The following is a 115,343-nucleotide window of genomic DNA, read 5'->3' on the forward strand; positions in this document are numbered from 1 at the left end:
ATCCGGTGCAGATGTCGCAATCCACACCGAACCCGGAGGCCCTCCCTCATTCCAAGATCATCTGACTACGTGTCTCCCCGTTCACAACCTCCCGGGGCAGTACACCTAGGCGCAAGGATGGGGGCCTTCATGTACCTGGCAACGTGTGAAGGTCGAGTTTCCTCGGCTGAGCCGGGGGAAGGGGGCCTTCACGCGCAACCCAGCTCACGTACAGGTCAGACGTAGATCAACAAATACCGGTCCTCCTTCACAGACCGGCGAGAGGTGATCGACTAGCGACGTCGGCGGCGCTCGGACGGCCGCGGATCGAGCAGTTCCTCGGCGAGCAGGATGGCCCGGTCCGAAAGCGTGACGGACAGCCGCTCCACCGACTCGCCGATCCGGCCCGCTTCCCGCCGTACGCCCTCGCCCACGGGCTTGCTGTGCCGATCGGCGAGGCCCGCGAGCCTGCTCCCCGAGACCAGCACCAGATCGGCGAGCCGCTCGCCCAGTTCGGTCAGCCGGTTCGCCGTCCTGCCCGCGCGGCGCGCCACGAGATCTTCGGTCTCCCGGCGCAGCTCACGGGCCGCGGACCTCGACTCGGTCGTCGTGCCGGTGAGTGCCGACCTCAAGGTTTTCGTCACGTCCATCAGGGTTCGACCTCCACGCGGCGCGCCTGCGTTGAGTGTACAACTGTGCACCGTTTCTGCGGAATATGTGACTGAGCCTTTCCCGTGTTCCCTGGTGTTAGGAGAACAAGTGTGTCGCTCAAGAGGTCAATGTTGACGGCGAGCGCATGTCGCAAAATTTCGAAAACAAGTCAACTTCTTGCATTCTGTCTCCGAGTTGTTGCATGCTCGTACGGCTCTGGCTCCCTCCCCGCCGTCTCAAAGAAGAGAAGACGCCATGACACGTATGCGCCTGTCCCGGATAGTCGCCGGTTTCCTGGTCGCCGGGCTTTCCGTCGCCGGACTCTCCTTCGCCTCCGCCGCGAGCGGGCCGCCATCGGATCCCGCCGCCCCACCCGGTCCGGCTGCGCTCGCCGAAGTGCCGTTGACCCGCACAGTGTCGGCGAGCAGCGCGTTGCCCGGTTATCCCGTCGCGAACGCCGTGGACGGAAACCAGGACAGCTACTGGGAATCAGCCAACAACGCGTTCCCGCAATGGATCCAGGCCGACCTCGGAACGGCCAAAACCCTGTCGCGGATCGTGCTGAAACTGCCGTCCGGCTGGGAATCCCGCACCCAGACGCTGGCCGTGCGCGGAAGTACCGACGGCGCGGCGTTCACCGACCTCGCCGCGCCGACCGGTTACGCGTTCACGCCCGGGACCAACACCGTCACGATCCCGATGACCGCGTCGGCCCGCCATGTCCGGCTGCAGGTCACCGCGAACACGCGCTGGCCCGCGGCGCAGCTTGCGGAATTCGAGCTGTACGGACCGGACACCGGCGACACCCAGGCGCCGAGCGCGCCCGCGAATCTCACGCTGACCGAGCCCGCCGCCGGTCAGATCCGGCTGACCTGGGCGGCCTCGGCGGACAACGTCGGGGTCGCCGGGTACACCGTCTACCGCGACGGCACGCCGGTCACGACGATCACCGGCACCACGTTCACCGAATCCCGGCCCGCCGGGACCCGGGTCGAGTACTTCGTGCGCGCCAAGGACGCGGCGGGCAACGAATCCGGCGACAGCAACCACGTCGTGCGCTCCGGGACGAGCGCGGGCGCGAACCTGGCGGCGGGCAAACCGATCGAGGCCACCTCGACGGTCCACTCGTTCGTCCCCGCCAACGCCAACGACAACAACACCGCCACGTACTGGGAGTCCGCCGCGGGCTATCCGAACTCGCTGACGGTGAAGCTCGGCGTCGACGCGGAGGTCGACTCGGTCGTGGTGAAGCTCAGCCCGGACGCGATCTGGGGCGCGCGGACGCAGCACTTCGAGATCCTCGGCCGCGCGCAGGGCGCCACCGCCTTCACTTCTCTCTCAGCACGGGCCGATCACCGCTTCGACCCGGCCACCAACCAGAACTCGGTGGTCGTACCGGTCAGCGGACGCGCTTCGGACGTGCGCCTGCAGTTCTTCGCCAACTCCGGCGCTCCCGGCGGCCAGGTCGCGGAATTCCAGGTGATCGGCACGCCCGCGCCGAATCCGGACCTCGTCGTCACCGGCACGACGTGGACGCCCGCGAATCCGACGGAGACCAGCCAACTCGCCGTCTCGGCGACCGTGAAGAACACCGGCACCGCGAACGCGGCCGCCACGACCGTGAACGTCAGCCTCGGTGGCACCGTCGTCGGCGAAGCGGCGGTCGGGGCGCTCGCCGCCGGCGGGTCCACGACGGTGGCCGTCGACGCGGGAACGCGTCCACAGGGGACGTACGCCGTGGCCGCGACCGCGGACCCGGCGGGCACGGTGGCCGAGCAGAACGAAACCAACAACACCTACACGTCGCCGACCGCGCTGGTCGTCGCGCAGGCGCCGGGGCCGGATCTCGAGGTCACCGACATCACGTCGAACCCGCCCAACCCGGCGGCGGGTTCGGCCGTGTCCTTCACTGTCGCGGTGCACAACCGCGGCACGAGCCGCGCGGACGCGTCGGTGACGCGGTTGGCCGTCGGCGGCACCATGCTGACCGGCACCACCGGTGCGATCGAGGCGGGGGCCACCGCGAACGTCGCGATCGCGGGCACCTGGACCGCCGCCGACGGTGGCGCGACCCTGACCGCGACGGCCGACGCGACCGGCACGGTCACGGAGACCAACGAGTCCAACAACAGCCTCTCGCGGGCGATCGTCGTGGGCCGCGGCGCGGCCGTCCCGTACGTCGAGTACGAGGCGGAAGCCGCGCAGTACCAAGGACAGCTGCTGGAAACCGACCCGTTGCGCACCTTCGGCCACACGAACTTCGCGACCGAGTCCTCCGGCCGCAAGTCCGTACGGCTGGCGAATCAGGGGCAGTACGTCGAGTTCACGTCGGCGAACGAGGCGAACTCGATCGTCGTGCGCAACTCCATCCCGGACGCCCCCGGAGGTGGCGGGCAGGACGCGTCCCTCAGCCTCTACGTCAACGGGACGTTCGCGCAGAAGCTGACACTGTCGTCGAAGCACAGCTGGCTTTACGGCAGCACCGACGACCCCGAAGGCCTGACCAACACCCCGCAAGCCAACGCGCGGCGCCTGTTCGACGAGTCGCACGCGCTGCTGTCCCGCTCGTATCCGCCGGGCACGAAGTTCAAGCTGCAGCGGGACAGCGGTGACAACGCGGCGTTCTACATCGTCGATCTCATCGACTTGGAGCAGGTCGCCCCGGCGTCGGAGAAGCCCGCGAACTGCACGTCGATCACGGAATACGGCGCCGTGCCGAACGACGGGAACGACGATTCGGCGGCGATCCAGCGCGCGGTGACCGACGACCAGAACGGCGTGATCGCCTGTGTCTGGATCCCGGCGGGGCAGTGGCGGCAGGAGAAGAAGATCCTGACCGACGACCCGGACGTGCCCAACGGCGGCGGCCAGTACAACCAGGTCGGCATCTCCAACGTGACGATCCGGGGCGCCGGGATGTGGCATTCGCAGCTGTACTCGCTGATCGAGCCGCAGAACGCGGGCGGCATCAACCATCCGCACGAGGGCAACTTCGGATTCGACATCGACAAGAACACGCAGATCTCCGACATCGCCATCTTCGGCTCCGGCCGGATCCGGGGTGGGGACGGTGGCGCGGAAGGCGGCGTCGGTCTCAACGGCCGGTTCGGCACCGGCACGAAGATCACGAACGTCTGGATCGAGCACGCCAACGTCGGCGCGTGGGTCGGCCGGGACTACGGCAACGTCCCGGCGCTCTGGGGGCCGGGCGACGGCCTCGAGTTCAGCGGTATGCGGATCCGGAACACCTACGCCGACGGCATCAACTTCACTAACGGCACGCGGAACTCGAAGGTGTTCAACTCGTCGTTCCGCACCACCGGTGACGACTCGCTCGCGGTGTGGGCGAACCAGTACGTGAAGGACCCTTCGCAGGACATCGCGCACGACAACGTGTTCGCCAACAACACGATCCAGCTTCCGTGGCGTGCCAACGGGATAGCGGTCTACGGCGGCTACGGCAACAGGATCGAGAACAACATCGTCCACGACACGATGAACTACCCGGGCATCATGCTGGCGACGGACCACGATCCGCTGCCGTTCTCCGGGGAGACGCTCATCGCGAACAACGCCCTGTACCGCTGTGGCGGCGTGTTCTGGGGCGAGCAGCAGGAGTTCGGCGCGATCACGTTCTTCGCGCAGGGCAAGGACATTCCCAGGGTCGTGCTGCGGGACACGGAGATCCACGACTCGACCTACGACGGTGTCCAGTTCAAGACGGGCGGCGGCGTCGTGACCGCGGCCCTCACCAACGTCAAGATCGACAAGTCCAACAACGGCGCGGGCATCCTCGCGATGAGCGGCGCCCGTGGCAGTGCGACCTTGACGAACGTGACGATCAGCAACTCCGCGAACGGCGACGTCGTTCGTGAGCCGGGGTCGCAGTTCGTGATCAACGGTGCCCCGGTGCCGGCGGTGGTCTCGTCGGGCCGCCGCGGCACCCGGTAAGCGGAATCCGTGCCGGGGGCCGGAATGGGCGACCACTCCGGCCCCTTGTCACGTCCGGGGGCTCAGCCCCGCCACGGCCAGCCGGAACAGCCGGTCCGCCCGGGCAGCCGGATCCGGGTGGTGCTCGGTGGCCAGGACGATGCCGACGATCAGCGTGATCAGATCCGCGACGGTGACGTCCGGCGGCACCGCGCCGTCCCGCGCGGCCCGCCGCAGGAGCGGTTCCCCGGCGTCCTCGATGGCGGCGGAACAGGAGTTCTCCTGTGCGGGCCCGTCGTACGAGAGCGCGGCTGCCAGCCCACGAGCGGAGACGCAGTAGACGACGACCTCGTCGAGCCAGGTCAGGAGTGCTTTCCGGCTGTCTTCTTCGCCGGTCAAGGCGGCGGCGCGGGCGCACAACGCGGCGATCCGGCTCGCGGAGACCGCCTCCAGCAGCGCCCGGCGGGTGGGGAAGTGGCGGCGCACGGTCGCCGAGCCGACGTTGGCGGTGCGGGCGATCTGCTCCAGCGAGGCGCCGGAGCCGTGGGCCGCGACCTCTTCCTCGGCCACCGCGAGGATGCGCGCGTAGTTCCGCCGCGCGTCGGCGCGCTGACCGTCGGACATGCCTTCACCTCGGTGTTTGCGTAAGTGGCGGGGCCCGCCATATTGTAGCGGACGATAAGTGGCGGGCCCCGCCACTTAGTCGAGCGAAGGAGCCACCATGTCCGCAGCACCCGTTCTGGTCACCGGCGCCACCGGCAGGCAGGGCGGCGCGACCGCCCGCGCCCTGCTCGCGGCCGGCGTTCCCGTCCGCGCCCTCGTCCGCGATCCGGCCAGGGCGAAAGCCGTCGAAGCGCTCGGCGCCGATCTCGTCGTCGGCGATCTCCATGACGTCGAGTCCGTGATCCGCGCGGCCAAGGGGGCCCGCGCCGTTTTCTCGGTGCAGATGCCCGGAATGAACGAGGACGGATTCGACTTCGCGGGCGAGGTGACTCAAGGCGTCAATCTCATCGAGGGTGCGAAGGCGGCGGGCGTGCCGCAGTTCGTGCACACCTCCGTCTCGGGAGCCGGTCAGCACGTCGAGGCGGACGGATGGGCCGAAGGTCGCTGGGCATCGATGGAGCCGACGCTGGGCGCCAAGGCGGCGATCCAGGATCGCCTCCGCGAGGCGGGCTTTCCGCGGTGGACACTGCTCAAACCGGGCTTCTTCATGGAGAACTTCCTGCCCGACATGAAATTCCTGTTCCCGCGCGGGGTGGACGGCGGCCTGGTGAGCGTCATCAAGCCCTCGACGTCCCTTTCGCTGGCCGCCGTCGACGACATCGGCACCGCCGCCGCGGCGGCCATCGCCGAACCGGAGCGGTTCGCCGGGGTCGAACTCGAACTCGCGAGCGACTTCCTGACCATGATGGAGATCGCCGAAGTCCTGTCCGGTGTGCTGGGGACGAGGCTGACGGCACCGAATATGACCGTCGAGCAAGCGGTCGCCGCCGGGATGCCGCCGATGGGCGCTTCGCACGAGTGGCTGAACGTGATCGGTCAGCCGGGGCGTCCGGAATTCGCGCGGGACCTCGGCATCCCGCTCACCGGCTTCGGCGGCTGGGCGCGGAAGTACCTTGCGTGAGGTGTGATCGTCGAGGCATGCGCATCGAACCCCTGCTGGACCATCTGCTGCTGGTCGCCCGCAGGTCGCTCGATGAAGAGGAACGCCCCGCGCTGGTGTCACTGCTGTTGTTGCGGCTTTCGGGCTGGCGTGGCCACGTCGACCGCTTTCCCGACGCGGTGGACCGGCGTCCGGTCGAACTGACCGGGATCGTGGCCGGGGGCGAACCGGCTCGCCGGGAATTCCAGTACGGGGAATGGCTTCGGGAAGAGTTCGTCGAGGGCCGTCTTCCCGGTCCTGCCGAGGATCCCGATGTCGTGATCCTTGCGGCCACGGCCCATGCGGCGCATCGGGTTCTGTGCGGCGCCGCGCTCGCGGAGGTCGTCGATCCGGTGCCGCCGGACCAGCTCCGCGAGGCGGCACTCGGCGTCATCCCCGGCCTGTTGTCCGAGATCGAAGGCGATGAACGCAACGTCCTGCTCACGCTCGCGCGCATCGTCGTGACCGTCGAAACGGGACGGATCGTCTCGAAGGACACCGCGGCGGAGATGGTCGACGGCGGTGTGCTGCTGGAACGCGCGGGCGGGGTACCTCGGCACGGCTTCCGATGACTGGACCGGACTTTCGGCGGAGGTGGCCTCGCTCGCGAGCGCTCTCACGGACCGGGCGAGGGGCGTTTGACAAAGCGGAACACTGCTCCGTATGTTTGTGGAACAGTGTTCCGCTTAACTCGCGAAGGAAGTTCACATGAGCACGCCAGTGATCTCGATCGCCCCGGTGCAGCTGTCCACGCCGGACCGGGCCGTGGACCTGCGCCTGCGGATCTCCGTGCCGGCGACCGGGAACGAGCTGCCGATCATCCTGCTGTCGCACGGCCAGGGACCTTCGAACCATCTCTCGTCGTTGCACGGCTACGCCCCGCTCGTGAATCGCTGGGCGGCGCACGGATTCGCCGTCGTGCAGCCGACCCATCTGAGCTCGCGGTCGCTGAACCTGCCGCCCGGCGACCCGGAAGCGCCGCTGTACCAACGGTCCAGGGCCGAGGACATGATCCGGATCCTCGACCGGCTCGACGAGCTCGAAGACGCCGTCCCGCTGCTGCGCGGCAGACTGGACCGGGGGAGGGTCGCGGTGGCCGGGCATTCGATGGGCGGGCACACCGCGAGCCTTCTGCTGGGCGCGCGATACACCGATCCCCGCAGCGGTGGGGAAGTACGCCTCGCCGAGCCGCGGATCTCGGCGGGTGTCCTGCTCGCCGCGCCCGGCCGCGGCGGCGACGCGGTCACCGGATTCGTGGCCGAGAACTATCCGTTCTTTCTCAGCACGGACTTCTCCGCGATGACGACGCCCGCGCTCGTCGTCGCCGGGGACAAGGACGACTCCGGTCATCTGACGGTCCGGGGCTCGGAATGGCACACCGACCCGTACTTCCTTTCGCCAGGCCGGAAAACGCTGCTGACCCTGTTCGGCGCCGAGCACGGGCTCGGCGGGGTGTCCGGCTACGACGTCGCCGAGACGACGGACGAGAACCCGGATCGGGTGGCGGCGGTGGGGCGTCTCACCTGGGCTTATCTTCGCTCCGAGCTCTACCCGGGCGACACCGCTTGGCGGGCGGCTTGCGAGGACCTGGCGGCGGCGCCGGATCCGCTGGGCCGGGTCGAGTCGAAGTAGTTCAGCTCACCGGGATCTCCGCCCACACTGTCTTGAATCCCGCGCCGGTGTCCACGCCCCATTCGGTGCTGATCGCCTCGACCAGCGCGAGCCCTCGTCCATGCGGACTCGTCGGGTCGTTCTTGATCACCCGGTGCGGCCGCAGTCGCGGATGGCGGTCGTCGACTTCGACGCGGACGACGTCCCGGCCCGAGGGGACGGAGACCCTGAGCCCGGCGACGCCGTCCGCGTGTTCGTGCGCATTGGTGACCAGTTCCGTGGTCAGCAGCTCGGTGTCCGCGATGGTGGTGCGTCCGACCTCGCTCAGCCGCTCGCGCAGCCAGGCCCGGACCTCTCCCAAGGGCGGGGCGATGCCGGTGGGGAATTCGTACGTCTGCCGTGTTCTCGTGATACCCACGCGTTCTCCTTAGCGGGTTTCCCAGCTGGGCCAAGAGCATGGGCGCAGCCATGGAGTACCCAAGGAGTGCCGGGTTCACACGCGGGCGTTCCCGGCGATCGCGGTGACCCTGATCTCGACCCGCATCTTCGGCGCGCCGAGGGCCGCGACGCCGATCTCGGTCCAGATCGGCGCCCGGTCGCCCATGTGCTCGCGGAACTGCGCCACCATCACGCGGTTGTGGGTTTCGCCGATGGAGCCGGGGACCTCCGGGACGTGGTAGGAGTCGACCGAGATGACGTCGCGCCAAGTGGCGCCCGCGGTGGCGAGGGTGCGGGCGACGTTCTCGAAGGCCTTGACGATCTCCTCCTCCAGTGACTCCGGGAAGGTCAAGTCGTCGTCCCAGCCTCCCTGTCCCGAGATCTCGATGCGATCGCCGACGCGCACCGCCTGGCTGTACCGCATTTCTGCCAGTTGCCGGTCGCCGTAGCCGGGCGTGGCGAAGAACTCCGGCTGGGTCATGGTGGATCCTCTCGTTGACTTCACGCTTGAAGTCAAGCTAGCACGATTTCACTTCACGTGTGAAGTCGCGCCGTCCTGGGTAAGGTTCCGCCATGGCCACCCAGGACCCGGACGAAGCGCTGTGGCTGACCCCTGCCGAAAAGGAGGCCTGGACCGGGCTGGTCTCCCTGGTCCTCCTGCTGCCGGGGCGGCTCGAGTCGCCGTTGCAGCACGACGCCGGGTTGACACTGTTCGAGTACTTGACCCTCAGTCATATTTCGGAGGCCCCGGAGCGGCGGCTGCGGATGAGCGAACTGGCGTACCTCGCCAACGGCTCGCTCTCCCGTCTGTCCAATGTGGTCAAACGCTTCGAGCAACGCGGCTGGGTGGAGCGGACGCCGGACCCCGGCGACGGCCGGTACACGCTCGCCGTGCTGACCGACGACGGCTACGACGTGGTCGTCGCGGCCGCGCCCACGCACGTCCGTTCGGTGCGGGAGCTCGTCCTCGACCCGTTGACTTCGGAGGATCAGCAGGCGCTGGCCCGGATCGCGGCCAAGCTGCGGACGCGACCCGTCGATCTCGCCTAGTGAACCGAAGGTCGAATGTGTCTTGCCGGGCGGAGTGTCCAGGACCAGGGCGGCACCTGCGACCGAACCGCCGCTCCCCGTAGCCGACCGGGGGGCGAAGGCTCCTTTCGTCGCGTCAGACTCGGTGAAGGGAGCCTTCAGCCCACGCCACGTTTGCCCTGCCTCTCGCCCAGTACTTCGAGGCGGTCGAATGTGCGCGCGAAGGTACCTTGTGCGCGCGTCGCGGAACCTGGTCCCCTGGCGGAGTTCATTCCGCACGAAGAGGGGGAACTCTCGTGTTCAAGAGGATATTGGCCGTCTTGTCGGTGTTTTCGATGGCGCTCCTGGGCCTCGCGGGAACGGCGCAGGCCGGGATCGTGCAATGGTCCGACGGTTACGAATCGAATCCCCACGGTGTATGGGAACGGGGAATCCAAGGCGGTGACGGGCATTCCTGGTTCGATATCGGTATGGGAGTGGCTCGGACCGGCAACAACAACGGCTGGCTCTTCGCGGACAACGGCTGGTCGGCGATGCGGACCGCGAAGTCGCTCAGCGGTTTCCCGTCGAATCGGTCGAATTGCGCCGCCGCGATCCACGCCGACCCGGTCGGTGGCGGAGCGAACATCGGACTTGAGATCTGGGACCCCAACGGCTGGCGGAAAATCTCCCACACGGTGAAATGGATCGACGACTGGGCGGGCTATCAGCTCATCACGCTGCCCAATCTGAATCTGAACGGCGTGGGTACCGTCTATCTGCAGCCGATCTACGGCAACAACGGCGGCCCGGCGAAGTACATCCGCTTGGACGACGCGATCATCCAGTGCGTCTACTGAGCGGACCCGATGTCTCGCCGCGGTCTCGATCGGCGCGTCACGTTGCGACATTCGGTGACTGTTCGCCGCGTGAATGCGGATTCCGCCCGGCCGAGGTGATCACGGAAAAATGAGAAAACTCCGACACTTCTCACGCTGAAGGGTGAGAAGTGTCGAAGGTCCTTCAGCTGGACGGTGCAATGCGGACCTGGTCCGAGTAGCGCGGATTCGCGGTAACAGCCCGTTGGGCGGCTTGACACAGGGCGCTCCGGGTGAAGCCCGGCTCTCGCGCTAACGAAAATCGAAATATTCCGTCTTTTCGAGGAAGCCCACAGCAATTCCGGCTCCGGCCGGGTCTGAGGAGGGAAGTCCATGTCACGAAGACCACCGCTCGTCGTCCTGGCCGCCGTCACGGCGATGTTCGCGTCCACCGCGGTCGCCGCCGCTGCCCCGCCGGGAGTCGACCCGGCCACGGTCGACCTCACCCTCAACGCGGGGCAGAGCACGACCGTGACCAAGAACGTGACGACCTCGGCCGTGCCGCCTAATCCCGACCTCGTCCTGCTCGCCGACACCACGGGCAGCATGGGCGGGCCGATCGGCAACGTGCGGTCGAACGCCAGCGCCATCACCGGTGACGTGCTCGCCGCGCAGCCGACCGCACAGTTCGGCGTCGCCGAGTACAAGGACTTCACCGACTCGGTGCCGTTCAAGGTCAACCAAGGCATCACCGGGGACACGACCGCCGTCCAGGCGGGGATCAACCAGTGGGTGGCCACGGGCGGCGGAGACACGCCGGAGGCCAACCTGAACGCGCTTTACCAGCTGGCCACCGGCGCGGTCGCGTTCCGGCCGGACGGCACCCGCATCATCGCGTGGTTCGGCGACGCGCCGTCGCACGACCCGAGCGGCGGGCACACCCTGGCCCAGACCATCGCGGCGTTGCAGGCGGCGAAGATCCGCGTCGTCGCGGTCAACGTCGGCGGCCTCGACGCCACAGGACAGGCCTCCGCCATCACATCCGCGACGGGTGGCGTTCTGCTGAACAACGTCCCGGCCGGCCAGGTCTCGCAGGCCATTTTGGACGGGATCAAGTCCATCGAGGTCACCGTGACGCCGAAGGTGACGAGCTGCGACCCGCAGCTCACCGTCACCAACGATCCCGGCAGCGTCAAGGTGACCAGCGGCGAGGTCGCCACGTTCACCGAGACGATCAAGGCGGCGGCCGGCGCTGCTCCCGGCACCTACCAGTGCGTTGTCGACTACCAGGTCGACGGGGTTTCCCGCGGGTACATCGAGACCACCACGGTGCGCGTGCTCGGCTTGAGCATCAACGACGTGACGGTCGACGAGGGATCCGGGGGCGCGCAGGTCCCGGCGACGTTCACGGTGTCGCTGCTCGGCGGCCCCAGCCCGAACCCGGTGACGGTCCAGTACGCGACCGCCAACGGCACCGCGACCGCGCCCGCCGACTACGCGGCGGCGAGCGGGACGGTCACGTTCGCTCCCGGGCAGACGGCCAAACCGGTGACCGTCCTGGTCAACCCGGACACGGTCGACGAGCCGAACGAGACCTTCACGGTGAACCTCTCGGCCCCGTCGGGTGCCGGTCTCCTCGACGCGACCGGAGTCGGCACGATCGTCGACGACGACCGTGACGGCGTCTTCTCCTGCACGGGTACCGCGGCGAACGTCCTCGGCGTGACCGCGGCGCGGGCCAACCCGGCGAACCTGCCGTGTGCCGACGACAGCAGCACCGTCGCCGCCGCGACGCTCAACGCCGGTCTGATCAAGGTGGACACCAAGGTGCTGACCGCGTCGACCGATCTGACGCCGGACGACCAGTCGGCGGCTCCGGCCGCGGGCGATCGCGCGCTGGCGTCGGCCAAGATCGACAAGACGGTGATCAGCACGCTCGGGCTGACCATCGAGCTCGGCGTGATCCAGTCGCAGGCGACCGCGACCTGCCAGCCGTCGGCGGGCGGGCTCGCGCCGGTGCTGGCGGGCAGTTCGAACGTCTCCTCGCTGAAGATCAACGGTGAGTCGATCACGGTGGGCTCGGCGCCGCTGACCATTCCGCTGGTCATCGGCTCGCTGAAGCTCAACGGCCAGACCGTGGCGAACGGCGTCGTGAAGCAGCAGGCCGTCGCGCTGGACACCGCGCTCGCGAAGATCGTGCTCGCGGAGTCCCAGGCCGACGTGCACGGAACCTCGGCGCATCCGGCGGGCAACCCCTGCCGTCGCTGAGCCGCTGAACCCGCCGGGACGGACGGATCCTCGTCCGTCCCGGCGGGACCGGTCAGGGGAGGGCCTTGATCGCGGCCGCGGTGGCGTCGGCGAGAAGCTTGTTGTCGATCTTGGCGTCTTTCTCCACCCGGTCGGTGAGCACCGAGACGACGATCGGCGCGCGGTTCGGCGGCCACACGACCCCGATGTCGTTGCGCGTGCCGTAAGCCGCCGTGCCGGTCTTGTCGGCGACCGCCCAGCCGGGCACGCCGGCGCGGATGTTCTGGTCGCCGGTGGTGTTGGCGCGCATCATGTCGACGAGGATCTTGCGCTTGTCCTCGGGGAGGGCGTCGCCGAGCGCGAAGGCGCGCAGGCTCACGGCGAGGGCGCGGGGCGTGCTGGTGTCCCGACTGTCGCCGGGCGCCGTGTCGTTGAGCGCGGGTTCGATCCGGTCGGCGTGGCTCGTGGTGTCGCCGATCCCGCGGAACACCGCGTTGAGTCCTTCGGGGCCGCCGAGTTCGCGGAAGAGCAGGTTGCCGCCGGTGTTGTCGCTGTACCGGAGGGTCGCGTCCATGACGGCGCGCAGCGGCAGGCCCGTCGTCACGTGTTTCTCCGTGACCGGCGAATTGGTGACCAGGTCCTGCTGCCCGTAGGTCACCGTGCGGTCCAGTTCGGCGACCGGCGTCCGCTGCAGGACACCGCCGGCGCTGAACACCTTGTGCGTCGAGGCGTAGGCGAAGCGTTCGTCTGCGCGGAAGGCGACCTCGCGGCCGGTCGCGGTGTCCACCGCGTACACCCCGAGCCGGGCGCCGAAGGCTCGTTCGAGTTGTTCGAAGTCGGCGCTCGCGGACGGCGCGACCGGGGTGGTGGCGGCGGGCGGCTGTGCCGGGGCGGGCGTGGAACACGCGGCGAGTGACGCGACCGAGAGCGCCAGCAAGGCGGCCCACCGGCGAGAAGTGACGGACACGAGGATTCCTTTCAAGATCGTTCGATGTCCGCAGTCTGTCCAGCGCCGGTCATGCTGTCCAAGACACGAATGACGTCTTTCATGCGAAACACGCATAGTATGTGGTCGTGGACCTGATCGGGAGTTGCCGGGCGTTCGTGAGTGTGAGCGAGGCCGGGACTTTCACCGCCGGAGCCGCCCTCGCGCGTATCCCGCAGCCGGTGGCGAGCCGCCGGATCGCCGCGCTGGAACGGCATTTCGGCGAGCGGCTGTTCGACCGCTCCACCCGGCGCGCCCTGCTCACCCCGTTCGGGCGGGACATGTTGCCGTCGGCGAAACGGCTGGTGGCCTTGGCCGACACCCTGGAACACGACGCGCGGCGCGCCAAGCTGCGGCCGATGCGGCTGGCGATGCCGGAAACCTGCACCGTCCGCGAACTCGCCGAACTCGACGCGGCGGCGCGGGAGCTGGACGTCTTCCTGGAGTTCCGGCAGGCGCCGCCACGGGAACGGGCGGAACTCGTGCGCACGCAGGAGGTCCGCGCCGCGCTCACCGCCGTCCCCGGCGAGGAGGGCAGCTGGAAGGTGCCGCTCGGGCTGGCGGGCGGAGGCAGGCCGCGGACGGACGTCCTCCATCTGGAAACGCTGCGGGTCGGCCGGTCGGGCGGTTCGCCTCGGCGGGTCTGGATCCAGCCGGAGGACGACGTCCCGCATCTGCGCGACCGTCTCTTCCGGATCCGCGACGCGGTGGGGCTGCGGCCCGCGCAGGTGTCCGTCGCCGATTCGCTCACCGCGGCCGCGGCGGCCGTGTTCGGTTCGGAGGATCTGCTGCTGTGCTCGGCGGCGCAGGCCACCGAGCTCGGCCTGAGCTGGCGGACCATCGGCGAGATCCGGCTCGTGCGCGGGTTCGAGATCACGGCGGGGCCCGGCGAGGACGCGCAGCGGCTCCGGGCACGATTGGGGCCGGACATCGCCCGATGTCTCGGCGCGGAGGAGACGACGTGAACACGGAGACGCTGCTCATGCGGCTGCGCGCCGACTTGGCCGACGGAGGCCTGCGCGGTTCGTTCCTCGTGCGTGATCTGCGGACCGGCTTCGAGGCGGGCATCGACCCCGACCTCGAATTCCCGAGCGCTTCGCTGGTGAAGATCCCGCTCGCCGCGGCGACCCTGGAGCGGATCCGGCGGGGCGAGCTGGACGGCTCGGCGGCGCTCGACGTCGAGCCGGGGCGGGCCACCGCGCCGGGGCCGACCGGGCTGACGCGGTTCCGGCATCCGGCCAGGGTGGCGATCGACGACCTGCTCTACCTGACCATGGCCATCAGCGACGAGACCGCCGCGGACGCGCTGTTCGCGCTGACGCCGCCCGCCGAGGTCACCAGGATGACGCGAGACTGGGGCATCACCGGGATCACCGCGCGGCATCCGGCCGCGGATCTGAGCGACACGCCGGCCGAACGCTTCGACCCCGCCGATGTTCACCTCGCGCACGCGCTCGCGATCAACGCGGGCACCGCGGGGCAAGGGCATCCCGTTCCGCAGCTGGACGTCACACGCGCGAGCTCCGGTTCGGCCCGTGCGTTCGTGAACCTGCTCGAAGCGCTGTGGAAGCCGTCCAAAGTGGACGAACAGGTGGCGGCGCGGGTGCGTGAGCTCATGGGGCTCAACCTGTTGCGTCAACGGCTGAGCCCGGATTTCGTGTCCGACGCCACGAAATGGTCGTCGAAGACGGGCACCGTGCTGAACCTGCGGCACGAGGTCGGGGTGGTCGAGCACGCCGACGGCGGGATGTTCGCGATCGCCGCGCTGACCGAATCCCAGGTGCCCGCGGCGATCCAGCCGGAGGCCGAGGTGCTGATGGCCCGCGTGGCGCGGGAGCTGCGGGATCACCTGCGCGAGGGGTGACGTCACGTTCTCCGCCGCTGTCCGGTTCTTGAGGGAAAGGACCGGCGAAGTGGAGGATCGGCATGAAGGTCGTCATCGTGTGCGTTTCGGTGTCGCACGGCAACACGGAGAGGCTCGCCGAGGTCATGGCGGGAGTGCTCGGCGCTCGCGTCGTCAGCCCCGAGGAAATCGAGCCCGCCGACCTCGATTCGTGTGACCTGGTGGGATTCGGCTCGGGGATCTTCGGGATGGACTTCCATCCGCGCCTGCTTCGGTTCGTCGAGGAGTTGCCGGGGGAGCAGCGGCGGAAGGCGTTCGTGTTCACCACGAGCGGGCTGCCCGAACCGCCGTTCCGGCGCTACCTCCGCCGCCTCGCGCGGCTGCTCGGCCACAAGGGATTCGATGTGGTGGGCACGTTCTCGTGCCGCGGTTTCGACACGTGGCTCCCGTTCCGGCTCGTCGGTGGCATCGGCAAGAACCGGCCCGGTACGGCGGATCTCGACGCGGCGCGGCGGTTCGCCGAACGTCTCGCGGCCTGATCCGAGCCGTGACTCGCGTGATCGGAGACGGAACTCGCGTGACTGGAGGACGATCTCGCGTGATCAGGGGCGGAACTCCCCGGGCTGACCGTTCGTGTCGAGATCCCGCCATGTCGGGTATCCGCCAGCTCGCGGCCGTGTGGGAGACCTGATCACCCGTCTTTACTTCACGTACGGACGTCGGGGGGCTCCTGTCGAAAGGGTTCATGGTGATCAGTAGGACGAGAAAGACGCGGAGAGGCACGGTGGCCGTGGTCGCCGGCGCGTTCCTGGCCTCGGGCCTGGTGCCGGCCCCCGCCGCGGGTGCGGCTCCCGCGGCCAAGGCCGAGCCGGACACCGCCGCGCTCGCCGGTGCGCTGACCAAGCAGGCCGTGGCCTGGGGCGAGTGCTCGTTCCCGTCCGTCGCGCCGGCGACGGAAGCGGAACTGAAGAAGGTCAAGGGCCTGGCCTGCGCCACGGTCCAGGTGCCGCGGGACTGGCACAACCCGCAGGACGGCAACACGATCGGCGTCCGCGTCTCCAAGACCGGGACCGCCTACCCCGGCACCGGCAGGCAGGGCATCGCGCTGGTCAACCCCGGCGGACCCGGCGGCGAAGGCCTCCCGTGGGGCGCCGCGATGGCGATGCGCAGCCCCGTTCTGGCCTCGCAGTACGACTTCGTCGGCTTCGACCCGCGCGGCGTCGGCCAGAGCACCCCGCTGACCTGTAGCTACACCGTCCCGGACAGCACGGACCAGAACGTGATCAGCCGGGCGAAGGTCGAGGGCTGCCTGAAGAACCCGCTGACGAAGTTCATCACCACCGAGCAGACCGCGTACGACATGGACTTCATCCGGGTGCTGCTCGGGGAGAAGAAGACCAGCTACATCGGCTACTCGTACGGCACGTGGCTCGGCACCTGGTACGCCACCACGTTCCCGAGCAAGGCGCACCGCTTCCTGCTCGACTCTTCGACCGACGCGAGCCGTCCGACCCTGGAGAAGACCTGGGACCTGCAGCCGCGCAGCCGTGACCGCCAGTTCCAGGAGGCGCTGCTGCCGTACGTCGCGCGCAACGACGCCAAGTACAAGGCGGGCACCGACCCGCTGGAGATCCGCCGCAACTGGGAGAAGGCGGGCGGCACGCGGGAATTCGCGGGCATGCTCTACGCCGCGTGGTTCATCATCCCGGCGATGTACGACACCACCCAGTACCCGTCGGCGGCCTCGATGGTGGCCGCGCTGGCGAAGGGACCGGCGCCCACCGGGACCGACGCGGAGAAGCTGGAGCAGGTCGTCGCGAAGGCCCTCGTCACCCCGGGCTTGACCGACGCGAACAAGGCGTTCCTGAACAAGGCCAAGGGCAACGCGCTCGAGGCCATCGCGAAGAAGGACTCGGTCGAGCGCAAGGCCTCCTACCAGGGCGGCGCCGAGGTCGAGACCTGGGACGCGGCGTTCGAGGCGATCCGTTGCCAGGACGGTCAGTGGAACCAGAACCTGCACTACTGGACGTACTGGCAGGCCGATCTGACCGTGAACGCGCCGTTCATCGCGCCGATCATGGCCCTGTCGGGCGCGCCGCTGTGCGCGTTCTGGCCGACCACCAACGCCAAGCCGGCGCCGGACGCCAAGACGTTCCCGAAGCTGCTGATCGCGCAGACCGAACTCGACGCGGCCACGCCGTACGAGGGCGCGCTCGCCACCGCGAACGGCCTGCCGGGCGCCAAGATGATCAGCGTCGACAACGAAGGCAGCCACGGGATCTTCCCGTACAACACCGACTGCGTCGACGACCCGATCGTCGCCTACTTCCAGACCGGTCTCACGCCGAAGAAGTTCACCGGCTGCCAGGGCCTGCCCTTGCCCGGTGAGGACAAGACGGTCGAGGTCGGCGGCAACCTCGGGCACGACGGGAAGATCAAGATCAAGATGATCACGCCCCAGGTGCGCAAGGCGAACGAGATCGTCCGTGAGCTGCTCGAAGGCACCGCCACGCCGGAAGCGGACGAGAAGGGCCTGCCCGCCAACGCCTGATCCCCGGCAGCGTCGCACAACGGCTCCCGCGAACCCGATCCGGTTCGCGGGAGCCTCTTCGGCGTGATCCGTGACGGTTTCGTTATCGATCCAGGCGCACGATCCGGCCGGTTTCCGCCTCAAGAAAGGGTGAGGTGTGACATCGATGTCACACCGATCGATCCTGGGGTGGGGGAGGAGAAGCGTCATGCTCGCCGAGTCGCGAGGCCTGTCGGTGGAGGCCGAGCAGCTGTATCGGGCCCTGCTGGAAGGGCGTCCTGGCCCGCCCGGTGCCGAACTGGCGGAGCTGGAGCGGTTCGGCCTGATCCGCGCCGGCGCGTCCGGTGTCGAGGTGTGCCCGCCGCGTGCGGCGCTGTCGGCGTTCGCGGCGCAGCACGAGGCCGCGGCCGTCCGCGCGCGGGAAGCGGCCGAGGTGCTCGGCGCCGCCTACTCCCTGCGGACGGGCCGCGACGCGGACTTCGTCGAGGTGCTGCGGAGCCGGGACGAGGTGATCGCCACCTTCGAAGCCATGCAGACGCAGGCGGGGGTGGACATCGTCGCGCTGGACCCCGGGTCGTACATGAGCCCGAAGGCCGAAGTGAGCACGGTGCAGCCGGGATCGATGGCGCGCGGCATCGCGTACCGCGTCGTCTACGACTCGTCCGTGCTGCGGACCGACGACGGATTCGCCCAGGTGCAGTCGAGTATCGCGCTCGGTGAGCAGGCCAGGGTGTTCCCCAGGCTGCCGCTGAAGCTGGTGATCGCCGACAGCAACCGGGCACTGATCGCCGTCCCGAACTCCGACGCCGGTGACGTGCTGGCCCTGCTGATCCATCCGTCGATGCTGCTGAGCGCGCTGATCGAGTTGTTCGAATCGTTCTGGCGGATGGGGGTGCCGGTGCGGGCGGGTGGTCCGGACGACGCGGAAGCGACGCAGGAGCCGACCGTCGCCACGCGCCGTCTGCTCGCGTTGCTGAGCGGAGGCCTGACCGACGAGGCGATCGCCCGCGAGCTCGGGATCAGCGAACGCACGGTCCTGCGGCGGATCAGCCGTCTGCAGCAATTGCTGGGCGCGCAGACCCGGTTCCAGCTGGGTGCGCAGGCTTCGCGGCAGGGGTGGTTATAGCGCGAGCGTGAACCGGAGTCAGCGGAATTGTCACGGGAGAGTGGGGTCCAGTCTCGTGAGTGGTAAGGACGGTTAGAACCGTCTTTGCCACTCACGAGGATGGACAATGAGAGCGACGCTGCTCATGATCGGGCTCGGGGCCTTCGTCACCACCCTCGACAACACGATCGTCGCGGCGGGCGCGCCTTCGCTCGCCCGCGAACTCGGGCTCGATCTGCCCACGCTGCAATGGGTGAGCATCGGCTACATGCTCCCGTTCGCCGGGTTGCTGCCGGTGGCGGGGACGCTGGTGGACCGCTGGGGCCAGGCGGCGACCCTGCGGGCGGGGCTGCTCGCGTTCGGCGCCGGTGCGGCCGTCGGAGGATTCGCCACGACGGCGTGGCTCGTCGTCTCCGCGCGGATTCTGCAAGGCACGGCGGCGGCGTTCCTGGTCCCGGCCCTGCTCAGCCTGCTCCGCACCAACCTCGACGCCCGAAGACGCGCTGTGGGAGCGACGGTCTGGACCGCTTGCCTCGCGGCCGCCCTCGCTCTCGGCCCGACGCTCGGCGGGATGCTGAGCGAATATCTGGGCTGGGGCTGGATCTTCTTCGTCAACCTCCCGTTCGTGGCGGCGATGCTGGTACTGGTGCGCAGGGTCGCCCTGGCCGACCGTGATCCGGCGGCGGGACGGCCCGCCGTGCTGTCCATGCTGGTCGTGACCACCGCGATGGTCCTGACCACCGCCGCCGTGGTGGAACTGAGCGTCGTGCTCGGTGCGGCGGGGACGGCCTTCGCGATCTGGTTCGTGCTGAGGGAAAGACGCGCGCGCGTGCGGCTGGTGCCGAAGGCGCTGACCGGAACGCGGGTCTTCGCCGGCGCGCTTACCGTGCAGTTGCTGTGGGGGCTGGGGGTTTCGGGGGTCTTCTTCTTCACGCCGTTGCTGCATCAGGAATCCCTCGGTCTCGGGCCGATGCTCGCCGGATTGCCGCTGGTCGTGGTGGCGGTCGCGGTCGTCGCCACCACCCCGCTGGTGCCTTGGGCGGTACCGCGCTGGGGTCCACATCGGACGGTCGCGGCCGGGCTGACCACGGTGGCCGCCGGACTGCTGGCGCTCGCCGCGGTCAACCACCTGCCGGAAATACCGCCCAGGATTCCCGGGCTGGTGCTGATCGGCGCCGGATCGGCCCTGACCACCCCGCTGACCTCGTACGCGCTGGAAATCGTCGCCGAACGGCACGCGGGCACCGCCTCCGGACTGCTCACCGCGTCCCGTGAACTGTCGAGCGCGCTGGGCGTCGCGCTGATCGGGGTCGTGCTGTCGGTGGTCCGCACGGCCCGGCTCGACGAAGGCGCCGCGGCCGCACTGGCCGACGGCTACACGGCGGGCCTGCTGACCGCCGCGGCACTGCAGCTCGCCGGAGCGCTCCTCGCGCTCCGGCTCCTGAACCCCCGAAGTTCGTCCCGAAGTGACAAGCGGGGTGCCCCCTTTCTCACTTCCCGGTGAGCACGTCCGCACGCGTACCGGCATTCCATCATCCTTTCATTGACACCCTTCCCGGGACGTCCATACAGTTCCGGGCAGATAAAGAACGGTCTCCGGAATGGAATCCGCTTTCGGCAACGGCGCCGTTCCGAATTCACCCGCTCCTGCTCACGTCGTCAAACGAGGGGCCATGGAAACCATTTCGGAAACGGTCGTCGCCGCCCGCGGCACGGACGACGCACCCGGTGGGGAATCGTTCGCGACACTGCTGAGGTACTGGGCGTGGCGGCTCGGCGACGAGGTCGCGGTGACCTACCTCGACCATCGCGCCGGAGCGGACGGCCGGGCGATCACCCTGTCCTGGCGGGAACTCGACGAGCGTGTCGACGTGCTCGCCACCCGGCTGACCTCGTTCACCGGCGCCGGTGACCGGGCCGCGATCCTGGCGCGGCAGTCCGTCGACTACGTCGTCGCATTCCTCGGCGCGATCCGCGCCGGGCTGGTCGCGGTCCCGCTGTTCGCCCCGGACCTCCCCGGGCACGCGGGCAGGCTGGCCGCCGTGCTCGCCGACTGCGCGCCGAGGGTCGTGCTCACGACCACCGACGGACTCGACGCCGCCGCCGGTTTCCTCGCCTCGACGGCGATCGAGCGCCCCGCCGTGCTCGCCGTCGACACCACTGCTCCGGTCGCGGCCGGTGACCGCTCCTGGCCGCGACCGGAACCGGACGGACTGGCGTACCTGCAGTACACGTCCGGTTCCACGAGGACGCCGGCTGGCGTGATGCTGACCCATCGCAACGCGCTCACCAACGCCCGCCAGGCGTGCGACGCCTACGCGATCGAAACCGGGACGACGTCCACGGTCAGCTGGCTGCCGCTCTTCCACGACATGGGCCTGATCCTCGGGATCGGCGCGCCCATGGCGGCGGGCGCGTCGTCGGTCCTGATGGATCCGCTCGCCTTCCTCGAACGTCCGTCGCGCTGGCTGCGCGCGCTCTCGGCGAGCCCCGGCGCGATCAGCGCGGCACCCAATTTCGCCTACGCCTACAGCGCTTCCCGCGTGACCGAGGCCGAGAAGAGCTACCTCGAACTGAGCCGGGTCGTCTCGCTGATCAACGGCAGCGAGCCGGTCCTCCCGTCGACGATCGCGAAGTTCCACGAGGCTTTCGAGGAATGCGGGCTGCGCCCGGAGGTGCATCGGTCGTCCTACGGGCTGGCCGAGGCCACCGTGCTCGTGTCCGTCACCGAGGCGGGCAAGGCGCCGCGAGAGATCGCCTTCGACCGCGATCAGCTCGCCACCGGCCTGGCGACGCCCGCGCTTCCCGGCGCGACGTCCACCACGCTCGTCTCGTGCGGATTCCCGGTGGGGCAACGGGTCCGCATCGCCGATCCGGTCACCGGCGCGCTGGTCGAACCCGGCAGGGTGGGGGAGATCCAGGTCAACGGCCCGAACGTCGGAGTGGGGTATTGGGGACGGCCGGCCGCGGACGGTGTCTTCGGCCTGCCGCCGATCGACCCGGAGTCCGGCGCGGGCTGGCTCGCGACCGGGGACCTCGGCGTGCGCTACGACGGCGAACTGTTCATGACCGGCAGGCTCAAGGATCTCGTCATCGTCGACGGCCGCAACCACTATCCGCAGGACATCGAGCAGACCGTGGAGACCCATCCCGCGGTCCGGCCGCATTCCGCCGCGGCGTTCGCGATCCAGCGCGAAGACGGCGAAGCGGCGATCGTGCTGGCGGAGCGTGCCAAGGGGAGCGAGACCGACCTCGTCGTGGCGACCGGCGAGATCCGGCGGGCGGTCTCGGCCGCGCACGGTCTGCGGCCGTACGACGTCGTCTTCCTCGCCCCGGGCGAGATCCCGCGCACCTCCAGCGGCAAGATCAGCCGGGTGCGGTGCCGGAAGTCCTATCTGGACGGATCGCTGACCGCGCGGCGGCTCGGGTGACCGCGGATATCCGCGCCTGGCTCATCGCGCGCGTGGCCGAACGGACCGGCTCGCCCGCCGACCAGGTCGACCCCGATCGGCCACTGCACGAGAGCGGGCTTTCCTCCCGCGAGTCGATGGAACTGGCGGCGGAGCTGGGCAGGCACCTCGGCCGCCCGTTGCCGCCGACACTGGTGTGGCAGTACCCGACGATCACCGCGCTCGCCGCCCGTCTGTCCGCAGTGGAGGAATCGACGGCCGTCGCCGGTGAAAGCCGTGAAGAGGAACCGATCGCGATCGTCGGCCTCGGCTGCCGTCTGCCGGGTGGCGCGGACTCCCCGGAGCGGTACTGGCGGCTCCTGGACACCGGACGCGATGGCATCCGCGAGGTCCCGGAAGACCGCTGGGAGACCCCTGCTCGCGGCGGGTTCCTCGACGACATCGCCGGTTTCGATGCCGAATTCTTCGGTATCACGCCGGGCGAGGCCGAGACGATGGATCCCCAGCAGCGGATGCTGCTCGAAGTCGCGTGGGCGGCGCTGGAACACGCCGGGATCCCGCCGTCCACGTTGCGCGGGAGCCGGACCGGGGTGTTCGTCGGGCTGTCGGCGGGCGAGTACGGCCACCTGACGATGGCCGATCCCGCCGCTGTCGACGTCTGGTCCGCCACCGGTGCCGCGACGAGCATCGCCGCGAACCGGCTGTCGTATCTGTTCGACCTGCGCGGACCCAGCCTCACCCTCGACACCGCGTGCTCGTCGTCGCTGGTCGCGGTGCACCAGGCGGTGCAGAGCCTCCGCCGCGGCGAATGCGGGACGGCGCTCGTCGCCGGGGTGAACCTGCTGCTCTCACCCGCGGTCACCGCGTCCTTCGAACGGGCCGGGGTGCTGGCGCCGGACGGGCACTGCAAGCCGTTCGCCGCCGCCGCCGACGGTATCGCCCGCGGCGAGGGCTGCGGAGTGATCGTGCTGAGACCGCTGAAGGCCGCTCGCCGTGCGGGCGACCGGGTGCTCGCGGTGATCCGCGGCAGCGCGGTCAATTCCGACGGCCGGTCGAACGGTCTCGTGGCGCCCAGCCCCGGCGCGCAGGCGGACCTGTTGCGCGACGCGTACGCGGCGGCGGGCGTGGAACCGTCCTCTGTGGACTACGTGGAGGCGCACGGGACCGGGACCGAGGTGGGTGACCCGATCGAGGCCGGCGCGCTCGGCGAGGTGCTCGGCGCCGGCCGCGAACCCGGCCGTCCGCTCCTGATCGGCTCGGTGAAAGGGAACCTGGGGCATCTGGAAGGCGCGGCGGGGATGGCCGGGCTGATCAAGGTCGTCCTCGCGATGGTCCACCGGCGGCTGCCGCCGACTCCGCATCATCGCGAACCCAGCCCGTATATCGATTTCGCCGGTCTCCGCCTTCGGATGGTGGACACCGGGACGGACTGGCCGCGCTACTCCGACGTCGTGCGCGCCGGGGTCTCGGCGTTCGGTTTCGGCGGCACCAACGCCCACGTCGTCCTCGAAGAATGGCCTGCCGCGTCGTTCGCCGCCCGGGGAAAGGAAACCGAGGGCTCGCAGGTGTTCGCGCTCTCCGCGCGCTCGGCCGAGGTACTCCGGGGGCGGGCAGCCGATCTGGCCGACTGGCTCGAAGACCCCGCCCACCGGTCCGTCTCGCTGGACACGGTCGCCGCGACGCTGGCCAGGAGCCGGGACCACCTGCCCGTCCGTGGCGCGGTCATCGCCGAGGGACGCGACCGGGTGGCCGCCGCCTTGCGGGCGATGGCCGCCGGACGCGAGAGCGCCGACGTCGTCCTCGGCGAGGCCGCACCCGTGTCCGACGTCGTGTTCGTCTTCTCCGGCTACGGCTCCCAGTGGCCCGGGATGGGCCGTGTCCTGCTGCGCACCGAGCCCGCGTTCCGGGCCGAGGTGGAGGCCCTCGATCCGGTGTTCCGGGCCGAAGCCGGATTCTCCCTGCGCGCGGTGTTCTCCGGCGACTACGACCCGCCGGACCTCGGCGCGACGCAACTCGCGTTGTTCGGCATGCAACTCGCCCTCGCCGGGCTCTGGCGTGCGCACGGTGTCGTCCCGGCCGCGGTACTCGGGCATTCGATGGGCGAGGTCGCGGCCGCCGTCGTCGCAGGCGCGCTGGACGTCGCCGACGGTCTGCGCGTGATGGCCACCCGCGCCCGGCTGCTGGCCGAGGTCGACGCCTCCGGCGACGGCGCGATGGCGGTGGTCGAGCTGTCCCCGGCCGAACTCGCCGACCTGGAGGCGGACTTCCCCGGGATCACGGTCGCGGTCTACGCCTCGCCGGTCCAGTGCACCGTCAGCGGTGGAGCCGAGCAGGTCGAGGCGCTGGTGTCGCACGTCGAGAGCCTCGGCAGGCTGGCGAAGCGGCTTCCGGTCGGCGGCGCGGGCCATTCGGAAGCCGTCGACGCCGTTCTCGGCCGGTTCCGAGCCGAGCTCGCCGGGCTTTCCCCGAGACCGGTCGAAATCCCCTGCTACAGCAGCGTCCTCGACGATCCACAGTGGATGCCGGTGTTCGACGTCGACTACTGGGCGGCGAATCTGCGGCGTCCGGTGCGGTTCAGCCAGGCGCTGGCGGCGGCGACCGCAGACGGATACGGTGTGTTCGTCGAGATCTCGCCGCATCCGGTGGCACTCGCCGCGATCGAGCAGAGCACCGGCGCGCTCGCGGTGCCGTCCGCGAGCCGCAAGGTCGACGAGCGGCAGACGTTCCTGACCACGCTCGCCCGGCTCCACACCCTCGGGCTGCCCGTCGTGCTCGACGACGGCCGCCCCCGCCCGCTTCCGGTCGAACTGCCCGGTCCGCGCTGGCGGCACCGGCGGTTCTGGCCGCGGCGCCCGGCGAACCGATCCGCGGGCACGCATCCGTTGCTGGGTGTCCACATCGAACAGCCGACCGGCGGCGGGCACCTGTGGCGCGCGGACGTCGGGACCGAGACGCTGCCGTGGCTGGCCGACCACGCGGCGATGGGCGTCCCGCTGTTCCCCGCCGCCGGATTCCTGGAACTCGCGCTCGCGGCGGCGAAGTCGGTCCTGCGGCCTGGCGGGCAGCTTCGCGTCGGCGGCCTCGAACTGCACCGGGTCCTCCCGCTGGCCGCGCACACCGAGGTGACGACCAGCCTGAGCGCCGGACCGTCCGAAGTGGACGTCTACGCGCGGTCCGCGGACGGCGGCTGGGTGCGGCACGCCACGGCCCGCGTCCGCGACGGGAACACCGCGGTGGTGCCGTTCGGCGCGGCCGGCGGCGACCCCCGGCCGATCGACCTGTATCAGGTGCTGGCCGGGATGGGACAGAGTTACGGTCCCGCTTTCCGCGGGTTGCGTGATGTCCTGGCGGCGCCCGGCCGGGCCTCGGCGTCGATCACCCTGCCCGCCGACGATCCGGCGTACGTCCTGCATCCGGTGATCGCCGACGCCTGCCTGCACGCGCTGGCCGCGGCCGCCGGGGACGTGCTGCGCGAAGCCGACGGCGTGTTCCTGCCGCTGACCTTGGGCGAGGTCGTCCTCACCGGTGACCCACGCCGCGGTGTCCGGGTCGACGCCGTACTCGACTCGCTCGATCCGGCCGGGGACGGCCTGGTCGGCGGGGTCCAGCTGGTCGACGCCGACGGTGCCGTCCTGGTCGAGTTCCGCGAGGTCTACTGCCGCCGTTTCCAGCGTTCGGCGCTGCCGGTGCCGATGGCGGATCTGCTGTTCGAGACGGTCTGGCGGCAGGCCGACCTGCCCTTGGCCGCGCCGGGCCCGCGCCGCTGGGTCGTCCTGCACGAGGACGCGCCGTGGCTGGCGGAGTTGCGTGACCGGCTCGCCGGGGACGAACTGGTGACCGTTCCGCTCGGGGATCGGGCGGCGCTGGCGGAAGCCCTGCGAGCCCGTGAGGTCACGGGAGTTCTGGCTTGCGTCGCGTCCGGTGACTTCGATCCGATGCGGGACGCGCGGATGGTCGCGACGCTCTCGGGTGTCCTCGCCGATCTGGTCGAATGGGCGCCGCGGTTATGGCTTGTCAGCGCGGGCGCGTCGGCCATCGAACCCGGCGAGCGCGGAGACCCCGGCCAAGCCTGGCTGCGCGGACTGGTCCGCGTTCTCGCCTTCGAGCATCCCGAACTTCGGGCGAGCCAGGTCGACTTCGACGTCGAGCCGGATCCGGCCCTGCTCTGGGTCGGCAAGCTGGCGGCGGAGCTCCGCGCGGACGCGCCGGACGACGAGATCGCCTGGCGCGAGGGCGTCCGCTACACCCGGGTGCTGGCCCGGCCGGAACTCGGCGAACCCGGCCGTGAAACCGTTGTGCGCGAAGGCGCTTACGTGATCACGGGTGGTCTCGGCGGCCTTGGCCTGGTCGCGGCGGACTGGCTGGCCGGACACGGCGCGACCAGGCTCGTCCTCTCCGGCAGGCGTGGTGCGAGCCCCGCCGTCGAACCGTTACTGGCGGATTTGCGTGACCAGGGCGTCGACGTCCGCGTGGTGGCGGGTGACATCGCCGCGCCAGGGACGGCCGAAGCGCTGGTCGCGGCGGCGACCGAGGGCGGCCTGCCGTTGCGTGGTGTCCTGCACGCGGCCGGTGTGCTGTCCGACGGTGCCGCCGTCAGCCTCGACGACGACGCCGTCGAGGCCGTCTGGCGGGCGAAAGCGTTGGGGGCGTGGCGTTTGCACGAAGCGACCGCGGGGCATGAACTCGACTGGTGGCTGACGTACTCGTCGGCGGCCGCGTTGTTCGGTTCGCCGGGGCAGACCGCCTACGCCACCGCGAACGCGTGGGTGGACGCGCTCGTCGCGTGGCGCCGGGCCGCCGGATTGCCGGCGGCGACCATCGGCTGGGGTGCCTGGGGCGAGGCCGGAGCGGCCGTCGGCAACCGCAACCCCGTCCTCGAACCGCTCGGTACGGAGGAGGCGCTGGCGGCGCTGGACGCCGTGCTGCGCCGCGACCGTGCCTCGACCGGGATCGCCCGCGTCGACGCGGGGACCGTCCTGGCCCTGTTCCCGCGGCTGGCCGGACGGCCTTTCTTCGAGTTACTGGTACCGCGCGACGAACCGGTCACCGGACAGTCCACTTGGGACGGTCTGGACGCGCTGCGGGCCGTCCTGCCCGAAGCGGCCCGCGAGATGCTGGCCGACTACCTGGCCGGGCTCGTCGCCGGGATGCTCGGCCTCGCCGCGGACGAGATCGACCGGAACGCGCCGCTCACCCGGCTCGGCCTGGACTCCCTCACCGCCATGCGCGCCAGGGGAGTCGTGGAACGCGACTTCGGCCTGCCGCTGCCGATCCCGCTGCTGCTGCGTGGCGCGAGCCTCGGCGAACTCGCCGACCATCTCGCCGAACAAGCCGGGTTCGGCGAAGCGGGGTCGCGACCCGCCGTCCCGAGTGCTGCCGTCGGGCCCCGCGACCCGGCCGAACGCTGGATCGCCCGGCACTGGCAGGCGGAACTCGGCGGCGCGGAACCCGGCGTCCACGACGACTTCTTCGCCGTCGGTGGCGACGCCGAAGCGGCCGAGCGGTTGCGCGCCGTTTTCGCCGGGCAACTCGGAGCCGTCCCGGAACGGCTGTTCGCCACGCCGACGATCGCCGCGATGGCCGATCTGCTGCGCGACGCGATCGAGGGACGCGGAGGCTGTCCTGTCCGGCCGCTGCGCGGGGGTGGCGCGGATCCGGTGTTCCTGTTCCATCCGGCGGGCGGTCCGACGAGCGTCTACGAAGGGCTCGTCCGCCTGCTGCCGGAGGGCAGGCCCGTCTACGGGCTCGAACGGATCGACGAAGAGGAGACGGTCGAGGACAAGGCCGAGTGCTATCTCGAGCTGATCCGGGAGATCCAGCCGCAGGGCCCGTACCGGCTGGGTGGCTGGTCGTTCGGCGGCTGCCTCGCCTACGAGACCGCCCGGCGGCTGACGGCGGCGGGGGAGCGGGTCGATCTGGTGTTCATGATCGACAGCATCCTGCCGCTGCCCGCGCCGGGGAAACCGGCGCACGAGATCCTGCTGGACCGGTTCGACCGCTTCGCCGAACACGTCGAGCGGACCTACGGCGTCCCGCTGGACATCCCGCGTGAGGACCTCGTCCGGCTCGGCGACGACGAACAGATCCGGCTGGTGATCAGCAGGCTGGCCGCGCAGGTGCCCGGGATGGGGCACGGCGTGCTGCGGCACCAGTACGAGTCCTATGTGGACGCACGCGTGGCCGAACGGTACGAGCCGGAACCGTATGCCGGGCCGGTGCTGCTGATGCGCGCGCAGGAGCCGCATCCGCTGACCACCACCCTCGATCCGCGGTACCTGCGCACCGACGAAGCCCTCGGCTGGGACGCCTTTTGCGCGGATCTGGAGGTCGTGCGGGTGCCGGGCGATCACCTGTCGATGATCGACCCGCCGCACGTCGAGGTGGTCGCCGCCGCGCTCGCGGCCCGGCTCGGGGCACCCAAGGCGGCGCGACCATGACCGACACGACGGCGTTCCGGATCGCCGACCTCGCCGCCCGCCGGGAAGATCTCCGGATCGCCGAGAAACGAGCCGTCGACCGGCAGCACGCCAAGGGCAAGCTGACCGCGCGCGAACGCGTCGAACTGTTGCTGGATCAGGATTCCTTCGTCGAGCTCGACCAGTTCGCCCGGCACCGGTGCATCGAGTTCGGGATGGACGCCAACCGGCCGTACGGCGACGGCGTGGTGACCGGGCACGGCACCGTCGACGGCAGGCGGATCTGCGTGTTCTCCCAGGATTTCACCGTGTTCGGCGGCAGCATGGGCGAGGTCTTCGGCGAGAAGGTCCTCAAGGTGATGGACCTGGCGATGACGCTGGGCTGCCCCGTGGTCGGCATCAACGATTCCGGCGGCGCCCGGATCCAGGAAGGCGTCGTCTCGCTGGCGTACTACGCCGAACTCGGCAGGCGCAACGCGCTCGCGTCCGGTGTCATCCCGCAGATCTCGCTGATCATGGGGCCGTGCGCGGGCGGGGCGGTGTACTCGCCGGCGATCACCGACTTCACCGTGATGGTGGACGAGACCGCGCACATGTTCGTCACCGGCCCGGACGTCGTGCACGCCGTCAGCGGCGAGCGGGTGTCCGCCCAGCGGCTCGGCGGCGCCGCGGTGAACAGCGAGATCTCCGGGAACGCCCATCACCGGGCCGCCGACGAGCACGACGCCATCGACTGGGTGCAGACCTTGCTCGGCTACCTGCCGTCCAACAACCTCGACGCCGCACCGGAATACGCCGACGAGACCGATCCGGAACTCACCGCCGCCGATCTCGAACTCGACCGGCTGGTGCCCGACTCGCTGAACCAGGCCTACGACATGACCGAGGTGGTCTCGCGGCTCGTCGACGACGGCGAGTTCACCGAGATCCACAGCGCCTTCGCGCCGAACATGATCTGCGCGTTCGGCCGGATGCGGGGCCGCACGGTCGGGGTCGTGGCGAACCAGCCGCGGCATCAGGCCGGCGTGATCGACATCGACGCCTCGGAGAAGGCGGCGCGCTTCGTCCGGTTCTGCGACGCCTTCGGCATCCCGATCCTCACCCTCGCCGACGTCCCCGGCTACCTGCCCGGCGAGGCGCAGGAACGGCACGGGATCATCCGGCGCGGCGCCAAACTGATCTACGCCTACGCCGAAGCGACCGTGCCGAAGGTGACCGTGGTGATCCGCAAGGCCTACGGCGGCGGGTACGCGGTGATGGGGTCGAAACACCTCGGCGCGGACGTCAACCTGGCGTGGCCCACCGCCGAGATCGCGGTGATGGGCGCCGAGGGCGCGGTGCGGGTGCTGCACCGGCACGAACTCGCCGCGCTGCCACCGGAACAGCGGACCGCGGAACGACGGCGGCTCACCGAGGCATACCGGGAACGGCATTCGAACCCGTACCTGGCGGCGGAACGGGGCTACGTCGATCAGGTCATCGCGCCGTCGCAGACCCGCCTTCAAGTGGCGAGGGCCCTGGACGCGCTGCGGACCAAACGGCAGACCCTCCCGGCCAAGAAACACGGAAACATCCCGTTGTGAGCAAGGAGAAGTGATGAAGCGAACCCGGCGGTGGGGTCTGCTGGCGCTGGCCATGGTGGCCCTGCTCGGAAGCTCGATCCCGGCGAGCGCGGCGCCCGCCCCGGTGTCCGCCGACAACGGGGCGAAGGTCGTCGAGGAGAGCTGGCTGGACGCGCGCACGGTCGACCTCAAGATCAGTTCGCCCGCGCTCGGCACCACCGGCATGGTCCGCCTGCTGGTCCCGGCCGGCTGGGCCGCGCAGCCCACGCGGACCTGGCCGACGCTGTACCTGCTGCACGGCTGCTGCGAACCGGTCGACTACCGCTCGTGGGACCAGTTCACCGACGTCAAGGCGTTCACCGCGGACAAGGACGCCCTCGTCGTCATGCCGACGGGCGGCCCGGCCGGTATGTACACGAAGTGGTGGAACTTCGGGCTCAGGAGCACTCCCGACTGGGACACCTTCCACACGCTGGAAGTGCGGCAGATCGTCGAACGCGGTTACCGGGCGGGCACCCGCCGGGCGGTCGCCGGACTGTCGATCGGCGGGTACGGCGCGCTCGCGTATTCGTACAAGCACAAGGGGATGTTCACCGCGGCGGCGTCCTACAGCGGGGTGCCGAACACCCTCAACCAGGGCGCGCCGCTGTTCATCCAGGGGATCCTGGCCCGCGCGGGGATCTTCAACTACCTGGAACTCTGGGGCGACAGCTGGGGGATGCGGCCGATCTGGACGGCGAACAACCCGTACGACAACATCGACGGCCTGCGCGGCACGGCGCTCTACATCTCGTGCGGGAACGGCAAGACCGGCCCGCTCGACCCGCCGGGCCAGTCCGACATCTTCGAACCCCAGGCGCTGGCTTCGTCGGTGACCTTCACGGATCGGTTGAAGGCCAAGGGGATTCCGGCGACCGTCGACTACTACGGCGACGGTACGCACAGCTGGCCCTACTGGCAGCGGGCGCTGCGGAACTCCTGGCCGGTGCTGGCGGGAGGGCTCGGCCTGTGAGCGCAAGTCCGTGAAGGCCTCCTTGCGGGACTCTCAGGGTAGGGCCCCGGCAAAGTCGCATAAGCGCTGGTCGGTAGATGTCCGTTTGATGTATATATGTGCGGTTTTCGATGAGGGTCGTGAGTGATAAAGAGCGTTCTAACGCTCTTTATCACTCACGACCCCCTCTATCGCCCGCTTGACCAGCAGTTATACGACTTTGCCGGGACCCTGCCCCTCTGGGGCCCTCAAGGAGGCCTTCACGGACAGCCGCATTCAGAGGACGAAATGCGGAGAGGTCAGCCGGCGATCAGTTCGGCGAAGCGTTCCGGGCTGACGTTCCCGCCGCTGATGATCACCCCGACCCGGCCCGACGCGGGAATCCGACCGCTGAGCAGCGCGGCGAGACCGGTCGCCCCGCTCGGCTCGATGACCAGCTTCAGCCGCTCGAACGCGAACCGCATCGCGTCCCGGACCTGCTCGTCGGTGACCAGCGCGATGTCGTCCACGAGCCGCCGGTTGATCGAGAACGTCAGTTCGCCGGGGATCTCGGCGGCCTGGCCGTCGGCGATGGTCCGCGGCACCGGGATCGACACGCGTTCCCCCGCGTCCAGCGAGCGTTTGGTGTCGTCGCCCGCGGCGGGTTCGACGCCGATCACCCGGATGCCGGGCCGCACGGCCTTCGCGGCGGTCGAGCTGCCCGCGATCAGGCCGCCACCGCCGACCGGGACGACGAGCGTGTCCAGGGATTCGGTCTCCTCCAGCAGTTCCAGCGCCGCGGTGCCCTGTCCCGCGATCACGTGCGGGTGCTCGTAGGGCGGGATGAGCGCGAGACCACGGTCGGCCGCCAGCGCCTCGCCGATGGCGACGCGGTCGCCGGTGTACCGGTCGTAGGTGACGATCTCGGCGCCGTAACCCGCGGTGGCGTCCTTTTTGGACTGCGGAGTGTCCTCCGGGATCAGGATGACCGCGCTGCTCCCGAGTTCGCGCGCGGCGAGCGCGACGGCCTGCGCGTGGTTGCCCGAGGAGTACGCGGCGATGCCCTTGGCCAGCTGTTCCGGCGAGAGCCGGGAGGCGGCGTTGTACGCGCCACGGAACTTGAAGGCCCCGACGCGCTGGAGGTTCTCGCATTTGATGAAGACCTCTGCGCCGACGAGCTCGTCGAGGGTGCGGGAACGCACGACCGGGGTCCGGTGCGCGACCCCGGCCAGGCGGGCGGCCGCGTCGCGGATGTCGTCGATGGTCACGGGGGCGGTCATGATGCTCCTTGCTCACGGATTTCGGCGAGATAGTTGTAGGCGGAGGCGCGGGAGATCCCGATCCGCGCCGCGACCTGGGGAACGGCCCGCCGCACGGCGAAGACTCCACGCGCGTGCAGGCTGCGGAACAGGTCGAGACGTTCTTCGCGGCTGAGCGCGGTCCACGGTTTGTTCAGCCGGAGTTGGTGCTCGTCGACGATCGCGTCGACCACCGCGTCGACGTCGTCGCCGAAGGTGGTGGTCGGCGTTTCGGCGGCGGTGCCGACATCGGCGAGTTCGCCGACGAGGGTCCGCAGTTGGCCCAGCGCGGTGACGTCGAGGTTCACGCACAGCGCGCCGAACACCGAGCCGCCGCTGTCGCGCAGCAGCATGGTCGAAGACTTCACGAGTTTCCCGGACGCCGTCCTGGTGACGTAGTTCAGCTGGTCTTCGGCGTCGTCGCCGCGGGCGAGCAGGCCCATGCCGATCTCGCTCATCGATCCGCCGACGGTGCGGTCGGTGACCGAGCCGGCGATCGCGACCACCGACTGCTCCGGACGGCGGAAGTCGTGCACCACGACCTCGCAGAACGAGCCGAGCGTCGCCGCGATGCCGTCGGCGACCGGGGCGAGCGCGTCGAGGATCGCGTCCTGCTCAGACATCGCGTACCCGGGCGAGGGCCTCGACTTCGACGACGCCGCCGTAGGGCAGAGATGCGACCCCGACACAGGTACGGGCGGGCCTGGGCTCGGAGAAGAACTCCTCGTAGACCCGGTTGAGGCCGTCGCGGTCGGCGATGTCGGTCAGGTAGACGACGACCTTCACCACGTCCGCGCGGGCCGCGCCCACCGAACGCAGCGCGGCGTCGAGGTTGGCGAAGGCCTGTGGGCATTCGGCGTCGAACCCGCCGGGCATCAGCGCCCCGGTCTCGGTCACACCGAGCCGTCCGGACACGGAAACCAGGTCGCCGCTGCGGAAGGCGGGCGGATACGGATGCTCGTTGGTCACGAGACCGACTGTATAAGCGCTGGACGGATTGTCCAATCGAATAAGAAGTGACCTACCGCTCACGCGCGACGACGGCGATTGATATACCGTATACAGACAGGAGGGGTCCGTATGACCATGAGTTCCGTGCAGGACGAGGACGGCCGGATCGTCGCGCCGCCGAGTATGGCCGACCTGGCCACCCAGGCGCTGCGCGCGATGATACTTTCCGGCGAACTCCCGCCCGGCACGCGTTTGGTCGAGGCCAAACTCACCGAGCGGCTCGGGGTGTCCCGCCCGCCGCTGCGGGAAGCGTTGCAGGTCTTGGCGTTCGAGGGACTCGTCGTGCCCCATCCGCGGCGTGGCGTCATCGTCCGCCCGCTGACCCGCCACGACGTCTACGAAATCGTCACCCTGCGCGAAGAACTCGAAGCCTTCGCCGTCCGGATCGGGATCCCGGTCCGCTCGCCGGAGCGGTTGCAAGCGTGCCGCGACGCCCTCGCGGCGTTCGAGCAGGCGGGCCGCGATGGCGATGAAGGTGTGTTCACGCAACGGAAGTACGACTTCCATCAGTCGATCGTCGCGCTGGCCGGGCACGAGCGGGTGACCGAGGCCTATCGCGCGCTTTCCCTGCAGATGCAGCTGTGCATGGCCCTCAACCGCAGCGCCCGCCGCGACGGCGAATCGTTGATGCAGAACGTCGAACGGCACCGCGAGCTGCTCACGATCATCGAGGGCGGCGACCCGGACGCGGTGTTGCAGGCGCTGGCCGATCACGGTCACGGCAGCTTCCTCGACGCGGTGGTGGATCAGCTCGACGGCGGCACTCCCGATTCGGAACGCTGGCTGGCCGAGCGCCGGAGTCGGTAGCCGGAGGAAGCTTTCCCAAGTACGTGAAGGCCTCCTTCACTGCGCTAGACGCAATGAAGGGGGCCTTCACGTACTTGGGGCAAGCCGGCTCAGCCCCAGCCGGGCAGGATGAACAGCAGCCAGGTCGCGATCGGCGCGATCGCGCACATGCTGAATCCCCAGATCATCAAGCCCCGGAACACTTTGTCGTTCTGCCCGGCGGGCGCGTTCGCCACGACCAGTGCGCCGCTGGTGGAGAACGGCGACGAGTCGACGACCGAGGACGAGATCGCCAGCGCGATGATCATGCCGACCGCGCCGACCTCGCCCGCCAGCAGGAACGGCACCGCGAGCGGGATGAGCGCGCCGAGGATCCCGGTCGTCGACGCGAACGCCGAGACCACCGCGCCGATCGCGCAGATCAGGATCGCGGCCAGCAGCGGCGAACCGATCCGCGTCACCAGGTTGCCGAGCCAGTCGATCGTGCCGACTCGCTCCATCAGTGAGACGAAGGTGACGATCCCGCAGATCAGCAGCACTGTCGGCCACGCTACTTCGCCGACGGCCGCCTTGGCCGATCCCGGCGAGACCAGTGACAGCACGGTCGCCACGGTCAGCGCGGTGAAACCGACGTCGAGTTTGAACACCAGCGCGCCCACCGCCAGGGCCGCCAGCCCGATCAGCGTGAACACGTGGTCGCGCGTGAGTGGAAGACGCTCTTCGGGCTCCTCGGTGCCACCGCTGGAAAGTGCGCCGGTCAACGTCGTCACCGCCGAGGAACCGCTGTGCGCGAGCGCGGCGATCTTGGGCTTGGCCGACGACCGGCGGATCAGTTCGCGGCCGCCGAAGACGAAGAACACCACGACACTCAGCGCCAGGTTGAAGACGAACGACGACACGAACAGCAGCCCCGGATCGCTCGGCAGGTTGTCGCGGGCGACGACGCCGTTGACGATGCTGCCGAAGATGCTGATGGGGGAGAAGCCGCCCGCGCTGGCGCCGTTGATGATCAGCAGGCCCATCAGCATCGGGTTGATCGAGTAGCGGCGGGCGAACCCCATGCCGATCGGCGCGATGATCGCCACCGCCGCCGGCACCACCGCGCCGACCGCGGTCAGGGCCGCGGTGACCACGAACATCACCCACGGGATCAGGGCGATCCGCCCCCCGACGGCGCGCACCACCAGGCGCACGAGCCGGTCGACGGTGCCGTTGCCTTTGGCGATCGCGAACAGCAGGGTCACCCCGACCAGGATGACGAAGAGATCGCCGGGAAAGCCCGAGACGATGTCGTCGGTGCTCTCCCCGGCGAAGACCGTGCCGATCACGAAGGCGGCGACGAACGCCAGCGCTCCCATGTGGACGGGGAGCACGGTCGCGATCAGGAAGACCAGGGCGAGCGCGACGACGGTGACGAGTTGTATGGACATCGGAATCCTCTGCGGTCGGCGCTGACACATTCAGGGAATCGGGTCGAAGTTGTTCCGGGTACCCCCTCGACGGACTTCGGTACACGGTATACCGTTCAAGCGGTGAGACCAAGGTCTCGTTCCCGAAACCTTCGAAGCCGAGCGTGGAGGCGCACATGACATACGCGGCCGGACGGCACTTCCTGCAGATCCCGGGGCCGACGAACGTGCCCGACGTGGTGCTCCGGGCGATGTCGGCGGCGACCATCGACCACCGCGGACCGGAGTTCCAGGAGCTGGCGACGCGGCTGCTGCGCGACATCAAGCCGGTCTTCGGCACCACGAACCCGGTCGTGATCTACCCCGCCACCGGGACCGGCGCGTGGGAAGCGGCGCTCACCAACACCCTCAGCCCCGGCGACACCGTCCTGGCCTTCGAGACCGGCCATTTCGCCACGCTGTGGCAGGAAATGGCGCAGGGGCTCGGCTTGCACGTCGAGTTCGTGCCCGGTGACTGGCGGCGTGGTGCCGATCCCGAGGTGGTCGCCGACCGGCTCGCCGCCGACACCGCGCATCGGATCAAGGCGGTCTGCGTGGTCCACAACGAGACCTCCACCGGTGTGACCAGCCGGATCCCGGAGATCCGCGCCGCGATCGACGCCGCCGGACATCCCGCGCTGCTGCTGGTCGACACCATCTCGTCGCTGGGCTCGATCGACTACCGGCACGACGAATGGGGTGTCGACGTCACCGTCGCGGGCTCGCAGAAGGGCCTCATGCTCCCGCCGGGGATGAGTTTCAACGCGATCAGCGACAAGGCCCTCGACGCCGCCGAAACCGCGAGCCTGCCGAAGATCTTCTGGGACTGGGGCCCGATGCTCACCGCGAACGAACGCGGATTCTTCCCCTATACCCCCAATACGAATCTCATGTACGGCCTGCGGGAGGCCTTGCGCCTGCTCTACGACGAGGGGCTCGAAAACGTCTTCGCGCGCCACGCCCGGCATGCGGCCGCCACGCGTGCCGCCGTCCGCGGCTGGGGCCTGGAGGTCCTGTGCCAGGACGAGCGCGAGCATTCCGGTGCGCTGACCGCCGTCCTGATGCCCGAAGGGATCGACGCCGACAAGGTCCGCGCGATCATCCTCGACCGGTTCGACCTGTCCCTGGGCGCGGGACTGGGCAAACTCGCCGGGAAGATCTTCCGGATCGGGCATCTCGGCGCGTTCAACGATCTCACCCTCGCCGGCACCCTCGCGGGAGTCCAAATGGGACTGACACTCGCCGGCGCCCCCGCCGATCCACACGGGCTGCAGGACGCCCTCGAACTGCTGCAGAACGACTGAGGGCCCGCCGATGACCAGCCTTCTCGAAGAAACGTTGCGTGCGCGGATCACCGGGGAAGTCGCCTTCGACGACTACACGCGCCACCTGTTCTCCCGCGACGCGAGCATGTACTCGATCATGCCGCGCGGGGTCGTGTTCCCCGTCGATCAGGAGGACGTCGCCGCGGCCGTCGCCACCGCGGCGGAGTTCGGCGTGCCCGTCGTCCCGCGTGGGGCGGGTACCAGCCTGGCCGGGCAGACCGTCGGTCCCGGTCTGGTGCTCGACCTTTCGCGGCACATGAACCGCATCGTCGCGCTCGATCCCGTCGCGCGGACCGCCGTCGTCGAACCCGGCGTCGTCCAGGACCAGCTCAACCAGGCGGCGGCCGCGCACGGGCTGATGTTCGGGCCCGACACCTCCACCAGCGACCGCGCCACGATCGGCGGTATGGTCGGCAACAACTCGGCTGGTTCCGGATCGCTGACCTTCGGCATGACCATCGATCACGTCCGCGCGCTGGACGTCGTCCTCGCCGACGGCTCCACCGCCCGCCTGGAACCGGTGAGCGAGACCGAACGCCTGCGGCGCGCCGAGGCGGACACACACGAAGGCCGCATCTACCGCGAACTCCCCGAACTCGTCACCGCGCACGAGGACGCGATCGCCAAGGGCATGCCGCTGTTCTGGCGGCGTGCGTGCGGCTACCGGCTCGACCGGCTCTCCGGATTCGGCGAAGACAAACCCTTCGACCTGGCCAAATTCGTCGTCGGCGCGGAGGGCACGCTCGTGCTGGCCACCCGGATCGAAGTCGATCTGGTGCCCAAGCCGAAGAAGACCGTCTACACGGTCGGGCATTTCGAAACGACGCACGGCGCCATTTCGGCGACGCTCGACGCGCTCAGTTGCGGGCCGCATCAGGTCGAGATGATGGACAAGACGATCCTCGATCTGTCGCGGCGGAAGATCGAGTACGCCGATCTCGGCAACCATCTCGTCGGCGATCCGGAAGCACTGCTGTTCGTGTCTTTTTCCGGCGATGACGAGACCGTACTGGCAGCCAAACTAGACGAGGTGGCCGCGCTCTGGGAGCGCAACGGGCACGGCTATCACACGCTCAAACTCGTGACGGCCGCCGAACAGGCGGCGCTGCTCAAGGTGCGCAAGTCCAGTCTCGGCCTGTTGATGGCGGCGGGCGAGGGGACCAAGCGGCCGCTGGCGTTCATCGAGGACACCGCCGTCGACCCCGAGCACCTCGCGGAATACACCGCGCGGTTCAAGGAAATCCTCGACGAGCACCGGCTCGAAGCCGGGTTCTACGGCCATTGTTCGGTCGGCTGCCTGCACATCCGGCCGTTCGTCGACCTCACCGACCCCGCCCAGGTCGACACGATGCGCGCGGTCGCGGAGAAGATCAAGGATCTCGTGGCCGAATTCGGCGGCGTGAACTCCTCCGAGCACGGCGACGGCCTCGCCCGCTCGGAGTTCAACCGCGAGATCTTCGGCGACGAACTCTACGAAGCCATGCGCCAGGTCAAGAAACTCTTCGATCCCGCGGGCACGATGAACCCCGGCAAGATCGTCGACGCGCCCTCGATGACCGAGAACCTGCGCGACCGCGACGCCCTGCCGCCCGCGCCGCCGCTGCGGACGATGCTGTCGTTCGAGGTCGTCGGCGGGATGCGCGACGCCGCCGACCGCTGCATGAACATCGGTCTGTGCCGCAAGACCACCGGCGGCGTGATGTGCCCGTCGTACCAGGTCACCCTGCAGGAGGAGCATTCCACGCGCGGCCGGGCCAACGCATTGGTCAAGGCGCTGTCCGAACCGGATCCGAAGGCCGCGCTCGGCGGGGAACGCCTGCACGAGATCCTCGACCTGTGCCTGATGTGCAAGGCGTGCAAGAGCGAATGCCCGATGAGCGTCGACATGGCCTCGCTCAAGGCCGAAACCCTGCACCAGCACCACGAGGAGCACGGCACCCCGCTGCGGTCGCGGATCTTCGGCTCGATCCGGTTCCTCAACCGGCTCGGCTCGGCGACCGCACCACTGTCCAATGTGCCCGGTCGGATCGGCCCGCTCCGCAGGCTCATGGAACGGACCGTCGGCATCAAGGCCGAACGGCCGCTGCCGAAGTTCGTCCGGGAGAACCTCGTGCGCTGGAACCGCCGCCGGGTGACGGCGCCGGGGACGGCGGGCACGGTGAACTGGCTCGCGGATTCCTTCACCACCTTCACCGAACCGCAGATCGGCAAGGCGGCCATCGAGTTGCTCGAAAGCGCGGGCTGGGCGGTGGAACTCGCGTCCGGGGGCTGCTGCGGACGGTCGAGCCTGTCCAAAGGCCTGCTGGAGGACGCCAAGAAGAAGGCCACCGGATTGGTCACGTCCTTGGCACGTGACACGGAACCGGGATCGCCGATCGTCGGCTGTGAGCCGTCGTGCGTGTTCACCTTGCGCGACGAGACTTTGGCGCTGCTGCCGGACCTTCCCGAAGCGCGGCAGGTCGAGGAGCGGGTCCGTCAGGTCGAGGAACTGCTCGTCGAGGCCATCGACGACGGCAGGCTGAACCTGCCGGAACGATCGTGGCTGAGCGGGCGGCGCGTGGTCTTCCACGGCCACTGTCACCAGAAGGCGGAGGTCGGCACCGCCGCCACGATGGCGCTCCTGCGCCGTATCCCGGGGCTGGAGGTCGCCGAGATCGACTCCGGATGCTGTGGGATGGCGGGTTCGTTCGGTTTCGAGGCCGAGCATTACGAGACCTCGATGGCCGTCGGCCGCGACCGGCTCTTTCCCGCGCTGGAACGGGAACCGGCCGGAACACTGGTCGCCGCCACCGGCGTTTCGTGCCGTCAGCAGATCTTCCACGGTGCCGGCCGCACGGCGTGGCATCCGCTCGAACTGGTCCGTGAAGCGCTCGGTGGTCCGGCATGAAGCTGATCCGCTTCGGCCGGGAGGAGGCCGCCAGGACGGGCTGCGTCGAAGGCGACGTCGTCCGCGCGTACGACCCGGCCACCGGCCCCGGCGAGGTCGTCGGCCCGCTGTCCGGCGTCCGGCTGCTCGCGCCGTGCGAGCCGCGCACGATCGTCTGCGTCGGCAGCAACTATCCCTGCCAGCTGAAGGAAAAAGGCCGCCCGTGGCCGGAGCGGCCCGCCCTGTTCCTCAAGGCCCCGAACGCCGTGACCGGTCCGGGGCAGCCGATCCTGCACCCGCGACAGGTCGAACGCCTGGAGTACGAGGGCGAACTGGCCGTCGTCATCGGCAGGACCGCGCGGAACCTGACCGTCGGGAACGCTTTGGCGCACGTCCTCGGATACACCTGCGCCAACGACGTCACCGCGCACGACTGGCGGGCCGACGGTCAATGGGCGCGGGCCAAGAGCGCCGACACGTTCCTGCCGCTCGGGCCCTGGATCACCACCGGTATCGAGAACGGAGACCTCGAGGTGACCACGCGGATCAACGATCGGCTCGTCCAGCGAGCCACCACGAGCGAGATGATCTTCGGTGTGCCGGAGATCCTCGCGTGGGTGACCCGCTGGTTCACCCTGCGCCCCGGCGACGTCGTCCTCACCGGCAGCCCGGCCGGGATCGGGCCGATGGAGCCGGGGGACGAGGTCACCGTCGCGATCGAGGGGATCGGGGAGTTGACCAACCCGGTCCGCTAGACCACCTCGAAGTTCGCCATCATCGCCATGTCCTCGTGTTCGGCGTTGTGGCAATGGAAGACGTACCGGCCGCGATAGCCGTCGAAGCGGGCGATGACCTCGACCGATTCGCCCGGGGCCAGATCGACGGTGTCCTTGATACCGCCGTCGAACGGTCCCGGCGGCCGCCCGCCACGCGAAAGGATCCGGAATCCCACCAGATGCAGATGCACGGGATGGTGGATGTCGGCGACGAATCGCCAGATCTCGGTGTCGCCGAGGCGCGGGCTCGCCGACATGAGGTCCGGCGAGAACGGCTCCCCGCCGATCACCCAGCCCGAACGACCGTGGACGGCGCCCGCGCGGAACGAGAAGTCGCGCGTGGTCGTGGCCTGCTCGCGGGGGAGCGGCGGGATCTCGCTGAGCTTGGCGGGAACCCGGCTGTCGTCCGCCGCCCGGCGCGCGACGACGAACCGCATGACCTGCGCGGTCGAGCCGGTGCCGAGCCGGTTCACGAGGGTGACCTCGGTGCCGACCGGATACCGGCCGAAGTCGACGACGACGTCGTACCGTTCCGCCGGGGCGATGGGGAGATGGTCGTGTGCGCGCGGTGCGTCGAGCAGGCCCTGGTCGGCGCCGATCTGCACGAAACCGCCTCCGCCGGGTGGCGGCGGGTCGAGCGCCAGGTCGTACCGCCGCGCGTTGGAACCGTTGAGGAAACGCAGCCGATACCGCGCGGCCGCGACCTCGTGCACCGGCCACGGCGCGCCGTTGACGAGGATCATGTCACCGAAAACGCCCTCCACGTAAGCACTTTCGACTCCCGGCGTGGTCCGCAGCGACCGGTCGAGGGAGGGATAGGCGAACTCGCCGTGCTCGTCGAAGGAACGGTCGGCGATCATCAGCGGCAGTTCACGTTCGCCCGACGGGAGCCCCAGTGCGTCTTCCTCGGAGTCGCGGACGAGGTGGAATCCGGCCAGGCCCCGGTACACGGCCGGACCGGTGAAATCCATGCGATGGTCGTGGTACCACAGCGTCGCGGCCCGTTGCCGCAGCGGGAAGACGTAGTCACGTTCCCCGTTCGAGATCCGGGCACGGGCGTCGACCATGCCGTGCCCGGCGTGCGCGGTGCTCCAGCCGGACCGCGGCAGGACGAGATCGGTCGGGTAGCCGTCGGAATCGGCGGGCGTGTGCCCGCCGTGCAGGTGGACCACCGTCGGCACGGGAAGCTCGTTGCGATGGTGCGCCACCACCGTCCGATCCCGCCGCGATTCGATCGTCGGACCCGGGAAGATCCCTTCGTAGCCCCAGATCGGCGTCCGGACGCCGGGCAGGATCTCGGCCGTGGCCGCCCGTTGGGTGATCGTGTAGTGATCGGCGTCGGCCGTCCTTTGTGGACGCAGGACCGGCGGGATCGGCAGTGGCACCCGGAAGGGCTCCGGCAAGGGGAGCCCGCTGCGCAGCAACTCACCGGTCCCCGGCGCGCCTTGCGCGAGCAGGCGGGGAGCCGCGATCCCGGCGGCGGCGAGGACACCGGCCCCGCCGGCGAGCCCGAGGAAGGTCCTGCGGGGAAGTCGGCGGCTCATCGGCGTGCCCGCCAGATCTGCGGCCGCCAGACGGCGATGGTCGTCAGCACCGCTCCGGTGACCAGCGCGACGCCGAGGGGGATGTGCAGATCGAGCGCGCCCGCCATCCCGGCGAGGTACTGGCCGGTCTCGCCCGCGGCGAGCAGCAGGCTGATCCAGAACAGCCAGCGCGGTCCGCGCACCAGCCAGAGGACCAAGGCCGCGATGATCTGCGCGTACGCCAGGTACGAGACCGCGTCGGCACCCCAGCGGTGCAGCCAGAGCATGTCGTAATCGCCGCCGAGGTAGCCGCCCGCGAAGACCGGCTGGCCGATGATCGCGACGGCGTGGGCGCTCACCAGCACCCGGTTCACCACCAGCGTCCCGTTCGCCTTCCGGCTCGGGCTGGTCAGGGTTTCACTCACGCGATCGAACGTAAGAGCCGAGGCCTTATGCTGTCCAAGACAAGATCGGTTATCTGTTCATAACAGGTGAGGTATCAGCAGTGGATCTTCTGGCCCTCCGGTACTTCCAGACCGTCGCCCGGCTCGAACACGTCGGCCGCGCGGCCGAGAAGCTGCGGGTCGCGCAGCCCTCGCTCAGCCGGACCTTAGCCAGACTGGAAAACGAACTCGGCGTGCCGCTGTTCGACCGGCACGGCCGCCGGATCAGGCTCAACCGCTTCGGCACCGCGTTCCTCCGCCGCGTCGACCGGGCGCTGGCCGAGCTCGACGACGCCCGTCAAGAGCTCGATGACGCCGCCGGGCTGGAGCGCGGCACCGTCACCGTCGCGGCCGAAAGCCTGCTCGCCCTCACCGATCCGCTTCGCACGTTCGTGCCCGGGCATCCGCTGGTGGACGTCCGGCTCTCCCAGGCTTCGGCGGAGGGCATGACCGAGAAGCTGCGATCCGGCGACGTCGACCTGTGCATATCGTCGCAACCCTTGGCGGGTAACGACATCCGTAGCCGCGTGCTGCTCGACGAACAGGTGTTCCTCTGCGTGCCGTCCGGGCACCGGCTCGCCGGGCGTGGTCACGTCGGCCTGGCGGACCTCGAAGGCGAGCCGTTCCTCACCACGCGCCCCGGGTACTGGCAGCGCGCGCTCGTCGAGCGCCTGTTCGCGAAGGCCGGGCTCGAACTCCACATCGTCTGCGAGGGCGACGAAGCCGCCGTGCTCTTCCAGCTCATCGACGCGGGTCTCGGTCTCGCGCTCGTGCCGTCGCTCGGACTGCGGCCGGAGACGAGTCAGACGGTGGTCTGGCTCGACGTCGACGATCCCGATTGCCGTCGCGTGCTCAGCGTCGCGTGGCGCGAGGACACCTATCTTTCGGCTGCGGCACAACGCTTCCGCGACCACGTCGTCGAGCATTTCCACGCCCGGCCGGGCCCCGGTCGCGGTGACCGGGGCCCGGACCGTGCTTACGGGTTGAGCGTGACGCTGTAGGCGCTCAGCGCCTCGCCGATCGGCTGGAAGTACGAGGTGCCGCTGCCCTTGCCGGAGGTGATGCCCAGTCCGACGCTGCCGGAGAACAGGCAGCCGCCCGAGTCGCCGGGGTTGACCAGCGCGCTGGTCTGGATCAGCTGGTACACCGAGCCTTCGGCGTAGTTCACCGTGACGTTCAGCCGCTGCACCGAACCCGAGGTGAGCCGGGTGGTGCTGCCGCTCTTGCTGATCCGCTGCCCGACGGTGGCCGAACCGGCGGAGGCGATCCGCTGGGTGGAACCGTTCCACAGGGTGACCGCGCCCGGCGCGCTGCCGGTGGTGTTGCGGATGAGGCCGTAGTCGTTGGTCGGGAAGCTGGCGCCCTGCGACGGCCCGACGTTCCACTGCGACACCGCGCGGGTGCAGTGGCCGGCGTCGAGGATGTAGTTCTGGCCGCCGCGGTTGGTGTTGAAGCCGACCGAGCAGCGGGTGCCGCCGCCGGTGATGGCCTCGCCGTTGTAGATCGCGGTGTGCATCTCGCCGGTGGTCCGCTCCACGCGGACCCGGTCGCCGAGTGCTTCCGCGGCCTTCACGAGGGCCTCGGTGCCCTTCGCGGCGTCGGAGATGGTCAGCACGACCTGGTTGGCCTTGGGGTCGAGGCCGATCGAGGTGTGCGCGACCGTGGGCAGTGCCTGCAGGGCGCTCTGTGCTCCGGCGAGCGCGGCGCTGGAGTGCTTGACCACGCGGGCCTGCGCACCGGTCGCGGTCACCTGGTCGGCCGCGGCACGGTCGAGCACGTTCACCACCGGTTTGGCGGCGTCGTCGAGGTAGCCGTCGGCGGCACGGGAGCCGAGCGACGCGGTGACCTTCCGCAGCGTTTCGACACTGGCCGTCTGCGTCCGGAGGAACTCGACCGCGGCGGCCTGGCTGATCCCGGCTTCGGCGGCGAGGGACGTCACCGCCTCGTGCTGCACCGTGGGGGAGTAGCCCGCGATGGTGGTGGCGGTGGCCGTGGACGGGGCGAGGAAGCCGACGGCCGCGGCCGCGGCCACCAAGGTGGTGGCGGTACGGGCTAAGGGGTTTGTGCGCATACCGGTGACTCACTTTCGCGAGGGAGGATCCAGCGCGAGGGGTGGCCGCACTGGACACAGTGGGGTCGCCGGGCACGGCCAAGGCGACCCGGCACCGGTGATCCGGTGCCGATCATGGTGATCCGCCGCACCGGTGGCGGATACCGACTTTCGTTGGACAGGAAGAAAAATAGGTAGCCGCACCGGGTGCTACCGGGTTAGACGCGCACAGTAAACGATAGGTGCTGGAGGTGTTGCGAAAGCCACTTTCGCAACCTTCAGCGTTGCGAAAGTGGCTTTCGCAACCCCCGCGGCGACGTCACACGAAAGCCAGGCGGGCGAAGCGTTCCCCGATGAGCCGGTGCGTGGCCGCGTCCGGATGGAGGCGGTCGGGCAGCGGCAATTCGGCATGGTCCGCCTCGCCGTACAGTTCGAGGCCGTCGAGGTAGCGCAGATGGGGATCGTTCGCGCTCCGCTCCTTGACGATGCGGGCGAGTTCGTCGCGGATCACGGTGAGCGTCAGCTTTCCCGCGGCGGTCTCCGCGGGATCACCGGTCGCCCTGAACCGCACTTTTCCTTCCCGCAACGCCTCCGGGTCGAACTCGCCGGGCCCCGGGGTGTGCTCGTGGATGGGGCAGTAGAGCGGCGAGACGACCAGCAACGGCGTGGTGGGATGGCCTTCCCTGATGGTGTCGAGGAAACCGTGCACCGCCGGGCCGAACGCGCGCAGCCGCAGCAGATCCGCGTTGACGACGTTGATCCCGATCTTGAGGCTGATGAAGTCGGCCGCCGTGTCCCGCATCGCGCGGGCGGTGAACGGGTCGAGCAGCGCGCTGCCGCCGAAACCGAGATTGACCAGTTCCTTTCCGGCGATGGCCGCGGCCGTGGCGGGCCAGATCCCGGTCGGGGTCGCGGCGTTGGAGCCTTGGCTGATGGAACTGCCGTGGTGCAACCACGTCTCGCCACCGGGTGACTGGACACTGTGGACGGAGGCGTCGGTGCGCAAGGCGACGAGCTGCGTCGTTTCGTTGTGCGGCAGCCAGATTTCGACGTTCTTGTCGTGCCCGGCCAGGCCGTCGAACCGCAGCGTCCGGACGGGGCCGGGCTGGTGCCGCGCGGTGCCGGTGGCCAGGTCGACGGTGATCGTGTCGCCGTCGGTCACGCTCGCCCGCCCGGCGAGCCGACCGTCGACGAGCAGTTCGTAGACGCCATCGGGCCGGGGTGGCGTGCCGGCGAAGACCCGTTTGGTGGCCAGGACGTCCAGTTCGACGACCGTCGCCGTGCTGCGGAAGACGAGCCGCACCCCGGACGGCTGTGCTTCCGCCATGGCGAGCTGGCCGTCGGGGATCTGCTGCCTGGCCCGGGCGGGCAGCCGGTGGGGGAGCACGCCGCGTTCGGTGTCTTCGAGGTCCAGCGCACCGCGGACGAGGGCGGCGCTGATCGGGGTGGTGAGCATTCTTCCGTTCATTTCGTTCGGGGCCAAGCGCGCAGCAGGACGTCGAGCGCGTCGAGGATCTCGGTCCAGCTCTCCTGCGGGCCGGGGGCGCTGTGGCTGAAGCCTCCGGCGGACTCCAGGCCGACGAAGCCGCTGAACACACTGCCCAGCAGCCGGACGGCGTGCGTCCGGTGCGGCTCGGCCAGGTCGTAGCCGCGCAGGATCGCCCGCATCAGTTCGGCGTGCCGGACGCCGGCGCTGGTGGACGCCTTCTCCGGGGCGAGCCGGAATCTCGCGGCGGTGAATCTGCCGGGGTGTTCGAGCGCGTAGTCACGGTGGACGTTCGCCAAGGCGATCAACGCGTCCTTGCCCGCCATGCCCGCCACCGCGGTGGCGGCGAGATCGGCGAGTTCGGCCAAGGCCAGCAGGGCGATCTCGGTCTTCAGCTCGTGGGCGTTCCTCACGTGCGAGTACAGGCTCGCCGTCTTGACGCCGCACCGCTTCGCGAGCTCGGTGGGGGTCACGTGCTCGAAGCCGATCTCGTCGGCGAGCTCCGCACCCGCCCGGACCACCCGTTCCGTGGTCAGTCCCGCTCTCGCCATGGTGGCCACCGTACCATAGTCCATTCGGGATTTGCCTAATAAGATTAGGCAGCCGAAACCTGGGTTCGGTAGCGCCCGGACCGGCGGAAGCTGGGCGCGAACCCGAACGGAGGTGAGCGTGATGAACACGGTGGATCCGGCCAAGGCCAGGCACGACCGCATCGAGCGGCTGCGGGGAGACCGCCGTCTGCTCGCGGGCGCGATCCTGGCGTCGGCGGTCACCCTGGTCTGCGGCTTCTTCGCCGGACACGGCTTCGGCGACCTTTTCGAACAGTTCCGGACGATGGCGATCGACAGCATCTTCGACGACCGTGGCGACGGCGAGCCGCCCTACGGCCCTATGTGGGGAACGTTCGGCTTGCTCGGTTGTCTCGCCGCCGGCAACCTCGCGGCGGCCGCCGCGAGGCGCTACCAAGGACGGTCGTCGGGACCGGTGTTCCCCGTCGTGGTGGCATTCGCGGCCAGTACGCTCGGCCTCTGGTATTCGTCGAGGGATTGGCTTCCGCCGCTCGCCGTCGGCACCGCTGTCGACCCCGTGTTCCACGAGGACGAAAAGTGGGGGCTCTGGGCGTGGTTCCTCTACTACGCCGACTGGTGGGCGCCCGCGTTCTCGTTCGTCCTGACGCTGCTGGCCCTGTGGTACGCCGTCCAGGTTTCGCGACGGCACGCCGAGACCGCCCGCACCAGGGAACGGTTGCTGCGGCACGGCCGGCGGGTGCCCGCCGGAATCGTCGAGGTGAAGCTGCGCCTGGCGGGTGACGAATCAGGAACCCGTGTCGTGGGCGCGAACGTGACGGTCGTGTTCACCGACGGCGCGGGGGCCCGGCACTGGGTGACCCGCCGCACGAGGGACACCACGATCGCGACGGCCGAGGTGCTGTTCGACCCGGCATCACCGGCCGACGACAAGAAGATCTTCGTGGCGTTCCGGCGCCATCCCGCCCTCAGTGACTGGCTACCCGCGCACTGAGTCCCGAAAGTTTGGAGTCACGCCCATGCCGCTCGCCCTCGCCCGCGGATTCCTGACCGGGATCATCACCGGGACGACCCTGTGCGCGTTCGTCGTGGGGATCGTCATCGAGTACGTGCCACTGATGATCACGGGCGTCGGACTCCCCATCGCCTATGGAATCCTGCTCTACCTCGCCGGAGCGCCACGACGTGCTCGTGAGGCGAGGATCGCGCCGGTGATCGCGCTCGCCAAGGTCGAGAGCCTCCGCGCGGGCGGCACCGAGACGGGCGACATCCCGGTCTACTTCGACCTCACCGTCGCCCCCGAGGGGGCGGCGACCTACCGGTTGAAGATCACCCACGGCATCAACCTGGTCGACCTCCCGGACTACCACGCGGGCGATGTCCTCGTCGTGCGGTATCCGCCGGACCGGCCGTGGAAGGCGGAGGTCGTCGAGCGGCTGTCACCGGAGTGGGAGCGCCGCGTGGCCGAGGCGGCGATCGAATCCGCCCCCGAGTCCAGCCTGGTGCGGGAACCGGCGGAGGGCTGTGCGTTCGGCGCGCTCGCGGTACTCGGGTTCGCCCTCGGCGCGGCGCTCGTGCTGTACCTGTTCCGTGCGGAGCTGTTCGCGCCGGAAGAGCCCGTGCGGGCGGAGGAAACCCAGTCCAGCACGACCACGTCTTCCTCGGGATCGGCGACCGTGAACGTCGACAGATCCCTGCTGGGCGAAGGGGAACTGCGCCGCGCGATCGACTCGCTGGCGCTGACCACGGATGTTTCCCAAGTGATCACCGCGGTCGTCGAGGACCGGCGCCTGACCGTGGTCTTCGCCCCGACGGGCGCCCAGGTGCCGCGGTTCGACCTCCGAGAGCCGGCGGTCGACCGCGTCCCTGCCCTGGTCCAGCGGGCGAAGGCGACCATCCACGTCGGGGATCCGAAGACGTGGCAGGTCACGATCATCCCGTTCGGGACCGCGGTGAGCAGCCGGGTGATCGTGACCGGCCCCGATGGCAGCGGCTCACTCGCGGACGGTGGCTGAAGCCGTGGTCAGGCTCCGTGCTTTCCCGGCGCGGCGCTGCCGGAGTACTCGCCGAGGCCGGAGATCAGCTCGGTCAGCTCGGCGTCGTTGTCGTAACGGCGCTGGTGCAGTGCGGCGATCTTCGCGCCCATCTCCGGATCCGGGTCGTCGGTGACGTCGAAGGACGCGAACCGGTCGACCAGCGGGAGCCCGACCCGGTCGGTGTTCCGGTGCGCCGGGTGCATGAGGTACTCCCAGTACCCGTCGAGGTCTTCGATCGCGAAGACGGCACCCCATTCGTAGTCGCCGCCGAAATCGCGGCCGACGACGAAGGACTTCACCGCCGGGATGACCCGGCCCTGGTTCCGGAGGCTCTCCAAGGCCTCCTCGACCTGCTCCGGCGAGGCGTCGGACCGCAAGGTGAAACGGTTGCCGTGGTAGATCATCGTGTTTCCTTTCCGTTGTTCCGGTTCGAGATGAGGGCGGCGGTCGCCGCTCCGGCACCCAAGGCGATGCCGGTCCAGGTGAACGCGTCGGCGATGCCGATGCCCTGGACGAGGGGTTGGACGACGAGCGGGGACAGGAACTGGCCGAGGAAGATCCCGGTGACCAGGCCACTGAGCACCCGGCCGCGCCGCGCGGGATCGGCGGACTCGGCCAGGAGCAGGTTGAGGTTCGGGACGACGAAGCCGACGCCGAGCCCGCCCGCGAGCAGTCCCGTCACGACCTGGGCGACGGTGCCCGCGGTCCCGATCACCAGCCAGCCCGCGCCCATGAGCGCGACACTGACGGTGGTGATCGCGGTGGGGCCCAGGCGCCGACGCAGCCGCGGGAAGGTCAGCGCGCCGACGACGCCGGTCAAGGTGCTCCCGGCGACCACGGCGCCGACGACGACGGGTCCGCTGCCGAAGCCCTCCAGCAGGAACGGCAACTGGGTCGGCGCCATGTAGAAGACCAGCGTCACCACCAACGCCAGGACGTAGACCCCGACGACGCGGGCGGGCAGCCGGCCGCCTCCACTGACAGCGGGGCTGTTCCGTTCCGGTTCGCGCAGGGACACGATCGCGAAGACCGCCACGATCGCCGAAACCGAGTAGATCCAGAACGGCGCATGCCAGCTCACGGTGGCCAGCAAACCGGCCAGTGGCAGGAAGACGACGCCGCCCAGGCTCGCGAATGCCTGCTGCAAACCGAGGAAGGAGGCGCGGCGTTCGCCGGTGAACCAGTCGGTGATCAGCGTGCTGACCGCGGTCATGATCCCGCCGACGGCCAGTCCGAGCGCCGCCCGGGTGATCAGCAGCAGGTAGAGGTCGTCCACGAAGAATCCGGCCGTACCGGAAACCGCGTAGAGCCCCAGACCCGTCAAGAGCAGTGGACGGCGTCCGACGCGGTCCGCGACGATCCCGGAGAGGGGCGCGCTGATCGCGATCGCGAGCGAGGTCACGGTCAGCGCCAACCGGACGAGAAGACCCGAACCGGGCGTATCCGCGAAGTCCTCCCGCATCGCGGGCAGACTGGGCGCGATGATCGCCGCGGCCATGATGGTCAGGGGCGCGGCGGCCAGCACGGTGCCACGAGCCCGCCGCGTCGGTGCCAAAGTGTCCGTCACGCCACCAATTTCGCAGCGGGACACCGGCATTCGCGTCGGTGAAAATCGCCTATGTCCGTCCGCGCTCGGTAGCGTGCGAGGCATGACCGACGAGATCCTGCCCGCCATCGCCGGAGAGATCCTCACCGGAGATGCCGCCTTGTCCGTCGCCGGCCAGGACTGGGGGAAGCTGATCCACGCGAGGCCGGGCCTGGTGGTGCGGCCCGCTTCGGTGACCGATGTCGCCGTCGTGCTCAGGTTCGCCGCCGCGCGCGGTCTTCCGGTCGCCGCCCGCGGCGCCGGGCATTCGCCGTACGGGCAGGGGCAGGTCGAGGGCGGCATCGTGCTGGACATGACTTCGCTGCCGCCGCGTCGCGTGGTCACCGGCGATCTGGTGTCGGTGGACGCCGGTGCCCGCTGGCGGGAGGTACTGGAAACGACGTTGCCGCACGGGCTGGCACCGCCGGTGCTCACCGACTATCTCGAACTGACCGTCGCGGGCACGCTGGTGGTCGGCGGGATCGGGGGAGCGACCCTGTTCCCGCGAAACGAACGTGGACCTGTTCGACGCCGTGCTCGCCGGTCTCGGGCAATGCGGGGTGATCACCCGCGTGACACTGCGGCTGACCCCGGCCCCGGCGCGGGCCCGCCGGTGGAAGCTCTACTACGACACGCTTCCGGCGTTCCTGGCCGATCAACGCGCCGTGGTCCGCGACGGTCGTTTCGACTACGTGGAGGGGCAGCTGATCCCCGTCGAGGACGGCTGGCGGTACCTGCTGGAGGCGGTCGCCCACCACACACCGCCCGCCGAGCCGGACGAGTCCGCGTTGCTGGACTCGCTCGAATTCGACGAGTCCGAAGACGAGGACGGCGTACTTCGACTTCCTGAACCGGATGGCCGACGGGGAGGCGGCGCTCCGGGCGATGGGGAGCTGGTTCCGTCCGCATCCGTGGCTGAACGTGTTCCTCACCGACGACACGGTCGAGCGGTTCGTCGCCGAAACCCTCGCCGCCACCGGTGAATCCGAACTGGGCGCCACCGGGCTGATCCTCCTTTACCCGGTGCGGAACGACCGCTTGAAGACCGCGCTGTTCAGCGTGCCGCCGGGTGAGCTGTCCTGGCTCTTCTCCCCGCTGCGCGTCGGTTCTCCCGAGGATCCGCCGCACAACGCGCGCCTGCTGGAGCTCAATGTGGACCTCTACCGGAAGGCACGCGCCCTCGGCGGAAAGGTCTATCCGTCGAACGCGCTGCCGATGTCCACAGAGGACTGGCGTGCGCACTTCGGCGACGCCTGGCCGAAACTCGCCGACGCCAAGGCCCGGTACGCGCCGGGGAACCTGCTCAACCCCGGCCAGCGCCTGCACTGGTAGAAATGTCCGGTGCGGGACTTCTTCAAGGGTATCCGGATGTTCGGGCGAGGCCTCGGCATCCTGGCGCGGTCGCCGAGGCTGCTGCTGATCGGCGCGCTGCCCGCGTTGCTGACCACGGTGCTGCTGATCGGCGGGATCGTCGCGCTGGCGTTCTGGATCGACGATCTCTCGCTGCTGATCACGCCGTTCGCCGACGACTGGTCGGCGGGCTGGCGGACGACGATCCGGGTGGCGGTCGGCGTCGCGGTGTTCGGGGCGGTGCTGGCGATCGCCATGATCGGCTTCACGGCGATCACCCTCGCCGTCGGAGGGCCGTTCTACGAGCACATCGCGGAGAAGGTCGAGGACGATCTCGGCGGCGTGCCCGGCGCGGTGGACCTGTCGGGGTGGCGGTTGCTGGTGATGGGCCTGAAGGACGGCCTTGCCCTGGTGCTGCGTTCGCTCCTGTTCACGATCCCGCTGCTGATCGCGGGTTTCATCCCCGTCGTGGGGCAGACCGTGGTGCCGGTCCTGCTGGCCCTGGTGACGGCGTGGTTCCTGGCGCTGGAACTCATCGCCGTGCCGTTCTACCGGCGCGGGATGGGCCTGAAGCAGCGCCGGCTGCTGCTGCGGCTGCACCGCGCGCTGGCCCTCGGGCTGGGGCTTCCCGTGTCACTGCTGTGCCTGATCCCGTTCGCCGCGCTGATCGTGATGCCGGTCGGTTTCGTCGGCGGTGTGCTCGTCGCGCGCGAGGTCCTGGCGGACGACATGGCCTAGAGGTCTGTGTCAGATGACGCAGACACCGGCGGCTCCCGGGCGCCATCGTTGGCGCGACACTGAGGGGAGCTTCCGATGAAGAGAGCGTTGTTCCTGGCCGCCGCCATCCCGATCGTCGCGCTGCTGACGACCGGTCCGGCGATGGCCGACGAGGGGATCGTGGCCGGGGTCGTCAAGGCCGCCGACTCCGGTGAGCCGGTGGCCGGGGCATGTGTGACGCTGTTCGATCTCGACCTGAAGGAGACGGGGTCGGGGTGCGCGGGCGCGGACGGCCGCTACGAGATCGCGGGCGTCGTACCCGGCAAGTACAAGGCACGCGCGACCGCCGCCGGATACGCCGAGCTTTGGGCGTACAACAAGGGAAGCGCGCTCGCCGCCGAGGTACTGGACCTGCCGCACGGCCTGGACTTCTCGTTGCGGCAGGGCACGGCCACGGTCCGAGGGCAGATCACCGCCGAGGGAAAGCCCGCCGCGGGTGCCTCGGTGAGCCTCACCGATCAGAACCAGCGGTGGTGGTCGACGGTCCTCACCGCGGCGGACGGCACGTATTCGTTCAGCGGTGTCAAGGCGGACACCTACACGATGGCGATCACCTACGGCGATCGCACGCAATGGATCCGGCAGAAGTCGAGCTTCCCGGAAGCGGACACCTTCGCGGCCGAGGAAGGCCAGGTCGCCGTCGTCGACGAGGCCATGGTGCCGTACGGAAAGCTCCGGGTGGTCGCGACCGACGAGAAGACCGGCGCGCCCGTCGCGGGCGCGTGCTCGCAGCTCAACCGGCCGCGTCCGCCGGAACCGCGGAAATGCGCGGGCGCCGACGGGGTCATGCTGTACGAGGACGTGCCGCCGTTCGACTACTACACACTGAGCGTTTGGGGCCCGGACGGTACGCATTACCCGGTCAACGGGCAGCAGGTCCATCTGACCCCCGGCCAGACCACCGAATTCGGGGCGCCGATGAAACCCGCCGCGTCGATCGTGGCCACCGTGCGGGACGCGAAGACCAAGGCGCCGCTGGAGCGGATCTGCGTCGACACCTACGCCCTCCCGATCGTCGGCGTCCTCGACGCGGACTATCAGTACCACTGCAGTGACGCGAACGGGAAACTGGTGATCGGGCCGATCGAACCCGGCTCGTACAAGCTGCTGGTCAAGCCGCTCGACGAGCGCTACGGCATCCAGTGGGCCGGGCCGGACGGCGGCACCGGCGACATCGGCCAGGCCCGTACGGTCACCGCCGAACTCGGCAAGGCCGTCCCGTCCGCGGACATCGAAATGGATCCCGCCGGCACGATCACCGGCAAGGTCACCGATCGCGCCACGGCGGCGCCGGTGAACGGCGTCTGCGTCTACCCGTACGCGGTCGATCCCCGGATCGGCTTCCGCTTCGACGTGAACTGCAGCCGGAACGGCGGGCTCTACACGATCAAGGGCCTCGGGCCGTACAAGTGGCCGCTCGAATTCGCGTCCTCGCGGGGCGACTACGCGTGGCAGTGGTCGGGAGGCGGCGCGGACCGGTTCGCCGCCCGTCCGGTGCGGGTGCGGCCCGGCGCGACCGTGACCGAGAACGCCGCGCTGGTGCCGAACGGCGCGGTCAGCGGACGGATCCTCGACAAGGACGGCAAGCCGACCTTCGGCTACGTCTACGCCTTCAGTGCGCGCACCGGCGACATCGTGGACTGGGCCACGCCGGATTCGAACGGGCAGTACACCGTCAACGGTCTCACCACGCAGAACGTCAAGATCAAGCACTACACCGATGCCGACTGCTGGTATCGCGACGCGGCCGATTTCGCCTCCGCCACACCGATTCCGGTCACGGCCGGGCAGACCACGGGAGGAGTGGACCTCCGCCCCTGCCGCCGCTGACAAAGTCCGTGAAGGCCTCCTTGAGGGACCCTGGGTCCTTCAAGGAGGCCTTCACGGACAGCTCCGTGCTAGCCGATGGGCTCGATCCAGATGTTGCGGAACCGCGGGTTCTCACCAGGGTCACCGTGGTCCTGCAAGCGGATCGCGCCCGGTGCCGCGCTTTCCGGGATGCTGTCGCCCGTACCGCCGTCGATCGCCACGTCGTTGTGGACCACGACGCCGTTCCACACCACGGTCACGCGGGCGTTGTCGGTCTTGTTCCCGGCACCGTCGAACCGGGCGGCACGGAAGGTGACGTCGTAGGTCTGCCAGGTGCCGGGCGCCGTCGCCATGTTCCGGTCAGGCGCCTTCTTCGAGTAGATCGCGCCCGCCTCGTTGTTCGCGAGCGTGGTGTCCCCGAAGGATTCGAGCACCTGCAGTTCGTAGCGTTCCTGGAGGTAGACGCCGCTGTTGCCCCTTTGCTGTCCGGTGACCTCCGGCGGATAGTTCGGCTCGTTCCATTCGACGTGCAGCCGGAAATCGCCGAACTGCTGCTTCGTACGGATGTCCCCGCCGTTCGACTCCATCGCGCCGCCGGACACCGGCCAGGTCGCCGCGCCGCCCGCGCGTTTCTCCCACGCGTTCAGATCGGTGCCCTTGAACAACGAGATGCGCCGGGACTCGGTCACGGTGAGACTGTCGAGGTTGACGTTGCCCGCGTCGCCCGTGTCGTAGCGATAGGAGATCGTGTTCGCTCCGGCTTTGAGGTCGAGCGTCTCGGGCTGGGTGTTCCAGGTGTCCCAGTTGCCGGTGCTCGCGAGCCGGACCTGTTTCACCTTCGTCCCGTTGACGTACACGGTCACCGATTTGGTCCCCGGCGCCGGATCCGGGCCGTTCGAGTAGCGCAAGGCCGCGTTGTAGGCACCGGACTTCGGCGCGTTCACGGTGAACGTCGTCGCGGCGCCCTGGTTCCAGTAGCCGTCGACGAAACCGGTGCCCGTGTAGCCGGCGTGGTTCGTGTTCGTCCCCGCGCCACCGCTCAGCGCGGCCCGCTCCGCTTCGTAGGTCGTGCTCGCCGGCGGGCCGCCGACCAGGGAGTTGAGCGTGTACCAGGCTTCCGTGCTCCACAGCGCGGCACCGGACTCCGCCGCGAACGGACGCGGTGAGCGGAGGTGGACGACGTGGCCGGCCTTCAGGCCCGCCACCTGCAGGGTGACCTTCTTGCGGTCGGCCGACAGGCTCGCGGACGTGACGGACAACGTCTGCTCGTCGATCTTCGGCCCGCCGTAGGCCGGTGTGGGCTGGTAGCGCCACTGCTGTGCCTGGTACTTCGCCGCGAGGTTCTGCGCGGTCCCGGCCGACAGCGGCTGGGTGTACTCCAGTTCGAATCCGCCCGCGACGGCCCTCATCGCCCGGATGTCGAAGGCGTTGGTGCCGTTGGGTGTCACCTTTTGGAGGCCGTAGGCGAGTTTGCCGGGCTGGCCCCAGTTCCCGCCGCCGTCGATCCCGCCGGTGTAGATCGCGCCGTCGGGGCCGAGGCTGATCCGGCTGACACCCGACTCGAGGCCCTGGGTCATGCGGAAGACCGCACCCTGGTACTCGCCGTTCACCTTCTCCAGGAACGCGCGCTGCAGCCCGCCGTAGGTCACGTCGCCGTACACCATCTGCCCGGCGAACGGGCCCGTCGGCAGCATGACCATGTTGCTCGGCGAGTTCGCGATCTCGTTGTGCGGCAACCACAACACGGGCGCGGTCACCGGCTTCGCGTCGAACGGACCGGCGGGATTGGTGTAGTGGTTGAAGAAGCGGTCCTGCTTGACCCGGACGAGCTTGTTCGCGGGAAGCCAGCCACCCTGGTTGTCGGTGACGAAGACGTCGCCTTCCGGTCCCCAGCCGATGCCGTGCGGTGTACGCAGCCCGCCGGCGATGTAGGAGACCTGGCCGGTGGCCTTGTTGACCTTGATCGTCGTGCCGCGGTTCTTCGCGGGCTGCGGGTCGGTCGTGGCGCCGCCGTAGTTGATGGAGACGGAAAGGTTGGCGTAGAAGTAGCCGTCCTTGTACAGCAGGCCGAACGCGAACTCGTGGAAGTTGCCGCCGAACGGCCAGGTGGCGACCGTGCGGTAGTCGTCGGTCACGCCGTCGCCGTTGGTGTCGTTCAGTTCGACGAGCCGCGTCTTCTCCGAGACGTACAGCTTGCCGTCGACGTACTTGACGCCCATCGGTTCCTTCAGCCCGCTGGCGACGCGCTGCGTGCGGACCTTGCTCGGGTCGGTGTTCCCGCTGACGTTGCTCAGCAGGTGGACTTCGCCGAGGACCTTGTCGGAGCCGCCCCACGTGGCGATGGCGAGCCGTCCGTCCGGCAGCCAGTCCATGCCGGTGACCTGCGGCTGGAATCCCTCGGGACGCAGGTTCGTGAGCGTGAAGCCGGGGTGGACGCCGTTGAGCGGCAGGCCGTCACCGGGGGAGTCCGTGGCGCCTTCGCATTCCTTGCGCCCGGGCGAGGTCACCCGCACGACGTCGGCGTCGGTGCTGAGCACCGAATTCGGCACGACCGCGAAATCCGCCGCGCCCGGCGGACGCCATTCGAGGGTGACCTGCTGATCGTTGGTGTTGTCGAAATGATCGATCCGCAACGCGTGATACCCGGTGCTCAACTGCACCGACCCGGTCGCCGGGGTCGCCCCGTGCAGGCCGTCGTGGTTGATCACCGTCTGGCCGTCGATCCGGAGCCGGGAGCCGTCGTCGCTGGTGAGCCGGAATTCGTACTGGCCCGCGGTGGCGACGTTGATGTTCCCGATGACCTCGGAGACGAACCGCTCGTCGAGCCCGAAGTCGGTGGTGGTGGTCCAGTTGATCGTCGGCATCAGCTTGTCGACGTTGGGGGTCTGGCCGGATTTGATCGCGCAGAGCTTGGTGAGTTCGCGCTGGAGGTCGTACGTGCGGAGCGTGACACCGGGTTGCTGGGGTGGGATGGCCGCTTCGGCCGGGACTGTGGCCAGCCCGGTCAATGCCGTGACCAGCGCCAACGAGGCGACGATGGACCGGTTGAAGCGCTTGCGGACAAACGGAAGCATCGTTGCTCCTCGGGTCGGCGGCGGAGCACCTCTGTGACGTCGCTGAACCTAAGAGGACTTTCGATCGAAGTCAACGAAAGTATGTACAGAACGGACGAAAGTTAGTCCGAACGGTCGCGTTCGGGGTCTTTGCCCTGCCGTCCGGCGGTGACCTCGGGGATCGTGGAAGTCCGGGAACCCGCGTGAATCGTGAGTCCCCAGGCGATCACGATCCGGCTTCCATTCCGGAGCTTTCGCCGATGCTGCTTAACGGTGTCGCCGTCGGACCCGACCTTTACGCCATGGGCGACGACGGAGGTCCTTGAACCCGATATCCAGGACGGTTGTGAAGATGGCGAAAAAAGGAAAGAAGTGGAATTGCGACGGAGGCGGCAGGGCGCATGCGCGGACCCTGCGGACCTTGGGATTCAGCTGCATCGGCTCGACGTCAGATGCCCGGTGGCTTCGTAGAGGCGGTATCACGGTCCCGGTTCCCAAGGGGGCACGCCTGTCCCGGCCACAGATCATGTACCTGCAGGCGACCTGTGGCTACGGGCGAGAGGCGTACCTGCGGGCATGGCGCGCGAAGGTGCGGAAGCTCGGGTGCCCGAATGGTGGAAAGAACCCGCTCGCTTGAGAGCGCTCACAGGTGAGGTGGTGGAAATGCCCAGACGCGAGCGACGAGACGATGGCATCCGTCCCGTCGGGCTTTCCTTCGGCCAGCGGTTCGCCTGCGTGACATTCGGCCTCGCGGTTATCGGCCTGGCGCAAGCAGGTGTCTATCTCGGTCATGACGGTGCGGCCGTGGTCGCTCTCGTGGTCCTGGCGGGAGTGGCGTTCTTGCTGGGCGTCGTGGGTCTGGTGCCCAAGCGGGTCTCCTGGGGCAAGAGCCTGAAGCTCGAGTTCCTGGCCGGGGTGAGGGTCGCGGAGGCGCAGGCGTTGACGACCGCGCCGTCGGAAATCTCACGTCTTGCGCAGGAAGCGATCGCGACCGTGAAGGGCTCCGCGGACGTCGAGGGGGTCACGGAGGCGGTGATCCTCGCCGACCACGCGCTCTTCACCGCGGAGATCATGGCGGTGGTGAAAGACGTCGCCGCCATGATCGGTGCCGAGACGAAAGAGAACGGGATCGGCGACGAATGGTGGAACGCTCGCGTCGCGAAGGGAAGCGTTTCCGTGTACGTCTCCATCCGTACGACCCTCGACGATCAGGTCACCTCTTACATGCGGTCCAGGATGTCGGCCGTCGAGGAGGGCGCGGACGTTCTCATCGTCGCTCGCGAGGTCGACACAAGGGCCTTGCGGAATCTCGGTGGCCCTCGGCCGCCCGCGGTGATCACCTGGCAGGGCGAACCCGACGATCTGAAGCGACCGCTGGCGCGGCTTTTCAAGAACAGGGGAAGATCCCGGGGATGACCGGCGTCGCTGGTCTGCGCCATTCAGGTGGGAACCGCGGGAACTCGCGACAACGGTCCACCCCGGCGCGATTTCCCGGTATGGATCGTTGGTACGACGAGTCCCCCGGGCGCGGTGAAGGTTCGCCGCTGACCCCGCACCAGCTCCCGTCGGTGACCGCGACGTTCGTCGGGCGGGAAACGGAATTGGCGAAGATCAGCGCGATCGCGGACCGAGGGGACGGCCGCTCTAACGCGATCGCGATCATCGCGGGCGCGCCGGGGGTGGGGAAGACCGCCTTGGCCGTGCAATGGGCATCCGCGCAGCGCGAGCGTTTTCCCGACGGCGATCTCTACTGCGACCTTCACGGCTACGCGCCGGGTCCGGCCAGTACACCACCCGAAGTTCTCGCCGGTTTCCTGCGTGCGCTCGAGGTTCCAGGGAAGAAGATCCCGCGAAGCCTGGAGGCGAAGTCGGCGCTCTTCCGCTCGTTGCTGAACGATCGCCGGTTCGTCATCGTGCTGGACAACGTCACCTCACCGGACGCGGTACGCCCGCTGCTGCCCAGCACGCCCGGCTGTTTCGTGCTGGTGACGAGCCGCAGTAGCCTGTCGGGCCTCGTCGTGACCAACGGTGCCCGCCGGATCACCTTGGACATGCTGATGCCCGCCGAATCGGAGACCCTGCTCCGGACGGCGATCGGATCGCGCCGGGCGGACGGCGAACCCGGCGCGATCAGGGAACTCGCGGACCTGTGCGGGCATCTGCCACTGGCGGTGAGGATCGCCGGCGAGCGGGTGGCGGCGCATCCGTATCTGAAGCTGGCGGATCTTCTCGGGGAACTCCGGTCGGAGGCACGAAGACTCGACGCGCTCGAAACGGGTGACGACGAAATGTCCGCCCTGCGGCCGGTGTTCTCGTGGTCGTACCAAGCCTTGGATCCCGCCACGGCCCGGGTCTTCCGGATGCTCGGCCTGCATCCCGGACCGACCGTCAGCGTGGCCACCGCGTCCGTGCTCGTCGGCCCGCCCGCGGCCGATGTCCGGCGCAGGCTCGACAAGCTCACCGCGGGGTACCTGCTGAGCGAAGTCGACCGCGACAGATTTCGTTTCCACGACCTGCTGCGCGTGTACGCGAAGGAACGTGTCGATGCGGAGGAGTCCGCCGAAGAACGCGAGGAATCGCCCCGGCGCTTGATCGAGTGGTATCTCGCCTGCGCCGATTCGGCGGACCGGGTGCTCACGCCCATGCGAAGACGCGTCGCTCTCGAAGTCTCACCGGACGTCTCCGCCAAGCTCGAATTCGGCACCTACGGGGAAGCACTCGCCTGGTGCGAGGCCGAGCAGGCCAATCTGGTCGCGTCGGTGCACGCCGCGCTGGCCGCGGACTGGTCCTCGATCGCGTGCAGGCTGCCGCTCGCGCTGTGGGCGTTCTTCACCTTGCGGAAACCGTGGGCCGACTGGATCGCCACCTACAAAGCGGGCGTGGAGGCCGCGAGACGATGCTCCGACCAGTTCAGCGAGGCTTCCTTGCTGGCCGGACTGGGCATCGCGCACCGGGACCTGTGCCGGTTCGAAGAGGCGTTGGCGTATTTGGAGTCGGCGCTCGCCATCCGGCGGCGGATCGACGATTCCTGGGGGCAGGGGCAGGCGCTGATCAGTCTGGGGATCGCGTACCACGAGCAGGGCCGGTTCGCCGAAGCGCTCGGACATCACAGAGACGCGCTGGAGGTCTTCCGGCTCCTCGGTGACGAATGGGGAGCGGCGCAGACACTGCATTTCCTCGGCCTCACGAACCATGGGCTGGGCCGATTCGACCAGGCTTACGAGAACCTCCGGCAGGCCTTGGACATCCGGCATCGGATCGGCTACCGCTACGGCGAAGCGGAGACGCTGGTGGGACTGGCCCTCGTCTTCCAGAAGATCGACCGGAGCGGCGAATCCGCAGGGCAGCTGAAGCGGGCCTTGGAACTACGTCGCGACATGGGAGATCGCTATGGTGAAGCGGCGGCGCTGGACCACTTGGGCCAGCTCTGGGCGAGAAAAGGCGAAACCGAGCGGGCGAAGACCTGCTGGGGTGACGCTTTGAACATCTTCAACGAGCTTGGTGCGCCGAGGGCTGCGGAGGTGTATGCGCGGCTTCGTGAGGTTCAAGCGAGTTAAGTCTTTTGACTGCGGCGGCGCATTATCGGGAGACGGTGATGGGGCAACGGTTCTTGCCGAAAATCGGCAATGCCTCTGTCGCTCGTGGGGCCTGGAATTGTCGGTGGTGGGTCGTAGGTTCGTGGGGTGGATACTCATTCTGCGCCTGTGGCGCTCTTGGAAAGCCTCACCGATCCCGAGGTGCTGGCCGCGGTGAACGATGCCGCAAATGTGTTGGACGACAAGGATTCCGTGGCGTTGGCGCAAGCCGCGTCGGCGGGGATCGCGCGTTTGGAGGCGGTGCGGTTCCGGGCGTTGGCGCAGTTGAACCGGCATCGTGAGGGCGTGCGGAGTGTGGCGCAGGAGGTCGCGCTTGAGTTGTCCCTTGTGGACAATCATGCGGGTGCGCTGGTCGCCGCCGCGGACGCGCTGACCAGCCGCCTACCCCGCACGTTGAATCTGATGGACGAGGGAAAACTGGCCGGGTTCAGCGCGATGAAGGTCGCGACGGCCACCGCCTGGCTCTCCGATGAGGACGCTCTTGCGGTGGACGCCTTGTTGGAGGATCGGATCGGGGACAAGAACCCGGATCAAGTCCGGAAAGCGGCCAACCATGCGGCGAACACCATCGACCCCGAGGGCGCGGGTAAACGGGCTGAGCGGCATCGGGAGGGTCGTCGTCTGACGTTGCGGCATGGTGAGACCGGAGTCGCATCCATCGAGGTCGAGGATGGACCGGTGGAGAAGGTCGCTGCCGCTTATCAGCGGATCGACCGTGAAGCGCGGGCTCTCAAGACCAAGGAGGAACCCCGCACTCTCGACCAGTTGCGGGCGGATGTCGCGCTCGATCTGCTGCTCGGCGGCCAAGGAGGCACGAGCGAACGCAGCGAAGTGTTCCTGTACATGGATTTGTTCACCTATCTGGGGCTGAATGACGATCCGGCGAAACTAGCGGGGCATGGCACGATCCCCGCCGCGTTGGCCAGGGAGATCGCCAGCGGCGGGAACAGTGTGGTGCGGCGGATCATCACCGACCCGCTGTCCGGGCAGATCCTCGATCTCGGCCGGGACCGATACCGGCCCAGCGCGGGTTTAGCCGAGTTCGTGCGGGTGCGGGACCGTGAGTGCCGAAGACCCGGCTGTCACCGACCCGCCCAGGCCTGCGACCTCGACCATTCGGTGCCGTGGCAACACGGCGGCCACACCACCGACACCGACCTCATCGACCTCTGCCGCCGAGATCACCGGTTGAAGGACGAACCCGGCTGGACCTACCACCTCGCATCCGATGGCACTCTGACGATCACCACACCCACCGGGCAGCGCTACGACAGCACACCACCACCCCTTCACGGACCCCGCCCGGCAGCCGACGAACCGCCACCGTTCTGAGTCCGTCGCCGAAAAGCGGCGATGGGGTGCTGGACTTCAGCTTCCGGCCCGTCGCCGGAAAGCGGCAACGGACGGCTTGTGCCCGAGTAGCGGCAAGTCGTCAAGAGCGGTGAAGAGCGCTTTGCCCGCATCAGATGCGGTGAAAGTCCCCTTCATCCACCCCCGGGGCCAGAAGAACTCGAGACACGCATCCCATCCGGCGAGCTAGCGTTTCCGCCCCCACGCCACCAGCCCCCGTTTCGTCAGCGACAAAGGCACCGCCGTCTTGGTGGCCAGCCGCCACGCGGACGGCTCGGGCAGGCCCCGGCCGCGGAGGAACAGCGCGACCGCGGCGCGATCGGGAAGCGTCACCAACCGGGCGTCCCAGGCTCGGATCGATTCGACCTCGAACACCTTGTCCAGCAGAGGTTCGGCGGTTTCCGCGTCGAAGCTCGAGGCCCGGCCCCAGCGAGGCAGTGCCCAGGCCAGCTCGGGATCGTTCCACCGGCTCGACGCCGAGACGGCCAGCAGTCCACCCGGGGAGAGGACCCGCCTTACCTCGGTGAGCGCTTCCACCGGGTCGGGAACATGGTGAAGCATCCACAACGCGGCCGCGCCGTCGAAGGTCGCTTCGCGGAAGGGAAGGCCGGTCACATCTGCCTGGACGGAGTATCCGGGCGCGTGGGACACGTGCGACGCCAGGTCGGCCACTACCGTCGGCACGTTCCGGCGTACCAGAAGCCGGGAAAGCGCTCCGGTGCCGCCTCCGACGTCCAGCACCAGTGAACATCCTTCGGTCGCGAAGCCGGCGGCGATCTCCGGATGGACGTCGCCGCACGAGGAGAACCACGCGGTCGAGAGCACATTGGCCGCGAAGCGTCCGGGATCACTCTCGTAATCGACGGGAACGGCGTCATTCACGACCTGACAGACTAGGGACGTGCAGGGCGGTTCGCGTCGTCTGCTCGGTGGGGTCTTTCGGGCATCAGGGTGAGGCCCGGCCTCGGATAGAGTTGCGGCCGGAGCGGGGGGAGGGCGAGTGACGACGGCATCGGGCGAACCCCGGCTGAGGTCGGCCGTTCTCGCGCAGGCGTGGCAACGGATCGACGGCGTCGAGGTCCTCTCGTCCGCCGACGGTGGCCCCCTGACCCGCACGATCAAGAAGATCATCGACCCACTGGTGATCCGCACGTCGGCGCGTCCCCGGCTCGGTCGTCCGGTGCTGGACGCGGTCACGGCGGCGGAGCTGACGGAACTCTTGCTCGCCGACGCGGACAGGCTGCGCGCGACGGCCGCGTGGTTCATCCACCTCAAACGTCAGCGCCGCGCCCTGCGCATCACGGCGGGCAACGTGCAGGACGTCTGTTTCCCGCTGGCGTATGAACTGGCGACGGGCTTCGGCTCACCGGGACCTGACGCGGTGGCGACGGCCGCGGGGGCGTTGCGGGATCTCCATGGGGAGGGTGGCGTGGCGGGCGTCGATCAGCTCACCGCGTATCTCGCGGATCCGCGGCACGAGGCGCGGCTGACCGCGGAGTTGCATCGCCGCTGGCACACCGAAACCGTTGTGCCGCAGGATATCGCCGCGCTCCGGACGTTCGTCGACGACCTTTCCGACGCTGCTTGGCGAACCCTCGCCGAGTCGGCCACCGGGCACGCTCTCGGGCTCGGGCTGAGACGGCCGGACGGGGCACGCGAGCTCAGCGAGATCATCCGAGAGATCTCCGGGCTGTCCGCGCCGGATCTCGGTCTGCAACGCGGAGATCGCACCGCCGTCCCGCCCCTGAACCGGCGCGACGAAACCGGCGCCGAACTCCTCGAACGCAGTGTCGAACGCCGCGTGCGCGCCACCCTGCGCCGCCTTCCCCCGGACGAACGGCCTCCCGTCGAGGACCTCGTCGACGACGAACTCACCCGGGTCGCCGCCGGATTCGGGCTCGGCCTGCCCACGCTGGCCGCTTGCTTCGCGCTCGGTGTCGTCCTCGCCCCCGCGCTGCGGCCGCTCGACGGCGCGGCCCCCGCCGGGGTGCCCGAATTCGCGCGGCGGCTCAACGCGCAGGTCGCGCGGGAGGGTTACGTCCTGCACGCCCGCCGCGCGCTGGCCGGGGCCACCCCGCTCACCCCGCGGCCCGACGCCGAACTCCTGCGCGATCTTCGCGAGTTCGCCAAGCACTTCCTCGGCAGGCTGTGGGTTCGGCTGCACGGCTTCGACGTCCGCGGTGACCTGCCCGCCGACGCCGCCGACGTCCGCGACCTCGTCACCGGCGTGGTCCGCTCGACGTCACTGGATCTGCGGACGAAGGTGCGCCGCGCGCTCATGGCCCGTCTGCCGGATCTGGAGGCCGTGTCATGACGCATCCGGTGCACACGCCCGTCGTGGCGGCCGACGGCGGCCTCATCCGATTCACCCTCGCCGATCTGCTCGTGGGCAGGGCGACGACGATGCGCGTCGAGCTCAGTGACGCCGGGGCCGCCGAACCGTGGCTGACCCGGCTCGTGGGCGCGGAAGCGAGCCTCGCCGCGCTCGACCAGGGCCACGCGGATCTCCCCGCCCGGCCGGAATTGGGCAGGCTCGCGCTGCTGTTGTGGCTGCGCCGCTGGTGGCCCGCCGGCCCGTCGCTCGGAGTCCCGTCGCTGGACCCGGCGTTGCTGGACCTCGAAACGGCGGTCGCGACGGCCGACGTCGAGGACCTGGCCGAAGGGCTTCTCGACGGTTTCGAAGCCTCTCCGGCGGAACTGTTCGACGCGGCGGTCGCGGACGGCGCCCTCCTGGCAGCGGCGCGGCCGGTCGCCGACGACGTCCTGCAGTTGTGCACCCGCCTCGCCGCGTGGTTCGACGATCAGGACGACGTCGTGCGTGCCGAAGCCGCCGCACGCGTGGAAACACCGGCGCCGAGCCAGAACACATACGCACTGGCCGCGGGCCTCGATCCGGTCGCGCCCAGCGAAGGCGTGCTGGCGAGCGGACGTGCCAGCGTCGACTGGGCGCGGGTCCCGCCAGGAATCCTGGACGCCGGCGAAGACACGGTGAGCTGGCGGATCGTCGTCGCCGCGGCCGCCACCCGGCTCGAAGTCGTCGTCGCGGGCGCGTTCGCCGACGCGGCCATCAGCGCGTTCGCGAGCCACGAGGGCGAGCCGTTCGCGGAGGTGCCGCTGGAGCTGGGCGCCGGCCGGTTCAGCGGCACGGCCGACTTGGACGACGCTGCGGCCCGGCTGGCGGCGCGTGTCCCCGGTGGACAGATCGCCGTCGTCGTCGGGGTGGCGGACGAGAGTGTCGCCGGGACCACGGCGGAAGACCGGGCAGAGGTGGTCACGCTCGTGCGGGCCCGCCCGCCCGAGCTCAGGACACTGGCCGAACGGGCGGCGGCCGCTTCCGCCGATGAGGAGTTCTGACGTGCTCGTCGGCATGCCGCCGCCCCGGAACCCGCCGGATCGCCCGCTTCCGCCCGAATTGGGCCCCGCGAGCTCGCACGGGTACAACTGTCGTTGCGTCGCACGGCATTTCGGTCTCGATCCGGCTCCGTACGGCGAACTCCCCGCGTGCTCGCTGTCCGAACGCCAGTACCGGAAGCTGCTGGTGGAGGCGGCCAAGGTCCAAGACCAGGCCAAACGACTGGCCGTCACCCGGAACGTCGCGGACGCGCAACGGAAGTACGCCCGGATGCGCGAGATCGCGCGGCGGCTCGACCGGACGGATCTGGAACTCGCCGCGGTCAGCGACCTGGCCACGCTCTGCTATTCGGCGGGCGATCTGCGCAACGCGCGGCAATGCGCCGAAGCCGTGCTCAACGTCTTCAAGGTGAGCGCAGTCGCCATCGTCCACTTCGGACAGTACGCCGAGGCACGGATGATCGAAGGCTCCCGCGAGGTCGCCGAGCGCGTGCTCATCTCCCTGGCCACCGAGGAAGGTGACGTCGCCAAGGCACGCGAGCTGATCGCCGGGCAGCGGCGCCGGGCGGCGTTCCGCAAGGAGGCGGGGCCGGACCAGTATCCGCCCGAGCTGCTCGACGTCCACGGTGTCGACGAGCTGGAACTGCGGATCTTCGACGTGCGGGTGCAGATCGCGGCCGGGGATTTCGCCGGCGCGCGGACGGCGATCGAGGAGATCTTGGCTGCGTTGGACGCGCTCGCGGAGAACGACGAGGTCCGCGAGCGGGTCGTGCACCAGCAGGCCATGGTCAGGGCCGAACGTGCCCGGATCCGCCAGGCGGGTGGTGAGGACGCCGAGGCACGGGCGGACATGCTGAGGCTGACGGCTCAGCATGCGGGGAGCCCGATGGCCGCAAAGGTGGGCATCGGGCTGGCGGAAGCCCGCGCCCTCGCGGGTGATTTCCCCGGCGCGGTCGCCGCGATCGCCACCGCCCGCGACGAACTCGCGGCGGCGGGCCTGACCGGCGACGTCGCGGAGGCGAGCCACGCGCTGGGCACGTTGCTGCTGCACGCGGGCGACGTCGCGCAGGCCAAAGAGCAGTTCGAACACGCGAGAGCGATCCGGACGGCCAACGGCGACGGTCCGGGTCTGCGCCTCGTGGACACGGCACTGGCCCGCTGCGCGGCCGCGGAAGGCGACTGGGCGACGGCGGAGGACCACGCGAACCGCGCGAGGGAATCGGCGCGGACGGCGGGGGACTGGGCGGATCTCCTGCACACGGATTTCGTGGCGGCGTCGATCGGGTTCGCCCGGGGAGAAGACCTCCCCGCGGTGCTGGATCTGCTGCTCCCGCTGACGCTCGCGGCGGCGGAGTACCGGTTCGAGTTCGTCTCGCCGGAGGCGCGCACGGCGTGGGCACGGGACATCGCGGCCCCGACGATGGGGATGGCGCTGGCGTTGCTGGCCCAGATCGAGGAGCCGAGGCTCGCGGCGGAACTCGTCGAGCGCACCTGCGCCGTCGGCGCGTACACGGGCACGGAGGAGCGCACGCTGGACCTCACCGGCGCGTTTCCCAGCCTCGAAGTGGGCCCGGTCGCCGAGGGACTTCCGTTGGCGGCACTGGGTTCCGTGACTTCGTCGCTTCCGCTGCGGCTCGCCCCGCCGCCCGCACTGCGCTGGTCGCCGTCGTCGCCCATGGAACTGGACCGATGGCTCGCCGTCGCCGCCGAGCGGTACCGGCTGCCTCGTCCGGTCACCGACACCGTCGAGACCTGGCCCGCCGCGAAGCCCGGGCGCGAGACGTTCCTCCTGCGCTTCGCCGACGCCGGGCACACCTTCCTCACCTGGCGGACCACCGAGGACCTCGACACCGTCCACACACACCCCATCGACTTCGCCCTGGTCGGGACCGCCCGTCAGATCTTGGACGCCGCGTCCCCGACACCGCACGAAGGCGAGAGCGTGGCCGACGCTGTCCGGCGCTCACTGGGCGAAGACGCGTTCGGGAGCTTCGCCGGGGAACAACGCCTGGCCCGCGTGCTCGCGCTCAACCTCCTGCCCGCCGACCTGGTCGAGCGGCTGCGTCGTGCCGCCGCCGGGGGAAACCGCCCGCTCCTGCGGATCCAGCCGTCGCCGAGCCTCGCCGCCGTCCCGTGGGGACTGCTGGCACTGCCCGACCGGCGGGCCGATCGTGTGCTGGAAATCGACGAGATCGGCCTCTGTTTCGACGGCGACGAGCGCGTCCTCGACGTCGCCGACGTCTCGCTGCTCGCCCCGTCCGCGATCCCGCGCCGCCCGTCCTCGGCCGACGGTCCGCCGGCCTACCTGCTCGACCCGCGCATTCCCGGCCAGAGCGCGTTCGGTGAGCTGGGTTCCGTGCTCGGCAAACAGGACGCGACCTCACCGTTGATCCGCCATCTCGACGAGCGGCTCGCCGACGGGCCGGTCCTTCCCGCCGTCGAACGCGGGCTCGATCTGGTGCGCCGCACCGACACCGACCGCCGCCTGCTCGCCGAACTCGTGGCGGGACCCTGTTCGCGGCTGGTGTTCGTCGGGCACGTCAGCCGCGTCCGCGACGAGCACGGCGCGCAGACCGCGCTGCATCTGTCCTGCGAGGCCGATCTTCCGGGGACGGCCGCCCCGATCGGCGCGCACCGGCCGTTCACCGCCGCCGACCTCGCACTGTCCGAAATGGACATGCCCGCGCGGGTGGCGCTCATCGGCTGTGCCAGCGCGAGCGATTTCGGTCTCGCCGAACCGTTCGGCGTACTGCTCGCCGCCGTCGCGGCCGGAGCCGGTCTGGTCGCCGCCACCGTCTGGGCGCTGCCGACGTCGGCCGCCGTGCCCGGAGCGGACCCGATGTCCGAACTGGTCATCGCCGTGGACACCGCGCTCGCGGGTGAGGATCCGGTCACCGAGCTGTGCGCCTGGCAGCGATCCCGGCTCGCCCGCTGGCGCGAGCGGCCCGAACCCGCGACCTCTCCGGTCTTCTGGGCGCCGCTGACCTGCCTCGACGCGACAGACGACGGGAAAACCTGGGTTCGGTAGCGGGAGGGGCCGCCGAAGCTGTGTCCAGCACGAACGACACGGCGAAAGGCGGCACCCGATGTTCAAGAAGATCCGCGACAAGATCAACGACGCGACGCAGCAGGGCATGGCGCGGGGAGAGCAGGACTTCCAGCGCCACGCGGAGCAGTTCCGGCAGGCCGCCGCCGCGCAAGGCCACGACATCACGCCGCAGCTGCCGACTCCGCAGCTGGCCGCGCAGGCGTTCCGGAGCCTCAACGCCGACCCGGACATGGCGGCGTTCATGGCGTTGCCGATGGACGAGCAGTTGCGCCAGCAGCAGGAACTGCAGGCCTACGGCACCGAACTGCGGCGGCTCTACGACACCTGCGAGCCCGCCACGCTGGTGGTCCGCGGGCTGGAACCGACCGGCCGGAAGATCGCCGGGCAGGCGCAGTACACCGCGACGCTCGAGGTCACCCGCGCCGACGGCACCACGTACCGGACGGTGACGCAGCTGATCACGCCGCTGGCGACGATCCAGCAGTACGCGCCCGGTACCCGGCACGAAGCCCGCGTCGACCCCGCCGACCCGGCGAAGGTCGCCGTGTTCGGCCCGATCGGTTAGGCGGTGGAGATGTTCGGGACCTTCGAGTTCGGCCTGCCGGAAGACCCCCGGCGGGCTCGCCGCCCCGGTCTGCGCCTGTGGCTGCTGGGCGTGCCCACGACGCTGGCCTGGGCGGTCGTGGGCTGGTCGGGCGCCCTCGGGCTGCTGGACGGTTTCCGGTTGATGTCGCTGAACCGCGTCGACGCGTGGGGGGCCGACGCGGGCCCGGCGGTCTCTCTCGTCCTGCTCTTCAGCATCTCGATCACGGTGGCTTCGTCGCTCGGGTTCGCGATGCTGTGGGGCGGCGGGATGTCGCTGCGCGGGATGGGCGTCGGCTTCCGGGCGAGCAGCCTGGCCGCCTCCCTCGGCATCGCGCTGGGCTCCGGCGCCGCGATTCCGTCCTGGACGCCGCCGGAGGCGGTGGGGAAGCGGCTGCCGTCCGAACCCTGGACCGATGTGGACTGGGTCGTCTACTACGAGCCGTATCTCGTCCCGGGGGTGGCCGGGGTGACCGCACTGGTGATGATCATGGTGCTGGGACGGGCGTTCGTCACCAAGGCCGAAGCGGACGACCGCGCGCAGGCGCTGGCGCAGACCGGCCGCCAGGTGATGGGCACCGTGCTCGGCGTCGAATTCACCAACGTCTGGGTGATGGGGAATCCCCGGTTCACCGTGCAGGTCCGGTTTCCTGCGGACGAGGGGGAGCGGACCGTCGTCGCCACGATGATCACCCCGCCGTTGCAGGCACCGGCCCGCGGTTCGACGGTGAAGGTCACCTACGACCCGCGCGATCCGGACTCGGTCCGGATCGATCCGGATCCGGCGGATCGGGCGGCGGGCGGAAACCTCGGTGCCTTCCTGCCCCCGTTGTTCTGATCGCCCTCTACACTCCCGCGGATGGACGAACAGACGGCAGAGGTGTCCACCGCGCAGGCGGTCCGCAAGGCGATGATCCGGCTGGTCCCGCTCCTCGGGCTGCTCTATCTGCTCAACTATCTCGACCGGGTCAACGTCGGGTTCGCGGCGCTCACCATGAACGCCGACCTCGGCATCAGCTCGGCCGCCTACGGGCTCGGCGCGGGCCTGTTCTTCGTCGGGTACTTCTTCTTCGAAGTGCCCAGCAACGTCATCCTGCACAAGGTGGGCGCCCGGATCTGGATCGCGCGGATCATGGTCACCTGGGGCATCGTCGCCTCGGCCACCGCGTTCATCCAGGGCGAGGTCAGCTTCTACATCGTGCGGGTGCTGCTCGGCATCGCCGAGGCCGGGTTCTTCCCCGGCATCATCCTGTACCTGACCTATTGGTTCCCGCGTAAGCAGCGGGCCAAGATCGTCGCGCTGTTCTTCCTCGCGGTGCCCCTTTCCTCGGTCATCGGCAGCCCGGTTTCCTCCCTGCTCATCAAGCATGGCGACGGCGTCCTGGGCTTCGACGCCGGCTGGCGGTTCATGTTCTTCGCCGAAGGGGTGCCGTCGATCCTGCTCGGGGTGGCGGTGTTCTTCCTGCTGCCGAGCAAGCCGAAGGACGCGAAGTGGCTGACCCCGGGGGAGCGCACGGCGTTGCAGTCGGCCATCGACGCGGAGGACACCCGTGAGGTCGGCAAGGAGGTGAGCACCCGGTCGGCGCTGACCGATCCGCGTGTGCTCGCGCTGAGCGCCGTCTACTTCGGCATCATCTTCGGCCTCTACGTGCTCGCGTTCTTCCTCCCGCAGGTGATCAAGGGCTTCCAGCAGCAGTTCCAGACCAACTACAGCATCGTGGAGATCGGGCTCATCACGGCGATCCCGTACGCCGTGGCCGCCGTCGCCATGGTGTTGTGGGCACGCCATTCCGACCGCACCGGCGAACGGGCCGGGCACGTCGCCATCGCCGCGTTCGTCGGCGCGGTCGCGATCGCCGCCGCGCTGTATCTCGGCTCGCCGCTGTGGGTGATGATCGCGGTGACCATCTGCGCGGTCGGCGTGTTCACCGCGATCCCGGTGTTCTGGCAGCTGCCCAACGCCTTCCTGACCGGAGTCGGCGCCGCCGCCGGGATCGGCCTGATCAACTCCTTCGGCAACCTTTCGGGCTTCGTCGGTCCCTACCTCACCGGCTGGTTGCAGGGCCTGACCGGGAGCTTCCGCGCGGGGATGTGGGCCGTCGCCTTCTTCATGGCGATGGCGGGGGTCATCGCGTTGACCTTCCGCAACAAGGAGAAGAACCCGGTCAAGTGAGGTGGTCGAAGTCGCCGTTCACCCATCGGACATGGGTTTCGGCGCTTCGGCGCACGACGGCGCGGGCGTCACGGTCGATCGTGTCCCCGCCCAGGGTGTAGAGCCGGTCGTAGGTGAAGTCGTCGAGCCGGTCGACGACGCGGCGGACCACGGCCGCCGACAGCGGGATGTGCTTGGGGAAGTTGCGCTGGAACGACACCCAGCCCGGTGCGAGCCCACCCGAGATCGTGTCGCCCGCCAGGATGCTGCCGTCCGGTGTCCTGGCGACGGCGCTGCCGCGCATATGCCCGCCGAGCCGGATCAGTTCGAGGCCGGGCAAGGGTTCCACGTGCTCGTCCCAGAACTCGAACGCCGGATCGGGCGCGGGCAGCCATTCGCGGTTGCGTTCGTTGACCAGCACCGGGACCCCGCCCAGCGCGCGGCTCCAGCCGAGCTGGGCGCCGAACATGTGCGGATGGCTGGTGGCGATCACGGCGACGTCGCCGAGACCGCGGACGACGTCGAGCACCTCGGTGTCCAACCAGGACGGCGGATCCCAGAGCAGGGTGCCCGCCGGGGTCGTCGCGACGAACGACCAGTGCCCGATCGCGAACCGCGGGTCCCGCTTGATGCTGTGCAGCCCGCGGCCGTGATCCCGGTGCAGGGTCTTGTGCGGCACGGACATCAGTTCTTCGTGTGTCCACCAGCGTCCGGTGTGCGCGCCGAGGTCACCGGCCTCCTCCATGCCGACCTCGCCGCGGTCGAGCACGCACCGGGGCGGCTCCGGGGTGGCCGGGTGTTCGATACCGCACCTGTCGCAAATCCACATGATCGAGAGTCTGTGACCTCCAGTGCGCTGGAGGTCAAGACGCGTCTTCCCCCGGCTCGGCGAGCCGGGGGAAGACGGGTGATCAGCTGACGGTCGTCTTGCCGAGGACGGCGTCCTGGTCGGGCGGGTCGAGGGTGAGGTTGACGTCGAACTCGCCGAGCGAGCTGTCGGTGACGATATGCGAGGTCGCCGCGGCGTCCACGCTGCTGGTCGCCTCACCGGCGGGGGTCCCGGCCGGGATGGTGAAGTCGACCTTGCCCGTCGCGGTGAACTTCAGCGAACCTTCGGCGGGCACCTCGGTGTCCGGGATCGGCAGCTCGATGGGGATCGACACCTTCTGCTCGCCGAGCGCGATGTTCACCTTCGAGCTGATGGTGCCGGAGAGCTTCTTCGCACCGACCAGCCGGAGCCCGTCGCCGGCGGCCTGACCGGAATCGACGTCGAGGGTGAACGGCACCGAAATCGGCTCACCCGCCTTGGCCGTCGCCGGGATTTCCGCCTTCACCACCACTGCCACCTTCTGGTCGCCGATGATGGGGAAGCCGCCCTTGTACGTGAGATTCTTTTCGACGGCGGCCGCGGTTCCCGTCGCGGTGAGCATTACGGTTCCGGCGACCACGGCCGCGATCCCGGCCGCGCGGAATCGCCGGACACCCTTCCGTACGAGGGTTTCCGTCATGTCAGGTCCTTTCGTCGTTGAATGGGCTCGAAACCGAATGTAGGTGGAAAGTCACCAACGAGGAAAGGAAAAGATCTCTCGCGTTTTCTTTACGCTTCGATCTTGTCACGCGTATGGAGAATGGGGAGTTCGTGAATTGTCACGCGAAGGCGGAAAGGGGAAATACCGTCCGTATTCTTGTCACCCCGGTGACAGGTGCTCCGTCCGTGCGGCGAGCGACTATCGTCTTGATCGTGACCGAACGACCTGAGCCGTGGCACCTCCGGACCCGCAGGTTCCTGCGCGCGACGGACCAGCGCGGTGAGCTGGTGCGCGGCGCGCGGTTCCTGCGCGGGCTCGTTCCCGGGAACGCCGAGCCACCGGCGCCGTCGACGGGACGATCGTCCGACCGGCTCGCCCGCCTGCTCACCGAGGCGGGCGCCGACCGGCCCAGCGCCACCCGTGAGCTGGGGCTGGCCGCGGTCCAGGCCTGGCAGGCCGTCCGCCGCTCCGGCGCCCCGCCACTGTCCGCGGACGGCATCACCGTGCTGTTCACCGACCTCGTCGGCTTTTCGACCTGGGCGCTGGAGGCCGGCGACGACCGCGTTCTGGGGCTGCTGCGGGAGGTCTCCAAGGTGACCGAGTCGATCGTCGTCGGCCACCGCGGCAGCGTCGTCAAGGGGCTCGGCGACGGGGTGATGGCCGTGTTCGCCGATCCGGGGGAGGCGGTGAACGCCGCCTACGAGACATGCTCCGCCGTGAGCGTGATCAAGGCCGAGGGCTATCTGCCCCATCTGCGCGCGGGGCTGCATCGCGGGAATCCGCAGCGGGTCGGCGACGACTACCTCGGCGTCGACGTGAACATCGCCGCCCGGATCATGGCCGCCGCCGACGGCGACGAGGTCCTGGCCAGCGCGAGCGTCGTCGAAGAACTCGACCAGGACACCTTCACCGTGCGCCCGCGCCGGAACTTCCGGGCCAAGGGGACCCCGAAGGACCTGCGTGTCTTCCGGGTCGTTCCCCGGTACACGGCCGACGGCTGAGTGTCCTCTCGATCACCTTCGCTTGCCCGACCCTCTATTTCCCTAGAGGCTTCCTCTATGGCCATAGAGCTGGACTCCGGGCAGATCGCCTGCGCGGCACTGCTGGACGAAGTGCCGCGCAGGCGGCGTGGTGTCTACCTGTGGGGTTCCGTCGGGCGGGGCAAGACGATGCTGCTCGACGCCTTCCACGCGGCCGCGCCCGGCCGCAAGAGCCGATGGCATCTGCATCATCTGCTCGCGCATCTGCAGTCCACCGCCCACGACCTCGGCGGGATCGACCGGGCCGTCGCCGCGGTGCTGGACCGGCTCTCGCTGTTGTGCGTCGACGAGTTCCACTTGCACGACATCGGCGACGCGATGCTCCTGCGGCGTTTGCTGGACGTGGTGTTCGCCCGGAAGATCACGCTGGTCGCGACGTCGAACTACCCACCGGAAGGGCTGCTGCCGGATCCGCTCTTCCACGACAAGATCGAGGCCGTCGTGACAGCGCTTCGAGCGCATCTCGACGTCGTTCGCCTCGACGGCGAGAACGACTACCGCCTGCCGGGAACCAGGCCGGGCCGATTCGTCGTCGGCCCGGCACCGGAGACGACGTCCGGTGTCACGTTCGGTTTCGACGAGCTCTGCGCGACGCCGAAGATGTCGACCAGGGACTACCTGGAGCTGGCCGCGCGCCACCGCCAGTGGACCATCGCCGACGTCCCGCCGTTGAGGACGGCGGGGGCCGACGCCACGATGCGGTTCCGGGTCCTGATCGACATCCTCGTCGATCAGGGCGTCGAATTGGCCGTCTACGCGCGGACGTCGCTGGACGAACTCTTCCGCGACCCGCCGGAAGTCCCGGATCTGGAGCGGATCCGGAGCAGGCTCACCGCGCTGTCCGACGGGAAGGTCCACTGTGGAGTCAACTGACCGGCGGACCATGATCGCCGAAGCCGCGACGGAAATCCTCGCCTCGCAAGGAATCCGCGGCCTGACGCACAGCGCGGTCGATGTCCGGCTGGACCTGCCGCGCGGCTCGACGTCGTACTACTTCCGCACGCGCCAGGCGTTGCTGGAAGCGGTGGTCCGGCGTATCGCGGACACGTCCGCCCACCGCTTCCAGCTGACCGGCCTGGCGCATGCCGCCGTCGCAGGCCACACCGCCGCGGCGCGGGCGATGGCGGCGTGGCTCGACGACCTTTTGGTGAGCCGCCGCCATCACGTCACCGCCCGCTACGCGCTGACGATCGAGCTCGCCGGCTTCCCCGAGCTCCACGAACTTCTCGCGCGGGCCCTGTTCTCCCGTGAGCACGCGACGCGGTTGTGCGAAGCCCTCGGCGCGTCCGATCCCGGCACGGCGAGCGCGGACCTCGTCAGCCTGATCGAAGGCCTGCTGTTCGACCGGTTCGCCGGTGCGCGTTCCCTCGACGGCGTCGAGGCGGGCACCCCGGCCAGCGTCGACCAGTTCGCCCGGCCGCTGGCGGCATACCTGCGGGGAATGCCTTAGCCGGGCATCTCCGAAGGCTGCGAGTCCAGCCCAGGCCGGGCTTTCGCCCAGCCACCACGCGTGAAGTCCGGTACCGCCACCGGTTTCCCGCCGCGCGCGAGGGAGACCACGCTCAACGGAACGGGGGAGCACCAGGCAGCCGAGTCGTAGACGTCGATGTCCGGCACCAGCCCGGCGCGCATCTGCTGCACGATCCGCCACTGCAGCACGTAGTCCATGCCGCCGTGCCCGCCGAGGTTCGGGTCGTCCTTGAGCTTCTTCCACAGCCAGTGGTCGTGGCGGTCGCGGTACGGCCCGAAGTCCTTCCACGCGTGCCCGCTGTGGTCGGGCTCGATGTAGATCCGGGCGGGGTAGTCCTCCACGATGCCGCGGCTGCCGGCGAGGCTGTTGATGCGGCTGTACGGACGCGGCGAGCTGACGTCGTGCTCGGCGCGGATGATCCGGCCCTGCTCGGTCTCGATCAGGCAGGTCACCAGGTCGCCGTTGATATAGGTCTCTTTCCACGACGGGTGACCCGGCGGCATGTGGCGTTTCCGGTAATCGGCGAGGCCCTTCGGCTCGGTCGCCGTGGCGCGCAACGTGGCGAACCGGTCGCCGCGGTTGACGTCCATGCAGGCGGCGATCGGCGCGAGACCGTGCATCGGGTAGAAACTCGCCGTGCTGCGCGTGTGCCATTTCCGGCGCCACGCGTCGGTGTAGTACGTGTCGGAGAACAGCAGCTCGCGGAGGTCGTGCAGGTAACCGCCGTGCCCGTTGGTGACCTCGCCGAAGACGCCCTCGTGCGCCATCTTGAGGATGGCCAGCTCGTTGCGGCCGTAACTGCAGTTCTCGGCGAGGAACAGGTGTTTGCGGGTCCGCTCGCTGGTGTCGACGAGGTCCCACAGCTGGTCGAGCTCGGTGGCGATGGGCAACTCGACGCCGACGTGCTTGCCGGACAGCAGCGCGGCCTTGCCCTGCGGGTAATGGAACTCCCACGGCGTGGCGATGTAGACGAGGTCGATGTCGTCCCGTGCGAGCATCTTCTGGTAGGCGTCGGCGGATCCGCCGTACTCCGCCGGACGCGGACGCCCGTCGGCGGCGAGCTTGTCCGCGGCGGCCTTCGCGCGCTCGGCACGGATGTCGCAGACGGCCGTGACCGCGGCGCCCGGGACGGCACTCCAGCCGCCGATCATGGACATCCCGCGGTTGCCGAGACCGATCATCCCGATCCGGACGGTCCGGTGCCGTTCGAACGGGACGCCGATCATGCTGCGCTGGCCAGGACGGCGGGGCGAGCTCGCGGCTTCTTCCGCGGCGGTGGCGCTCGCCGGCATCGCGGCGAGCGCCCCGGCGGCGAGCGCGCCACCGAACAGTGTCCGCCGGGAGACAGAGGGCAGGTCGGCCATGAAGAACACTCCTTCGTGTCGCCTTCGGTGCCCAGACTTTGTCCAATCGCCGCCGGATATGTCAAGAGATGCGCCAAAGTGAGCAATAAACTGCACTAATGCGCAGTTTGACTGTGTGTTCGCGGCCGCTTCGCGCAACCCGGGTGCGCGCGCACCCGGGTCACGCGTCGGCTCAGCGCCGGATCATGACCTGATCGATGGACTTGCGCACGAGGTTCGGCACGACGCAGTCGTCCGCCGGGTAGCCCACCGGGATGACGGCGAACGCCTTCTCGTTCTGCGGCCGCTCGAGCAGCTCGCCGAGGAACCGCATGGGTGACGGCGTATGCGTCAACGCGGCCAGCCCGGAGAGGTGCAGCGCGGTGAGCAGCATGCCGACCGCGATGCCCACCGACTCGTCGACGTAGTAATGCTTGTGCTTGGTGCCGTCCTCGTCGAGGAAGTAACGCTGCTGGAAGACCAGGATGAGGTACGGGGCGTCGGTGAGATGGGTCTTCACGGCGTCGGTGCCCAGCGGGCGCAAGGCGGACAGCCACTCCTCGCCGAGCCTGCCCTCGTACGAAACGCGCTCTTCCTCTTCGGCGGCTTCACGAATCCGCTGTTTGGTCGCTTCGTCCTTGATGAGCACGAACGTCCACGGCTGCTGATGTGCGCCGCTGGGCGCGGTCGAAGCCACCGCGATGGCGTCGACGACCACCTGCTCGGGCACCGGGTCGGTCGAGAACATCCGCACGGTGCGGCGGTCGTCCATGCGGCGGCGCAGATCGGCGGCGGTGGCCAGCGATTCCTCCTCGGACATGCGCGCCGGACGATAGGGCACCGGCTCGAAGGGGTCGCCGTAGGTCGGGGTCCACTGTGCTGCGGTCATGGTGGCGATTCTGTCGGCGGGAAGGGCTTTCGGGAAGACCCGGCACCGGGTTATGTCCCTGGAGTTATGCCGCCATCTGTCTCAAGTGGACGGACGCCGGGTGTCGTAACCGGCTGGTGGTTCCGGTACCTAGAGGGGCACTTAGCGGTGGTGGGGGCGAAGAGATAAGTACCTACTGCACGACTTTCGGCGGTGTCCGATTTCTCTTGCCGCGTCCCAGAATCAGCACACCCGTCCCCATCGCGCGGCCGAATCCCGGCCGCAGAAATGAGTCGGAACCATGCGATTGCGCTCCTTCGCACTGATCGCCGGCACCGCCTTCGCGGCACTGCTCGGCGTCACCGCCCCCGTGGCGTCCGCCGCGGAACCGTCCTCCGACGTCCAGCCGATGATCATCGGCGGCCAGAACGCGTCGAGCGGCCCGTGGGCGGCCAGGCTCTTCGCCAACGGCCGGCAAACGTGTACCTCGACGATCATCGCGCCGCAGTACATCCTGACCGCGAAGCACTGCGTGGCCAGTGGTGGCACGTTCACCTTCCGGATCGGCAGCCTCGACCAGCAGAGCGGCGGCACCATGGCCACCGGCTCCACCGTCACGCGGCACGCGAGCGCGGACCTCGCGATCGTGCGCCTCACCGCCCCGGTGAACGCGACGTACTCGCCGCTGGGCACCACCGCCAACGTCTCCGTCGGCCAGACCGTCCAGGTCTACGGCTGGGGCGCGACGAGCCAGTGCGGCTCGGAGATCAACTGCCAGTCGCGCTACCTGAAGGTCGCCAACGTCTCGGTCACGTCGGTCTCGTGCCGTGACTACAACGGCGGCATCGCGGTGTGCGCGCGCCGCGGCGACGGCATCACCGCCGGCGGGGACTCGGGCGGCCCGATGTTCGCCTCCGGCCGCCAGGTCGGCGTCGCTTCGACGAGCGACCGGCAGACGACGACCGCGTACACGAACATCACGCGGTACCGGCCTTGGATCCAGCAGGTGGCCGGGGTCTGAGGTTCGGTTGTGGCGGGGCCCTTCCCGGCGGTTGCCGGGGAGGGCCCCCGCGTCGTGTAGGCGGCCGCGGTGACGAACCTCCTGTGCTCACTATCGACGGAGCACGCTTCTCCGCGCTCGGCACCGCGATCGCCTTCCGGCAAGCGGAAGAATCCGATGGTCAGGGGTCGATCACGACCGTACGGTGAGCCCATGTATGCCGGGCTTACCGAACGCATCGAGGCGAACTTCGCCGAACATGCCTGCCACCTGCATCGCCGCACCGACGGGATGACCGTTACGGAAACAGCCGATCTGGTGATCGCCGACAGCGGTATCGAAGGTGATGCCGGTATCTTCAACGTCGTCGCGAACGCGCGTTTCGCGCCGGATGAGATGAAGAACCGTCTCTCCCTCACCGCGTTCAAGCTGCGTTTGACCGGCCGCGCCTTCTCGTGGTGGGCCGGTCCGAATTCCGCCGACATGCCGTTCGGCTCCGTCGAACTGACGGCAGGGAAAAGGGAAGCCGCGATGTGTGCCCGCGTCGCGGACATCTCGGGCGCGGGCCCGCACCCGGATCTGGAGATCCGCCGCGTCCGTACCCGGGAGGAACTCGCCGACTACGCCCGAATCCTGGCCGCTGCACGGAATCCGCCGGCCGTCACCGTGGTGGAGTTCTACGATCGTGTGGCTCCGTCCGCACTCGCCGACGACTGCCCGGCGCACTATCTGCTCGGCTACCACCATGGCGAGCCGGTGAGCGCGGGCGAGATCTTCCTGCACGCCGAGGTCGCCGGTATCTACGACCGGGTATCCCGTCCCGGTCGTTCCGCTGGAGGACCGCGGCTACACCACGCGGGAGCAGCTGATCTCCATCGGCTTCGAACACGTCCACGTGGAAAACGAGCGTTACGACGGCCCGCAAGCCGGTGTCGCCGACATCTCCGGCGTTCCCCACTACTTCGTCAGGCTGAACACCTTGTTCGAGGACGGCGACGAGTTCTCCGTCTGGCCGATCGACGACGAGAGTCTCGCCCTCGAACAGGAAGCCTGGCGTCTCTACGTGAAAGCATGGGACGCGGGGGACCATAAACCCGTGCGCCTCACTGAACTCGAATCGTTGCTGGACGCTCGCCGTACCACGCCGCCCGCCATTGCACGAACGATGTTCGCGCAATGGCGTTTCGACGAACGCGATGCGTGCCACGACGACAGCGGACCCACCTACATGATGCGCTGGCGCTAGTTCCGCACGGATGTCGGTCGAGGTTCTTGCCGCTCGGTGATCGTGCCTCAGGCGAGGGTGGCGCCGTAGGCAGTGAGCACGGAGCGTAGTGGCTGGAAGAAGCTGACTTGGCTGTTCCCGCCGGACAGCACTCCGTAGCCGATGCCGGCGTAGAACAGCGGGCCGCCGCTGTCGCCGATCCCGATGGGGATGTCGGTGGCGATCGTCCCGACAACCTGCTTGCCACCGCCGAAGTTCACGGTCTGGTTGAGACCGAGGACCTTCCCGCACGTCTTCTTCGTGGTCATGCCGCTTTTGCACACCCGTTGCCCCACCTGTGGAGTGCCCGCGCGCAGGATCCGCTGGGTGCTGCCGTCGTAGAGGTTGACCCGGCTGTGCCCTGAGCCGGAAAGGTCCCGGACACGGCCGTAATCGGTCACCGGGAAATGGGTGTCCACGCTGGGGCCGATATCTTGCCAGTCCAGCCCGTGTTCGGTGCAGTGCCCGGCCGTGAGGATGTACCGGACATCCTTGACGAGGATCGCGAACCCCGCTGAGCAATAGTACGGTTCACGGCCGGGCCCCGGCGAGACCGTGTACATCGCATCGCCGCCGTTCACCGCCGGCTGCTGCGCCACACCGACCGCGGACGGCGCCGCGGAGACGACCGGGCAGGCCGACAAGACAGCCGCGGCCGTGGAAATCAGCACCCCGGCCAGCCTACGGCGTGAGCAGCCGAACATGATCATGTCCTTCCGACCTTTGGAGACTGGATATGTGTGACCAGTCCAGTGCCACACGGGCCGCGACACAAACGGAGTCAGCCTGACGAGTGATCAGGAGCGGCCGGCTGCGATGACGGATGGCCGGTGATGATCCATCTCGATCCAATGGCGCACCACATGACGCTCATCGGGCCCGCTGGTCTCCTTTCGGGGTGTTCGACAGCCAGCACAGGCTCCCCCGAGGTGACCAATCGACTGCCTGGCAGTCGCGGATGATCCGCTCCACAGTGTCGTCGATGGACGACGTCCACGGCTCAAACCCCGTGTCGCCGATGTCCCCCACGATCATCAGGCCTTCCCGGAGCAGGTAGTCGAGCACGGCGGCGAAGAATCCCGCGAAGCGGTCGCTGTCCTTGGGGATGACCTGGATGGCGTTCCAGATCAGGGTGTCGACCAGGACCCAGTCGTCGAGCCCGTCGTCAAGGGTCGGTGCCACGGCTCGTTCGATCTCGAACAGTTTCGGGGTGGGCGCCACGGACGCCTTACGCGCCCGGTGATTCGCCACGTTGACGCGGTTCCCGCAGAGTCCTGGCATGCAATAGCGCCGCCGTCCGGGACGCGTCGTGTCGATGAAGACACCTTGGCAAGTCGGCGCGCCACAGGCGCGGAACCGGGTCGCGTCGAGGGACTGGACGACGCCGAGTATCCCGACACCGCAGATCAAGGAAAGCGCGTCGGCGATGGTCGCGCCCTGTCGGAGCGAAACGGTCCATCGAGCGCGTCCTGAGGTGGCATCGAGGGAGACGTCACCGATCGACGAGGTGAGCGCGGTCGCGCCGGTGACGAGGCGGTCCCGGGTCGGATGGTCGATCAGATCGCGCACTGTGGCGCGCAGCCGGTGAACGGCGCGCAGGTCACTGGGCCGCGTGTTCGCGGGTATCGAGTGCAGCTCAGCGAAGGCGGCAAGAGAGTCCAGGTCGGGCAGCTTGTCTTCGCCGTGCCACACCTCCGGCGCTGTGTTGACCAGATCGGTCGCGACGCCCGCCGCCCAGACGTAATCGTCTAACGCTACTTGCATCCCTTACTGACCTCTCGTACGTTCGCGGTTAACCGACACTTTAACCCTTACTGGGAGGTTCACCGTGGAGATCGACGCGTTGGTGTTCGACATACTCGGCACGCTCGTCGACGAGCCGTCCGGGATCCGGGAGGCCGCGCCGGATGCCGACGCCGACGAGCTGGTCAGGCTGTGGCAGGGCCATGTCGAGACCGAGCAGCGGCGCATCCTGGCGGGGGAGCGGCCGTACGTCCCGAGCGACGTTCTCGAGCGCGAAGCCGCTCAGGCCGCCACCAAGACGGACGTAATGCCGAAGCTCCCGCCGTGGCCCGACTCCGTCGAAGGACTGGCGAAGCTCGCTGAGCATCACACGCTGATCGGACTCTCGAACGCCAGCCGGACGAGCCTCCTCCGGATCAACGCCCACGCCGGCCTCCGGTGGCATCAAGCGCTCTCCGCCGAGGACGCGCAGACCTACAAGCCCGACCCGGCGGTCTACGATCTGGCCGTCGACCTGGCCGAAACGAAGCCGGAGCGGCTGCTGATGGTCGCCACCCACGCATGGGACCTGAGGGGAGCGCAGAGCGTCGGTCTCCGGACCGCCTACGTCGCCAGGCCCGTCGGTGACCCGCCGTCCGAGACGGACCGGTTCGACTTCCATGCCGACGGCCTCGCAGATCTGGCCGTTCAGCTCGCAAAACTCCGGATGTGATCAAAACTGTCGGTGCCTCCCGCTAGGTTCATCCCAGTCCCCACCGAGGCACCCCCGCAAGGAGAAGATGCGTTGTCAGACTGGGAAAGAGCGAGCACGGCCCGGGTGTTGCCACCCGCCCGCCCGCGCAAGCTCGCGAAGGTCCCGTTCGTCGAACTGGCCGACGGACGGGTGCAGGGCGTGGTGTCCAGCGGATCGGACATCGGGCGGGTGTACGTCTCGTCGGTCGCGGCGAACACGTACGAATTCTCCTGCAGTACCAACAACAACCGGCCGTGTGGCGGGGCGCGGGGGATGTTCTGCAACCACATTCTCGCCCTGATCAACGAATCCACCCTTCAATACGGAGCCGAGCGGGTGGCACGATACCTGCGCGTCGAGGTTCCCGAGCCGACGGCGCAGGCCATTTCGCAGACCATGAGCGCGACACGGCCGTCGCAAGGTGACAGCACCGCCGCGGCTTCGGTGTTCAGCCAATTCCTGCGGCACTTGGCATACCTCGAATTCGAAGCGTCCACGGCGCCGGTGCCGGAGCTTCAGTGGTTCCCCTCGACCAGGGCGGTGGTCTGATGCGCGTCGATCTGCTCACCGATCCCATCGCCGGCCTCGACGAGGCACTGGCGGTCGTCGACGCCTTCGACGATGTGCTCGTCGCCGGGTTGCTTCGTCCTCAGAAGGTCGCCGGCCTGACCGAGCTCGCCGATGCCGTCGCCGGGTCGCCGTTGGCGGCGCGCGTCGCGGAGGCTGCCGAGAAGACCGCGGCCGGTGCGGCAGGGGAGGAGCACTTCGTTTCCCTCGCGGCGGCGAGGATCGCGGTGTTCGGCTCCGTGCACGACGCGGTCTTCGCGCGCCTTGTCGAAGCGACTGGCCGGCCGCAGGACGAGGACTCGGCCCGGCAGGTTTCCGAGACGGAGTCGCCGAATCTCCTCGCGGCCGCTCGGTCCTGGCTCGCCGATCTGGCCCGAGCGGGCTGGCAGGGCATCGATCACGACCTCGTCTCGGGCTCGGCGCAGGTGATTTCGGCGCTGCTCGCCGAACCGAGCCTGCGACGGTTGGCCGTCCTGCTCGACGGTTTCGCGGCCGAGCTCGCGGCGTCGTGCCCTGGTGCGGCGTTGGACCGTGTCCCCGTCCGGCGCTGGGGCGACCTGTGGTCGCGCGCGATGGTTCTCACCTTGCCCGGGGCGGCGCCGGAGAGCGGCACAGTTACCGGCCGCTTGCTGCCGCTCGGCGTCGACCTGCTGGAACACTCGACGGCCGCGCAGGCCCAGGTCCACGCCGTGGTCGAACCCGAAGACGGCACGGCTCCCCGTCTCGTGCGTGCGAACGTGACCGTGCCCAAGCCGGACACGATCATCGGCGCCGGGATCTGGCAGTTGCTGCGCCCGCATCTCTCCCTGCTCACGGCGATCAGCGAGGGCCGCTCCATGGACCTCACCGACATGCCGGTCACCGCCGAGGGCGACCTGCTCTGGCAGGACGAGCACGCCCGCCTCGGCGAGCCCGCCGACGCGTTCTCGACGGCACGCGTCGTTCTGCCGAAGGCCGTCACTTCGGTGGTCGCGCCACTGGACCGGCATCCGGTACGGATCGCCGTCCCCGTCTTCCTCGAGGGTTACGACATCGAGGGCGACGAGGACGAGGTCACGTTCACCTTCGCCGGGAATCGGCTCTTCGTCGAGACGGACCGCATCCCGGCCGCCGGTCCGCTGACACCGAAGGCCGTCGCGAGTTCCAGCGCGTGCCTCGGCCTGATCCGGTGGGACGGCGGATACCGTCTCCAGCCGCTCGCCGTCGAGACCACCGTGCGCAAGAAGACCACCGCCGTGCACGCCGGAGCCTGGGCCGGCGGCACCACGGACAAGGCCGGGGTGAAAGCCGAGAAGGCGGCCACCGACGCCGCGGCCGTACTGCGCGAGCGTGCCGGAAGGCTGTTGCGGAAATGACCGAACCCGAGGACAACCGCCGCCAGGTTCTGTATTGGCGGCTGCTCGCCCGGCTCTTCGACACCGAGGAGCAGGCCACGCTCGAATCGGCGAGTGTGGCCGTCGTCGAGGACATCGGCTTGCCGTCGGCGCTGCTGGATCCGAACGTCGCGGTCGACTCGGTCGTCCAGCGTCATCCGGAGCTGGCCGCCGAGTTCGACGGGCTGATGGTCCCCGAAACCGAGGACAGCCGGGACAAGGCGGCGGAGGTTAGGCGCGCTGCACTCGTGACGAAGGTGCTGCTGAACGTCTTCGCTCAGCCGCCGCACACGGTGACCGCCGGCCGACTCTCCTGCTGGCAGTCCGACGCGGGCTGGCTTGAGCGCGCACTGGGCTGCCGTCCGGGCGAACTGCGCGGCGGTCGTCCCGGTGGCGCCCCGACCGGGCTCGGCGGCACAGGAGGGGGCGGCACACCCGATCTGAGCACCCTGCTCCCGGCGATCGGCCCGGACCTCGGTGACATCGAGGCTGACCTCGTGAAGCGGATGCATCTGCGCGAGGTCCTCGCCGATCCCGCGCTCGCGGCGAAGCTGAGCCCGAGTATGTCCCTCATCGAACAGTTGTTGCGGGACAAGGACAATCTGTCGGGAGTGGCGTTGGCCAACGCCAAGTCGCTCATCCGGCGTTACGTCGACGAGATCGCGGAGGTCCTGCGGACCCAGGTCGAGAAGGCCTCGACGGGCAAGGTGGATCGTTCGGTCCCGCCGAAGCGCGTGTTCCGCAACCTCGACCTCGATCGCACCATCTGGAAGAACCTCACCAACTGGAGCCCGGACGAGGAACGGCTCTACGTCGATCGCCTGTACTACAAGCAGACCGCGAAGAAGACCACGCCACAGCGGCTCATCGCGGTCGTCGACCAGTCCGGTTCCATGGTGGACTCGATGGTCAACTGCGCCGTGCTGGCATCGATCTTCGCCGGATTGCCCAAAGTGGACGTTCACCTGATCGCCTACGACACGCAGGCGCTCGACCTCACCCCGTGGGTCCACGATCCCTTCGAAACGCTGCTGCGCACGAACCTGGGCGGCGGCAACGACGGCATGGTCGCGATGGGACTGACCCAGCCGAAGATCGCCGAGCCCGCGAACACCGTGGTGGTGTGGATCTCCGACTTCTACGAGACCCGCGTCGAGCAGCTCTTCGAGAGCATGGCCGCGATCCACCGGTCCGGAGCGAAGTTCATCCCGGTCGGTTCGGTCACCAGCGCCGGACGGGGCAGCGTCAATCCCTGGTTCCGCGAGCGCTTCAAGGATCTCGGCACGCCCGTGATCTCCGGCCACATCACCAAACTCGTTCACGAACTCAAGACTTTCCTCACCTCCTGAACTCCCCGAAAGGCAAGACATGTCCGACCTGTTGCGCGCCCCCGCCGAGATCAAGTACGCCGAAGAGCTGGACTGGCTGGAATCCGTCGACGAGAACCCCAAGCCGTTCGCCTGGCGTCTGTCCCCGAAGATGCTGCGCCTGTTCATCCTGGGTTCCGAGCGCGCCGACGGCCTCGACCGTGAGATCTCGCAGAAATGGTTCGGCGACCGGAGCATCGTGGAGCGGGCCATCGTCACGCTCGCCTCGGACCGCGGGCTCCTGCTGATCGGAGACCCGGGCACCGGCAAGAGCTGGCTCGCCGAGCTGCTGGCCGCCGCGATCTCCCGCAACTCCACCCTCGTCGTGCAGGGGACCGCCGGCACCACCGAGGACCACATCAAGTACTCGTGGAACGTCTCGATGGTCATCGCGAAGGGCCAGTCCCGCGAGTCGATGATCCCGTCGCCGATCATGACGGCGATGGAGGCGGGCTCGATCGGCCGGTTCGAGGAGCTGACCCGGTCCACCAGCGACGTGCAGGACGCGCTGATCTCGATCCTGTCGGAGAAGTACATCTCGGTGCCGGAGCTGGACAGCGACGGCATCGTCTTCGCCAAGCCGGGATTCTCCGTGATCGCCACCGCCAACAGCCGCGACCGCGGGGTCAACGACCTGTCGTCCGCGCTCAAGCGCCGCTTCAACTTCGTCCGCATCCCGGTGGTGACGAACAAGAAGAGCGAGGCGGAGATCGTCCGCTTCCGCACCGAGGAACTGCTGCGCCGCCACCAGATCGAACTGGACGTGCCGCCGACGCTCCTCGACGTGCTGCTCCGCAGCTTCGGCGACCTTCGCGCCGCGGCGGCGTCGGCGGGCAGCGACGACGAGAAGCTGGAGTCGGCGTTGTCCACGGCCGAGCAGATCGGCGTGCTCGAAGACGCGGTGCTGCACAGCAACTTCTTCGGGGAACGCGAGCTGACCGCCCGCACACTGGCCTCCTCGCTGGTCGGTTCGCTCGCCCGTCGTGAGCCGGAGGATCTGGCGATCCTCAACAAGTATCTGCACGGCGTCGTCGAGCCGCGCAGCAAGGACGAGGGCGGGGACTGGCCGGAGTTCCTCGACGGCGGCCGCGACGCGATCGCCACCCTCTCGTGAGCGGCGCCTTCGAGGCGTTGCGCGGCCAGTTGCAGGAGGCCGCGGCCGCCTTCGCCGACGGGCCCGGCGCACTGGAGGGCATCCTGCTCGGACTCGTCGACGACGTCGACCGCGCGGTGCGCGAGCCGTTGGAGATCTTCCCGGTCTGCCACCATTCCCCGGCTTCGGCCGTGGCGATGGCACGGCGGTTGCGGGAGAAACAGCCGAAGGTGGTCTACCTCGAACTGTGCGAGGACATGGCGCCGTTGCTGACCGAACTGCGCAACTGCCGTCTGCCCGTGGCGGTGCAGGCGTTCGCGACGGAGGTGAAGGGATTCCCCGCGGAGTGGGCACCCTTGTCCGTGGTCGCGCCGATCACCGAGGCTTCGGCGGAATACCAGGCGATCGCGTACGCCCTGGACACCCCGGGCGTCGAGCTCGTCCTCGTCGACCGGTCGGCGGACCACGTCTTCCAATGGAACGAACGTGAGCCTGAGCCGTCCGCCGACCCGGACGCGCAGCCCGCCGAGGAAGAGGCCGCGCTGCACGGTGACGCGGTCGGCGTCGAGATCGGTGATCTGCGGCCGCGGTTCGCCGAACTCGAGGAACACCTGCTGCGGCACGGGCGGGTGCGGCACTGGTCGGAGTGGTGGCACCAGTACGTCGAGCTGCCGCTCGGTGACAGCGACCACGACACCTATCGCCAGGTCATGTTCCTGATCGGCAGCCTGTTCCGCCGGCTCGCGCCGGGGGACACCCGGCACGTGCGGGTCGACGAGGACCGTGAGCGCTACATGTGGACCCGCATGCGCGAACACCTCGCCGCGTCGGGGGCGGATCCGGCGGAGTGCCTCTACATCTGCGGCGCCTTCCACGCGGCCAGCCGGGTCGCGGAGTTCGGCGTCGAAGGTACGGACGGGTTCGTGATCAGCCCGCGCAGCGAGAGCACCTGGCAGTACGGGCTGATCCCGTCGAGCCACGCCTCGATCGAGGCGCAGTTCGGGCTGGCCGGGGGATCGGTGTCGATCGCGGCGACCGAGTGGGCCAAGAACCTCAAGCGCACCAAGGTGAAGCAGTTCCAGCTGGAAGGGCAGGTGGGCGCGCCGAAGCGGAAGAAGGCCGCGGAGCTGCCCGCGCCGACGCCGGATCCGGTGGCAGTGGACCCATCGGACCAGCTTTCCGGCTTCCTGCAACGACCTCCGGTGCTCGACCGGCTGGACGAGGCCGAGCTGCTGGGGTGGTCGGTCGAGATCGTGCGGGCGGCACGCCGGAACGGGTACCTGGCCTCGACGGCCGACGCCATCGCGGTCTTCGAGACCTCGATCCTGCTGGCGGGCGTGCGTGACCGAGCCAAACCGACACCGTATGACTTCCAGGACGCGGCGGTCACCTGCATCGAGAAGGACGTCGTGCCAGGCAGGCGCGACGTACGCCGCCTCGTCGAGATCATGATGGGCGGCGACCGGATCGGCCAGGTCGGGTACGACGCGTTGCCACCCTTGGCGCGCGACGTGCACGACAGGCTGGAGCCGCTGGACCTCAAGCTGCAGCAACGAGGTGTGCAGCGGGCGTTGCTCGACATCGCGTCGAGGCCGGAGCTGGAACCCTGCTCCGATCTGCTGTGGATGCTGCGCTACCTGATGCCGCGCGGTGCGGCGAGGCCGATCATGGGCGAGCGGCGGCTCGGCGAGCGGCCGATCCAGGAATCGTGGGATCTGGCGCTGGGCACCCACCAGCGCGCCCTCATCGAGCTGGGCTACGAGGGGGTCAGCGTCGAGCAGGTGCTGGAGCAACGGCTTCGGCGCGCTGCCTACCATCCGCAGGCCACCGCAGCGAAGGTGCTCGGAGCGGTCGAAGACGCGACGCTTTACCTGCGTAGCGCCCGGCTCGCAGGAGAGCTGGGGACGCGTGCTCTGGAAGTGCTGGCCACCGAACGCACCGTCGACGGCGCTCCGGAAGTGTTGCGGCGGGTGCGGAGGCTGCTTGCGCACTACCGGACCAGTGAGCCGGTGCTGCCTCGGTGGATCGAGGAGTTCGTCAGGACGGGGTACGCGCACTACTGCACCCTGCTCCCGGCGGCCTTCGCCGACGAGGAAGCCGGTGTCGAGCAGGTCGCCGCGATGCTGGGCTTCCTGTTCAGCATGGAGTCGCTCGCTTTGTCACTGGGGTGCGACCGCACGCAGCTGGAGCTGGCGATCGTCGGATCGCATCCGCAGGAGCCGTCGAAGGTGGCGTTGCTGTGGGCCGCGCAGGTGCAGCTCGGTCGTCTCTCCCGCGCGGAACTGCGGGAGCGGTGCGCCGACCTGCTGGCGAACCCGATGGTGCTGCCCGCTTATCCGCGCTACCTGAGCGGGTTCGTGCACGCGTTGGAGCCGGCGCCCGGGCTGGCCGACTTCGTCGTCGAGGCGGTGTCGAACGCCTTCGCCGAGCTTCCGGACCGGTTGCTGTTGCCATGGTTGCCGACGTTGATCACCACCCTGCGGTCCCGGGGAGCCGAGCTGGTGCCGCTGCTCGTGAGGGAAGCCGGTCGCATCTTCCCGGGACGGCTCGCGGCGCTCGACGAATGGGTTCCGCCCTGGAAGGACCAGCCGGAACGCGTCGCGGTGACGAGGAAGGCCAAGGGCGGCGGCCTCGCCCTGCTGGCGGCCCATCCGGCGGCGTGTGACGCGGTGGCGGGTCTGCTGGGCTGCGACGAGCCGTGGGGGAGCACCGCACCCACCGGTTTGGCGTTGCTCGAGCGGTATCCGGACTCCGCCGCCGCGTTGGAGGAGGTGCTCACAGGAGTGTGAACAGAGGGGCTGTCGCCGGGGTTCCCGGCGACAGCCCGATCGGTCAGTCGGCGACCCAGCTTCCGTGGAAGCCCAGCGGTACCGGCCTGGGCAGATGGATACGTGCCAAGGGCTTCGCGGTGAAGTCCTGCGCCGCGAGGATCACCAGGTCCGACGCGTTGCGGTCGGGGTTGTTGACGTAGGCGAGGGCGTAGCCGTCGTCCTCGGCCTTGCCGCGGGAGGACGGCACGAACACCGCTTCGCTCGCGTCGGCACCCCGGCCGAAACGGTGCACCTCAGAGCGCCCGTTCCGCAGGTCGTGCTTGATCAGCGCGTTGCCGAAGGAGCCGGACGGCTTGTCCAGGTAGACGTCGAACAATTCGCCGGGGGAGGCCGAGTAGCCATATCGGTGCCGTCGCGACACCAGGCTTTCGTTGACCCGCGGGAACTCCTGCGGCCGGTCGTCGAGAACGCGGCGCCGGACCCGCCCCTGCGCGAGATCGATCGTCCAGCGCTCCAGCACCGGCGGGCCCGACGCCGACGGACCACCGAAGCCCTGCTTGCCTGCCACCTCGAACGGAGCGGGCATCGTGGTCAGGTCGACCACCACCGTGGAGCCCTGCTCGTACGCGTTGAGCGTATGGGAGTAGAACACCGGATCCACCCCGAACCAGCGGACCGGGCCACCGTCGCGTTTCATCACCCCGACCCGGGCCGGGTGATCCGTGTTCCACTTGTAGGGCACGACCTTGCCCGGCTGCGGATCGAAGGTGACCGGCACGTCGAAGACGACCACGTAGTTCTCGGTGAGCCCGAAGTCGTGCATCATCGGGCTGTCGGTGACCGGGATGCGGGTGGTCCGCACCACGCGGCCGGTCCGGTCGACCATCAGGTGCCGCACGTGGTCCCAGGTCGGGTGATAGGTCACCGCGTGCAGCTCGTCGGCGCGGGCGTCGAACTTGGTGTGCGCGGTGTAGGAGCCCTCCAGTGAACCGCTGAAATCGAACGGCCCCAACGTGTTCAGCTCGCCGTCGAGTTCGTACGGCGGGGCGCCGGATTCCTGCAGGGCGAGGATGCGGCCGTGATGGGACATCACGTGCGTGTTCGGTGCGAAGTCCTCGGCGGGCACCGGCCACGGGTACCGCTCGCCGAGCTTCGCCGCGACCCCGGACGAACGGACCCAGCGGTTGCGGTACCACTCGGCCTTCCCGTCGCGCAGCCGGACGCCGTGCACCATGCCCTCACCCAGCATCCAGTGGTGCGCGCGCGGATCTTCGAGACCGAGAACGTTCGGTCCGGTGCGCAGGTATCGCCCGCAAAGATCGCTCGGAATGCGGCCGGTGACCGGCAGGCCGAACGCGGTCACCTCCTCCGTGACCGGCGCGAACGCGCCTTCGAGGAACGGGTAGCGCGGTTTCGCCGGAGCTTGCGCGGCGAAAGCGGATCCGCTGCTCCCGATGCTCGCGGCGGCTCCACCGATGGCGAGCGCGGCCGCGCCGCGGAGCACGTTCCGCCTGGTCGGTTCGGTCATGGTCGATCCCCCGGTTCGTGACGTAACTGTGTATGTCATGAACAGTGTATGCCTTTACCGGTTTCGGGTGCAACAATGCCCCGATGGACGACGTCAAGATCGAGTTGCTGCCGCCGGGTACGGCGCTGGCCTGGGGACATGCCCCGGCGCCCCGGCGCGGGCCGAAACCGGGATACAGCCTCGAGCAGATCGTCGACGCGGCCATCGCGCAGGCCGACGCGGAGGGCTATGCGGCGCTGTCCATGCCTTCGATCGCCAAACGGCTCGGCGTCACCGCGAACGCGCTTTACCGGTATCTGAGCTCCAAAGAGGAACTGCTCGTCCTCGTGGCCGAAGCGGCCTGGGGGCCGCCGCCGGAACCGTCGTCCGGTGATTGGCGCGTCGCGGTCACCGCCTGGGCCCGCGCGCTCCTTGAACGCTGCCGCCGTCATCCGTGGCTGATCGACCTGCCGGTGCGGAGTGCGCCCAGCACGCCGAATCTCCTGGGCTGGCTGGAAAATTTCCTTGAGGGGATGGCGGACTCAGGGCTGAGCACCCAGGACGTCACGGGCTGCGCGGTATTGGTCGACGGATGGGTTCGCAGTACCGCGTCGTTGCTCCGGGACGTGAACGCGAGCCCTCCTGATCAGGTCCGGGCTCTGGGCTCGTTTCTGGGGCCGCGTCTCGAAGCGCGGGGCTATCTGCGCGTCGCCGCCGTGATTTCCGGTGAGGCGTACGGCGAAGAAGGCATCGAGGAAGCGGACATCGAGTTCGGTCTCAGTCGCATCCTGGACGGCATCGAGGCGCTCATCGAGCGCCGCTGAACACCCCGTCCAGCCGGTAGTCGACGATCTCCGAAGCACGCTCGGCCGTGTAGGCGTCGACCATGATCGCCGTGACGAGGCCGGCGGACATCGTCGCGAGGGAGTCCGCCTCGAGCCGGGGATCGAGGTGCGCGGAAACGTCGCCTTTCTCCTGGGCCGCCCGGAGCAGTTCGGTGATCGCGTGGACCAGGTGGGGCAGAAGCGGTTCCTGGTCGGGATCCTGGCTGCCGCGTGTGACGTCGACGGCGAAATACGCGATCTGGACGGCGGAGAGCATGCGGGCGCGGTCGCCGTCCGGCAGCACCGCGGTCAGGTAGGCGCGCACGATGGTGCGCTCGTCACCGGTCTTCATCGCCTCGCCGATGGTCTTCCCGGCGTGCTCCGCGGTCAGCTCCACGATCCGCTGCCAGGAGAAGCGCAGCATCTCCTCCTTGGTCGGGAAGTAGTACTGGACCAGGTTCATCGAGATGCCCGCCTCCGCGGCCACCGCACGCAGCGTGACCGCCTGCAGGCCTTGGGTGGCGGCGATCCGGAAGAGCGCTTCCGCGATCTCGCGCCTGCGCTCTTGGTGGTCCACACGTTTCGGCACGCGGTCACTCTGCCATGCCGGTGGGGACTGGCTGGAATGGCCACCCGCTGTTATGGTGCAAGTGCACTATAAAACTCGGAGGAGGTCCGATGCTGGGGGAGTTCACCGACAAGAAGGCCGAAGAGCGCTTCTTCGCCGTCTACGACGAAATTCTGCGGAAGTGGCCGGTTCCCGCCGTGGAATTGGACATCGAAACGAGATTCGGCCCGACGCGGGTCCGTGGGTGCGGGCCGGCGGACGGCCCGCCGATCGTGCTGCTTTCCGGCGGGATGGGCACGTCGCTGTCCTGGTATCCGCATATCGCCGAACTCGCCGTCCGGCACCGGGTCTACGCCGTCGACTCCCTCGGCGAGCCCGGGCGGTCGATCCAGACCGCGCCGATCGAGTCCGCGGAAGACTGCGCGGACTGGCTCACCGAGGTCGTCGAAGGCGTTCTCGCGGAAACGGCCCACGAAAAGGTCTATCTCGCCGGTGTTTCGCGAGGCGGCTGGCTGGCGCTGAACCTCGCGACGCGGTCCACCGCCCGGATCGCGGGTGTCGTCGCCATCGAAGCGGCTGGGTTCGGCGTGATCGGCCGGAGCTTCATCTGGTGGAGCCTGCGCGAGATCTTCCGCTGGTTCCTGCCCAGGTGGCTCCTGCGGTTGGTGGCGTCGGGTGATCCGGACGTGCGGCACACCGTGCGGCCGCTGCTCTTCGCCGCGCTCAAGTACAAGCAGCAGCTCCCTGAGATGCACCTGTTCAGTGACGACGAGCTGGCGGCGATCGACGTGCCCACCCGGATCGTCGTCGGCGAACGCAGCGTCATCCACGACGCTCGCGCGGTGGCGGCCCGGCTCGCATCACTGAACCCGCATATCGAGGTCAAGGTCGTGCCCAAGACCACTCATGGGTTGTCGCTGGAGAAGCCCGGCCTCGTCACCGCCCGGATTCTCGAGGCCGCGCGTCACGCCGCGGCCACCTGATCCGGCCACGACGGGGAACGGCCCAGCAGGGCGACGATCGTGTCCAAATCGGACTGCCCCGTCGCCTCGACGGCCGGTGCGAACGCCGCGCCCGGCGTGGTCCGGCTCTTCCCGTTCGGGATCGCCTCGGCGAACCGCAGCCCGGCGTCGAGGACCTCTCGCTGGAACGTGATCGGCAGGCCGAGGGTCTTGGCCACGTCCCACGAATGCACCAGGTAGTCCACGAAATGGAAGCCGAGAGCCTGCTCCGCGGTGAAGGTGACTTCGGTGGAGAACTCGGGAAGGGCGAATTTCCGCTCGGCGAGGTCGTGGGGGACGAAGGCGTTCAGCACCCGGTTCACCGAGGCGCGGTAGGTGCCGACGGGGTCGTCGCCCAGGGGGAGCAGCCGCCAATGGTCGAGGTGGCTCTCGCCTTCGGCCGCGGCGGCGAAGCCGTGGTGCTGGGTGGCCATGTGCGCCAGCAGGCCGTGCAGGGTCCAGGCGCTGCACGGGGTCGGTTTGGCCAGGTCCGCCGGGGTGATCTTGGTGGCGAGGTCAAGGCTGGCCCGGGTCACGACGGCGTCGAGCATGCGTAGTTCATCGATAGGCATATGCCTATCATCTACACATGCATACGAGTTCGTCAACCGGTTCCCGGACCTCGGTCGGTATGGTCTGCGCATGGCGGAGCAGGGGAGGCCGGATCTCGCGGCGATGCTCGGCGGGCTGATGCGACGGCTGATGAACGCCGAGACGCCGGTGCTGGCCGAGCACGGGTTGACCATGTGGGGCTACGTGGTGCTGAGCGCCCTCGACGACGGGCCCGTCCGCACGCAGGCCGCCCTCGCCAAGGCGATCGGCGCGGACAAGACCCGGATCATCGGCACCCTCGACACCCTCCAGGAGGACGGGCTGATCACCCGCGAGCCGGATCCGAAGGACCGCCGGGTCCGGCTGCTGGGGATCACCGAGGCGGGCCGCGCGTCGCGGCGATCGGCCCAAGCCCGGATTCAGGAGCAGGAGGAACGGTTGCTCGGCCGGCTGTCGGCTGCCGACCGCAAGACGTTCCTCAAGGCCGCACGCGTGCTTTCCGAGGCGCAGTGGCCGTGAGTCAGCCCAGTTCCTCCACGACCATGCCCGCCGGATAGTCCGACGGCGACCGGCGCCACCACGCGCTGAAAGCCTGCGCCAGCCGCCGTGGCACCTCGACCTGCGCCCCGCCACCGTGGAACTCGATCGTCACCAGCAAGGCCTCGATGTCCCAAGGGATCCGCCGGGCCAGTTTCGCGTAATCGGCGCTGGCGGAGACGAACGTGACCGCTTTCGTCGCGCCGATCCGGCGCGCTTCCCCCAGCACGGCGTCTTCGAGTGCTCCCGGCGGCCAGTCGCTGAGCCGCAGCTTCCGGTCGTAGTAGGAGATCGGCTCGTCGGCGCGCAGGATCCCGTAGCCGCCGCTGAGGATCAGCGTCCGCCCGTTCTCGGCGGCCTCGCCCAGCGCACCGCCGACGTTCCGGTAGAAGTTCCCGCTGTACCGCAGCCACGCGGGCCGCAGACCGCCGCTTTCGACCTTGGACTTCGCCAAGATCTCGGCTCGCGCGCGAAGCATCGGTTCCGGCCAGGCGGTCCCGGTTTCCTCGGCGTGCCCGCCTCGGTTCTTGGCCTTGGAAGGGCCGAGAACGGTCAGTGCCTCGCGCGGATCGATCGCGTCGAGAACGTCGGCTGCCTCCATCGAAGGGATCCTATCGGCGACTCGCTGACCGGCCGCTGATCGGTGCCGGGCATGCTGGAGGGACCAGAGGCGCGGAGAGGGGGAACATGTCGCCACTCGTCGTGCACGGCCTGTGGTCCCGTGGCCGCGGGATCGTGCTGTGGGGTGAGCACGGCGACCGCCCGGCCACGACGTCGATGCGGCCGTCGAGCGCGGCCCGGCCGCATCCGTTCGCCGCGTCGGTCGCGGATCTGACCGCCCTGCATCCCGGCAAGCCCGCGACGGCCGTGCTGCTGTTGCCGTCGCGGCGCGGCGGCCCGATCGCCTCACCCGAGCTGGGCGCCCGCGGCCGTCCGCAGCCGGAACCGACGCTGGAACCCTGGTCGGTGCCGGCGCTCCTGATCGACCCCTCGGAGCTGGAGGACCTGGCCGAGACGGTCGGCTACGGCACGTCGGTCCGCCATCTCCGCGCCGTCGTCCGGCTGGCCGACGACCTGGTCCGCCGCGGCCGGGTGCTGCCGACGCTCGTGCGGAACGAGATCGTGGCGCGGGCGCGCTGGCGGCCGGTGGCCCGGGGCGGTGACGCGGTCGCGGTCCGCGCGCTGATCGCGGCCACCCCTCCGGTCGGCCGGGCCGAACATCCCGGGCCGGATCCGGCGGCGCTCGTCACCGACGCGCTGCACACCCTGGTCGACGCGGCGGTCCGCGACCGGCTCGCGGCCGCCGGGCATGCCACGGAAAGCGATGGGCGCGAAGGCCCGTTCGGGTCGTGGCTCCACGCGCTGAAGAGTGCCGACGACCGGGTCGGCCAGTCGCCGGGGCGCATGGGGATCGTCGCCGAGGGCATCGCCGCCTGGGACGCGATCGGCGACACGGACCTCACCGAGGGCACCGTCTGCGTCCGGCTCGACGAGGTTCCGACGCTGCACGGTCCTGCCGACGATCCGGACGACCAGACCGGCGACGGGACCAAGTGGCAGCTGCGCTTCCTCCTGCGCTCCGCGGCCGACCCCAGTCTCCTGCTCCCCGCCGAGGACGTCTGGTCCGGCAAGGCCGGCGCGAAGTTCACCGACCCCGAAGGTCTCTTCACCGCCGAGCTGGAGCGCGCCGCCGGGGTACTGCCGCTGCTCGGGCCCGCGGTCGAGGCCGAGAAGCCGGGCGTCTACGACCTCACCGTCGCCGAAACCGTGGAGTTCCTCGACGGCGGCGCGGAACAGCTGGTCGCGGCCGGATTCGACGTCCAGCTCCCGGCGAGCTGGGGCGGCAGGCGGAAGCTCGCGCTCAAGCTGTCCGTCCGCGGAGCGCCCGTCGACCAGGCCGCCGTGCACCGGCTCGGGCGGCATCAGCTCGCCTCGTATCGCTGGGCGCTAGCCGTCGGGGAGGACGCGCTGACCGACGAGGAACTCGCCGGGCTCGCCGCCGCGAAGTCGTCGTTGGTGCGGCTGCGCGGCCGGTGGGTGAGCGTGGACCCCGAACTGCTGCGCGCGGGCCTCGAGTACCTCCGCCGCGATCCGGACCGCGAGAAGCCGCCGCTGCCCACCCCGGCGGACCTCCTCGCCCTGCTCCGCGGCGGTTTCGAAGCGCCGCTGCCGGTCACCGAAGTCACCACTGACGGCTGGATCGACGATTTCCTGGCCGGCCGGGTCCAGCGCACCATCGAACCGGTCGAGCCACCGTCGACCTTCGTGGCGACGCTGCGGCCCTATCAGAGCCGCGGTGTCGCCTGGCTTTCGTTCATGACGTCGATCGGGCTCGGGGCCTGCCTCGCCGACGACATGGGGCTGGGCAAGACCGTCCAGCTGCTCGCGCTCGAAGCGATGGAGAGGGCGCAGGACGACAGGCGGCCGACACTGCTGGTCTGCCCGATGTCGCTGCTCGGGACGTGGCAACGGGAAGCCGCCAAATTCGCCCCGGAGTTGCGGGTCCACCTCCATCACGGCGCCGACCGCGGCCGCGTGCGGACCGAGGCCGTGGATCTCGTCGTCACCACCTACTCGACCGCCGCCCGCGACGCCGACGAACTCGCGGGCATCCGCTGGCGCCGGCTCGTGCTCGACGAGGCGCAGGCGGTCAAGAACCAGAACACCGGACCCGCGCAGGCCTTGCGCCGGATCCCCGCCGGGCATCGGGTCGCCCTGACCGGAACGCCGGTGGAGAACCGGCTCGCCGACCTGTGGTCGCTTTCGGATCTGCTCAACCCGGGCGTCCTCGGTGGCAGGCAAGAGTTCCGTGAGCGGTTCGAGGTGCCCATCGAGCGACGGGGCGACCTCGCCGCCGCCACCGAGCTGCGCCGCCTGACCCGGCCGTTCCTGTTGCGGCGCCTCAAAACCGACCCCACCGTCCTCGCGGACCTGCCCGAGAAGATCGAGATCCTGCAGGAATACCGCCTCACCCGCGAACAGGTGACGTTGTACCGCGCGACCGTGGACGAGATGATGACGAAGATCGCCGACAGCGCCGGGGTCAAACGGCGCGGCAACATCCTCGCCGCGATCACCAAGCTCAAGCAGATCTGCAACCATCCCGCGCATCTGCTGCACGACGGTTCGCCGATCGGGCACCGCTCCGGCAAGGTCAACCGGCTCGAAGAACTCCTGGCTGAGATCCTGGATTCGGGAGACCGCGCGCTGTGCTTCACCCAGTTCGCCGAGTTCGGCCACCTGCTCGTCCCGCATCTGTCGCACCGGCTGAACGTGAAGATCGCCTTCCTGCACGGCGGGCTGTCCCAGCGGCGCCGCGATTCGATCGTCGAGCACTTCCAGTCGGGCGAGGGTCCGTCGATCCTGCTCGCGTCGCTGAAGACCGGGGGAGCGGGACTGACCCTCACCGCCGCCACCCACGTCCTGCATCTCGACCGGTGGTGGAATCCGGCGGTCGAGGAGCAGGCCACCGACCGCGCCTTCCGCATCGGCCAGCGACGCAGCGTCCAGGTGCGGAAGTTCGTCTGCCCCGGGACCATCGAGGAACGGATCGACGACGTCATCACCAAGAAGGAGGCGCTGGCCGATCTCGTCGTCACCGACGGGGAGGACTGGCTCACCGAACTGTCCACCGATTCGCTGCGCGAGGTCTTCACGCTCGGCCGGGAGGCGGCCGATGACTGACGGATTCCGCCGGGCGCTGGACGAGCTGGGCGTCCACAAAGGACTGGTGCCGCCCTGCACGGTCGACACGCTCACGCTGGGGCCGGGGGCCACCGTCGCCAGGGTGCGGGTGACCAGGCAACGGTTCTACGAGGTCCGTATCGGCCTGCCGGCGTTCGGCAAACAGGTGTGGACGGCGGTCATCGCCGCCGTCGTGGCGGACGAGCCCACGAGGACCGCCCTGCTCGACGGACGGGTCCCGGACGGCATCGATCGCTTCTTCGCCGCCGAGCAGGTGCCGCTGTTCCCCGAGGCGGCGTGGGAACTGTCGCTGGACTGCACGTGTCCCGGTACCCGTGTCCCGTGCGATCACCTCGTCGCGGGCCTGATCGCCCTCGAGGCGGACGCGGACCCGTTCTCGATCTTCACGCTCCGCGGGCGCGACCGCACGACGCTGCTCGAAGAGATCGGACGGCAGGCGGGCGCACGCGTGACGGGCCCGGCCGCGGAAGACGGGACACCCGGGCTCGACGAAGTGATGGACGACTTCTTCGGCTGGGGCCCGGCCGGGGACGTCACCAACCGGCGACGGCCGCCCGCCGGGGATCCCCTGGGACTGCTCGACGAGGTCCCGCCGCTCAAGGCCACAGTGGACGGAACTTCGGTCACCGCCCTGCTGCAGCCGCTCTACCGGGCGATCACCGGTCAGGAGAAGTAGGCGTCGACGATCCTGTCGTCCACTTCGGACAGAGTGGCGGGTGACCACTTCGGAGCGCGGTCCTTGTCGATGATCTGCGCTCGGATGCCTTCGGCGAACTCGGCGGTTGAGAGTGCATGGGCCGAGATCCGGTATTCCTGTGCCAGCACGGTTTCCAGATCGGGCATCGTCGCCGCCGACCGGAGCGCCCGCAGGGTCACCTTCAGTGCGGTCGGTGACTTCGCCTCGATCTCCTTCGCGGCGGTGGCCGCCGCGTCACCCGCGGCGTGGAGCCGGGCCAGGATCTCTTCGACGGTGTCCGCCGCGTAGCAGTGGTCGATCCAGGCGGCGTCCCCGGCCAGCGCGCTCGGCGGCGCCGGTTCGGCGATCAGTGCCAGCGCGGCGTCCGTGGGACGCGACGTGAGCGCGTCGAGCAGGTCCGGGATCCTTTCGCTGGATACGAAATGGTCGGCGAGTCCACAGTGGATCGCGTCGGGCCCGGAGATCGCCCCGGCGGTGAGCGCGATGTGCGTCCCGAGTTCGCCGGGAGTCCGCGACAACAGATATGTGCCGCCGACGTCCGGGACGAAACCGATACCGGTCTCGGGCATGCCGACGCGCGAGCGCTCGGTGACGATCCGGTGGCTGCCGTGCGCGGAGACGCCGACACCGCCGCCCATCACCAGCCCGTCCATGAGGGCGAGATACGGCTTGGGGTAGCGCGAGATCAGGAGGTTGAGGCGGTATTCGTCGGCCCAGAACGGCAACGACGCGGTGCCGCCGTCGCGCGCGTCCTCGTAGATGGCGCGGATGTCACCGCCGGCGCAGAGCCCGCGATCGCCCGCGCCGTCGATCAGCACGGCACGGACACACGGGTCGGTGCGCCACGTTTCGAGGTGGTCGAGCATGGCGAGGACCATGCCGTGGTTCAGCGAGTTCAGCGCACGCGGCCGGTTCAGCGTGATCCGGCCGATTCCGCTCTCGACGAGGAACTGGACGTCATTCACCAAGCCACCCTAAAAGTAGGAAGTCCTACTATGTGGAGGTTGTGGTGTACGCCTCAGCGCCCGCGCTTTTGTGAATGCGAATGACGGACACGCGGCGCCGGGAGTGACCCGGCGCCGCGTGCTCGGGCTCAGTCGCGCTTCGCGAGCGTCGCGACCTCGGCGTCGGACAGCGGCCGGTCGTAGAGCCGGACGTCGTCCACCGCGCCACGCAGGAAGTCGACCTGCTGACCGCCGTACTGGCCGCGGCCGATCACCGTGTGCCCGGTGCTCGGGGCGGCCGAGCAGGCGTTCTGCGAGGCGACCTTCGCGCCGTCGACGTACAGCGACAACGTGCCCGCCTTGGCGTCGCGAACGCCGGTCAGGTGGTACCAGCGGCCGACTTCCGGCTTCTCCGGCGACAGGGCGCGGAGGCCGACGAAGCTCATCGCCCACCGTTGGTCCTGCCCGGAGTACTGCAGGAAGAAGGCGCTGTCGCGGCCGGTGTCCTGGCTGACGACGGTCTGGAACGCGCCGCTCGCCTCATCCAGCTTCGCCCACGCCGAAACCGAGTAGCTGCCCGCCGTGTTGACGAGGTTCGCCCCGGTGTCGGCCTGCCCGTTGCCGTCGAAGGCCAGCGCGCCGCCTTCGACGCCGCCCGCCCACTGCGCGTTGGTCAGCGTGGCGTGCGCGGTGCCGACGGAGTCCTTGGCGCTGGAACCGGTGCGCTCGTCGAACTTGTAGGCGTGCACGCCGTCGATCCCCGGAGTGCCGGGGCCGGGGTCGGGAGCGCCCGAACCGCTGCCGTCGGCATTGCGGATGATCGCCTGGTTGACCGCGCGCACCTGCGCGAAGTCCATCTTCTTCACCTGCCTGTCGTAGGTGAAGAAGCCGTTGACCTCGTGCTCGACGTCGGTGATCTGCGTGTAGATCGAGCCGCTGATACCGCAGCTCTGCGCGGCCGCGAGCACGTCGCGCTGGTTCTGGACGTAGCGGCTGTTCAGGGTCGCCTGGTCCTTCACCATTTCGTAGGCGTGGCCTTCACCGAACCACATGTGGTCCTGGACTTCGAGGCCGTAGCCGCCGTGTTCGCCGTCGATCGAGATCCGCTTGGCGTCGGGCATCGGCTTGGCGGGGCCGGGATAGGAATGCCAGTCGAGGACGTCGCCCTTGCCCGAGTCGCCGAGCGAATCGCAGCAGTTGACCCCGCTGTGCGCGTTGACCAGCCGCGTCGGGTCCTGGGCCTTGACGCTCTCGGCGACCTGCCCGGTCTCCTCGCGCGACCACTCCGCCCAGCCTTCGTTGAACGGCACATAGCCGACGATCGAGGTCCAGTTCTTCTTCTGGTCGACCAATTCCTTCAGTTCTGCCTTGAACTGCCGTTGAGCGTCGACGGGCGGGCGGCCGCCGGTGCGCATCGACGGCATGTCCTGCCAGACGAGCAGGCCGAGCTTGTCGGCGTGGTGGTACCAGCGGTCGGGTTCGGTCTTGATGTGCTTGCGGACCGTGTTGAAGCCGAGGACCTTGTGCTGTTCGAGGTCGAAGCGCAGCGCCTGGTCGGTCGGCGCGGTGTAGATGCCGTCCGGCCAGTAGCCCTGGTCCAAAGTGGACTGGAGGAAGAGGATCTTGCCGTTGAGGGTGAACCGGAGTTTGCCGTCGGCACCCTTCGCGGTGCCGAATTCACGCATGCCGAAGTAGGACGACACCTTGTCCACGGTGCGGCGGCCGTCCTTCAGTTCGACGTCGAGGTCGTAGAGGAACGGCGAATCCGGCGACCAGAGTTTCGCCTGGGGCACCGGCAGGGAGATCGTGCCGGCCGCGGACGCCTTGCTGCGGCTGACCACCTTCCGGCCGTCGCGGACCACGGCCTCGACGGTCAGCCCGGAGTTCCCGCCGGTGTCGACGGTGAGCTTGAGCGTGGAGGATTCGAGATCGGGGACCATGCCGAGCGTCCCGACGTGCTTGGCCGCGACCGGTTCCATCCACACCGTCTGCCAGATTCCCGACGCGCCTTCGTAGAAGATCCCGCGGTCGGGGACCCGGCGCTGTTTGCCGACGGGCTGCCAGGTGGCGTCGGTGCGATCCTCGACGCCGACGATGATCTCCTGCTCTCCCTTGGGTTTCAGCGCCGAGGTGACGTCCGCGGAGAACGCGCCGTAGCCGCCCTGGTGCGCGGCGACCTCCTTGCCGTTGACGTAGACCTTCGCCTTGTAGTCGACCGCGCCGAAGTTGATCCGCAGGGTGTTGCCCTTGCCGACGTTCCAGTTCCGGGGCACGGTGAACGTGCGCCGGTACCACATGAAGTCCTCGTGCCGCTGGATCCCGGACAGTGCCGATTCGGTGGGGTAGGGGACCAGGATCTTCTCGGCGAGCTTCTCGCCGAAGGGCGGGACCTCGCCGGGCGCGGCGCCGGCGAACTCCCAGACCCCGTTGAGGTTCTGCCAGTTCTCGCGCACCAGTTGCGGCCGCGGGTACTCGGGCAACGCGTTGGTGGGCGAAACCTGGTTCGTCCACGGGGTGGTCAGGCGTGGCTTGCCCATCTTCCAGCCGCTCTCCGCGGCCGTCGCGGCCCCCGGCGTCGACGCCAGGGCGGTGAGGGCGACCACCGCGGCGGTCAGGGATTTCCGGAAGCGTCTCGGCCTCCGGGGGCGTTGTGGTGACAACGTTGGCAACATCTGCTCGACACCCTTCTCCGGGGGGCGGCCGCCTCGGCGGAGGTGCGCCTCCCACTGGACCTGTGCAGGCGTGAAACCACGGCCCCGTGGCCGGTGGGAACCGGTGTGAGCCGGGCCACGGCTGGCCGTCAGGATGTTTTTACATCGTTGATACAACGTTGTAAAGCGTCGAAGGCGTCGAATCGGTCGTGGGCGGAAGAGCTGTCCGGTGTGTCAGGAGCGGTGGGATCCCCGCAGCCACGCGTCGAGTTCGCGGTAGTCGGCGCCGGTCAGGCCGCGCTGAGGATCGACGCGGTACAGCAGTGCCGGACCGGTGTGCAGGCCGGAAACCCAGTCGCGGTCGACGTCGGAAATCTCGTCGTCGATCCAGGCGAACGGGCGGCCCTGGGCATGGTCCAGGAGCGGGCGGGTCTTCCAGTGCAGGCCGATACGGGCGTCGAACTCGTCGCTGTCGGAGGGCTCCGGCCAGTCCACGACCGGCAGGCGGGGCAGGCCGAGCCTGGGAGAGAGCGAGTCGTTGGCGTCCTGCAGCCAGGTCGTGGCCCAGACGAGTTCGCCGGGAAGGGCTCGCAGCCTCGACCCGTGCGAAGGGTCGAGCCGGCCGAGGAGCGGGTTCTCGTCGTCTCGCGGCGACGGTGCGAACGACCGGTAGTGGGACGGCCTGAGACCGAACGGGATGAGCGGGCCATCGACGTCGAGGTAGATCAGGGGGAGTGTCTTGGGAGCGGCCGTCACGAAGACGCACGTTAGCGGTCTTCGCAGTCCACCCACTCGAAATACCCGGTCCCCGAAACCGCCCGGCTCCTGAACGCGGCCTCGAACGAGTAGGCGCCCACGTAACCGCGCCCGTGCCCATAGCGCAGCGGCGTGTCCACGGTCCCGTCGAGTACGGCGACCTCCTCGTCGCCGTCCCGCACGGTCCAGCGGAATGCTCGCGGAACACGCATCGCGCGTCCCTGCGGGTCGATCTCGGGCTCCTCGCGGGGAGTCACTTCGACCGAGACGTCCTGGAACACCGTCGCCGAACCGCCCAGAGTGCGCACGTGCGCCAGACGACCGGCAGCTTCCAGCGTGGCGACACCGGGTTGCGGAAGAGTGCTTGCGGTGTAACGCATCGCGCGTATTCGACGGTGCAGAGACCATCGACCTCGACACGCTCGGCTCCGTCGGTGACGGTCCCGCGACTGGTCGCTAGCAGGCTGAGATGGTCGTAGATCGGCGTCCGCGCGAAGGTCCGCCTCGATGACCAGATCCTCGCCCCAGGCCAGACGCGACCCGTCTGCGGCGAACCGGCAATCCGTCCGGGTGTCGTAGGCGCGGTAATGATGGTGTCCTGGCGCGGCGGTCGAGGACAGGACCGTGGCGGTGCGGCGGGCGTCCGGCCGGGCGAGGTGGTCGTTGTCGAAGCACACCGTGCCGGTGGCGCCGATGAAGGTCATGGTGTTGAGGTAGCGCAACGGCGCTGGCAGCCGTGGCACGAAGACGCCGTAGTGCGCCCACGCCCAGGTCCGTGAATCCGCGTGCGGGCGCAGGAGTCCAGGGCGGCTGAACGGGCGTCGTGATCCCTCGATGCGGTGATCCAGCCGGGGCAGGATCCGGTCGGCCAGTACGGGGACGGCTTTCCGCAGCAGCCCGGCGGTGCGCCGTGCGTTGACACGGTAACTGACTGATGAGTAACTTACTAGAGAGTCAGATCGAACGGAGGCGACGATGCCGGCCGAGGAGCGTTCGTGGTGGGGCTGGGGCACCACCGACGGCGAACTGTCCAAGGAAGAGTCCGACGCGCTGGTCGCCCGCACCTCGGGTGTGCTGCCCGGCCACGACTTCACCGACCACGCGCCGCCGGACCCCGCGGATCTCGACCTCCCGGCGCCGAGGATCCGGCCGCCCGCGGCGCTCGCCGCGTTGTGCAATGACGGAGCGGTCGACCGGTTGTCCCACGCACGCGGCAAGGCGTTCCGCGACGTCGTCCGCAATCTGCTCGGACGGCTCGACCACGTTCCGGATCTGGTCGCCCGCCCGCGTACGGAACAGGACGTCGTCGACCTCCTGGACTGGTGCACGGCCTCCGGGATCCCACTGATTCCTTACGGTGGCGGCAGTTCCGTGGTCGGCGGGGTCGAACCGCGGTTCGACGGCCCCGCGGTCTCGATGGATCTGGCCGGTCTCGGCGAGGTGCTCGAAGTGGACACGGTCAGCCGCGCGGCGCGGATCCAGGCCGGGATCTTCGGGCCCGCGCTGGAAGACCGGCTTCGCCCGCTGGGGCTGACCCTGCGGCATTTCCCGCAGTCGTTCGCCCATTCCACGCTCGGCGGCTGGCTCGCCACCCGCGCGGGCGGGCATTTCGCCACTCTCGCCACGCATATCGACGATCTCACCGAATCGCTGCGCGTCGTCACACCCGCCGGGATCAGCGAATCGCGGCGCCTGCCGGGATCGGGCGCCGGCCCCTCGCCGGACCGGATGTTCCTCGGCTCCGAGGGGACGCTCGGCGTGATCACCGAAGCCTGGATGCGCCTGCAGGACCGTCCGGTCTGGCAGGTGACCGCGTCCGTCGCCTTCGAACGGCAGGAAGACGCCGTCGCCGCCACCCGCGCGATCGCGCAGTCCGGGCTGTACCCGTCGAACTGCCGTCTGCTCGACCCTGCGGAGGCGTTCATCAACGCGGGCGCGAGTGTGGGCGGCGGCCTCCTGCTGGTCGCGTTCGAATCCGCCGATCACCCGGTCGACACCTGGCTCGACCGCGCGCTCGAACTGGCCGCGGGCCACGGCGGTGTCGTGAAAGCCCGGCGCAGCAAGGATTCCGCCGGGCAGGACAGCGCATCGGCGTGGCGGTCGTCCTTCTTGCGGATGCCCTATCAACGCGACGCGCTGGCCCGCCGCTCGCTGATCGTGGAGACCTTCGAAACCGCGTGCACGTGGGACGGCTTCCCGGAGTTCCACGACGCGATCACTTCGGCGGCCCGCGCCGCGATCGACGAGGTGTGCGGCGGCGCGGGTGTCGTCACGTGCCGATTCAGCCACGTGTACCCCGATGGACCCGCGCCCTATTACGGGATCTACGCCGCCGGGCGCTGGGGGAGCACGGTCGCCCAGTGGGACGAGATCAAGACCGCCGTCTCCGAGGCGATCGCGGGCCACGGCGGCACGATCACCCATCACCACGCCGTCGGCCGCGATCACCGGCCCTGGTACGACCGGCAGCGTCCCGACCCCTTCGCCGCCGCGATCACCGCCGCCAAATCGGCGCTCGACCCGGCGGGAATCCTCAATCCGGGAGTGCTGATCGGCTGACCGGAGGGCGGACGAACGACGTCAGCAGTGTGGTGAACCGCATGGCGGCCAAGGACAACGTCCGCCCCGCCATGGTCTGCACCTGGGCTTCGCGTTTGCGGAACACGGCGTTGTCGAGCAGCACGTAGGCGACCCCTTCGGTGGCCGCGTCCCGCTCGATGTCGCCCAGTCCGCCGACCAGCGCGATCCCGCCGCCGCAGCGGACGAACTCGTACTTCGGGCTCAGTTCGTTGCACTCCAGCACCGGATGCGCCGTGAGGTTCTCGATCCGCGCGGCGATGTCGAACAGGTCGCGCAGGCTCTGCCCCGGCGCCGGCAGCGCGAGCGGATGTTCGCACAGTTCGGCGAGCCCGACGGCGTCACGGCTGGTCAGCGGATGATCGAGCGGGACGATCGCGTAGACCGGGACCACTACGGCGCTCTCGACGCGCACGCCGTGCTGAGGCCCGGTCGCGAACGTGACGGCGACGTCGGCCGCGCCTTCGAGGACACGGCGCGTCGCCTCGTCCCTGGTCACGACGTCGATGTGGAACGAGACGTCGTGATCGCGCCGGAACGCGGCGATGGCCTGCGGCACCACGCGGCGGGCGAATCCCTCGGAGCAGGCGACCGTCAGGGACCGGGCGTGCAGCCCGCGGCCGGTGCGGAGTTCGTCGACGAGAACGGCGGATTCGGCCTCGCTGCGCCGGACGTGGTCCAGCAGCCGGGTCCCGGCCTCGGTCGGCACCATGCCCCGCGGATGCCGGACGAACAACGGCACCCCGATGCCGGCTTCGAGTTTGGCGATCTGACGGCTGATGGCCGAGGGGGCCACCGTCAGTTCGGTCGCCGCCTCGGACACCGAACCGGTGCGGGCGACTTCGAGGAAGTACGTCAGCGCGATCGGCAGTAGTCGCATCAGGAGCTCCGCAGGTTTGCCACAATGAGAACGCGGAGCACGGTAAACGGCAATGGTCAGGGTGCGCAAACCGACTTACGCTCCTCTGCGACACTCGACGAGCGAATCGGGAGACAACGCGGTGATCCCAGCGGAACTGGTCACGAAGGCCCACGAGCACGTCGACTCCGGCGCGTTCTTCGCCGAGCTCGCCGAGCTCGTCCGATATCCGACGGTGAGCGATCATCCGAGCGGTCGCGTTGCCATCAAGGCATACCTGGACGAGGTGCTGACCCCGGCGCTGACCGCGCTCGGCTGCTCCGTGGAGACGTACCCGAACCCCGACCCGGACGGCGGCCCGTTCCTGATCGGCACCCGTATCGAACGCCCGGAGCTGCCGACCCTCCTGTGCTACGGACACGCCGACGTCGTCGACGGGCACGAGGGCCGGTGGAGCGAGGGCCGGGATCCGTGGACGCTGACCGCCGACGGCGAACGCTGGTACGGCCGCGGTTCGGCGGACAACAAGGGGCAGCACCTGGTCAACCTGACCGCGCTCAGGCTGCTCCTCGCCGAAACGGGTTCGCTCGGCTTCAACCTCAAGTTCCTGTTCGAGACCGGGGAGGAGATCGGTTCGCCCGGGCTCGACGAGTTCGTCGAGGCGAACCGGGAGGCGCTGAGCGCCGACGTCCTCATCGCGTCCGACGGTCCGCGCCTGGACGCGGCGACGCCGACGCTGTTCCTCGGTGCGCGGGGCAGCGTCCGGATCGCGCTCGACGTCGATCTCCGGCCTGACGCCTACCATTCGGGGAACTGGGGCGGTGTCCTGCGTAATCCGGCCACCACCCTCGCCGGGGCGATCGCCTCACTCGTCGACGGGCACGGCCGCGTCCAGGTGCCGGAACTCCTGCCGCCCGAGCTCCCCGACAGCGTCCGTGCGGCGCTCGCCGGCCTCGTGATCGGGAACAAACCGGGGGATCCGGCGCTGGACGACGGCTGGGGCGACACCGGCCTGACCGCGGCCGAGCGGCTGTACGGCTGGAACACGCTCGAAGTCCTTTCGCTCGGCGCGGCCGACATCGACCGCCCGGTCAACGCGATCCCGGGCCGCGCCCGGGCGATGCTGCAGCTGCGCTACGTCGCGGGGACCGACGTCGACGGCGTGGGCGAGGCGATCACGAAACATCTTGCCGCGAACGGGTTTTCGATGGTCGACGTGACGGCGGAGGGCAGCTTCGTCGCCAGCCGCACCCCTGTCGACGACCCGTGGGTCGGCTGGGCGAAGAGCGTGCTCGACGAGGTTTCCGAGCAGCGGACGGCGATCCTGCCGAGCTTCGGCGGGGGTTTGCCGAACGATGTGTTCACCGACCTGCTCGGCCTCCCGACGTTGTGGCTGCCGCACTCCTATCCCGGGTGCCTGCAGCACGCGCCCGACGAACACCTGCTCGCGCCGATCGCCCGGGAAGGGCTGGTCCTCGCCACGGCGCTGTTCCACGCGCTCGGACGGCGCGGGGAGGAGGCATGACGACCGACCAGACGGTGGCCAAGCCCCGTACGCCGTCGTCGACGCGGCGCGCGATCGCCGCGGCGACCATCGGCAACGCGCTCGAATGGTTCGACCTCGGCGTGTACGCGCTGATGGCGGCCTACATCGGCAAGACCTTCTTCCCCGGCGGGAACGCCGCCGTGCAGCTCGTCCAGGCGTACGCCGTCTTCGGCATCACGTTCCTCGTGCGCCCGCTCGGCGGTCTGGTGCTCGGCGCCTACGCCGACCGGTTCGGCCGCAAGAAGGCACTGGTAATGACCATCTGGCTGATGGTCATCGGGACGTTCCTACTCGCGGTGATGCCGGGATACGCGACGATCGGTTTCCTCGCGCCGGTCGGCGTGATCGTCGCGCGGCTGATCCAGGGATTCGCCGCGGGCGGGGAATTCGGGGCGGCCACGTCGTTCCTGATCGAACAGGACGATCGCCGCAAGGGCTTCCTCGGCAGCTTCCAGTTCGCCAGCCAGGGTTTCGCGACGCTGATGTCCGCCGGGTTCGCCGCCGGGCTGACCGCTTCGCTCAGCGCCGACGCGATGACGTCGTGGGGCTGGCGGATCCCGTTCGTCTTCGGGCTGCTCGTCGGCCCGGTCGGCTACTACATCCGGCGTCACGTCGACGAACCTGAAGCCGCTCAAGAGAAACAGCCGACGTCGACGCCGGTCCGGACGCTGTTCCGCTTCCACTGGGGCGGCCTGCTGATCGCAGGGGGAGCGCTGGTCGTCTCGACCTCGCTGAACTTCATCCTGCAGTCGCTGCCGACGTTCGCGATCAAGAACCTCGGCCTGGACGACTCGCTGTCGTTCGTCGCCCTGATGATCACCGCGGCCATCCTGACCGTCGTGACGCCGATCGTCGGACTGCTCACCGACCGGCACGGCCGCATCAGGATCATGATCGGGGCGGCGGCGGTGATCGGGGCCGGCGTAGTGCCGCTGTACCTGTGGGTCACCACCTCGCCGTCGTTCCTGACCCTCACGGTGACGATGACGATCCTGGGACTGTTGAAGGCGACCTACTTCGGCGCACTTCCTTCGGTGATGGCCGACGTTTTCCCGGCCCACACCAGGGCGACGGGGCTTTCGTTCGCCTACAACGCGACCGTCGGGATCTTCGGCGGATTCACGCCGACCATCGCGACCGCGATGATCGCGGCCACCGGATCGCCGGTTTCGCCCGGTTATTACCTTTTGGCGACCGCGTCGCTCAGTATTGTCGCGCTGGTCGCGGCGAATCGGCGGCGCGGGATCCGGTGAATGGTGGTCAGTTCTGTTCGGGGATCGCATTCTTCAGGGCGTAACCGGGTGCCGTGCCCGGGCATGCCGAGGGGCCCGTCGCCGTATGGTCGGCGGGCTCCCTCGGGTTCAGCGGTGGTTGCGGCGGGGTGTTTGTAGCGGATCCAAGTACTGCGGTGGAATGAATTCGGGTCTTCCGTTGGTGATCTGGACTGTCCAGCCGGATTGGCCGTGGATGACCATGTGGTGATAGCGGCACAACAGGCAGAGATTGTTCAGATCGGTGTCGCCGAGTTGCCCCCACGGCAGAATATGGTGGGCTTCGCAGTGTTTGGGCCTTCGCCGGCAGCCGGGGAACGCGCACCCGTGGTCCCGCAGATTCAAAGCCCGGCGTTGAGCGGGGGTGACACTGCGGGCGGCGCGTCCGATGTCGAGGGGTTCGCTCTCGCTGCCGAGGAGCGCGGGGATGATTTTCGCGTCGCAGGCCAGCATCCGGGCGTGCCGGGCGGTGATCTGAGTGACTCCGTCCACGCAGGCCGCCCCGAGGCCGGAGGTCAGGGTGTCCAGCGGGATGGTGACCACGACGGTGGTGCGGTCTCCGGAGAGGGTGGGGGCTTTGTCGTTGGTCATCGCGTAGTGGATCGCGTCGAAGAGTGCGTCCCCATGGCGTTCGCCCGGAGTGCGGGGGTCGCGGTTGCCGTCCTCGTCGACGGGTCTTCGCTGCCCCCAGGTTTCGAACAGGGCGTTCGCGCGGGCACCGAATTCCGGGTCCAGGAGGCCGTTGAGCCGCCACCACCCGTCGTCACGCTTGTGCAGATGCACCTCGCGTGACGGGGGTTTCAGGTCCTCGTCCTTGGGTTCGTTCCCGTCGGGGTCGAGATGGGCCAAGAGGTCGGCGCCGACGTTGGCGATCTCCTGTGGCCCGGCGTGGCGGGCCAGGGTCACCAGGATCTGCTCGGCGCCGGTCCGGTCATCGACTGAGGCGTCGGCCGGGATCTTCTTCAGCACCGCCAGGATCGGATCCAGCTGCTGATGCCCCAGGTCACCCTCCGCCGCCGCAGCCCCGGCGATGGGCGCGGACGCCGGGGCGGGGGTGCCGTCGAGGTTCCGGCTCTCGTTCACCGCCAACGCCCGGGCCACGGTGTCACGGGCCTCGTTCGGACTGACCCGGGCGGTCTCAGCGAACCAGCCGGCGGTCGAACCGTGCCCGAACAGCTCCATCGGACCCCGGGACTCGATCTCGACCAGGAACTGCCCGACCTCCGCCAACGCCTGCCGTGCCACCGACAACCGCTCCACCACACCGTGCGCGAGCTCCCGCGCACCAGCACGCCACAACTCCCGCGGCGGTTCGAGGATACGTTGTCCGGACACCCCACAAGAATACCGAATATCGAACAAGTGTGCGAACGTGAAATAGATTCTCGAAAATCGTTCGAATTTGTAGATTAGTGTGACGACAGGTTATATTTGGCATCTACAGGAGATAATTGGCGCAGTCATTGCTACTAGGACGCTCAACCCATCGAGACGATGCGTGCGTCGTAGAGCGCGCGGCCGATCGTTCGTTGCAACCGCCGCAGGATCTTGCTCTGGCCCCAGCGGCCATAGACGACCTTCACCTGGCCAACTGGCGACTGTTGTCACAATTAGTTGTAGCGTGAGTCCAGAAGTCTCTTGCGAATACCGTCGAAGTCGGTGTTGCTGACACCACTGGCGAGGAGATATCGCTCGACGTCAAAGCCCTCGAGAGTGCTCAGGATGGCGGCTTGAGTCGTGGTGCCGCGGTCGGTGAGGATGGACTGGATGATCGTTCCTTGGTCCTCGGCGCCCATCCTGGCGAACAGGGGTTTCAGGGCCTCGGTGGACAGGTCGTAGTCCGCTGCGATCGCCTCCGGTCGGACGTCGGCCAGCGCCAGCAACAGGAGGGTGATCAGGCCGGTACGGTCTCGGCCCGCGCCGCAATGGAACAGGACACCGCCGGGTCTGCAGTGGGCGAGCGTGGTGATGACGGCCGCGCACCGGTCGGCTTTCCGTTCGAGGAAGAGGCGGTAGTAGAGCGGGCTGCCGTTGAGTTGCTCACTGTTGATGTGCTGCCAGAACTCGGTGTCCTCGATATCGTCGAGGGGTACCTCGACGCGGTCGACGCCGTTCGGGGACTTTGCCGTTGCGAGCCGGATCTCGTCGGCATTGCGCAGGTCGACAATGGTCCGGACACCGGCTTGCCGTGCCTGGGACCAGCCTTTGTCGGTGACAAAACGAAGATCGGCCGCCCTGAAGAAAGCGCCGTAGCGAGTTGCACGACCCGACCTGGTCGGCAAGCCGCCAAGATCCCTGGTGTTGTAGAAGCCTTCCCAGGTCACTGCTCTGCTCGTGTTCATGGCGTGGGAGCGGGTCACCGTTCCCGCAACAAGTATCGCTGAAGCTTCCCGCTCGCGTTACGCGGCAACTCCTCGATGAACCGCACACGCCGCGGGTACTTGTACGGCGCCGCGGTCGCCTTCGCATGGTCTTGCAGGGCCCGGACGAGATCGGCGCCCGGCTCGATACCGGGCCGCGGGACGACGAACGCCGTGACGACCGAACCGCGATCCGGGTCCGGTGTGCCGATCACGGCGCATTCGTCCACGTCCGGATGGGTCAGCAGAACCTCTTCGACCTCCGGGGCGGCGATGTTGTAGCCCGACGAGATGATCATGTCGTCGCTGCGCGCGACGAACCGGAAGTAGCCGTCGGCGTCGCGCACATAGGTGTCGCCGGTGAAGTTCCAGCCGTCTCGGACGTAGTCCCGCTGGCGCGGGTCTTCGAGGTAGCGGCAGCCGGTGGGGCCGCGCACCGCGAGGAACCCGGGCGTGCCGTCCGGTACGGGCGAACCGTCGATGTCGAGAACGGCCGCCTGGTAGCCGGGTACGACCTTGCCGGTCGCGCCGGGACGTGCGTCGTCGTCGGCGGCGGAGATGAACACGTGCAGCATTTCCGTGCTGCCGAGGCCGTCGATAAGCGGCCGCCCGACGATCTCCCGGTAATGCTCGGCCACGGGAGCGGGAAGGGATTCGCCCGCGGAGACGGCTCGCCGCACTCCGGTCAGCAGCCGGCCGTCGCCGGCGTTCAGGATCGCGCGGTACGCGGTCGGAGCGGTGAAGAGGACCGTGATCCTCTTCTCGGCGACGATGGCGGCGAGTTCCGCCGGAGTGGCGCGTTCGACGAGCAACGTCGCCGCCCCGGCGCGCAAGGGGAAGACCAGCAGGCCGCCGAGGCCGAAGGTGAACGCCAACGGTGGTGTGCCACAGAAGAGATCGTCGGACGTCGGGCGCACGACATGCTGCGAGAAGGTGTCGGCGATCGCGAGCAGATCGCGATGGAAATGCATCGTCGCTTTCGGGGAGCCCGTCGTGCCGGACGTGAAGGCCAGCAGGGCGACGTCGTCGGCAGCGGTCGGGACGTCGGCGAACGTCGCCGGATGCGGTTCCGCGCGGGTGGCGAGTTCCGCTCCGTACGCCACGACGGGCAGATCGGGCGGGAGTTCGTCCAAGAGGCGTTCGTCGCAGACGGCGAGCGCGGGCTTCGCGCGGGCGACGATCTTGTCGAGTTCGGTCCGCCGCAGCATCGGCATGGTCGTGACGGCCACCGCGCCCGCCTTGAGCACGGCGAGCCACACCGTCGCGAGCCACGGCGTGTTGGTGCCCCGCAGCAGTACGCGGTCACCGGGGACCACACCGAATTCGGTGACCAGGACGTGGGCGACACGGTTGGCGCAGGCCAGGACTTCGCCGTATGTCCACGTTTCCGTGGGGGAGAGCAGACAGGGCCGGTCCGGGCCGAACCGCGCGACGGTGTCGTCGAGCAGTGCGGTCGCGGCGTTCAGCCGGTCGGGATAACGGAGTTCCGGCAGGGCGAAGACGAACTCCGGCCACTGATCGGCGGGAGGCAGCCGGTCGCGGCAGAACGGGTCGACATGCGCGCTGGGAGAAAGCCTCATCGTCGCCGCTCCTCGGTCCGGCCGTGCCCCCTCCCGCGAAGGTAGCACTTGTTACGACCGTCGAGAAGACGCGATGAAGCTCAGTCCACGACGTCGGCCACGGCCCGCGCCAGGGTGGCCCGCACGGTCTCGGGGTCGTCGAGGTTCCCGCCGTGCAGCGCACCGTCGCGGAGGAGGACGAGGGTGCGGGCGGCGTGGTCGGGGTCGGCATGCCCCTCCTCGCGCGCCAGGTCGCGGAGCACGCCGAAGAACCAGTTCCGGTGGTCGTCGATGACCTGCCGCACCTGATGTGCGGGATCGGGGTATTCGGCGGCGGCGTTGAGGAACTGGCAACCGCGGAAGTCGTCGTCGAGCGTCCGATCGCCGATGATGCCCAGTGCGGCGAGCAATGCTTCGCGGGCGGGTTTCCCTCGCGTCGCCGCGCCGACACCCGCGCGGATCCGTTCGCTGGTGGTGCTCAGGTAGGCGGCGACGAGGTCGTCCTTGGTGGGGTAGTGGCGGTAGAACGTCGCCCTGGTCACGGCCGCTTCGGAGACCAGGCGCTCCACGCCGACGGCATGGATGCCCTCGGCGTAGAAGAGCCGCGACGCTGTCGCGAGCAGCCGGATCTTTGGATGTACGTCCCGGTCGACAGTCGGCATCTTTCAACTCTAGAGAAAGAACGGTCATTCCACCAGGTCGCCTTCGTCACGTTGCGGAAGGCAGCCGGGGGCAGCATGGTTGAGGCAGAAAGACCGATCGTTCTCCCTGGCTCTGAAGGAGCAGCAATGAGCAACCAGAAGCCCACCATCGTCCTGGTCCACGGTGCTTTCGCCGACTCGTCCAGCTGGAACGGCGTCGTCCCGAAGCTGCGTGAGCAGGGCTATCGCGTGCTGGCGGCGTCGAACCCGCTGCGCGGGATCGAGTCCGACGCGGACTACGTCGCCGACGTCGTCAACGGAGTGCTCGGCCCCGTGGTGCTGGCCGGGCACTCCTACGGCGGCGTCGTGATCAGCCGCGCGGCCACCACCGCGCCGAACGTCAAGGCGCTCGTCTACATCGCCGCCTTCCAGCCGGAGGCGGGGGAGAGCGTGTTCGAGCTGTCCGGCCGGTTCGAGGGCGGCAAGCTCGGCCCGGCCACCACGAACGTCCTGGCTTCCCAGGGTGAGCTGTCGATCAAGCCCGAGAACTTCTCGGACGTGTTCGCGGCCGACGTCCCCGCGGAGACCGCCGACGTCATGGCGGTCACCCAGCGTCCGGTCACCGAGCGTGCGCTCGGCACCCCGTTCGACGGCGAGCCGGCGTGGAAGAACCTGCCGTCGTGGGCGCTGATCGCCGAGCAGGACCACGCGATCCCCGCCGCCGCGCAGGCGTTCATGTCCGACCGTGCCGGTTCGGAGGTCACCAGGGTCGACGCTTCGCACGCCGTCTCGGTCTCGCGGCCGGACGTCGTCGCGGAGGTCATCCTCGCGGCGGCCGCCAAGGTCGCCTGACCTCGGGCGCTTGACAGGTGAAACCCTCCCCGGAGAGACTGCAAAAGCGTTTTTGCAGTCTCTCCGGGGAGAACCACGTGAAGGTCTTGGTGCTCGATACGAGCCCGCGTCGTGAAGGCAACTCCTGGGCTCTCGCACAGGCTTTGGGCAAAGGGGCGGAAGAGGCCGGGCACACGGTCGACTTCGCCCGGCTCTCCGAATCCGTCGAGTCACCGCTGGGGGACTGCCGCGACTGCCGGCTGAGCGACCGGTCCTGCGGCATCGGGGACGGTTACGAGCGCCTGCTGTTCGATCGTGTGCTCCCGGCGGACGCGATCGTGTACGCGACACCGCTGCATTGGTACGGCATGACCGGACGGCTCAAATCCTTCTTCGACCGGCTTTTCTGTTACACCTCGGG

The 115,343-nt window shown here is 69.2% G+C and carries 96 protein-coding genes (1 of these 96 running past the window's edge); 58 read left to right on the forward strand and 38 right to left on the reverse strand.

Features of this window, described 5'->3' with window-relative positions:
• Positions 1–272: 272 nt before the first annotated feature.
• Positions 273–629 carry a hypothetical protein gene (locus tag ACSMFO_RS00005; protein ID WP_436456144.1) on the reverse strand — a complete coding sequence of 119 codons (357 nt, stop codon included), beginning with the start codon at positions 627–629 and terminating at the stop codon, positions 273–275.
• A 256-nt stretch (positions 630–885) separates the two neighbouring features.
• On the opposite strand from ACSMFO_RS00005, the gene ACSMFO_RS00010 reads away from it, so the two are divergent.
• Positions 886–4,581, forward strand: a complete 3,696-nt coding sequence (locus tag ACSMFO_RS00010; protein WP_436456145.1) for a CARDB domain-containing protein — start codon at positions 886–888, stop codon at positions 4,579–4,581.
• 48 nt (positions 4,582–4,629) lie between these two features.
• Here the strand turns inward: ACSMFO_RS00010 and ACSMFO_RS00015 are convergent, their stop codons facing one another.
• Positions 4,630–5,184, reverse strand: coding sequence for a TetR/AcrR family transcriptional regulator (locus ACSMFO_RS00015; RefSeq protein ID WP_360088027.1), 555 nt, complete (start codon positions 5,182–5,184; stop codon positions 4,630–4,632).
• Positions 5,185–5,281: 97 nt separating this feature from the next.
• Here ACSMFO_RS00015 and ACSMFO_RS00020 point away from each other — a divergent pair, with 97 nt between their 5' ends.
• The 3 genes from ACSMFO_RS00020 (at position 5,282) to ACSMFO_RS00030 (ending at position 7,834) form a co-directional block, all read left to right on the forward strand.
• Entirely contained in the window at positions 5,282–6,184 is a 903-nt protein-coding gene (locus ACSMFO_RS00020; protein WP_436456147.1) for an NmrA family NAD(P)-binding protein, read from the forward strand.
• Positions 6,185–6,201: 17 nt separating this feature from the next.
• A complete protein-coding gene (locus ACSMFO_RS00025; protein ID WP_436456149.1) occupies positions 6,202–6,774 on the forward strand; it encodes an aminoglycoside adenylyltransferase domain-containing protein in 573 nt (190 codons plus the stop codon).
• Between the two features lie 136 nt (positions 6,775–6,910).
• Entirely contained in the window at positions 6,911–7,834 is a 924-nt protein-coding gene (locus ACSMFO_RS00030; RefSeq protein ID WP_436456151.1) for an alpha/beta hydrolase family protein, read from the forward strand.
• Between the two features lies 1 nt (position 7,835).
• Here ACSMFO_RS00030 and ACSMFO_RS00035 read toward each other — a convergent pair whose 3' ends face one another.
• Entirely contained in the window at positions 7,836–8,231 is a 396-nt protein-coding gene (locus ACSMFO_RS00035; RefSeq protein WP_436456153.1) for an ATP-binding protein, read from the reverse strand.
• A gap of 75 nt (positions 8,232–8,306) precedes the next feature.
• On the reverse strand, positions 8,307–8,732 hold the full coding sequence (locus ACSMFO_RS00040; RefSeq protein WP_436456154.1) for a Rid family hydrolase: 426 nt from the start codon (positions 8,730–8,732) through the stop codon (positions 8,307–8,309).
• A gap of 92 nt (positions 8,733–8,824) precedes the next feature.
• Here ACSMFO_RS00040 and ACSMFO_RS00045 point away from each other — a divergent pair, with 92 nt between their 5' ends.
• The 3 genes from ACSMFO_RS00045 (at position 8,825) to ACSMFO_RS00055 (ending at position 12,345) form a co-directional block, all read left to right on the forward strand.
• On the forward strand, positions 8,825–9,301 hold the full coding sequence (locus ACSMFO_RS00045) for a MarR family winged helix-turn-helix transcriptional regulator (protein WP_436456155.1): 477 nt from the start codon (positions 8,825–8,827) through the stop codon (positions 9,299–9,301).
• Positions 9,302–9,615: 314 nt separating this feature from the next.
• The gene (locus tag ACSMFO_RS00050; protein ID WP_436456157.1) at positions 9,616–10,119 is read left to right on the forward strand and encodes a hypothetical protein; all 504 of its coding nucleotides are present in this window, start codon (positions 9,616–9,618) and stop codon (positions 10,117–10,119) included.
• Between the two features lie 351 nt (positions 10,120–10,470).
• The gene (locus ACSMFO_RS00055) at positions 10,471–12,345 is read left to right on the forward strand and encodes a Calx-beta domain-containing protein (protein WP_436456159.1); all 1,875 of its coding nucleotides are present in this window, start codon (positions 10,471–10,473) and stop codon (positions 12,343–12,345) included.
• A gap of 52 nt (positions 12,346–12,397) precedes the next feature.
• On the opposite strand, the gene bla is transcribed toward ACSMFO_RS00055, so the two are convergent.
• A complete protein-coding gene (gene bla / locus ACSMFO_RS00060) occupies positions 12,398–13,291 on the reverse strand; it encodes a class A beta-lactamase (RefSeq protein ID WP_436456160.1) in 894 nt (297 codons plus the stop codon).
• A gap of 101 nt (positions 13,292–13,392) precedes the next feature.
• Here bla and ACSMFO_RS00065 point away from each other — a divergent pair, with 101 nt between their 5' ends.
• The 10 genes from ACSMFO_RS00065 to ACSMFO_RS00110 all read left to right on the forward strand — a co-directional run bounded on the left by ACSMFO_RS00065 (position 13,393) and on the right by ACSMFO_RS00110 (position 31,187).
• Positions 13,393–14,274 (forward strand): LysR family transcriptional regulator, encoded by an 882-nt coding sequence (locus ACSMFO_RS00065; protein WP_436456161.1) that lies wholly within the window; start codon positions 13,393–13,395, stop codon positions 14,272–14,274.
• Positions 14,271–15,173: a serine hydrolase gene (locus ACSMFO_RS00070; RefSeq protein ID WP_436456163.1), complete on the forward strand. Its 903-nt coding sequence runs from the start codon at positions 14,271–14,273 to the stop codon at positions 15,171–15,173. The genes ACSMFO_RS00065 and ACSMFO_RS00070 overlap by 4 nt, the downstream gene beginning before the upstream one ends.
• Before the next feature lie 62 nt (positions 15,174–15,235).
• The gene (locus ACSMFO_RS00075) at positions 15,236–15,691 is read left to right on the forward strand and encodes a flavodoxin family protein (protein WP_436456165.1); all 456 of its coding nucleotides are present in this window, start codon (positions 15,236–15,238) and stop codon (positions 15,689–15,691) included.
• 245 nt (positions 15,692–15,936) lie between these two features.
• The gene (locus ACSMFO_RS00080; RefSeq protein WP_436456167.1) at positions 15,937–17,703 is read left to right on the forward strand and encodes an alpha/beta hydrolase; all 1,767 of its coding nucleotides are present in this window, start codon (positions 15,937–15,939) and stop codon (positions 17,701–17,703) included.
• A gap of 187 nt (positions 17,704–17,890) precedes the next feature.
• Positions 17,891–18,808, forward strand: coding sequence for a helix-turn-helix transcriptional regulator (locus ACSMFO_RS00085; RefSeq protein ID WP_037336653.1), 918 nt, complete (start codon positions 17,891–17,893; stop codon positions 18,806–18,808).
• Positions 18,809–18,914: 106 nt separating this feature from the next.
• Positions 18,915–20,291: an MFS transporter gene (locus ACSMFO_RS00090; protein WP_436456170.1), complete on the forward strand. Its 1,377-nt coding sequence runs from the start codon at positions 18,915–18,917 to the stop codon at positions 20,289–20,291.
• Between the two features lie 169 nt (positions 20,292–20,460).
• Complete coding sequence (locus ACSMFO_RS00095) at positions 20,461–22,218, forward strand: fatty acyl-AMP ligase (protein WP_436456172.1); 1,758 nt, start codon at positions 20,461–20,463, stop codon at positions 22,216–22,218.
• Positions 22,215–28,634: an SDR family NAD(P)-dependent oxidoreductase gene (locus ACSMFO_RS00100; protein ID WP_436456173.1), complete on the forward strand. Its 6,420-nt coding sequence runs from the start codon at positions 22,215–22,217 to the stop codon at positions 28,632–28,634. Before ACSMFO_RS00095 ends, ACSMFO_RS00100 begins: the two co-directional genes overlap by 4 nt.
• Positions 28,631–30,196, forward strand: a complete 1,566-nt coding sequence (locus ACSMFO_RS00105) for an acyl-CoA carboxylase subunit beta (protein WP_436456175.1) — start codon at positions 28,631–28,633, stop codon at positions 30,194–30,196. Before ACSMFO_RS00100 ends, ACSMFO_RS00105 begins: the two co-directional genes overlap by 4 nt.
• Positions 30,197–30,209: 13 nt before the next feature.
• Positions 30,210–31,187 carry an alpha/beta hydrolase gene (locus tag ACSMFO_RS00110; protein ID WP_436456176.1) on the forward strand — a complete coding sequence of 326 codons (978 nt, stop codon included), beginning with the start codon at positions 30,210–30,212 and terminating at the stop codon, positions 31,185–31,187.
• A gap of 278 nt (positions 31,188–31,465) precedes the next feature.
• Here the strand turns inward: ACSMFO_RS00110 and ACSMFO_RS00115 are convergent, their stop codons facing one another.
• Genes ACSMFO_RS00115 through ACSMFO_RS00125 form a run of 3 tightly spaced genes read right to left on the reverse strand, consistent with a single transcriptional unit; the run spans position 31,466 to position 33,412 of the window.
• Entirely contained in the window at positions 31,466–32,425 is a 960-nt protein-coding gene (locus tag ACSMFO_RS00115) for a pyridoxal-phosphate dependent enzyme (protein WP_436456177.1), read from the reverse strand.
• Positions 32,422–33,066, reverse strand: coding sequence for a helix-turn-helix transcriptional regulator (locus tag ACSMFO_RS00120; RefSeq protein ID WP_037336669.1), 645 nt, complete (start codon positions 33,064–33,066; stop codon positions 32,422–32,424). Before ACSMFO_RS00120 ends, ACSMFO_RS00115 begins: the two co-directional genes overlap by 4 nt.
• Positions 33,059–33,412 carry a RidA family protein gene (locus ACSMFO_RS00125; protein WP_436456179.1) on the reverse strand — a complete coding sequence of 118 codons (354 nt, stop codon included), beginning with the start codon at positions 33,410–33,412 and terminating at the stop codon, positions 33,059–33,061. Before ACSMFO_RS00125 ends, ACSMFO_RS00120 begins: the two co-directional genes overlap by 8 nt.
• 111 nt (positions 33,413–33,523) lie before the next feature.
• On the opposite strand from ACSMFO_RS00125, the gene ACSMFO_RS00130 reads away from it, so the two are divergent.
• Positions 33,524–34,261: a GntR family transcriptional regulator gene (locus tag ACSMFO_RS00130; RefSeq protein WP_400566717.1), complete on the forward strand. Its 738-nt coding sequence runs from the start codon at positions 33,524–33,526 to the stop codon at positions 34,259–34,261.
• A gap of 89 nt (positions 34,262–34,350) precedes the next feature.
• Here the strand turns inward: ACSMFO_RS00130 and ACSMFO_RS00135 are convergent, their stop codons facing one another.
• The gene (locus ACSMFO_RS00135) at positions 34,351–35,670 is read right to left on the reverse strand and encodes an SLC13 family permease (RefSeq protein ID WP_436456181.1); all 1,320 of its coding nucleotides are present in this window, start codon (positions 35,668–35,670) and stop codon (positions 34,351–34,353) included.
• A gap of 155 nt (positions 35,671–35,825) precedes the next feature.
• Here ACSMFO_RS00135 and ACSMFO_RS00140 point away from each other — a divergent pair, with 155 nt between their 5' ends.
• From ACSMFO_RS00140 to ACSMFO_RS00150, 3 genes are read left to right on the forward strand one after another with little or no spacing between them, the layout of a single operon-like run.
• On the forward strand, positions 35,826–36,992 hold the full coding sequence (locus ACSMFO_RS00140; RefSeq protein WP_436456183.1) for a pyridoxal-phosphate-dependent aminotransferase family protein: 1,167 nt from the start codon (positions 35,826–35,828) through the stop codon (positions 36,990–36,992).
• Between the two features lie 10 nt (positions 36,993–37,002).
• Positions 37,003–39,900: an FAD-binding and (Fe-S)-binding domain-containing protein gene (locus ACSMFO_RS00145; RefSeq protein ID WP_436456185.1), complete on the forward strand. Its 2,898-nt coding sequence runs from the start codon at positions 37,003–37,005 to the stop codon at positions 39,898–39,900.
• On the forward strand, positions 39,897–40,634 hold the full coding sequence (locus ACSMFO_RS00150) for a fumarylacetoacetate hydrolase family protein (protein WP_436456187.1): 738 nt from the start codon (positions 39,897–39,899) through the stop codon (positions 40,632–40,634). The genes ACSMFO_RS00145 and ACSMFO_RS00150 overlap by 4 nt, the downstream gene beginning before the upstream one ends.
• Here the strand turns inward: ACSMFO_RS00150 and ACSMFO_RS00155 are convergent.
• The gene (locus ACSMFO_RS00155; protein WP_436456188.1) at positions 40,631–42,199 is read right to left on the reverse strand and encodes a multicopper oxidase family protein; all 1,569 of its coding nucleotides are present in this window, start codon (positions 42,197–42,199) and stop codon (positions 40,631–40,633) included. The two genes, ACSMFO_RS00150 and ACSMFO_RS00155, sit on opposite strands and share 4 nt — an antisense overlap.
• Positions 42,196–42,603: a hypothetical protein gene (locus tag ACSMFO_RS00160; protein ID WP_037336683.1), complete on the reverse strand. Its 408-nt coding sequence runs from the start codon at positions 42,601–42,603 to the stop codon at positions 42,196–42,198. Before ACSMFO_RS00160 ends, ACSMFO_RS00155 begins: the two co-directional genes overlap by 4 nt.
• Before the next feature lie 80 nt (positions 42,604–42,683).
• Between ACSMFO_RS00160 and ACSMFO_RS00165 the strand changes: the two genes are divergently transcribed.
• A complete protein-coding gene (locus ACSMFO_RS00165) occupies positions 42,684–43,622 on the forward strand; it encodes a LysR family transcriptional regulator (protein ID WP_436456190.1) in 939 nt (312 codons plus the stop codon).
• Here ACSMFO_RS00165 and ACSMFO_RS00170 read toward each other — a convergent pair.
• From ACSMFO_RS00170 to ACSMFO_RS00180, 3 genes are all read right to left on the reverse strand, one after another.
• Positions 43,598–44,692, reverse strand: a complete 1,095-nt coding sequence (locus tag ACSMFO_RS00170) for a trypsin (protein WP_436456192.1) — start codon at positions 44,690–44,692, stop codon at positions 43,598–43,600. The two genes, ACSMFO_RS00165 and ACSMFO_RS00170, sit on opposite strands and share 25 nt — an antisense overlap.
• Before the next feature lie 298 nt (positions 44,693–44,990).
• Positions 44,991–46,127, reverse strand: a complete 1,137-nt coding sequence (locus ACSMFO_RS00175) for an SGNH/GDSL hydrolase family protein (RefSeq protein WP_436456193.1) — start codon at positions 46,125–46,127, stop codon at positions 44,991–44,993.
• A gap of 8 nt (positions 46,128–46,135) precedes the next feature.
• Positions 46,136–46,708, reverse strand: a complete 573-nt coding sequence (locus ACSMFO_RS00180) for a TetR/AcrR family transcriptional regulator (RefSeq protein WP_436456195.1) — start codon at positions 46,706–46,708, stop codon at positions 46,136–46,138.
• 121 nt (positions 46,709–46,829) lie between these two features.
• Here ACSMFO_RS00180 and ACSMFO_RS00185 point away from each other — a divergent pair, with 121 nt between their 5' ends.
• A complete protein-coding gene (locus ACSMFO_RS00185) occupies positions 46,830–47,678 on the forward strand; it encodes a hypothetical protein (protein ID WP_436456196.1) in 849 nt (282 codons plus the stop codon).
• 25 nt (positions 47,679–47,703) lie between these two features.
• The gene (locus ACSMFO_RS00190) at positions 47,704–48,699 is read left to right on the forward strand and encodes a hypothetical protein (RefSeq protein ID WP_436456197.1); all 996 of its coding nucleotides are present in this window, start codon (positions 47,704–47,706) and stop codon (positions 48,697–48,699) included.
• A gap of 8 nt (positions 48,700–48,707) precedes the next feature.
• On the opposite strand, the gene ACSMFO_RS00195 is transcribed toward ACSMFO_RS00190, so the two are convergent.
• Positions 48,708–49,124 (reverse strand): Dabb family protein, encoded by a 417-nt coding sequence (locus ACSMFO_RS00195; RefSeq protein WP_436456198.1) that lies wholly within the window; start codon positions 49,122–49,124, stop codon positions 48,708–48,710.
• On the reverse strand, positions 49,121–50,287 hold the full coding sequence (locus ACSMFO_RS00200) for an MFS transporter (RefSeq protein ID WP_436456200.1): 1,167 nt from the start codon (positions 50,285–50,287) through the stop codon (positions 49,121–49,123). The genes ACSMFO_RS00195 and ACSMFO_RS00200 overlap by 4 nt, the downstream gene beginning before the upstream one ends.
• A gap of 82 nt (positions 50,288–50,369) precedes the next feature.
• On the opposite strand from ACSMFO_RS00200, the gene ACSMFO_RS00205 reads away from it, so the two are divergent.
• The 4 genes from ACSMFO_RS00205 (at position 50,370) to ACSMFO_RS00220 (ending at position 54,262) form a co-directional block, all read left to right on the forward strand.
• A complete protein-coding gene (locus tag ACSMFO_RS00205; protein WP_436456201.1) occupies positions 50,370–51,155 on the forward strand; it encodes an FAD-binding protein in 786 nt (261 codons plus the stop codon).
• A gap of 5 nt (positions 51,156–51,160) precedes the next feature.
• Positions 51,161–51,637, forward strand: a complete 477-nt coding sequence (locus ACSMFO_RS00210) for a hypothetical protein (protein ID WP_436456203.1) — start codon at positions 51,161–51,163, stop codon at positions 51,635–51,637.
• Positions 51,638–51,646: 9 nt separating this feature from the next.
• A complete protein-coding gene (locus ACSMFO_RS00215; RefSeq protein ID WP_436456205.1) occupies positions 51,647–52,393 on the forward strand; it encodes an EI24 domain-containing protein in 747 nt (248 codons plus the stop codon).
• A gap of 75 nt (positions 52,394–52,468) precedes the next feature.
• Positions 52,469–54,262, forward strand: a complete 1,794-nt coding sequence (locus tag ACSMFO_RS00220; RefSeq protein ID WP_436456207.1) for a carboxypeptidase regulatory-like domain-containing protein — start codon at positions 52,469–52,471, stop codon at positions 54,260–54,262.
• A 68-nt stretch (positions 54,263–54,330) separates the two neighbouring features.
• On the opposite strand, the gene ACSMFO_RS00225 is transcribed toward ACSMFO_RS00220, so the two are convergent.
• Positions 54,331–57,315, reverse strand: coding sequence for a family 16 glycoside hydrolase (locus ACSMFO_RS00225; RefSeq protein WP_436456209.1), 2,985 nt, complete (start codon positions 57,313–57,315; stop codon positions 54,331–54,333).
• A gap of 555 nt (positions 57,316–57,870) precedes the next feature.
• On the opposite strand from ACSMFO_RS00225, the gene ACSMFO_RS00230 reads away from it, so the two are divergent.
• From ACSMFO_RS00230 to ACSMFO_RS00240, 3 genes are all read left to right on the forward strand, one after another.
• Positions 57,871–58,710, forward strand: a complete 840-nt coding sequence (locus ACSMFO_RS00230; protein ID WP_436456211.1) for a hypothetical protein — start codon at positions 57,871–57,873, stop codon at positions 58,708–58,710.
• 80 nt (positions 58,711–58,790) lie between these two features.
• Positions 58,791–60,851: an ATP-binding protein gene (locus ACSMFO_RS00235; protein ID WP_436456213.1), complete on the forward strand. Its 2,061-nt coding sequence runs from the start codon at positions 58,791–58,793 to the stop codon at positions 60,849–60,851.
• A 147-nt stretch (positions 60,852–60,998) separates the two neighbouring features.
• The gene (locus ACSMFO_RS00240) at positions 60,999–62,222 is read left to right on the forward strand and encodes a DUF222 domain-containing protein (RefSeq protein ID WP_436456215.1); all 1,224 of its coding nucleotides are present in this window, start codon (positions 60,999–61,001) and stop codon (positions 62,220–62,222) included.
• 204 nt (positions 62,223–62,426) lie between these two features.
• On the opposite strand, the gene ACSMFO_RS00245 is transcribed toward ACSMFO_RS00240, so the two are convergent.
• The gene (locus ACSMFO_RS00245; protein ID WP_436456217.1) at positions 62,427–63,122 is read right to left on the reverse strand and encodes a class I SAM-dependent methyltransferase; all 696 of its coding nucleotides are present in this window, start codon (positions 63,120–63,122) and stop codon (positions 62,427–62,429) included.
• Between the two features lie 118 nt (positions 63,123–63,240).
• On the opposite strand from ACSMFO_RS00245, the gene ACSMFO_RS00250 reads away from it, so the two are divergent.
• Genes ACSMFO_RS00250 through ACSMFO_RS00275 form a run of 6 tightly spaced genes read left to right on the forward strand, consistent with a single transcriptional unit; the run spans position 63,241 to position 71,395 of the window.
• Positions 63,241–64,554, forward strand: a complete 1,314-nt coding sequence (locus ACSMFO_RS00250) for a hypothetical protein (RefSeq protein ID WP_436456219.1) — start codon at positions 63,241–63,243, stop codon at positions 64,552–64,554.
• The gene (locus ACSMFO_RS00255) at positions 64,551–65,594 is read left to right on the forward strand and encodes a hypothetical protein (RefSeq protein ID WP_436456221.1); all 1,044 of its coding nucleotides are present in this window, start codon (positions 64,551–64,553) and stop codon (positions 65,592–65,594) included. Before ACSMFO_RS00250 ends, ACSMFO_RS00255 begins: the two co-directional genes overlap by 4 nt.
• Entirely contained in the window at positions 65,581–68,619 is a 3,039-nt protein-coding gene (locus ACSMFO_RS00260; RefSeq protein ID WP_436456223.1) for a tetratricopeptide repeat protein, read from the forward strand. The genes ACSMFO_RS00255 and ACSMFO_RS00260 overlap by 14 nt, the downstream gene beginning before the upstream one ends.
• A 58-nt stretch (positions 68,620–68,677) precedes the next feature.
• Positions 68,678–69,205: a hypothetical protein gene (locus ACSMFO_RS00265; RefSeq protein WP_038514728.1), complete on the forward strand. Its 528-nt coding sequence runs from the start codon at positions 68,678–68,680 to the stop codon at positions 69,203–69,205.
• Between the two features lie 9 nt (positions 69,206–69,214).
• Positions 69,215–70,060: a DUF3592 domain-containing protein gene (locus tag ACSMFO_RS00270; protein ID WP_436456226.1), complete on the forward strand. Its 846-nt coding sequence runs from the start codon at positions 69,215–69,217 to the stop codon at positions 70,058–70,060.
• A 21-nt stretch (positions 70,061–70,081) separates the two neighbouring features.
• Positions 70,082–71,395, forward strand: coding sequence for an MFS transporter (locus tag ACSMFO_RS00275; protein WP_038514727.1), 1,314 nt, complete (start codon positions 70,082–70,084; stop codon positions 71,393–71,395).
• On the opposite strand, the gene ACSMFO_RS00280 is transcribed toward ACSMFO_RS00275, so the two are convergent.
• Together ACSMFO_RS00280 and ACSMFO_RS00285 are read right to left on the reverse strand one after the other, a co-directional pair.
• Positions 71,388–72,203, reverse strand: a complete 816-nt coding sequence (locus ACSMFO_RS00280; RefSeq protein WP_436456228.1) for a hydrolase — start codon at positions 72,201–72,203, stop codon at positions 71,388–71,390. The genes ACSMFO_RS00275 and ACSMFO_RS00280 overlap by 8 nt on opposite strands.
• 82 nt (positions 72,204–72,285) lie before the next feature.
• A complete protein-coding gene (locus ACSMFO_RS00285; protein ID WP_436456229.1) occupies positions 72,286–72,882 on the reverse strand; it encodes a DUF6801 domain-containing protein in 597 nt (198 codons plus the stop codon).
• A 227-nt stretch (positions 72,883–73,109) separates the two neighbouring features.
• Between ACSMFO_RS00285 and ACSMFO_RS00290 the strand changes: the two genes are divergently transcribed.
• From ACSMFO_RS00290 to ACSMFO_RS00300, 3 genes are read left to right on the forward strand one after another with little or no spacing between them, the layout of a single operon-like run.
• Positions 73,110–73,904 (forward strand): adenylate/guanylate cyclase domain-containing protein, encoded by a 795-nt coding sequence (locus ACSMFO_RS00290; protein ID WP_436457049.1) that lies wholly within the window; start codon positions 73,110–73,112, stop codon positions 73,902–73,904.
• Positions 73,905–73,961: 57 nt separating this feature from the next.
• Positions 73,962–74,816, forward strand: coding sequence for a cell division protein ZapE (gene zapE / locus ACSMFO_RS00295; RefSeq protein ID WP_436456230.1), 855 nt, complete (start codon positions 73,962–73,964; stop codon positions 74,814–74,816).
• A gap of 10 nt (positions 74,817–74,826) precedes the next feature.
• Complete coding sequence (locus tag ACSMFO_RS00300; protein WP_436456231.1) at positions 74,827–75,393, forward strand: TetR/AcrR family transcriptional regulator; 567 nt, start codon at positions 74,827–74,829, stop codon at positions 75,391–75,393.
• On the opposite strand, the gene ACSMFO_RS00305 is transcribed toward ACSMFO_RS00300, so the two are convergent.
• Together ACSMFO_RS00305 and ACSMFO_RS00310 are read right to left on the reverse strand one after the other, a co-directional pair.
• Complete coding sequence (locus tag ACSMFO_RS00305) at positions 75,390–76,778, reverse strand: Gfo/Idh/MocA family protein (RefSeq protein ID WP_436456232.1); 1,389 nt, start codon at positions 76,776–76,778, stop codon at positions 75,390–75,392. The two genes, ACSMFO_RS00300 and ACSMFO_RS00305, sit on opposite strands and share 4 nt — an antisense overlap.
• 172 nt (positions 76,779–76,950) lie before the next feature.
• Positions 76,951–77,646, reverse strand: a complete 696-nt coding sequence (locus tag ACSMFO_RS00310) for a nitroreductase family protein (protein WP_436456233.1) — start codon at positions 77,644–77,646, stop codon at positions 76,951–76,953.
• Positions 77,647–77,926: 280 nt separating this feature from the next.
• Here ACSMFO_RS00310 and ACSMFO_RS00315 point away from each other — a divergent pair, with 280 nt between their 5' ends.
• Positions 77,927–78,646: a S1 family peptidase gene (locus ACSMFO_RS00315; protein WP_436456235.1), complete on the forward strand. Its 720-nt coding sequence runs from the start codon at positions 77,927–77,929 to the stop codon at positions 78,644–78,646.
• 171 nt (positions 78,647–78,817) lie between these two features.
• Here ACSMFO_RS00315 and ACSMFO_RS00320 read toward each other — a convergent pair whose 3' ends face one another.
• A complete protein-coding gene (locus ACSMFO_RS00320) occupies positions 78,818–79,408 on the reverse strand; it encodes a hypothetical protein (protein WP_436456237.1) in 591 nt (196 codons plus the stop codon).
• A 112-nt stretch (positions 79,409–79,520) separates the two neighbouring features.
• On the opposite strand from ACSMFO_RS00320, the gene ACSMFO_RS00325 reads away from it, so the two are divergent.
• Positions 79,521–79,871 (forward strand): hypothetical protein, encoded by a 351-nt coding sequence (locus tag ACSMFO_RS00325; protein ID WP_436456238.1) that lies wholly within the window; start codon positions 79,521–79,523, stop codon positions 79,869–79,871.
• Between the two features lie 47 nt (positions 79,872–79,918).
• Here the strand turns inward: ACSMFO_RS00325 and ACSMFO_RS00330 are convergent, their stop codons facing one another.
• On the reverse strand, positions 79,919–80,560 hold the full coding sequence (locus tag ACSMFO_RS00330) for a S1 family peptidase (RefSeq protein ID WP_436456239.1): 642 nt from the start codon (positions 80,558–80,560) through the stop codon (positions 79,919–79,921).
• A gap of 199 nt (positions 80,561–80,759) precedes the next feature.
• Positions 80,760–81,653, reverse strand: a complete 894-nt coding sequence (locus ACSMFO_RS00335; RefSeq protein ID WP_436456241.1) for a CGNR zinc finger domain-containing protein — start codon at positions 81,651–81,653, stop codon at positions 80,760–80,762.
• 64 nt (positions 81,654–81,717) lie between these two features.
• Here ACSMFO_RS00335 and ACSMFO_RS00340 point away from each other — a divergent pair, with 64 nt between their 5' ends.
• The 6 genes from ACSMFO_RS00340 (at position 81,718) to ACSMFO_RS00365 (ending at position 89,554) form a co-directional block, all read left to right on the forward strand.
• Positions 81,718–82,344 (forward strand): haloacid dehalogenase type II, encoded by a 627-nt coding sequence (locus ACSMFO_RS00340; protein ID WP_436456242.1) that lies wholly within the window; start codon positions 81,718–81,720, stop codon positions 82,342–82,344.
• A 72-nt stretch (positions 82,345–82,416) separates the two neighbouring features.
• Positions 82,417–82,914, forward strand: coding sequence for a hypothetical protein (locus ACSMFO_RS00345; RefSeq protein ID WP_436456243.1), 498 nt, complete (start codon positions 82,417–82,419; stop codon positions 82,912–82,914).
• The gene (locus ACSMFO_RS00350) at positions 82,914–84,287 is read left to right on the forward strand and encodes a hypothetical protein (protein ID WP_436456244.1); all 1,374 of its coding nucleotides are present in this window, start codon (positions 82,914–82,916) and stop codon (positions 84,285–84,287) included. Before ACSMFO_RS00345 ends, ACSMFO_RS00350 begins: the two co-directional genes overlap by 1 nt.
• Positions 84,284–85,654 carry a vWA domain-containing protein gene (locus ACSMFO_RS00355; RefSeq protein ID WP_436456245.1) on the forward strand — a complete coding sequence of 457 codons (1,371 nt, stop codon included), beginning with the start codon at positions 84,284–84,286 and terminating at the stop codon, positions 85,652–85,654. The genes ACSMFO_RS00350 and ACSMFO_RS00355 overlap by 4 nt, the downstream gene beginning before the upstream one ends.
• A 19-nt stretch (positions 85,655–85,673) precedes the next feature.
• Complete coding sequence (locus ACSMFO_RS00360) at positions 85,674–86,786, forward strand: ATP-binding protein (protein ID WP_436456246.1); 1,113 nt, start codon at positions 85,674–85,676, stop codon at positions 86,784–86,786.
• Positions 86,783–89,554 carry a hypothetical protein gene (locus tag ACSMFO_RS00365; protein ID WP_436456247.1) on the forward strand — a complete coding sequence of 924 codons (2,772 nt, stop codon included), beginning with the start codon at positions 86,783–86,785 and terminating at the stop codon, positions 89,552–89,554. The genes ACSMFO_RS00360 and ACSMFO_RS00365 overlap by 4 nt, the downstream gene beginning before the upstream one ends.
• Positions 89,555–89,597: 43 nt before the next feature.
• On the opposite strand, the gene ACSMFO_RS00370 is transcribed toward ACSMFO_RS00365, so the two are convergent.
• Entirely contained in the window at positions 89,598–91,064 is a 1,467-nt protein-coding gene (locus ACSMFO_RS00370) for a carotenoid oxygenase family protein (protein ID WP_436456249.1), read from the reverse strand.
• Positions 91,065–91,147: 83 nt separating this feature from the next.
• Here ACSMFO_RS00370 and ACSMFO_RS00375 point away from each other — a divergent pair, with 83 nt between their 5' ends.
• Complete coding sequence (locus ACSMFO_RS00375; RefSeq protein WP_436456250.1) at positions 91,148–91,867, forward strand: TetR/AcrR family transcriptional regulator; 720 nt, start codon at positions 91,148–91,150, stop codon at positions 91,865–91,867.
• Here ACSMFO_RS00375 and ACSMFO_RS00380 read toward each other — a convergent pair.
• Positions 91,851–92,456 carry a TetR/AcrR family transcriptional regulator gene (locus ACSMFO_RS00380; RefSeq protein ID WP_436456252.1) on the reverse strand — a complete coding sequence of 202 codons (606 nt, stop codon included), beginning with the start codon at positions 92,454–92,456 and terminating at the stop codon, positions 91,851–91,853. The two genes, ACSMFO_RS00375 and ACSMFO_RS00380, sit on opposite strands and share 17 nt — an antisense overlap.
• A gap of 89 nt (positions 92,457–92,545) precedes the next feature.
• Between ACSMFO_RS00380 and ACSMFO_RS00385 the strand changes: the two genes are divergently transcribed.
• Entirely contained in the window at positions 92,546–93,418 is an 873-nt protein-coding gene (locus ACSMFO_RS00385) for an alpha/beta fold hydrolase (protein ID WP_436456253.1), read from the forward strand.
• On the opposite strand, the gene ACSMFO_RS00390 is transcribed toward ACSMFO_RS00385, so the two are convergent.
• The gene (locus tag ACSMFO_RS00390) at positions 93,400–94,008 is read right to left on the reverse strand and encodes a TIGR03086 family metal-binding protein (RefSeq protein WP_436456254.1); all 609 of its coding nucleotides are present in this window, start codon (positions 94,006–94,008) and stop codon (positions 93,400–93,402) included. The genes ACSMFO_RS00385 and ACSMFO_RS00390 overlap by 19 nt on opposite strands.
• Before the next feature lie 70 nt (positions 94,009–94,078).
• Here ACSMFO_RS00390 and ACSMFO_RS00395 point away from each other — a divergent pair, with 70 nt between their 5' ends.
• Complete coding sequence (locus ACSMFO_RS00395) at positions 94,079–94,507, forward strand: MarR family winged helix-turn-helix transcriptional regulator (RefSeq protein ID WP_436456255.1); 429 nt, start codon at positions 94,079–94,081, stop codon at positions 94,505–94,507.
• A 1-nt stretch (position 94,508) separates the two neighbouring features.
• Here ACSMFO_RS00395 and ACSMFO_RS00400 read toward each other — a convergent pair whose 3' ends face one another.
• Positions 94,509–95,126 carry a hypothetical protein gene (locus ACSMFO_RS00400; RefSeq protein ID WP_436456256.1) on the reverse strand — a complete coding sequence of 206 codons (618 nt, stop codon included), beginning with the start codon at positions 95,124–95,126 and terminating at the stop codon, positions 94,509–94,511.
• Positions 95,127–95,212: 86 nt separating this feature from the next.
• Between ACSMFO_RS00400 and ACSMFO_RS00405 the strand changes: the two genes are divergently transcribed.
• A complete protein-coding gene (locus ACSMFO_RS00405; protein WP_436456258.1) occupies positions 95,213–98,209 on the forward strand; it encodes a DEAD/DEAH box helicase in 2,997 nt (998 codons plus the stop codon).
• Positions 98,202–98,906: a hypothetical protein gene (locus ACSMFO_RS00410; RefSeq protein ID WP_436456259.1), complete on the forward strand. Its 705-nt coding sequence runs from the start codon at positions 98,202–98,204 to the stop codon at positions 98,904–98,906. The genes ACSMFO_RS00405 and ACSMFO_RS00410 overlap by 8 nt, the downstream gene beginning before the upstream one ends.
• Here the strand turns inward: ACSMFO_RS00410 and ACSMFO_RS00415 are convergent.
• The 4 genes from ACSMFO_RS00415 to ACSMFO_RS00430 form a co-directional block, all read right to left on the reverse strand.
• Positions 98,894–99,892, reverse strand: coding sequence for an enoyl-CoA hydratase/isomerase family protein (locus tag ACSMFO_RS00415; RefSeq protein ID WP_436456261.1), 999 nt, complete (start codon positions 99,890–99,892; stop codon positions 98,894–98,896). The two genes, ACSMFO_RS00410 and ACSMFO_RS00415, sit on opposite strands and share 13 nt — an antisense overlap.
• Before the next feature lie 128 nt (positions 99,893–100,020).
• On the reverse strand, positions 100,021–102,543 hold the full coding sequence (locus ACSMFO_RS00420) for a LamG-like jellyroll fold domain-containing protein (RefSeq protein ID WP_436456263.1): 2,523 nt from the start codon (positions 102,541–102,543) through the stop codon (positions 100,021–100,023).
• 213 nt (positions 102,544–102,756) lie between these two features.
• Entirely contained in the window at positions 102,757–103,278 is a 522-nt protein-coding gene (locus ACSMFO_RS00425; protein WP_436456264.1) for an HAD domain-containing protein, read from the reverse strand.
• An 11-nt stretch (positions 103,279–103,289) separates the two neighbouring features.
• Positions 103,290–104,021, reverse strand: coding sequence for a DUF6670 family protein (locus ACSMFO_RS00430; RefSeq protein WP_436456265.1), 732 nt, complete (start codon positions 104,019–104,021; stop codon positions 103,290–103,292).
• Between the two features lie 232 nt (positions 104,022–104,253).
• Here ACSMFO_RS00430 and ACSMFO_RS00435 point away from each other — a divergent pair, with 232 nt between their 5' ends.
• Positions 104,254–105,837: an FAD-binding oxidoreductase gene (locus ACSMFO_RS00435; RefSeq protein WP_436456266.1), complete on the forward strand. Its 1,584-nt coding sequence runs from the start codon at positions 104,254–104,256 to the stop codon at positions 105,835–105,837.
• Here ACSMFO_RS00435 and ACSMFO_RS00440 read toward each other — a convergent pair.
• The gene (locus ACSMFO_RS00440; RefSeq protein WP_436456268.1) at positions 105,812–106,735 is read right to left on the reverse strand and encodes a LysR family transcriptional regulator; all 924 of its coding nucleotides are present in this window, start codon (positions 106,733–106,735) and stop codon (positions 105,812–105,814) included. The genes ACSMFO_RS00435 and ACSMFO_RS00440 overlap by 26 nt on opposite strands.
• 121 nt (positions 106,736–106,856) lie before the next feature.
• On the opposite strand from ACSMFO_RS00440, the gene ACSMFO_RS00445 reads away from it, so the two are divergent.
• Positions 106,857–108,239, forward strand: a complete 1,383-nt coding sequence (locus ACSMFO_RS00445; RefSeq protein WP_436456270.1) for a M20 family metallopeptidase — start codon at positions 106,857–106,859, stop codon at positions 108,237–108,239.
• Complete coding sequence (locus ACSMFO_RS00450; RefSeq protein WP_436456272.1) at positions 108,236–109,513, forward strand: MFS transporter; 1,278 nt, start codon at positions 108,236–108,238, stop codon at positions 109,511–109,513. Before ACSMFO_RS00445 ends, ACSMFO_RS00450 begins: the two co-directional genes overlap by 4 nt.
• Before the next feature lie 108 nt (positions 109,514–109,621).
• Here the strand turns inward: ACSMFO_RS00450 and ACSMFO_RS00455 are convergent, their stop codons facing one another.
• The 4 genes from ACSMFO_RS00455 to ACSMFO_RS00470 all read right to left on the reverse strand — a co-directional run bounded on the left by ACSMFO_RS00455 (position 109,622) and on the right by ACSMFO_RS00470 (position 114,112).
• Positions 109,622–110,866, reverse strand: coding sequence for a DUF222 domain-containing protein (locus ACSMFO_RS00455; RefSeq protein WP_436456273.1), 1,245 nt, complete (start codon positions 110,864–110,866; stop codon positions 109,622–109,624).
• A gap of 275 nt (positions 110,867–111,141) precedes the next feature.
• Positions 111,142–111,855, reverse strand: a complete 714-nt coding sequence (locus ACSMFO_RS00460; protein WP_436456274.1) for a tyrosine-protein phosphatase — start codon at positions 111,853–111,855, stop codon at positions 111,142–111,144.
• 32 nt (positions 111,856–111,887) lie between these two features.
• On the reverse strand, positions 111,888–113,471 hold the full coding sequence (locus ACSMFO_RS00465; protein WP_436456276.1) for an AMP-binding protein: 1,584 nt from the start codon (positions 113,469–113,471) through the stop codon (positions 111,888–111,890).
• Positions 113,472–113,551: 80 nt separating this feature from the next.
• A complete protein-coding gene (locus ACSMFO_RS00470; protein ID WP_436456277.1) occupies positions 113,552–114,112 on the reverse strand; it encodes a TetR/AcrR family transcriptional regulator in 561 nt (186 codons plus the stop codon).
• Between the two features lie 126 nt (positions 114,113–114,238).
• Here ACSMFO_RS00470 and ACSMFO_RS00475 point away from each other — a divergent pair, with 126 nt between their 5' ends.
• Together ACSMFO_RS00475 and ACSMFO_RS00480 are read left to right on the forward strand one after the other, a co-directional pair.
• Positions 114,239–114,943 (forward strand): alpha/beta fold hydrolase, encoded by a 705-nt coding sequence (locus ACSMFO_RS00475; protein WP_436456279.1) that lies wholly within the window; start codon positions 114,239–114,241, stop codon positions 114,941–114,943.
• A gap of 77 nt (positions 114,944–115,020) precedes the next feature.
• On the forward strand, positions 115,021–115,343 hold the 5' portion of the coding sequence (locus ACSMFO_RS00480) for a flavodoxin family protein (protein WP_436456281.1). The gene runs 322 nt beyond the window's last position; only the first 323 of its 645 coding nucleotides appear in the window; its start codon is at positions 115,021–115,023; the stop codon falls past the right edge of the window.

It is taken from the genome of Amycolatopsis sp. w19 (genome assembly GCF_051373225.1).
GTDB lineage: Bacteria > Actinomycetota > Actinomycetes > Mycobacteriales > Pseudonocardiaceae > Amycolatopsis > Amycolatopsis japonica.

Coding starts and splice junctions, on each gene's coding strand:
- ACSMFO_RS00095 (WP_436456172.1), top strand. CDS start 20,461: ATGGAAACCATTTCGGAAACGGTCGTCGCCGCCCGCGGCACGGACGAC.
- ACSMFO_RS00395 (WP_436456255.1), top strand. CDS start 94,079: ATGGCGGAGCAGGGGAGGCCGGATCTCGCGGCGATGCTCGGCGGGCTG.
- ACSMFO_RS00015 (WP_360088027.1), bottom strand. CDS start 5,184: ATGTCCGACGGTCAGCGCGCCGACGCGCGGCGGAACTACGCGCGCATC.
- ACSMFO_RS00040 (WP_436456154.1), bottom strand. CDS start 8,732: ATGACCCAGCCGGAGTTCTTCGCCACGCCCGGCTACGGCGACCGGCAA.
- ACSMFO_RS00155 (WP_436456188.1), bottom strand. CDS start 42,199: ATGAGCCGCCGACTTCCCCGCAGGACCTTCCTCGGGCTCGCCGGCGGG.
- ACSMFO_RS00435 (WP_436456266.1), top strand. CDS start 104,254: ATGCCGGCCGAGGAGCGTTCGTGGTGGGGCTGGGGCACCACCGACGGC.
- ACSMFO_RS00310 (WP_436456233.1), bottom strand. CDS start 77,646: ATGACCGCAGCACAGTGGACCCCGACCTACGGCGACCCCTTCGAGCCG.
- ACSMFO_RS00105 (WP_436456175.1), top strand. CDS start 28,631: ATGACCGACACGACGGCGTTCCGGATCGCCGACCTCGCCGCCCGCCGG.
- ACSMFO_RS00135 (WP_436456181.1), bottom strand. CDS start 35,670: ATGTCCATACAACTCGTCACCGTCGTCGCGCTCGCCCTGGTCTTCCTG.
- ACSMFO_RS00180 (WP_436456195.1), bottom strand. CDS start 46,708: ATGGCGAGAGCGGGACTGACCACGGAACGGGTGGTCCGGGCGGGTGCG.
- ACSMFO_RS00130 (WP_400566717.1), top strand. CDS start 33,524: ATGACCATGAGTTCCGTGCAGGACGAGGACGGCCGGATCGTCGCGCCG.
- ACSMFO_RS00475 (WP_436456279.1), top strand. CDS start 114,239: ATGAGCAACCAGAAGCCCACCATCGTCCTGGTCCACGGTGCTTTCGCC.
- ACSMFO_RS00385 (WP_436456253.1), top strand. CDS start 92,546: ATGCTGGGGGAGTTCACCGACAAGAAGGCCGAAGAGCGCTTCTTCGCC.
- ACSMFO_RS00470 (WP_436456277.1), bottom strand. CDS start 114,112: ATGCCGACTGTCGACCGGGACGTACATCCAAAGATCCGGCTGCTCGCG.
- ACSMFO_RS00090 (WP_436456170.1), top strand. CDS start 18,915: ATGAGAGCGACGCTGCTCATGATCGGGCTCGGGGCCTTCGTCACCACC.
- zapE (WP_436456230.1), top strand. CDS start 73,962: ATGGCCATAGAGCTGGACTCCGGGCAGATCGCCTGCGCGGCACTGCTG.
- ACSMFO_RS00355 (WP_436456245.1), top strand. CDS start 84,284: ATGACCGAACCCGAGGACAACCGCCGCCAGGTTCTGTATTGGCGGCTG.
- ACSMFO_RS00110 (WP_436456176.1), top strand. CDS start 30,210: ATGAAGCGAACCCGGCGGTGGGGTCTGCTGGCGCTGGCCATGGTGGCC.
- ACSMFO_RS00260 (WP_436456223.1), top strand. CDS start 65,581: ATGAGGAGTTCTGACGTGCTCGTCGGCATGCCGCCGCCCCGGAACCCG.
- ACSMFO_RS00175 (WP_436456193.1), bottom strand. CDS start 46,127: ATGCTCACCACCCCGATCAGCGCCGCCCTCGTCCGCGGTGCGCTGGAC.
- ACSMFO_RS00025 (WP_436456149.1), top strand. CDS start 6,202: ATGCGCATCGAACCCCTGCTGGACCATCTGCTGCTGGTCGCCCGCAGG.
- ACSMFO_RS00120 (WP_037336669.1), bottom strand. CDS start 33,066: ATGTCTGAGCAGGACGCGATCCTCGACGCGCTCGCCCCGGTCGCCGAC.
- ACSMFO_RS00230 (WP_436456211.1), top strand. CDS start 57,871: ATGGCGCGCGAAGGTGCGGAAGCTCGGGTGCCCGAATGGTGGAAAGAA.
- ACSMFO_RS00145 (WP_436456185.1), top strand. CDS start 37,003: ATGACCAGCCTTCTCGAAGAAACGTTGCGTGCGCGGATCACCGGGGAA.
- ACSMFO_RS00150 (WP_436456187.1), top strand. CDS start 39,897: ATGAAGCTGATCCGCTTCGGCCGGGAGGAGGCCGCCAGGACGGGCTGC.
- ACSMFO_RS00350 (WP_436456244.1), top strand. CDS start 82,914: ATGCGCGTCGATCTGCTCACCGATCCCATCGCCGGCCTCGACGAGGCA.
- ACSMFO_RS00390 (WP_436456254.1), bottom strand. CDS start 94,008: ATGCCTATCGATGAACTACGCATGCTCGACGCCGTCGTGACCCGGGCC.
- ACSMFO_RS00020 (WP_436456147.1), top strand. CDS start 5,282: ATGTCCGCAGCACCCGTTCTGGTCACCGGCGCCACCGGCAGGCAGGGC.
- ACSMFO_RS00220 (WP_436456207.1), top strand. CDS start 52,469: ATGAAGAGAGCGTTGTTCCTGGCCGCCGCCATCCCGATCGTCGCGCTG.
- ACSMFO_RS00300 (WP_436456231.1), top strand. CDS start 74,827: ATGATCGCCGAAGCCGCGACGGAAATCCTCGCCTCGCAAGGAATCCGC.
- ACSMFO_RS00085 (WP_037336653.1), top strand. CDS start 17,891: ATGCTCGCCGAGTCGCGAGGCCTGTCGGTGGAGGCCGAGCAGCTGTAT.
- ACSMFO_RS00185 (WP_436456196.1), top strand. CDS start 46,830: ATGAACACGGTGGATCCGGCCAAGGCCAGGCACGACCGCATCGAGCGG.
- ACSMFO_RS00400 (WP_436456256.1), bottom strand. CDS start 95,126: ATGGAGGCAGCCGACGTTCTCGACGCGATCGATCCGCGCGAGGCACTG.
- ACSMFO_RS00360 (WP_436456246.1), top strand. CDS start 85,674: ATGTCCGACCTGTTGCGCGCCCCCGCCGAGATCAAGTACGCCGAAGAG.
- ACSMFO_RS00170 (WP_436456192.1), bottom strand. CDS start 44,692: ATGCGCACAAACCCCTTAGCCCGTACCGCCACCACCTTGGTGGCCGCG.
- ACSMFO_RS00280 (WP_436456228.1), bottom strand. CDS start 72,203: ATGTGGATTTGCGACAGGTGCGGTATCGAACACCCGGCCACCCCGGAG.
- ACSMFO_RS00195 (WP_436456198.1), bottom strand. CDS start 49,124: ATGATCTACCACGGCAACCGTTTCACCTTGCGGTCCGACGCCTCGCCG.
- ACSMFO_RS00410 (WP_436456259.1), top strand. CDS start 98,202: ATGACTGACGGATTCCGCCGGGCGCTGGACGAGCTGGGCGTCCACAAA.
- ACSMFO_RS00005 (WP_436456144.1), bottom strand. CDS start 629: ATGGACGTGACGAAAACCTTGAGGTCGGCACTCACCGGCACGACGACC.
- ACSMFO_RS00045 (WP_436456155.1), top strand. CDS start 8,825: ATGGCCACCCAGGACCCGGACGAAGCGCTGTGGCTGACCCCTGCCGAA.
- ACSMFO_RS00210 (WP_436456203.1), top strand. CDS start 51,161: ATGGCCGACGGGGAGGCGGCGCTCCGGGCGATGGGGAGCTGGTTCCGT.
- ACSMFO_RS00405 (WP_436456258.1), top strand. CDS start 95,213: ATGTCGCCACTCGTCGTGCACGGCCTGTGGTCCCGTGGCCGCGGGATC.
- ACSMFO_RS00225 (WP_436456209.1), bottom strand. CDS start 57,315: ATGCTTCCGTTTGTCCGCAAGCGCTTCAACCGGTCCATCGTCGCCTCG.
- ACSMFO_RS00270 (WP_436456226.1), top strand. CDS start 69,215: ATGTTCGGGACCTTCGAGTTCGGCCTGCCGGAAGACCCCCGGCGGGCT.
- ACSMFO_RS00440 (WP_436456268.1), bottom strand. CDS start 106,735: ATGCGACTACTGCCGATCGCGCTGACGTACTTCCTCGAAGTCGCCCGC.
- ACSMFO_RS00370 (WP_436456249.1), bottom strand. CDS start 91,064: ATGACCGAACCGACCAGGCGGAACGTGCTCCGCGGCGCGGCCGCGCTC.
- ACSMFO_RS00265 (WP_038514728.1), top strand. CDS start 68,678: ATGTTCAAGAAGATCCGCGACAAGATCAACGACGCGACGCAGCAGGGC.
- ACSMFO_RS00115 (WP_436456177.1), bottom strand. CDS start 32,425: ATGACCGCCCCCGTGACCATCGACGACATCCGCGACGCGGCCGCCCGC.
- ACSMFO_RS00255 (WP_436456221.1), top strand. CDS start 64,551: ATGACGCATCCGGTGCACACGCCCGTCGTGGCGGCCGACGGCGGCCTC.
- ACSMFO_RS00140 (WP_436456183.1), top strand. CDS start 35,826: ATGACATACGCGGCCGGACGGCACTTCCTGCAGATCCCGGGGCCGACG.
- ACSMFO_RS00315 (WP_436456235.1), top strand. CDS start 77,927: ATGCGATTGCGCTCCTTCGCACTGATCGCCGGCACCGCCTTCGCGGCA.
- ACSMFO_RS00450 (WP_436456272.1), top strand. CDS start 108,236: ATGACGACCGACCAGACGGTGGCCAAGCCCCGTACGCCGTCGTCGACG.
- ACSMFO_RS00235 (WP_436456213.1), top strand. CDS start 58,791: ATGGATCGTTGGTACGACGAGTCCCCCGGGCGCGGTGAAGGTTCGCCG.
- ACSMFO_RS00465 (WP_436456276.1), bottom strand. CDS start 113,471: ATGAGGCTTTCTCCCAGCGCGCATGTCGACCCGTTCTGCCGCGACCGG.
- ACSMFO_RS00335 (WP_436456241.1), bottom strand. CDS start 81,653: ATGCAAGTAGCGTTAGACGATTACGTCTGGGCGGCGGGCGTCGCGACC.
- ACSMFO_RS00285 (WP_436456229.1), bottom strand. CDS start 72,882: ATGACGGAAACCCTCGTACGGAAGGGTGTCCGGCGATTCCGCGCGGCC.
- ACSMFO_RS00075 (WP_436456165.1), top strand. CDS start 15,236: ATGAAGGTCGTCATCGTGTGCGTTTCGGTGTCGCACGGCAACACGGAG.
- ACSMFO_RS00055 (WP_436456159.1), top strand. CDS start 10,471: ATGTCACGAAGACCACCGCTCGTCGTCCTGGCCGCCGTCACGGCGATG.
- ACSMFO_RS00420 (WP_436456263.1), bottom strand. CDS start 102,543: ATGTTGCCAACGTTGTCACCACAACGCCCCCGGAGGCCGAGACGCTTC.
- ACSMFO_RS00205 (WP_436456201.1), top strand. CDS start 50,370: ATGACCGACGAGATCCTGCCCGCCATCGCCGGAGAGATCCTCACCGGA.
- ACSMFO_RS00010 (WP_436456145.1), top strand. CDS start 886: ATGACACGTATGCGCCTGTCCCGGATAGTCGCCGGTTTCCTGGTCGCC.
- ACSMFO_RS00030 (WP_436456151.1), top strand. CDS start 6,911: ATGAGCACGCCAGTGATCTCGATCGCCCCGGTGCAGCTGTCCACGCCG.
- ACSMFO_RS00190 (WP_436456197.1), top strand. CDS start 47,704: ATGCCGCTCGCCCTCGCCCGCGGATTCCTGACCGGGATCATCACCGGG.
- ACSMFO_RS00375 (WP_436456250.1), top strand. CDS start 91,148: ATGGACGACGTCAAGATCGAGTTGCTGCCGCCGGGTACGGCGCTGGCC.
- ACSMFO_RS00305 (WP_436456232.1), bottom strand. CDS start 76,778: ATGGCCGACCTGCCCTCTGTCTCCCGGCGGACACTGTTCGGTGGCGCG.
- ACSMFO_RS00050 (WP_436456157.1), top strand. CDS start 9,616: ATGGCGCTCCTGGGCCTCGCGGGAACGGCGCAGGCCGGGATCGTGCAA.
- ACSMFO_RS00275 (WP_038514727.1), top strand. CDS start 70,082: ATGGACGAACAGACGGCAGAGGTGTCCACCGCGCAGGCGGTCCGCAAG.